Origin of the sequence: Pontibacter indicus, from assembly GCF_900156345.1 — a bacterium.
Taxonomy (GTDB): Bacteria; Bacteroidota; Bacteroidia; order Cytophagales; family Hymenobacteraceae; genus Pontibacter; species Pontibacter indicus.
Genome location: NZ_FTPP01000002.1, coordinates 917558 through 1032900 on the forward strand (window position 1 = coordinate 917558; position 115343 = coordinate 1032900).

Consider the following 115343-nt stretch of genomic DNA (forward strand, 5'->3'; position numbering starts at 1 on the left):
TTTACGGATAAAATACTATCGTGATAGTAATCCCGTCGTTTCCATTCCACTATTTTCCTGCTAACTTGCCGTTTAGCCACAGACTTGCCGTATAGCTACAGACTATTCTGCACGTTCATCCGTTTTCGGAGCAACGCACTTTATGAAATCCATTTTAAAAAGCTACCGTCATCGATTGCTTAACCTGAGCGCCGGCAACAGAGCCCTGTTGCTGTTGCGGCTTTCGCGCGAGCTGCACCTGGACGTCAACGAGCTGGATTTCATCAACAACAAACCCGCTTTCCATACCCTGGAAAAGGTGATCGGTGGCAAGGCTGCCGTGCTGGCGCCTTTTGCCGACAGCCGCTATGCCCCGGTCACGCCGGTCAGCCAGCGCCTGCGCTACATCCGGCGCAAAGCCGATATGATTGTGGAGGAGCGCGGAAGCCGCGAGCTATACCTGGGCTGGCCCTTTGTGCATGGCCAGTTCTCGGATGGCACCACCGTGCGCTGCCCGCTGCTGTTCTTCCCGGTGCAACTGCAGGTGAACGCCAAGCAGGAGTGGGAGCTGCTACCTGACAACTCGCAACCGGCGCAGTTTAACCAGAGCTTTGTGCTGGCCTACGCGCACTACATGGGCACGCCACTGGCCGAACCCTTGCTGGAACTTGACCTGAACACTTTGCCTACCCATCCGCTGGAGTTTCGCACGCAGGTATACGAGCTTCTGAAAGAAAACCAACTGACGATACACGCGGGCCGCGAATTTTTCACAGACAAACTCAAGCCTTTCCGCGATTTCCGCAAAGCCGACTACGAGGCCGACCTGAAACCCGGTCAGCTATACCTTGAGCAGGAAGCCGTGCTCGGGCTATACCCGCAGGCCGCTTCGTTTTTGCTCAACGACTACGACGAACTACTGCAGCGCGATGGTTTGGAGGAGATGGAGGATTTGTTTACAAGTCCCGACACAGGTATAAGTCAGGCCGCCACGCAGGCGCAACAGACCTTTACCGCCTTTGCCATGGATGCCTCGCAGGAGGTAGCTTTGCAGCAGGTAAAGCAGGGGCGTTCGCTCGTGGTGCAGGGTCCTCCGGGTACGGGCAAGTCGCAACTTATCTGTAACCTGGTGTCGGATTTCACGGCGCGCGGCAAGCGGGTGCTCGTGGTGAGCCAGAAGCGCGCCGCCCTCGATGTGGTGCACCAGCGCCTGTCATCCGCCGGACTCGGACCGTTCGCCGCCCTGGTGCACGACATCAACGCCGACCGCAAAAGCATTTACCAGCAACTGCTCCTGCAGATAGACCAGGTGGAGGAATACAAGAAGCAGAACCACGCCCTCAACAGCATTTACACCGACCGCACGTTTCTGGAAGTGAGCCGCGGCATCAACCAGAGTCTCCAGAAGCTGGAGCGTTTCCGCACTGCTCTTTTCGATAGCAGCCGATGTGGTTGGTCGCCCAAAGAGCTATACCTGCGCAGCAGTCTGCAGGAGCCCCACGTGCGTCTGTCGGAGGTGTTCAAGCAATTCACTGCCGACACCGTCACGGACTTCCTGCCCCGCCTGCGCGCCTGTCTGCAACAGGGCATTGCGTTGGAGCAGCCTGACTTTGTCTGGAAGGAGCGGCACAGCATGCGGGGTTTCGGCTGGCCGCAGCGGCAGGAAATGGAGCGTACCATCGAGGCGCTGCCCGAGCAGTACCGTGCCATGCGGCAGGGCATCAGCCAACTGAGCGGCTCCGATTTTGAGTTGAGCAGCCTGGAGCGTTTCCGTGCGGCCTACGACACCCTGGATGAATTGCAGCACCTGCTAGAGCTGGAAGGTGTGTCCGGGGTTATACAACCGCTATTGCGCAAACAGGCCAAGGCATCGGAGTTGAAGAAACTGGTGCGCCAGCTCAAAGGGCTATACCTGGTGTGCCCCGCTCCGGACGCCGCTATACCTGTAGAGCAACTGACGCTGGTAAAATCAGCGATCACGGTTTTCGAGGCGAAGCAGAAGGATTTTTTGAAAGGCGTAAGTTGGTACTTTTCGCAAGACAAAAAAGTGCTGCAACAGGCACTGGATAAGTATAAACTCGACCTGAGCCCTGGCGGCGTGGGCGAACTGCAACGGCGCCTCGAGCTGCGCGAGCAGGCGCAGGGACTGATCAAGGCCATCAACAAAAGCATCAGCTATACCTTGCGCCTCGAAGACAACCCAACCCCGATGCTGCAGAAGCTAGAGGTGGTGGAACAGGCCTTAGAAGCGCACCAATTACTGAAACAACTGCACCGGGAACGGGTGTTGCACGAAAAGATGTGGTTGGAAGCGAACCTGTCCGGCCACCTGCAGGCCTTGGCCCAGGCGCTGCAAGTGTTTGAACAGCGCTACGGCGAGTGGGAACAATGGCTCCCAAAAACGCACATCGAGAAGCTGACAGAAGAGGAGGACTACAGCACGATCCTGCTGGGGAGCCTCCGGCAGAATTTCGAGCAACTGGTGGCTTATGACGAACTCCGCAGCACCCTCACTGTGGCAGAGCAGGAAGTCTGCCGGCAGGTGTTGCGCGAAGGTATGGCCAACGCACAACTCGGCGAGGAGCTTTTTCTGAATAGCCTATACCTGGCCTGGCTGCACGAACTCGAAAGCCAGCACCCCGAACTGCGCATGCCCGACAGCGGTGAGCTAGACCGTGTGGAAACCGACCTCCAAAATCTGCTGCAGCAAAAGCAGGACCTGAGCCAGGAGATCGTGCTGTCGCGGTTGCGGGAGCAGACCTACCGGCACATGGAGCACAACCGGCTCGGCAATGCCGTAACCTACCGACGGCTGCATGCGCAGGTGAGCAAGAAGCGCAGCCTATACCCGATTCGCAAACTATTCGAGCTGTTCGGCGAGGAGATTCTGAACCTGGCACCCTGCTGGCTGGCCTCCCCGGAAACGGTGTCGGCTGTGTTCCCACTGGAGCGCTGCTTCGATCTGGTGATTTTTGATGAGGCCAGCCAGTGCTTCGCTGAAACAGGTATACCGGCCATGCTGCGCGGGCAGCAGGTGGTGGTGGCTGGCGACGAGCAGCAGCTGCGCCCCTCAGACCTGTACCGTTCGCGCTGGGGCGGTAACGGCGACGAAGAAGCCGAGGAACTGACCGCCGAATCGCTGCTGCAGCTCTGTGGGCTATACCTGCCGCAGACCATGCTCACGCAACACTACCGAAGCCGCTTCCCGGAGCTGATCGATTTCTCAAACCGGCACTTCTACCGAAACCGGCTGGAGCTTATACCTGAGCTGCAGGACGTGAACGCCCGTCAGCCTGCCATCCAGTTTGTGAAAGTGCAAGGCCTGTGGCAGCAAAACAGCAACCTCCCCGAAGCCGAAAAGGTGGTGGAGCAGGTATGGCAATTCGTGCAAAATGGGGTGGAAGATGTGGGCGTCATCACGTTCAACTACAATCAGCAGATGCTGGTGCAGGATTTGTTGGAGGAAAAAGCCCAACAGCAAGGTATAGCCTTGCCGCCGACGGTCACGGTAAAGAACATCGAGAACATGCAGGGCGACGAGAAAGAGGTGGTGATCTTGTCGGTGGGCTATGCACCGGACGCGAAAGGCAAGATGGTGATGCAGTTCGGCAGCCTGAACCAGGCCGGTGGCGAAAACCGCCTGAATGTGGCCATCACCCGTGCCCGTCAACTGGTGATGGTGGTGAGCAGCATCCGGAGCGAGCAGCTGCAGGTAGACAACGCCCAACACACCGGCCCCAAACTGCTGCGCGATTACCTGCACTACGCCCAGCAAGTCAGCCGCCGTTACTTCAAGTACGAGCCGCAGGTGCTGCCCATGCCCGCGCACGTACCCTTGCTGAAAGAGCGACTCGCCCAAGCTATACCTGCTCTGCAAGCCGCCGTGCCTTTCGCCGATCTGACCGTGGTGGAGGATGGAAACTACAATAGCGTAGTGCTCACCGATGACGACCTGTATTTTAACAACCTCTCCGTCCGCCACGCCCACGCTGATATTCCGGTATTACTCCGCCAACGCAACTGGCCTTTCCAGAAGGTATACAGCCGGCAGTACTGGGACAATAAAGAGGCGCTGGTGAAAAAACTAAAAGGAGTTCAGAGTTTGGGAGTTTAGGAGTTTGGGAGTTTGGGAATCACGCCACAAACTTTTGTAATCGTGCACAATCAGCAATCAGCAATTAACAATTCAACCATCCAGCAGCCAACAATTAAAGAATGCTCATCAAACTTTTCACCCTGTATGTCTACCTGCAAACGTCTTTGTGCGGCTGCGGGCCCGACAGGCGCAACAGCGACTTCGAACGGCTTCGGAGGGATTACAAGGTGAAGGTGGAACGCATCGGTCGGCTCGATACCCGCATCCGGGAAAGCTCCGGACTTGCCCGTGCCACTGACAGCACATTCTGGACGCATCCTGACAGTGGCTTGCCTGCTGAGCTATACCTGTTCAACCTGAAAGGCGAATTACTACGAACAGTGCCCTTGCCTATACCTAACCGGGACTGGGAAGAACTGGCGCAGGACGACCAGGGCAACCTCTACATTGGCGACTTCGGCAACAACGCCAACACCCGCCGCGACTTGCGCGTCTTCAAGGTACAGGAGGAAGGTATGGCCGTGCAGGATACCATTCCCTTCCACTTCGCCGACCAACAGGAATTTCCGCCAGCCGCATCCGAAAAACACTTCGACCTGGAGGCGTTCTTTTACCGTGCTGACAGCCTGCACCTGTTTACCAAAAGCCGTGCCCGCAAGGGCGTCAGCCGCCGCTATACCTTGCCAACCAAAGCCGGTGCCTATACCTTGCCGCCGCAGGAAGAACTGCGCGTCAGCTCGGCCATCACCGCCGCCGACAGCGCCCCGAACGGAAAGGATTTCGCCTTGCTCGGGTATGGACGGCTATACCTGTTCGAACCCGAAAACGAGCAGGTGCAGTTTGCCGGCAAGCGTTACTGTCTGCCACTGGCCCGGACAGGTCAGGCGGAGGCGCTGCTATACCTGTCACCGACAGAACTGCTCGTCAGCAACGAAAAAGGCAAGCTCTACCTGGTTAGCTTTGAAATGAAAAAATAGGCCCCTTAACCTATCGCGAGGCAAATCAGTTTATAGGTATAGCTGTGTCACAACAGTTTGTGGTGCATATACAGCGAACATACCTCAAAACAGACAAAACGATGCGACAAACGATATTGGTAACGGGCGCTACAGGTACAGTAGGCCACGAAATTGTAAAACAGCTTGCCATGCAGGACGTCACGGTGCGGGCAGGGGTCCATTCTGTCATCAAAGGCGAAAACCTGAAGCGCTTGCCCGGTGTGGAGATCGTGGAGGTGGATTTCAACGACCCTGACTCACTGCACGCCGCCTTCACAAACATAGACCAAATGGTGCTCATCACGCCTCTTTCGGAAGACCAGCTGCAGATGGCCCGCAACCTGGTGGAAGAGGCCAAGAAGCAGGGCGTAAAGTACATTGTAAGGCTGTCGGCGCTGGGAGCCGGGGCTGAACCGGGTATACAGTTGGAGCGTTGGCACCGGGAGATGGAAAGGTATGTGGAAGAAAGCGGCATCCCTTATACCATATTGCGGCCGGCAGGCTTTATGCAGAACCTGGTGACCTACAGTGCTGCCTCTATTAAGCGGGAAAGCAAATTCTACATGCCGGTGGGAGAGGGGAAGGTCAGCTACATCGACACCCGCGATATTGCGTCTGTGGCGGTGGAGGTGCTGCTATCGGGTGAGCATCAGGGAAAGGTATACGAACTGACCGGGCCGGAGGCTCTTTCGCACCAGGAAATAGCCGAAGTGTTGGGCGAGGCAACCGGCAAGCAAATTGACTTTGTGGATGTGCCCGAAGAGACAGTGCGTCAAGCCATGCTGGCACATCATACCCCGGTACCTATTGCCGATGCCATTCTGGAACTATACGCTACCTACAAGGCCGGAAAATCTGCCAACGTCACGGACACCGTGCAGGAAGTAACGGGTCGTCCTCCGCACAGTTTCCGGCAGTTTGCCAATGACTACCAGGAGTGCTTTTGAAATTATAGGTATAGCTAGACACCAAAAAAGAAGGCCTTTCCTGATTCAGGAAAGGCCCTCTTGCTTTAGATCAAATCAGCTTAGTCCAAGTCACGATAACGGTCGCTTCTTCTTGTCTCAAAGCTGCTGCTGTCATCATCGTAGTTGGAGCGTCCACGCTGCGAATAGTCCTGGCTGCCCATACCACTGCGATAGTTTTCGCGTGAGGATGAGCCCTGGTTATCGCTGTAGTAAGAGGTGCTGCTGTCCATAGAGCCATAGCGGCTCTGGTCGCCTCCTCGTCCGCCCTGGCCGTAGCCACCTTCGCGATAGCCACTCTGACCATAGCCGCTCATACCGCCGCTTCTTTCAGAGCCACCGTAGCCGCCGCCTCTCATAGAACTGCTACCGCTCATAGAACCATAGCCGCCCTGCGAAGAACCGTAACCACCTTGTGAGCCACTGCGTCCGCTCATAGAGCCGTAGTCGCCTTGCGAAGATGAGCCATAGCCGCTGCCCTGTGATGAGCCGTAGCCACCCTGCATGCCCTGGCGGGAAGAACCACCATAGCTGCTTTGTGAGCCATAATTATCACCGTAAGAGCTTCCGCCGCGGCCGCGGTCCTGAGACGAACGGTACTCGTCGTTATAAGAACCACCGCGTGAGCCGTAGCCGCCCTGCGAGCCATAGCCACCTTGCATAGAGCTCTGTGAGCTATAGCCTCTTTGTGAGCCATAATCATCGCGATCGTACTCGCTCATACCTCTTGATGAACCATAGCCCATGGAACCGTAACGGTCACGGTCGCCGTAGCCGCTCTGTGAGCCACTCATGGAGCCATAGTTACCCTGCGAAGAAGAGCCGTAGCCTCCTTGCGAGCCACTGCGTCCGCTCATAGAGCCACCGTAGCCACCTTGTGATGATGAGCTGTAGCCGCTGCTGTCACCGTAGCCACGCTGCATGCCGCTGCCCTGCTGTGAAGAACCATATCCACCCTGAGAGCCACGCTGGCCATAGTCGCCTTGTCCGTAGCTCTGCTGGTAGCTGCCCTGGTTGCCATAGCCACCGTGCATGTTTGTTCTGGATGAACCAGAACCCGTCATGCTGGAGCCATAGCCTTCCTGTCCGCTTCCCATAGAGCCGTAGCCACCCTGAGAGGAAGAGCTGCCGTAATTGCCCTGGTTGCTGCTGCGGTAGCTACCGCCTTGTTCGTATCCGCCGCGACCGCTCTCGTAGCTGCCGTAGCCACCCTGGTTAGAGCCGCTGCCCTGCATGCCGAAAGAACCTTGCGAACCACCGTAGCTCTGGCCACCCATGTTGTCGCCTTCTCTATCCTGATAACCGCCCTGCATACCACCTCTCGAAGCACCGTAGTCCTGGTCCTGGTAGCGGGTGCGGTTGCCTTCCATGCCGCCTTGGTTGCCGTAGTTATAGCCACCCTGCGAGCCGTAATTACCTTGCGAAGATGAGCTGTAGCCGCTGCTGTCGCCGTAGCCACGCTGCATGCCACCGCCTTGCTGCGAAGAACCATAGTCGCCCTGATAACCATAGCCACTCTGGCCACCGTAACCGCCGCTATGCTGCGAGCCATAGCCATAGCCGCCCTGCGAGCCGTAGCCCTGCTGGCTGTCACCGTAGTTTTGGCCGCCTTGCTGTGAGCTGTAGCTGCCCATGCCGCTTTGCTGCGAGCCGCTCTGGCTACCATAGTTCTGGTCGCTGCTGCCCATTGAGCTGCCGCTCATCGAACTGCTGCTGGTAGACTCCATGCCTTTACCAGACTTGGAAGAGGAGGATTTCCCTGATTTTGAATCAGAGGTTTTGGAAGTGGTTTTAGTACTTGTTTTGGCTTTTGTACCTGTTGACTTTGTGTCAGTGGAAGTCGATTTGCTGCTGCTCTTTGAGGTAGGGCTTGAGCTGGAAGATGATGAGCCCATGCTAGAGCTTCCCTGGTTTCCCATGCTGGAACTTCCTTGGTTCATAGAGTCCATGCCGGAACCGCTTGAGCTGGAACCGCTCTGGTTCGAAGTGCCCGAAGACATACTGCCCGACATACTTCCAGACTGGCTGGATGACTGATTTTTTTCGTTTTCTTTCATAGTTCTGATCTCCTCAGTTTATAGTTATAGATTAATTTGGACTAGTAAAGGCTTGATTAAATTTGGCCTCGCCACTGCACGGCACAATGTACCGGAACAGAGACAGAGCCTTGTTCACGCCACATCAAAAAATGGTGACTATACCTATTTAGTTAGTGTAACTGAACGTTTTAGCTATACGAGCCTCACGTAGGAGGGTTATGAGGCGTTCTTTGGTTGAAAGCGTGACGGGAGGTGATGGCACTGCCTGCGCCAGATCGCATTGGGAGTTGAAAAATCAGGGCTATGTTTCTGAGTCAGTTAGCCTTATTTTATTTTTAGGAATTTGGTTATTTATAAGAAGTTATTTTTACCTTTGCCTCTATTATTAACAATTATTTATCATGCAAACAGGTAAAGTAAAATTCTTCAACGTATCTAAGGGCTTCGGATTCATCGTGGCTGACGATACAAACCAAGACATCTTCGTTCATCAGACAGGTCTTGTTCACGAAATCCGTGAGAACGACCGCGTTTCTTTCGAAGTGAAAGATGGCAAAAAAGGATTGAATGCAATTAACGTAGAGCGTATCTAAGTTAACGATCATATAGCCCTTTAGGCAGGGCATTCATCTATTTTGACCCGCTCAGTTTTCTGAGCGGGTTTTTTATTTCAGACCGTTTTCTTTCTTTTTCTCACCGTTGAGCTCCTCGCCTTTTTCCAGGCCTTCCTGTATCAGTTCATTGGCCTCTTCGTGGTCTTCTGCATCGGCTTTGGGAGGCTGCTGCTCTTCCTGGTTCCTCGGCTCGTAGTTGAGCGTGATCAGGATCGGGAAGTGATCGGAACCGAACTTGGGCAATCGCTCCATGTGCACCAGCCGGAACGAGGGATCGTAAAAAATGTGATCCAGGGGGTAGCGGAAGAGTGGGATGTAGGCATTGTAGGTGTTGTAGAAGCCGCGCCCTACCCGTGGGTCCAGCATGCCGCTTATCTGCTTAAACAACTTGGTGGTGCTTGACCAGGCCACATCGTTCAGGTCGCCGGCTACAATGGAGGGGTGCGGTGATTTCTTGACCACCTTTGCCGCTATCAGGAGTTCCGCCTCGCGGGTTTCGGTGTTTTGCATGAGTCGGGGTGGCTGCGGATGCACGGTGTACAAATCAAACTGAAGGCCGCTCGGAAGCTCCACCACCGTGAAGAACGAGGGAATATCATCTTCCACCATAAAGCGAATTTCACTGTCCAGGAGTTTGAACTTGCTGTAGAGCAGCATGCCGTAGGTGTTCTCCAGCGGTTTTTCAATGGCGTAAGGAAATCGCTTGTCCAGCTCAGGTTTCAGGTGCTCGTGCCAGGCCCGGTCAGGTTCGTTGATGAGCACAATGTCTGGGTCGGTGCGCAGAACGAGCTGCAAAAACTTATCATACTTTTTGTTGGTCATGCGCACGTTCGACACCATCAGCGTAATACAGTTAGCCGGTGTCTCTACTTCTGTGCGCAGGGCCTCTACCCCTGCAAGCGGCGTAAAATAATATACATAGCGCAGTTCGTTCACAATAGCCAGCAGCCAGAGTACGAGCATCGCGATCTCGCCTGCGCCGCCTGTCACACCATAAAGCACGGTATAGGCTACCAGTGTAGCTGTCAAAAGTATGGCTACATGTAGGCGAGGGAAGTCAAGTACCCTGATCCACCAAAGGGGAGACTTTATAAGGGGGAGGAAAGAAAATAGCGTCAGAACGAATCCGGCTATCTGGAGGGTGAGCTTCATATTAATGCAAGCAAATAGGTATAGGACTTAGGATATACAGCATACCTTCTACAGCAATTTTTTGTTGTAAGAGTCAGCGGTTTCTTTTCCGAAGATGAAGCACTTACTGTAAAGTATAGCGCATAAAAGAAAACGGCCGAAGCTAGGTATAGCTTCGGCCGTTTTTGTGATAAATGTGTTCGGACCTAATTGCCGGCCTCTTCCACACGCACCCCCACCGACAGAATATTCGGAAGCGGGTCGCGGCGCATGTACTGCGTCAGCTGCAGGCGATAGGTGCCCACCTGCGGAAAGGCAATCTCCTTCAGCGCAAGCGACTGCATGTCGTAAATGTCGCTTGAGCCTTTTCCTTCGGGCTTGCCTGTTTTGGCATCCATCAGGTGCAGTTCGGTCAGCGTTGACGACACCAGGCTGCTGTCCGGAGCTGTGAGGCGATGCTGCAGGTATAGGTTGTAGTAGTCGTAAGCCAGCGAGTAGCGCACATTGAAGTACACGTTGTACCGCTTGGTAGTATCCGTAATGGCGAACTCAAACACAGGCGCATTGTCTACCGTCCAGCTTTTTTCGGGCAGCTCTACGTTCTGCTCATATACCCGCGAGGGGTCGCAGGCCGACAGCAGCAGGGTGCCTGCCGCTGCCAGCGTTAGCATCAGGTTACGCATCAGGCGAAGGTGATTTTGGTTGGTTTGGTTTCGGGCCACGGTTCGGTCTGCGCGATTTCTGGCGTCTGGGCTGCTGCGTACCATCGCCTTGCGGTGGCTGGGCATCAGGTCTGCCTTCCCCGCGCGGCGGTCTCGGTGCGCCACCTTCACGCGCAGGCCGTGGCTCACGTGGTTGCTTTTCGCCTTCTCTTGGCTGTCTGTCCTCCCTGTTTTCACGTCCTTCGCGGTTGCCGCGGTTGCGTGGCGGTCGCTGCCTTTTTGGGCGCTGTCCCTGTTCGGCAGATCCACCTTCAGTTCCCAGTACCTCAGTACTTGCGCCTTCGGCGGCAGCTCTGGCCTGTGCAGCCTGCTCGGCTGGTTTTCCATCGCGCGGTCCACGGTTGCGACCACGATTGTCGCGCGGACCACGGTCTTCGCGTGGCTCCCTGCCTTCACGTTGCTCTCTTGGCTCCCGCGGTTCGCGTTGCTCTCTGCCTTCGCGGGGCTCACGCTGCTTCTGCTCGTTGCGCTGATTGCGTGGCTCGCGTGTTTCGCCTTGCTGGCGACCGTCCTGCTTTTGCTCTGCGCCTTCGGCAGTGGCAGATTTTTTCTTCTTTTTCTTCTTTTTCTTGCTCTTAAACTTGTCGTCGAGTCGCTCGAGGCTTCCCTCTACCTGCGCTACAAATTCGTTCTGCTTCGTTTCCTGCACAGGCTCCTCTACCAAGGTCTCTGGTACTATACCCTGGCTGTTCATTTTCAGGATCTCGTGCACGCGCTCCACCGGTACCGGGTACCAGTTATTGTCGCCACGGTAACCGAACCACATCATCTTTTTAAAGATGTCAGTCTTCTGCAGCATGGCATCGCCCTGCTTGGTCTGCAACGGCCGCGATACGGTAGGGATGTCCTTGAGCGCCTCCATGTACGTCTCCAACTCATAGTTGAGGCAGCACTTGAGGCGACCGCACTGCCCCGACAGCTTGCTCGGGTTGAGCGAGAGGTTCTGGTAGCGTGCCGCCGTAGTGGACACACTCTTGAAATCGGTGAGCCAGGTAGAGCAGCAGAGCTCGCGTCCGCAGGAGCCTATACCTCCCAAGCGGCCGGCCTCGTGGCGCAGACTGATCTGGCGCATCTCGATGCGCACCTTGAACTCCTCGGCCAGCTTTTTGATCAGGTCGCGGAAGTCAACGCGGTCGTCAGCAGAGTAGTAGAAGGTTGCCTTGGATCGGTCGGCCTGAAACTCCACATCGGAGAGCTTCATCTTCAGGCCCGTCTGCTGAATGATCTCGCGGGAGCGGTACATGGTGGCCGCTTCCTGTTCCTGCACCTCACGCAGCTTCTCCAGATCGCGCTCATTGGCGATGCGGTAAATGGTGCGGATCTCCTCGTTGTTGTCTACCTTTTTCTTGAGCATCTGCAGGCGCACGAGTTCGCCTTTCAGCGAAACGGTGCCGATGTGATGCCCGTTGGGAACGTCTACTACCACCGGGTCGCCGGTCGTCAGGTCGAGTCTGTTTATGTTGCGGAAGAAGTCTTTGCGTCCTCCCTTGAATCTTACTTCTACGATGTCGAACTCCTCAAACGCGGTTGGAATCTCCATATCGCTGAGCCAGTCGAACACGTTTAAACGGTTGCAGCCTCCGGTGCTACAGCCGCCGTTGCTTTTGCAGCCGCCCGGTTTTTCGCCGGTGCCGCATCCGCCACTAGAACATGAACTACATCCCACTTTTTATATCTCCTATATAGCCGTGAGGCTTCTTGTTTTCTTATTGTCTGAATCAACAAATATACTAATTTTTTGAGCTCATGCTCATCCTTGTCGGCTTTTGTGCCCGCGGTCTTTAACAGACGAAGGCATAAATTAGTGCTTTTACGGGAGTTTAAATAGCGTTGGACAACGTGATTTCTGAAAATGCATTCTGCCAGGTATGGCCGTAAAGGGATTATCCCCTAATTTTAAGGGATGCTTCGGAAACTCCTGTCACACGCCGCGATCTACGGTTTTTCGGCCCAGCTGCCTCGTCTGGCGGGTGTGCTGGCCCTGCCGCTGATCACGCAGCACCTGACCCCAATCGATTATGGGGTGGCGGGAGTCGTGACGGCCTACTACAGCGCGCTGATCATGCTGCAGTCGCTTGGCTTCACGGTGGTGATGGAAAACAGCTTTGCGCGGCACCCCACTCGTTTCCAGTGGATATGGCGCCAGCTCTATGGCTTTCTGACCAGTTGGTCGCTCGTGTATGGCCTGCTGTGCATGGGGATCATCTACCTGGTCGTGCCGGCCGATGCGCACGAGAATCGTTTTCCCGTCGCGCTGCTTGCCGCTATCCCGATACTCTTTTTTGTAGTGACCGATCTGTTTGGGGGGCTATTCTGCTTGCAGACCCAACGACCCTTGCCGGTTGCGGTGCGTTCCTTTTTGATGGGAGGTATTAACGTGGCGCTCACCATCTACTTTATCGCAGGGCTCAAGACGGGCTACATGGGGTGGTTTTATGCCAGCACCATTTCGGCGGCGGTGGGCTTTCTGGTGAGTTTCTATGTTGTCGCGAAGCAAAGGCTCTGGCCGATTTTCAATTTTAAGTGGTATCGCATCAAGCACAGTCTCAAAGTGTCGCTGCCCGCCGTGCCGCACGGTTTTTCCTTCTTCATGCTCGACACGTCCGACCGGCTGGTGCTGGATGTAGTGGGCGTGCCCGTCGGTAAGATCGGTTTGTACAACGTGGCATCGAATTTCGGGATCTACTTTTCGTCGGCCAGTCTGGCTGTAGTGCAGGCGGCAACACCCCTTTACAAACAACTCTATGCCCAGACTAAAAGTGTAGAGGCGGCCCTACAGGCCCGTTACATCACCTATACCTTGCAGCTCCTCTTTTTCGCCGGCACGTTTATCGCCAGCCTATGGATGAAGGAGATCTTCAGTTTCCTGATCCGCAACGAGGAACTCCAGCAGGCCTATCCACTGGCCATCGTCATTCTGATGGGGTATAACTTCAGGCCGATGTACATGGCCGTGATCAACCTGCTTACCTTTCATGAAAAAACAAGCAAACTCTGGCGCATCTCCACGGTGGCAGGTATAGGCAACATCGTCCTTAATCTGATTCTGGTGCCGCTTTATGGCTTCCAAATGGCCGCCTGGACCACCTTTGCGGCGCTGATGTACATGGGCTATGCGGGTTTCTTCCTCAAAACATACAAAGAGCTGGCCATGGTACGCTACCACGCCATTTGGTGGCTGCTGGCAACGGTGGCCCTGCTTGGGTTGGCCTACGAACTGCGGGAGGTAGCGGTATGGCAGAAAGCAACGATTACATTCCTGAGCCTGGTGGCAGGTATGGCAGCTCTCTGGAGGTATAGGAGCAAGACAAAACCTGAGTTGTAACCGGCGCCTGTACCTGCACCTTCCTAAAGAGGACGTATACCTGTAGCCTTGCCTAAAACAGAAAACCAGCAGAAGGCTTTCCCCTGCTGGTTTTCCTTGTCGGTTTTAGCTAACCTATGGTTTCAGCACTACCTTCAGGCAGTTATCCTCTTTCTTGTTGAAGATGTCGTACATGCGCGAGGCTTCTGACAGTGGCACGGTATGGGTAATGATATCGTCGAGCTTCACTTTACCTCCTTCCACCAGCGAGATGAGGTGATCGATGTAGCGGTGTACCCAGGCCTGTCCGCCGCGCAGCGTCAAGCCTTTGTCGAACCACTTGTACAGCGGGAAGTTGTCGTAAGGGGACCCGTACACGCCGACAACCGATACGGTGCCCGAGCGACGAACAGCGTCCATGCACTTCTCGAGTACCTTCATGGTGCCTTTTTCAGCCTGCACGACGTTCATGGCTTTTTCGAGCACGGTCCGGTCAGCCTCCATACCTACGGCGTCCACGCACACATCGGCGCCGTAGCCGCCAGTCATATCCCGAATCACCTGCACGGCGTCTACCTCAGCATAGTTGATGACTTCTGCGTTGGCTGATTTGCGGGCCATTTCCAGTCGGTAGGGCTGTATGTCCACTCCGATCACGCGCTTGGCGCCCTGCAGCCAGGCCGACTTCATGGCCATGATGCCTACTGGTCCGCAACCCCACACCACCACGGTTTCACCCCCTTTCAGCTGCGCCCAGTCGATGGCAGCCCAGCCAGTAGGGAAGATGTCGGTCAAAAATAGTACCTGCTCGTCAGTCAGGTTGTCGTGTATTTTGCGAGGGCCGTAGTCGGCGTAGGGCACGCGCACATATTCTGCCTGCCCGCCATTGTAACCGCCGTAAATATCGGTATAGCCAAACAGGGCCGCACCGACCCCCTTCATCATAGGCACTTCGCCTTCAGGACCGTAATTGTCGGGGTTGGAGTTTTCGCAGTGCGTGGGCAGCTGCATGTTGCAGTAGTGGCAGGTGCCGCAGGAGATGGGGAAAGGCACCACCACGCGATCGCCCTTCTTCAGGTTCTTTACACCGCTGCCCACTTCTTCGACAATGCCCATAAATTCGTGGCCCATCACCATGTCGCGGGTCTGGGGCACCATGCCGTTGTAGATGTGCAGGTCGGAGCCGCAAATGGCCGTGGAAGTAACCCGGAGTATACAGTCGCGCGCGTCCTCTATTCTGGGATCGTCGATGGTCTCCACCTGGATGTCTTTCATTTTGTGGAATACTGCTGCTTTCATAGTTTATTTTTTAGGTTTTCGTAATAGCTTCTATAAGCTTTTGTATTTTTCAGTACTTCAGTTTAACGGCAAGCGGTAAAGGCAGGTTCTTTCAGAGAGTGTATCGGTCAGGCTGTTGCTGTTGTGCCCGGTACTTCTACCTTAAAACCATACTGCATGCAAACGCAAGCATCCTATACCTTCTCGTTTTTGCGCGAACATGATGTTCCTGCCCTCTACGACACTTTCGTGGCCGCCTTCGCCGATTATATTATCCCCATTAAGGTAAGCAGGGCGGAATTTGCGATGAAGTTCAAACGCGAGGGCGTGGAGCCCAGCTTTTGTGTGGGCGCCTTTTATGGCTCGCAACTGGTCGGTTTTATTTTGACGGGGCTGGGAGAGTGGCAGGGTGTACCCACCGCCTACAATGCCGGAACGGGCGTTGTACCTGAGCACCGGGGCAATCAGCTAACCAAGCAACTGTATACGTTTCTGCTTCCCAAACTGCGCGAGAGTGGCGTGGAGCAGTGTCTGCTGGAGGTCATCAAAGGGAATGAGGCTGCCTTTAAGGTATACCGTTCCATCGGTTTTGAGGAGGTGCGGTCGCTGGACTGCTACCGGAGCCCAGTGGGGGAGTTGCTCCTTCCTGCTGAGGAGCCCGAACCGGTGGTAGAGATCAGGAAGGCGGCCAAAGGAGACTGGAAAACCTACTCCAGTTTCTGTGGCAGCAGTCCAAGCTGGCAGAATTCCAGCGAAGCTTTCAAGAGGAGCCCAGATCAGAAAATGGTGTTGGAAGCTTATGCAGAGGAACAAGTAATTGGCTACGTGGCTTTCTTTCCACGCACAGGCTCTGTTGCCCAGTTGGCCGTGCATCCAGAAAATCGAAACCAAGGTATAGCCAAGGCGCTGCTGAAAGAAGCGATCAAGCAGAGCCAGGCGCCTGCGCTTATGTTTCTGAACGTGGACCAGGCAGACGCCAGGCTGGCCACTTTTTTAGAGCGGATTCATGTCAGGCACTTTCTGACGCAATACGAAATGCTCCTCCGCCTTCAATAGGTATGGCAATTCCCCATAAGCTGCCTAATTTGCAACAGTTTCTGCTTACCGGGGCTCCCGGGCTCTTTTAAATTCTAAAATATGAACACTGCTTGGTTTTACCTGATATTGGCAGGTATATGCGAAATCGGATGGGCCTTTGGGCTGAAGTACAGTGAAGGTTTTTCAAAGCCTTTGATTAGCGTCATAACGGTCGCCGTCATGATTTTGAGCTTTATCCTGCTGGCCCAGGCCATGAAAACGCTGCCGCTCGGTACCGCTTACGCCATCTGGACAGGTATAGGAGCCGCAGGTACGGCCATTCTTGGGATGTTTTTCCTGAACGAGCCCAAGGACCTGATGCGGATTTTGTGCCTGCTGATGATCGTGGCCGGCGTGGTGGGACTCAAATACTTTACCGAAAGCAACTAGCGGCTCAGGCGGTACACGTCCGCTTGTTCTTTGCTGAACAGGTATAGCATGTTGTGACTGATCAGGGCAGAGAGGTAGTTTTTATCTGATGGAAGGGGCAACGTACGCTCCCGCAGTTTGTACAGATCGAAAAAGTGCAGCGCGTTGTCCTTCACAAAGTACAGCTCGTTGCCTTTGAAGGAAATGTAGGAAACGCCCGTAAAAGGCAGTTTCTTTTTATAGTTGCCTAGGTTGTCGAACACGTAAATGCCGCCGTTGTAGTCGAGCAGGTATACCATGTTCTGGTATTCGCGGATGAAGCGCACATCAAAGCGGGCTTTGTCCAGAATAAGGTCGAGCGGGGTTTCGATGATGGGCTTCTGGTAACGCAGGTCGAGTTTGCTGAGCGTAAAGTCCGATTCGTTGAACAGCCAGAAGCTATCGTCGGAGGTGAAGGTAGCGGCCTGCACACTGCCCATGTAACCCAGGTCTGTCAGACGGGTGTTGGCAATGGGACGCATAAAGCGGTCGAGCAAGGTGAGCTCCTGGCGGTCTTCGTAAAAGAGGAAAACTTTCATCGGGTTCCAGGCTTCTACTGCCGAAATGCGTCCGCGGCTGGGTGGCGAAAAGGTATTGACCGCCTTGCCTGTGGTGTCGAGCACGAACAGGTTCTGAGCCGGGTCCATCAGGAATATGTTGCCGTTCCGCGCAGCAGATACTGTGGTTGGAGAAGAGATGGCAAAGCTGTGGCTGAATGTAAGCGTGACCGAAGAGTCAGGTTGCTGGGCGAAGGCAGGTATAGCCAGTACTCCTAGCAGCAGGTAAAGCACTGCGCGCAGGTATAGCCTACTTTTCAAAATAATCCAGTTTAAGGTCTTTGCCATCGTATACGCCATAAGAGCAAAAATTGACCCATTCTCCAAGGTTCACATACCTGCTGCTGCCGTTGATGGGCATGTCTAGCGGCAGGTGGCGGTGACCAAACACGTAGAAATCGTGGTGTTGCTCGTTTTCCACTTCCTTGCAATATTGCACCAGCCATTCATCTTCTCCAAAAAACTTCTCGTCGTGCTTCGTGTTGCTGATGCGACTTCTGCGTGACCATTTGTTGGCAATGCCTATACCTGCGTTGGGGTGCAGCCAGCCAAATAGCCACTGACAGGCCTTGTTATTGAACACCTTCTTGAGCATTTTGTAGGTATGGTCGCCCGGACCAAGACCGTCGCCGTGCCCGATGTAGAATTTGTGACCACCAAAGTTCGTGGAAATAGGCTCCCGGATGATGGGGATGTTGAGTTCCTCCGGAAAGTAGTCGAACATCCACATGTCGTGGTTCCCCGTGAAAAAAAGGACCGGTATACCTGCGTCGGTCAGTTCGGCCAGCTTGCCCTGTAGCCTGATGAAGCCCTTTGGTATAGCGTGCTGGTACTCGAACCAGAAATCGAATATGTCGCCCAGCAGCAGGATGGCGGCTGCGTCGTGCTTTACACTGTCGAGCCAGCGCACGATTTTTTTCTCGCGGGCACGGCTGCTTTCGGCGTCGGGTACACCCAGGTGAAAGTCGGAGGCGAAATATACTTTCTGGCCGGGAGCCAGTTGGTCAATGCGGAAGGTCATCAATGAGGAAAAGTACAAGCTTTTTGGGGCCGTGAGCACCCATTACCAATGTTTTTTCGATATCGGCCGTGCGGCTCGGGCCACTCACCAGCGATACCATGGAGGGGAAGTTCTCCCTATACTTGTCGCGCAACTTTTGCAGACCGTCTTTGATGTCGGGCACCAGTTGACTGGCCTTGGCCACGACCATGTGCGTTTCCGGGTAGATGCTCAGGCGGCGACCGCCGGCATTGCCCGAACTCACCAGAATGCTGCCGGTGCGTGCCACGAGCGCTTCGCAGGTAGTGAGGCTGGCCTGTGCTTTCTGAATAAAATCCTCTTCGGTGGAGGTGAAGTCTATACCTGCCTGGTAAAGGATGTTTTGTAGATTGGGCTCCCAGACGTGCAGGTACTCGATCTGCTGCTCTCTTTTCAGGTTGAAAAGCTGGTCGAAGAAATCCTCCTCGTCATCGCAGTACACAAACAGTCCGCTGTTGGCGATAAAGGCCTGCGCAAAGGCAATGGATTGGTCTTCGGCTATGGGAGGGTGCAGAGGCGAGCTGAAGTCAGGGGTGGGAGGCAGAAAAGGCGCTGACTTAGCCAGCGCCTCTCTAACTCTTCTCAATACAATTTCTTTCGATTTTGCTTCGTACATGCTCGGGGTTTATCAAGCAGTTCTGCTGTTAATGGTGTCGTTCGGGTCGGCAGGGGCATCGTTCTGCAAAGGTGTGCCCGGCACACTGCCCTGGCCATTTTGCTCCGGATGCTTCGTCTGTCCAACCTCTACCGGATGCTGCTCCTGGTTTACTTCGCTTTTAGTTTTGCTGCGGTCCGTACCGGCGGTGTGAGCCTGGTAAGTCGTCAGCGCATCAAAAGGACGTTTGCCAACTAGTCGCTCCAGATCGCTCTGGAAAAGAATCTCTTTCTGCAGCAATTCCTGCGCTACAATCTCCAGCTCTCTTGCTTTGTCAGTCAGCAAGGCTTTGGTACGATTGTAAGCAGCACTGATGAGGGTGCGCACTTCCTCGTCTATGGTCTCGGCAGTGGCTTCAGAGTATGGCTTGTTGAAAGTCATATCCGACTGCTTCGAGTCGTAGAAGGACACGTTGCCAATCTTCGGGTTCATGCCATACATCGTCACGATGCTATAGGCCATTTTGGTAATACGCTCCAGGTCGCTCAGGGCGCCTGTCGAAATCTTGCCAAACACGAGCTCTTCAGCGGCACGTCCACCCAGGGCCATGCACATCTCGTCAATCAGCTGCTCGGTGGTATACAGGAACTGCTCTTTCGGCAAGTACTGTGCGTATCCCAGCGCGGCAACACCACGTGGCACAATACTCACTTTCACCAACGGATCGGCGTGCTCCAGGAACCAGCCTGCAATCGCGTGACCCGCTTCGTGGTAAGCCACGATCTTTTTCTCCTCCGGAGAGATGATCTTGTTCTTTTTCTCCAGACCACCGATTACACGGTCGATGGCATCGTTGAAGTCGGTTTGGTCTACTGCCTTTTTGTTGCGGCGGGCGGCGATCAGGGCGGCCTCGTTACACACGTTGGCGATCTCGGCGCCAGCAAAACCAGGTGTCTGAGCAGCCAGCTTGCGGGCATCCACATCAGGAGCCAGGGTAAGCGGCTTCAGGTGCACGTCGAATATCTCGGTACGGCCGTTGATGTCTGGCTTGTCGATGCTGATCTGACGGTCAAAGCGGCCCGGACGAAGCAGGGCAGAGTCGAGTGTGTCAGGGCGGTTGGTCGCCGCCAGGATGATCACGCCGGAGTCAGTGGCGAAACCGTCCATCTCTACCAGCAGGGAGTTCAGCGTGTTCTCGCGTTCGTCGTTACCACCAGGCGTAGCGCCACGGCTACGGTGACGACCAATGGCGTCAATCTCGTCGATGAAGATGATACAAGGCGCTTTGGCTTTGGCCTGCTTAAACAGGTCACGCACACGGGCGGCACCCACACCTACGAACATCTCCACAAAGTCAGAACCTGACAGCGAGAAGAATGGCACGTCGGCTTCACCAGCCACTGCTTTGGCCAGCAAGGTTTTACCGGTACCTGGAGGGCCTACCAGCAGGGCGCCTTTCGGGATCTTACCACCCAGAATAGTGAATTTGCTCGGGTTCTTGAGGAACTCCACAATCTCCTGGATCTCTTCTTTCGCCTCTTCCAGGCCTGCCACATCCTTGAACGTGATCTTGACCTTGTTCTCAGCGTCAAACAGAGCCGCCTTCGATTTGCCGATGTTGAAGATTTGACCGCCTGCGCCACCCGCTGTTACGCGGCGCATCAGGAACCAGAAACCAAACAGCAGCAGGATCAGGAAGCCCCACTGGAAGAAGAAGTCAGCGAAGCCGGTGCGTGTCTCGATGGTAAACGGCACGCGGTTTTCGCGCGGGATGTTCGCCTGCAGCTTTTCGTAGTCCTCTTTGAAGGACTCGGCCGTGATGATGGAGAAGTGGTAATGCGGTCCTGGGTCGGTCGTGCCCAAGGTGCTACGGCCTGAAAGCTCGCGGCTGTATTTTTCATTCTTCAGCGCATCTTCCTTCAGGTATACCTCCACGATTTTGCCGTTCACGATGGTGAGTTTCTTCACATCGTTGCTAAGCAGCATCTCCTCAAAGTTCTGCTGGGTGGTTTCTACAGAAGCATTGCTCTTGTTGAGCCAGGTTAGTCCGAAAATAAGCAGGATGAGTACCGCCAGCATCCACAGCTGCATCGTCGGCCGTGGGGGCGTCTGAGGTATCATCGGCTTTTTCTTCTTGTTATTCCCTTTATTATTTTTTTCAGCCATGAATATGTTGTTTCAGGATAAATGAAATACAGAGGGCCACCCTCTTTTGTTTTGGGGTGCCTCTGTTAGGATTAGGCATCTTCTATGCGGCGGATGCCTGCGTCGCCCCAAAGTTCTTCAAGCGCGTAAAATTCGCGTTTGTCTTTCAGGAACACGTGTGCTACCACATCCACGTAATCCAGCAGGACCCACTCTTTGTTGGTGCGGCCCTCGCTTTGCCACGGGTTCTGGCGTGTGGCTTTGAATATCTCTTCTTCGATGGACGACGCGATGGCGTCGAGCTGTGTGTCGGATGATGCAGATGCGATTACAAAGTAATCAGACACGGCATTTTTAAGTGATTTCAGGTTAAGAACGACGATATCATTCGCTTTCTTTTCCTGCATGCCTTTTACTACAAGCTCTGCCAATATGTCTGAATTGGCCTCAGCCTTGGTTTCTTTCATTTGTACTACTTAAATTTGATTTACAAAAGTACTAAATTCTGTTCAATTTATGGTGCCTAATACGCTGTTTATGGGGCAGCAGCTGTTTTTTCTGCCGGTTTGTGCTTCCACCAACTCGGAGGCCCAGCAGCTACTCCTCAAAAATGAAGCCACAGAGGGTTGTGTGGTGCTTACCGACGAGCAGACGCATGGCCGTGGCCAGCGAGGCAACTCCTGGGAGGCGGCTCCCGGCAAAAATATCACACTTTCTGTAATTCTGTCACCTGTTTTCCTAGCTGTCAGGCACCAGTTTTACCTCAACATGGCCGTATCGCTGGCGGTGCTCGACCTGCTGCGCGAACAGGGGTTGGAACAGGCCCGTGTCAAATGGCCCAACGACCTTTATTTCGAGGACAGGAAGCTTGGCGGGATTCTGATTGAGAACACAGTTACGGGTCAATCCATACAACACAGTATCGTGGGGATTGGTTTAAACGTAAATCAGCTTCATTTCGGAATCGGCACGGCCACTTCGCTGGCAGCCGAGATAGGTACGCAACTCGACGTGAAAAGATTGGTGAACCGGCTGCTTGAATTGCTCGAAAAACGCTACCTGGAGCTGCGCAGCGGCAAAATTGATAAGTTGAAGTACGAATACCTGCAGGCCCTGTACCGCTACCAGGAAAAGCACGGGTACCGGATCGGTTCGGAGGTAGTGCAGGGGCAGATTATGGGGGTGGATGAGGACGGCAGGCTAGCTCTGGAAGTGGAGGGCGAGTTGCGCTACTTTGGCTTCAAGGAAATCGCCTACCTTATCTGAAGCCAAACTTCTTCACGGCCACAATCTGCTGCGGATCGGGGTCGGTGGGCGAAAGCGGCATCCTGAGCGAGACGTTCATGGTGCTGGCGCCATAGCCTGAGCTTAAACGGGGCGCCTGGATGTGGTGGTCGGATAGTTCGACCGGAAAGGCTGTGATCAATTGCCAGTTGTTTCCTTTCTGCACAAGCGTGCCTTCAATTGTTCGTTTCCTGGCCACGCCGTGGATGGTCAATATGCCTGCGGCAGTTACTTTTGCCTCGCCCTTCGCTGAAACCGGTCCTTTATCAATAATGCGGCCGACAAAAGTTGCCTTGTGGTAGCGGCTGCTCTTCATGTATTTGTCATTGAAGCGCTCCTGCATGAGCGAGTTCAGGAACTGAAAAGAGGTAATGGGGACATCGAAGCTGAACTTTCCCGTCTCCAGGTTGATCAATCCGTTAGCAGACTCAGAGGTACCTTTAATCAGGCTGAGCGGTGCGCCGGCCTCAAACACGATGGTGCCGATACCCTTGTAGGTGCCTGTTTGGGCTTGTGCGGGCGGGAGTAGCCAGCACAGGGTGCACACGAATAGGAGTAGCTTTTTCATACATGCCTCGCCTTCTCTTCGGTTAGCTTTCCTTCTAATTTATTTAACTAATCTGAGCAGAGATAGTTGAGCCCGTTCACTAAAAATAACCGCTCACTGCGCATTATTTTCGCTGGTCATCATTTTCCATCGCAGCCCATTTTTTATTTTTCCTTCCCAAGTTCCAGGTATAGGTCGCTGACCTGGAGCAAAAGAGTTGGTGCTTCAAACTATTTTTTAAAAAATATTGAACGCTGTTCACACTGCTAGGCAAAAGAATTAGTCCAATGCATAGCGTGTTTTTGATGTAACGGGTTGCTTTTGCTTGAGTTGCACATTTTCTATATATGGCGCTATAGTTCAATCAGTTTCTTTTTATCTTTATAGATGTGTTGTGGGTAGTGTTAGGATGGGTGTGGATTGGTTTTGGAAGACGGGTGCAGAAGTTGGCAGTGATAAAGAAATATTTTGATGTATAGTATAATACGAATATTGGGTGCAGGTATAAATGTTGTAAAGGATGGGGCTGAATACAATTTTGCTCGTGGTAACACAGGGTTTAGGGTGTAAAATCTGGCCGGCAACAATGCAACCTCAGGTATAGGTACAGGGTCATGGAGATGAAAACGATGCTGAAAGGCATGATTGTTGATTACGTCAGGGTATAGCCAAAACAGCAAAAAGCCGGGTATTGCTATTTCTTTAGTAACCTGTATTTTTAATTAGATTTTTTCTATTTAGTATATTTTGCTATATCTTTGAACTGCCTGCCAGCTCGTGGTAGGACCTTTAGAAAAGCGAGGTGTGATATATGAGAACTTTTACAAAAATGATATTAACGGCTGTCTTGGCGGTTTCGCAGCTGGCAGCGTACAGTATAACAGCCGATGGGCGCATAAAGGAGGATGGCGTTCTGCCTGTGAATGCAGGAGGCAGCTCTGCCTGGAAAGTCGTGCCGGAAAAGAAAGCCGAGGCGAACGTGCACGCTGAGAATGCCCGTACTGCTTCCTGGGTTAAGAACTACACCAAAAACAAAAGCCTATACCTGACCGAGACGGCCTACGCCGGTTCATCTCAGTTCGTGATTAACTCCTACATGGCCTTTGCGCCGGCGCCAGAGCGCCAGACTCCTTCGATCAATGCCTACCCGAACCCTTCGCGCGGCATTACGCGTGTGTCGCTGTCGCAGGTGGGGATGGCAGAAAACTACAAGCTGAAGATTTCGAACACGATTGGCAAGGTGATGGAGACGCACGAGCTGCCAGTAACGCACTCCAACGTGTTTGTGCTCGACATGACAGGATATCCGGCCGGAGTGTACTTCTATAGCCTGCTGGTGAATGATAAGACCGTGGAAACGAAGCGTTTGATCCTCCAGAAATAGAAGGAGCTATACCTGTTACAATAGCAAAAGCCAGTTGAGAGACTGGCTTTTTTTTATGACCAACTCGCCAAAGGTGCGCAGGCACCGATTTATTTAGTATTTTCGACGCTGAATATTTGTAAATTGCTATGACGGATTATCGCAAGATAAACAACCTCGTAGGCTGGCTCGTGTTTTTGATCGCGACCGCCGTGTATGTACTGACGCTGGAACCTACTGCCAGTTTCTGGGACGCGGGCGAATTCATTGCCTGCTCTTACAAGCTCCTGGTGCCGCACCCTCCGGGGGCGCCCTTTTACCTTTTAGTGGGCCGCATGTTCTCTATGTTCGCCAGCGACCCGACCCAGGTGGCCTGGTGGGTGAACTTCCTCTCTGCACTTTGTAGCTCCTTTACCGTGCTGTTCCTGTTCTGGTCCATTACCATCCTCTCGCGCCGCCTACTGGTGAAGGAGGAGGGAGTGGCGCCTACCAAAGGACAGACCGTACTGATCATGGGAGCCGGCGCCGTGGGTGCGCTCGCCTATACCTTCACCGACTCAGCCTGGTTCTCAGCAGTAGAGGCAGAGGTATACGCCATGTCGTCTTTCTTTACGGCCATCGTATTCTGGGCCATGCTGCGCTGGGAGTCTAAAGTGGGCGAGTCGCTGTCGGACAAATGGCTCATCCTGATCGCCTACCTCATCGGCCTTTCGATCGGAGCGCACTTGCTGAACCTGGTGGCTATACCTGCGCTGGCTTTCATCTATTACTTCCGACTCTACAAGCCAAGCTGGAAAGGCGGTCTTATCGCGTTTCTGATCAGTGCCGTGATCGTGATGGCCATTCTGTGGGGCATTATACCTGGCCTGCCATCGCTGGCCGGCAACGTGGAGGTGTTCTTCGTTAACTCACTAGGTATGCCGTTCGGCTCGGGCATCATTTTCTTTGTGATCCTGTTGGTGGCGGCTATCATCTACGGTATACGCTACTCCATCAAGCATAACATCCGGGTGCTGAACACGGCCATCCTGTGCTTCTCCTTCATCCTGATCGGCTACTCGTCTTACATGATCATCCCGATCCGTTCGTCTTACAACCCAACAATCGACGAGAATGCGCCGGACGATATTCTGAGCTTTGTGTCGTACCTGAAGCGCGAGCAGTATGGCGACCGTCCGTTGCTTTATGGTCCGCAGTACAACGCACAACCTGTTGCGCAGGAAGAAGGTGCGCCACGTTACGTGAAGGGCAAAGACAAATACGTGATGGCTGGTCGTAAGCTCGAAACGATTTACGACAGCAAGGACAAAACCATTCTGCCGCGCATTTACAGCGACAATCCGCAGCACCTGCAGGAGTATAAAAAATGGGTAGACCTACGCGACGGGCAGGCCCCAACCTTTGGGCAAAACCTGAGCTTCCTGTTCCGTTATCAGTTGGGCCACATGTACTGGCGCTATTTCCTCTGGAACTTTGTGGGCCGCGAGAGCGACGTGCAGCAGTCGGGCGTGCTGTGGTTCGGCAAGCCAACCGACGGCGTGCCGGATCGTGTGGTGAACAGCAAGGCGCGTAACACCTTCTATCTGCTGCCACTTGTTTTCGGTATCATTGGCCTGATTTACCAGATTCGTAAGAACGAGCGCGATGCCTTTGTTGTGGGCCTGCTTTTCTTCTTTACAGGTATAGCCATTGCCCTTTACCTGAACCAGCCGCCGATTGAGCCGCGCGAGCGTGACTATACCTTTGCCGGTTCGTTCTATGCCTTCTCGATCTGGATTGGTCTGGGCGTGCTGGGTATAGCCGAGCTGCTGAACCGTGGCCTCCGTAACGTTTCGACGAGCGGCGCTATTGCCACCGTTATTGGTCTGGCCGTGCCAGGTATACTGGCCGCCGAGGGCTGGGACGACCACGATCGCTCCAACCGCTACCACTCTGTAGACTCTGCCAAGAACCTGCTCGACTCAGTAGCGCCAAACGGCATCCTGTTCACCAACGGCGACAACGACACGTTCCCGCTGTGGTATGCGCAGGAAGTGGAGGGTTACCGCACCGACGTGCGCGTGGCCGTGCTCAGCTACCTGAACACCGACTGGTACATCGACCAGATGAAGCGCCAGGCCTACAAGTCAGAGCCGTGGCCGCTCACGCTCGAGAACGAGAACTACCGCCAGGGCACCAACGACTACCTGCCGTACGTAGAGCGTCAGCAGGTGGCGGCAGGTATAGACCTGAAGCAATTTGTGAGCCTGGTGCGTCAGAACCACCCTGCGCTACAAGTACAGGCGGGCAGCGGTACCACCCTGCTGAGCTTCCCAACCAAGAACTTCTTCCTCGATGTAGACCAAAGCAAAGTTGCCCAGGAAGGCTTCGTTGCCAAAGACTTCCAGGACCAAATCACAGACCGCATGCAGTGGACGATTAACAAAGGCCTGCTCGAGAAAAAGCACCTGATCATACTCGACCTGCTGGCTACCAACGAGTGGGACCGTCCGGTTTACTTTTCTACCACGGTGAACAGTGCCGACTTTATGGGGCTGTCGGAGTACTTCCAGCTCGAGGGGCTTGCCTACCGCGTAGTGCCGGTTAAGGTGAGCAGTGAAGAGGCGCCGGGCTTCCTGAACAAGGAGCTGATGTACAAGAACATGATGAACTTCAGCTTCCGCAACTTCAACGATCCGAGCATTTTCTACGACGAGAACTACTTCCGCTTTGCCGCAAACGCCCGCGACAAGTTTGGCAAACTGGCTGCTGAGTACCTGATGAGTGGCGATAACGCCCGCGCCAAGGAAATTGTGGACCACTGCTTTGAGCAACTGCCGCCAAGCACGGTGCCGTACGACTATTACACGCCACAGTTCATCTCGTTATTTGCCGATCTCGGTGAAGAGGAGCGCGCCAAGAGCCTGTGGGAAGACATGGCGAAGAGCTCACGCGAATCTGTGGAGTACTACCTTGCGAAAGGCGCCCTGTTTGACATGGAAATACAGACGAACCTGTTTATCATGCAGCAGCTCATAGGCGAGGCGCAGGCCATCGGCGAGGAGCAAAAGGCAAAAGAACTGCAGGATGTGTTTGTGCAATATCTGCAGCGCATGCGGCGTTAAACAAAATAGAGAGTTAAACAGTACAAAAGCCGAACCCGTTTGTGTTCGGCTTTTGCTATTTTCGGGTGCCTGCTTTATCTTCAAGCTAATGAAACAGATAAGTCTTCTTACCTGCCTGTCCCTGCTGCTACTGCTCTCCTCGTGTGGCAGTTCAGACATTGCCTATGCGCCTATGTACCGCGATACCGCCCCTGTTGCTACCAAATCTGAGCAGCCGGAGGTAGTACTGCAGTATGGCCACTACAGCACCCCCGACACCCTGCACCTGATCCTCCGGTTTGAAGAACTCCGCCAATTGCTCGACCTGACGCAGGCCGGCGATCGGGTGGACTTCACCATCCGCTCAGGTAACACAGAGCGCGACATGCTTCTGCTGCGCGATACGGTGCAGGTGCTACCGCAGCACCGTGTGGCCTCGAACGGAACGCTGGAGGTGCCGGTGGCTATACCTGCTAAGTATGTGGCGGCGGGCAACACGATGCAGGCACGGCTCTGGATGAAACTGGCCGGTCAGGAGCGTCTGGGCGTTTCTCATCGACTGGCACTCAATCCCAATATGCTGCGAAAAGACTTTATGTTGCTGCAGGTACGTACGAACGCGCCGCTGCTGCGCGGCTTTGCCACTACTGCTGACAGCCTATACCTGTGGCAACCCAGCGACACCAACACCACGTTCCGGGTGCAGCAGGTAGACTATACCCTGCAGCCCGCCCTGCCCCCCATGTCGACGCGCCAGGAAAGTTTGCCTGCCGTGCCGCAAGCTACCGGAGACTCGCTGGCGATGGCAGCCTTGGATACTTTCCGACTGGAGCGGGAGGGGCTATACCTGCTTCGAACCGCAACAGGCGCCACACAAGGAGTGGTGGTGCAAGGTGGCACTTACCCGCTCATCACCCGTGTCCAGGACATGGTCACACCGCTCATTTACCTGACCACCTCGGCGGAGCGGGAGGCACTCTACAACACGCAGGATCAGAAAGCTGCCTTAGACGGCTTCTGGCTCAAAATAGCCAAAGACAAGAAGCTGGCGCGCGAGCTGATCCGAACTTACTATACCCGCGTCGAAACCGCGAACAAGCTCTATACCTCGTTTAAGCCCGGCTGGGCCACCGACCGCGGCATGATCTACATCATCTATGGAAAGCCCCATAATGTGAGCATCAGCCCCGATGCCGAAACTTGGATCTACCGCGAATCGGAGTCTACACCGTACGTCAAGTTCGTATTTTCGAAAAAAGAGAATACCTTTACCGAAAATCACTTTGAGCTGGTACGGAACCGTGAATACGAGGAGAACTGGTACAGCACTGTAGCAAGATGGAGAGCAGGAATAACAAATTTGTAGGTGGCAACCGCTATGGCGGCCCCAGAACTCCGAAGGAGGATAAAATGGAAATGATCTTTGGCCTCCGGCCGATCATAGAGGCCATGCTGGCCGGAAAGGTGCTGGAGAAGATCTTTGTGCAGAAAGGGGCCCGCAATGCCACCACCGACGAACTCCTCGACCTGGCTAAGAAGCACGATGTGCCCGTTGCCAGCGTGCCGGTAGAGAAACTCAACAACCTGACCCGAAAAAACCACCAGGGAGCCGTTGCCCTGATCTCAGCCATCACCTACATGCCGCTGGACGAGATCGTGACCTCGCTTTTTGAGAAAGGCAAGAGCCCACTGCTACTCATACTCGACCGTATCACCGACGTGCGCAACTTCGGCTCTATTGCCCGCAACGCCGAGTGCATGGGTGTGGACGCCATCGTTATACCTAGCAGGGGAGGTGCCCAGATCAACGCCGACGCGATCAAGACCTCGGCAGGAGCATTACACCTGGTACCGGTTTGCCGCGAGCCGAACCTGAAGAATACGATCGATTACCTGAAGGACTACGGCGTGCAAATTGTGGCCTGTACCGAAAAGACAGAGCATAACCTGACCGACAACACCGTGGATTTTGTGGGTCCGACCGCCATCATCATGGGCAGTGAGGAAGACGGCATTTCACCGGAGTACCTCAAGCGAGCCGATGCCAGACTGCGCATTCCGCTTTTAGGCCAGATCGGTTCGCTGAATGTGTCGGTTGCGACAGGCATCATCCTGTATGAAGCCATGAGTCACCGCCTGCGCGAAAGCGGCTACTCCAGCCAGAATGACTTTTGAACCGAGATAAGGTATAGCCAAATATAACCATTAAAAAAGGGGAACGCTGCTGCCAGCGTTCCCCTTTTTTGTGCCATAACCATGCCGGCCAAGGTATAGCCGTAGGTATACTAGATGTATTCGGCGCCTTTTTTAGACTTGGCATCCGACATAAACTCCTTCACTTTCTGCTCTTCGCTCAGGCGGCAAATCATCAGCACATTGTCGTGCTCAGCCACAATATAACCTTCTAAGCCCTCTACGACCACTAAGCGGTCTTTCGGGGTTTTGATAATGCAGTTTTTAGTGTCATAGAGCAACACGTCGCCACCTATCACGTTACCGGCTTCGTCTTTCTCATTGATGGTATAGAGCGAATTCCAGGTGCCCAGGTCGGACCAGCCGATGTCGGCCAGCACCACGTACACGTTGTCTACTTTCTCCATGATGCCGTAGTCGATGGAGATGTTACGGCAGTGTGAGTAGGCTTTTATGATAAAGTTGGTCTCGTCCGGCGTGTGCATCTTCGGAGCGCCTTCCTCAAATATCTCGCTTATCTCAGGCAGGAACTGTCTGAAAGCCCGCATGATGCTCTGCACATTCCAGATGAAAATGCCGGAGTTCCACACGAAGTCGCCGCTGTTGAGGAACATCTGAGCCAGTTCCAGGTTCGGCTTCTCAGTGAAAGTTTTTACCTTCTTGATCGTCGCTGAGTCGTCGTCGATGTACTGGATATAGCCGTAGCCGGTGTCAGGACGGCTGGGCGTAATGCCGAGCGTGATGAGCACGTCGTCACTGTCGGCTGCCTCCACCGCTTTTTTGACCACCTGGGTAAAGGCCTCCTGCTTCAGTACCATGTGGTCGGAAGGCGTGACGATCAGGTTGGCGTTGGGGTTGATCTGCGCAATTTTGTACGAGGCGTAGGCAATGCAGGGAGCGGTGTTGCGGCCGATCGGCTCGAGCAGGATCTGGTTGTCGCTCAGTTCCGGCAGCTGTTCCTTCACCAGGTTCTGGTAGTCGCGGTTGGTTACCACGTACACATTTTCGGGTGGGCAGATGTCCTTGAATCGTCTCATGGTCATCTGGAGCATGCTTTCGCCTACGCCCAGTACATCATGAAACTGCTTTGGGAAATCGGTACGGCTGAATGGCCAGAAGCGGCTTCCGATGCCGCCCGCCATGATGACCACAAAAGTGTTTTCGTTCATGTCTATATGAGTCCTTCTTTCAGCAGATCGTGGAGGTGTACGAATCCCTCGAACTTGCCTGATTTAGTGACAATGAGTTGGGTGATGTTTTTTTTCTGCATGATAGCCAGCGCTTCGGCCGCATAGGTTTCTGGCTCTATGGAAAGGGGAGATGCCGTCATGATATCTGATGCGCGTATGCTGTCTATTGAGTCATATTTGTTCAGCATACGGCGTAAATCGCCATCAGTTATAATTCCCACCAATTCTTCTGTTCTATCCTTCACCACGGCCGTGGCACCCAGTCTTTTAGAGGATATTTCGATGATAATATCCTTCAGCGGGGCGTCCTCCGAAACGTGCGGGGCCATGTTCTGGCGGAAAATATCGTCCACTTTCAGGTATAGGCGCTTGCCCAGCGAGCCGCCCGGGTGCAGGGTGGCAAAGTCGGCGCTGCTGAAACCGCGCGCCTCCAGCAGACTCACCGCCAGGGCATCGCCGAGCGCGAGAGCAGCCGTGGTGCTGGTAGTAGGAGCCAGGTTATGCGGGCAGGCCTCGCGCTCTACCGAGGCGTTCAAAACGAAGTCTGCGCTCTGGGCCAGGTATGAGTCGGTGCTCGAAACTAGGGCCGCGAGCTGGGCACCTTTGCGTTTGAGCAAAGGAACGAGTACCTTTATCTCAGGCGTGTTGCCGCTCTTGGAGATACAGATCACAAAATCGTCGGGCTGGATCATACCAAGGTCGCCGTGGATGGCGTCGGCGGCGTGCATGAAGAGCGCGGGTGTACCGGTTGAGTTGAGGGTGGCGACGATCTTGGTGGCGATGTTGGCACTCTTGCCGATGCCTGTCACTACCACGCGGCCTTTGATGTTCAAAATGGCCTTGACGCAACTTTCGAAGTGTTCGTCGATAAAATCTGCCAGTCTGGCGATAGCCTCGGCCTCGTCAGTCAATACTTTTTTTGCCGTGAGGGCTATATTATTAAGAAGATTCAATTTAAATTTGTGTTAAAGGTACCCCAGAGGGGATACGTTGCTTTACAGTTAAATTTCTGATTTTATTACATGTCTACCAAAACGGAGATCAATCTCAAGAACAAATTAAAGGAAGTTTTTGGGTATAATCAATTTAGGGGCAATCAGGAGTTGATAATAAACAACATTATCAACGGAAAGAACACCTTTGTGATTATGCCGACCGGCGCTGGCAAGTCGTTGTGCTACCAACTGCCTGCTCTCTCGCTGCCGGGAACTGCCATCGTTATCTCGCCGCTGATCGCCTTGATGAAAAATCAGGTGGATCAACTGAACGCTTTCGGGGTGAATGCCCAATTCCTGAACTCCACGCTTTCTAAGTCGGAGATCAACAAAGTGAAGAAGGAAACCCTGGCCGGTGAGGTAAAGCTGCTCTACGTGGCGCCGGAGTCGCTGACCAAGGAAGAAACAGTTGAGTTTCTGCGCGCGTCCGATATCTCCTTTGTAGCCATCGACGAAGCACACTGTATCTCGGAGTGGGGGCACGACTTCCGTCCGGAGTACCGCCGCATCCGTGGCATTATCGATCAGATCGGCAACCTGCCCATCATCGCCCTGACAGCCACCGCCACGCCGAAGGTACAGCTCGACATCCAGCGCAACCTGCAGATGGACGAGGCTTCGGTGTTTAAGTCGTCTTTTAACCGCACGAACCTGTACTACGAGGTGCGCCCCAAGCATAACACTAAGAAGCAGGTAATACAGTACGTGAAGAAGCACAAGGGCAAGAGTGGTGTGATCTATTGCCTGAGCCGCAAAAAAGTAGAAGAGATCGCGGAACTGCTCCGCGTGAACGATATCAAGGCGCTGCCTTACCATGCCGGTCTGGATGCCAATGTGCGCATGGCCAACCAGGACGCCTTCCTGAACGAGGAAGTGGACGTGATCGTGGCTACGATCGCTTTTGGTATGGGCATCGACAAGCCAGACGTGCGCTTTGTGATTCACTACGACACGCCGAAATCCATTGAGGGTTACTACCAGGAGACAGGCCGCGCCGGTCGTGATGGCCTGGAGGGTAACTGCATCATGTTCTACAGCTACGACGACATCATCAAGCTGGAGAAATTTAACAAAGACAAGCCGGTAACAGAGCGCGACAACTCCAAGCTGTTGCTGCAGGAGATGGCTGCCTACGCTGACTCGGCCGTGTGCCGCCGCAAGCAGCTGCTGCACTACTTTGGCGAAGCCTACGAAAAAGACTGCGGCTTCTGCGACAACTGCCTGCACCCGAAAGAGCGCTTTGAGGCGCAGGACAAGGTCCTGCTCGCGCTCAAAACAATTCAGCAGACAGGCGAGCGCTTCAGCATCGAGCACAACACCGCCGTGCTGACAGGTCTGCGCAACCAGTATGTGAGCAGCTACGATCACGACAAGCTGGAAGTGTTTGGCGCCGGCAAAGAGCACGATGCCCAGTTCTGGAGTTCCGTGCTGCGTCAGGTGCTACTGTCGGAGTACCTGGAGAAGGACATCGAGCAGTTTGGCATCGTGAAGCTCACTCAGAAAGGGCTTGACTTTATCGCCAATCCGCACCCGATCCAGCTGACCAAAGACCACGATTATGAGCAAGAGGTAAAAGCAGACGAGGAGAAGGAGGAAACCCAGGCCGCTGCAGGCCACGACGAAGTACTCTTCGATCTGCTCAAGAACCTGCGCAAGAAACTGGCTAAGGAGAAGAACCTGCCGCCTTACGTGCTGTTCCAGGATCCTTCGCTGAAGGAAATGGCCACCGTATACCCGACTACCCGCGAGGAGTTGGCGCACATCGCCGGTGTAGGTATGGGCAAGGTGCAGAAGTTTGGCAAGCCTTTCCTGGACCTGATTGGGAAATATGTTGAGGAGAACGACATTGTGACGGCCGCGGACGTGGTGGTGAAGACCACTGTGAACAAGTCGAAGATCAAGATCTACATCATCCAGCAAATCGACAAGAAAGTAGACCTGGAGGAGATTGCCTCTTCCAAGGACCTGACCATGCAGGAACTGATCGAGGAGATAGAGCACATTTGCTACTCAGGCACCAAGCTGAATCTGAACTACTACATCGACAACATTCTGGACGACGAGCGCCAGGATGAGATATACGACTACTTCATGAACGCCAGCACCGACAACATCGCGGTGGCGCTCAAGGAGCTGGGCACAGACGACTACAGCGAAGAGGACGTGCGCCTGATGCGCATCAAGTTCCTGTCGGAGTACGCGAATTAATTTGGTGCTTGCCGATGGTTTGTTGATTATCAGCAGCAAGACTAACAGGTATAGAAAGACCGTTGTATACATGCAACGGTCTTTTTTATTTTAAGAGGCGTAGGCCAGGAAAGTAAAAACAAAGGTTTGTGCTATACGGCCGAGTATAAATTTATAACTTCGCACAGCGCTTTAAATAAGGCTGATTAAAGCAATTAACAACCAGCAATTAGCAATTAGACTATGAACGTACTGATAATAGGCTCCGGAGCGAGGGAACATGCACTTGCCTGGAAACTGAGCCAGAGCCCATACGCCGAGCAGATATTTGTGGCACCCGGAAACGCAGGCACAGACGAGTTTCATACGAGCTGTGCCATCGACATCCACAACTTCGACGAGGTTGCCAAGTTTGTGACGGATTTCAACATCATGATGGTGGTGGTAGGTCCTGAAAACACCTTGGTAGAAGGTATACACGACTACTTCCAGGAGAAGGACTTTCTGCGCGATGTGCTGGTGGTAGGCCCTAAAAAGCTGGGCGCAATGCTGGAAGGGAGCAAAGACTTCTGCAAAGCCTTTCTTCAGAAGTACAACATCCCGACGGCGCGCTACGAAACATTTACCGAGGAAAACTACCGCGAGGCGGTAGAGTACCTGCGCTCACACAGCTACCCTGTGGTGCTCAAAGCCGATGGCCTGGCTGCCGGCAAGGGCGTGATCATCGCGCAGACTTTCGACGAAGCCATTGAGAGCCTGGAGGCCATGCTGCGCAACCACAAGTTTGGCAAAGCAGGCAGCAAGGTGGTGATCGAAGAGTACCTGCAAGGTATAGAGGTGTCGGTGTTTATCTTGACGGACGGCAAAGAATACGTGCTGCTGCCGGAGGCGAAAGACTACAAGCGCATTGGCGAAGGCGATGCGGGGCTGAACACAGGAGGTATGGGCGCTATTTCGCCGGTTCCGTTTGCCGACGAGGCCTTTATGCAGAAGGTGCGCGAGCGCGTGATTGAGCCAACCATACGCGGCATGCAGGCCGACAACCTGGATTACACTGGTTTTCTGTTCATCGGTCTGATGAACGTGAACGGCGACCCTTATGTGATCGAGTACAACGTGCGCCTGGGCGACCCAGAGACAGAGGCGATTCTCCCGCGCATCAAATCCGACCTTTTTGAACTGTTCCTAGCGCTGCACGACCACAAGCTGGGCGATTTCAAGCTGGAGATAGACCCGCGCACAGCTGCCACGGTGTTCCTGGTGTCGGGTGGTTATCCTGAGGGCTTTGACAAAGGCAAAGAGATTTCCGGCCTTGGACAAGCGGAGCCGGATACCCTGGTGTTTCATGCCGGCACGAAGCGTGTGGACGATAAGATCGTGAACAACGGGGGCCGCGTGATTGCGGTAACCGGGCTAGGCGACACCATGGAAGAGGCGCTGGCCAAAGCCAACAAGGCAGCCGAAGCGATTACATGGACCGACCGCTACTACCGTCGTGACATCGGCTTTGACCTACAGAAGCAGCCGATGCGCTAGGTAGGCTGTACCTGAAAATAACAAAGGCCGGTGTTTCGCGAAACACCGGCCTTTTTGTTGAGATCAGCTCAGAGCTTAGCAATAAGCCTCGAAAGCGCCCTGCAGGTTGTCTACAATGCGGTTAAGCTCGTTGCCCTCGATGTGGTAACGCTCGATCATGTGCACCAGTTCACCGTCTTTGAACAGGGCGATAGAAGGAGACGATGGTGGATAAGGCAGCATATACTCTCGCGCCTTGGCTACGGCATCCTGCTCCATACCTGCAAACACCGTGATCATCTTGGAAGGGCGCTTCTCAGAAGAGGCAACCGCCATCTTCAGAGCTGGGCGGGCCTTGGAGGCAGCGCAACCGCAAACAGAGTTCACCGCAACCAGCACCGTACCTTCTTTCGACGATAACACCTGCTCTACTTCTTCGGCGGTCATCAGTTGCTCGAAGCCTGCAGAGGTCAGGTCTTCGCGGATCGGAGCGACCATATATTCAGGATACATTCCCATGATTATCAGCTTTTAATTGAAAGATAATTGACACTGCAAAATTAAACATAATTCTGCAGAAAGGCTAAAAATGAGAAGTGTAACACGGGATAGGGAACTTAAAATATATCTTTTTGTATAGTTTTTAGAATATGCATTTTAGCTAAACAGAAGGCCAACGAGTAGGGTATACAACCTTATTCCGTTATGCCATGCGTGTGCCTGGATTAGGCTGTATGGCAGCTGGGATTTCATGCGACCCTTGGCTTAAGGACCTAACTATGCAACCACACAACTACCCTCATCCTTTTGGCATGAAGAAACTCCACCAAGTGGCTTACTTTTACATGCCAGCCAACGAGGAGCGGCCCGCCGAGCTCATCCAGATCCTGAACTGCGACCGCACCCACATTCACGTGCCCATGCGGGAAGAGGACGTAACGCTGGACACTTTCTTTGTGCGCGACATGACGGAGGCCGAGATCCAGAACTTTAGCGGCAACCAGACCTGGCAGATATTTTCGCATTGGGGAGAACTGCACGAGGACCACGTGCGCTACAAAGTGAGCAGAAAGGTACTGGGAGAACTGGAGCAGTTTAAACAGAAGTTTCCTTTGGGGGAAAGTATAGCGGCGTAAAGAGTAGGGAGTTAGCCACAAGGTATAGCTAGGTACAAATCAGGAAACAATTCAGAATAGACTAAATAAAAAAAGCCCGCCTTGACTATATTACACCCTTGATAGTTATCAATTAATAATATTATCAGGGCAACGCAGCGGGAGACAGCTACTATAGTATCAGGTGGTAACAAACATATAGATAGTATATTCCTTGCGGGTATACTATCTTATTTTTGTGTTGTTACAATCGCAACTGCAAGAATTAAGATTAATGTGGAGTTTCCTGTTAATAGCTTTCAGTTAACATTGCTTTTACATTACTCAGCACCTCTTCAAATTTGCTAACGGTAGATGGATGAAGAGTTTCTTTAGTTATTTCGTTCGCCTCCACCTTAGATAGGAATAATCTCCCAAAAAGCTCTTTTCCCCCATTCTCCTCAGCGATTATACTTAAAGAAGTTGTATCAGGATTTTTTAGTTCTGGGAGAACTTGTCTGAAATCTTCATAATGAAAAGCATCTTCTATTCCGTCGCATCCAACCAATGTGTAAATCTTCTTTCTAGCTTTGGAATCATCGTTCAAGAAGAACTGCTTTTTAATCTTGTTGTATTCCCTTGTGCTATCTTTTTTATCAAAAACTATAACCCAATTAAGACCCCAACCTATACAAAGCTCCATAAGGAGATGCACTTGAGAAACACCCATCGAAGGAATGAAATGGTAATCTGAATCTGGATCTAGAAGCTTTTTCATTGCTGTAAAATAGTAGAAGTCAGATATTCCTTCTAGAATAACGTTTTCTCTATTAACGGCTGAAAAATTGTGAGCAATATCTAATCCGATTGCATCGATAATTGGTCTCAGAGCATCCTTCTTATTTACAGCTTTATTCGTAGTGATTTTCTCAACAGTTGTTCCTGCGGCTTCGCTGTTTAAAACAAGTCTCACACGATGAAGTTTCTTAGGATTTATTAGATGAGAAGAATGAGTAGAATAAATGATTTGGTGTTTTTGGGACAGTTCTTCAAAAACACTTATCATATCACTTTGAGCTTTTGCGTGTAGATGTAGCCCTGGTTCATCAAAAAGAATTATAAGCGATTCGTTTCGATTGCTTTCAGCAGTTAAATGTAGATAGAAAGATAAAAACCACTTGAAGCCTTGACTTCTTTGGCTAGGGTTTAAATATTCACCAGGTTTTGATTCGATATAAAACTTTAAATAAGAAGCAGATTCAGCTTTTCCTTGATAGTGCTCAATATGTATTCTAGTACCATTCTCAATACTAATTCTTTGTTTCCATCTATCATTAAAGTTGGCTGTTAATTCTCCTGCATTTTTATGTTGACTTTGTTTTCTTTTTATATCAGAAAGGGTGTCTAACGTTGTAAAATCTGTTTTTAGAATATTTTCTACATTTTTAACAGCTTGATAACCATTCGACTTTTTCCTCTGCATTAACGACTCAATAGAAATTTCGTCAGGAAGTAAATCACAGAAGTCATCAAAGAAAATAACTTTGGGGCTACAGTTCTCAAGCAAATACTCTGCAAATTGGGAAAGTAATCTTTCGAAAGTTATTTCAAGTTGCTGATATAATGAATCGTAACTTTCTGCTTCTGCTTCATTATCATCCTCTGCATATATTGTACAGTTATCAATCTCAGTGATTAATGTATTTACAACTTCGTTAGTAATCCTTTTGGTAGAATCCTTCAACTGCCCTAATAAAAATTCTAATAAGTGTGAGGTTTTAGACTTGGGGATTTTTGTTTCATATTCAGTGACGGAAATAAAGCTTCTTTCTATAACAATTTCTTTAAACCCTAAGAAGAATGATTGCAATATTTTTGACTCTTCAAAGTATGATTTGATTGGTGTTTTATCTGTGTTCTCCAAATAAAATTGCCATTCGATAGATGGAAATTGTTCATCTTCATTTAACCTTATAGAATCCTTTTGCAATGACCCTTTATAGAAGTCATAAAGGGCACGAAGTAACGAGCTTTTCCCCGATTCGTTTTGTCCGGCAAGTACTGTTATATTATCGGAAGATGATAAATCACACCTACCGCTATCTATTATAGATTTGTAATTCTTTATTCTGAAATACTTTAGCTTCATAGAGTATAATGATTAGCTATTCAAATATAGTTATATAAGTATAGATTTAATAACCAGAATAACTTCTAAGTTGAAAAGAAGTGAAGTAGATAATAAAGGAAGCCAGAAAAGAGCGAGGAATCGCTCGAGTGTACCGTATTTGTACCGCGGAAATGAAGAAAGGCTTCTAAATATTTGATTTAGAAGCCTTTTTATTAAAGTGATGTGGTCGCGAAGGGACCTAACACGGGTTTATCAGGGTGAATCACTGTGAATCATCAGCAATCAAAAAGTGGTTTTTAAGGCATTTCTTACACACTTTCTTATTCAAGCTTAATCTTCAAGATTCACATCAGTCAGAGAAGTTGTACCGCGTAGTGTACCGCGTTTGTGCGTTTACCAATTTGTTTGCTCCAGATTTATTATATTATCATATAAGTCTGCTAAGGGTATAATCATTTCACCTGTACCACATGAGTCGTGTATTAGCATGTGAAGTTTCTTTTGCTCGGTAAATTCTGTGGTAATAGGTGTCTTAACTCCTAATTCAAATTCACCTATAGTTAAAACTTCATCAGGAAATATTGGTGAAAGACCGTGAAAGGAAATAGAGCCAGAATTAGCATCTGGTTGGTTATGATTGTAATTACTGTTTACTCTAAACTTTACAGAATAATCTCTAAAGTTCAGCTGAACAATTAGCTTATAATCTTTCTCAATAGCTTTGCTAATATTTTTGACTTGAAATTTCAAGTCTAAATATGCAATTGATTCATTTTCATCATTTGTTTCAAACTTGATTTTTGGTGATGAAAGGATATTGTGAATTACAAGTTCAGTTTTGTCTTTTCTATTATATAAGTTTCGGATCTCATATTCTTCCATCTGTACAGATTCAAAATTATATCTCTTATAAAACTTTTTATCTGAAGTCATATGTGGAGCTGAAGAGCTTTCAGGGATTTTTATGACATAAATAGATTTATGAATATCATTATCAATCCTCACTGGAATAATCTTTAGATTTTCAATTTTTCTTTGAATTCTTGTTTGGATGATTTGCTCTAACCATTCTTTAGTGTAAGTGTTGCCATCTATAGGTGAAAATGAGCTTGCTTTGTGGTTTACTTCATTTATACCATAGATTATCATCCCTCCTGCAGAATTAGCGAATGCCGAGACGTCTTTGGCTATTTCAGCTTTCTTCTTATCTGTAATATCTATACTTCCAGCAGCTTTAAAATCCAGATTAATCGATTCTTCTACTCCTAAAGTAATTAGGCTTTGTAGGTCGTCTTCTGTTATTATATCCTTATCGAGAATGGAAATCATAAAATATAGCTTTTAGTGATTTTAATAGGAGGAAGGTATTAGAGCTTATAAATTTAAATAAATGTTTTGGTTTATAATTTCAGCCTTAAGAATAAACCGTTCTAATAACTAGTAAAATATATATATAATAAGCACTAAATTCTTAGATTTGATTCTTGTCAATCTATTTATGCTCAATATGGCTCAGCTCTACAATCCTATATTTTCTCAGACTTATCTCGACTCAAAAACTGCGAATTTTCACTTAAGTCAATATCCAGATTTAAGTAAGAAACTAGATGAAATTGATAAGTGGCAAAAGGGGATCAGAAGTGGAAGAATAGTGAGACAAAAGGAAGAAGAACTTAAAGCAGAGTTTTTGAACACTTTCTTCGGTGAGGTACTCGATTATCCATACAAGTCTGATGAAACACTGTGGAATCTTAGTATAGAGAAAAAATCAAATATTGATGGTACAAAAGCTGATGGAGCATTAGGATACTTCTGGTTATTTGGAAATGAAATCAAGGCGGACGTACGAACTGTAATTGAGTTGAAGGACGCTCGTACAGATCTAGATAAGCCTCAGAATAGATTAAATGATAAGAGAAGCCCTGTAGAACAAGCATTTAGTTATGTGTCCAAATCCGGGGGCCATTGTAATTGGGTAATCGTAAGTAATTTTACAGAAATACGCCTTTATCATTCTTCAGATCAGAGTAGATATGAAAAGTTTGAAATATTGAGGCTTCTAGAAGAGAAAGAACTTCTTCGCTTTATGTTTCTATTGCATAAAGACAGGCTACTTACTAAATCTGGAGATTCGATAACAAATTTACTATACAAGGAAAGGCAAGCAGAAGAGCAAAATATAAGTGATAAATTTTATAAACACTATAAAAAGGCTCGCGTTGATTTGTATCATCACTTGCAAGAGCAGAATCCTGATGTCGACGGATTAGTTATACTGCAAAAAACACAAAAACTGCTTGATAGGGTTACGTTTGTGTGCTTTTGTGAAGACTTGAATATCATTCCTAAATATACTTTCAGAAGCTTATTAAAAGCTGTCAAAGAAGACAAATTTAATCGTAACGATACAAAGATTTACGAGAGCGTTAAAGGGCTTTTTAAAGCTATAGATGAAGGTTATCCTGAAGAGAATATAAACAAATTTAACGGAGGTCTATTTGCACAAGACTCTGTACTAGATAGCTTACAAGTTAAGGATAGTACGCTTGAGTATGTAATTAATTTAGAAACATATAATTTCTCGTCAGACTTAAATGTCAATATACTTGGACATATATTTGAACAAAGTGTTTCAGACATTGAAGAGTTAAAAGCAGAAATTAAGGGCGAAAGTTTTGATGAATCTCAGGGTAAACGGAAGACAGATGGCATTTTCTACACACCAGACTACATCACACATTTCATTGTAAGAGAATCCATAGGAGGTTGGTTACAAGAACAGCAGTACGAAATTGGGTTTAGTAATTTACCAGAATTGAATGAGGTTGATTATCAGAGTATTAAATTTGATAAAAAACAGAAACTTGTAACGAATAAGAATATAGAAAAACATATTATTGCTTGGGAAGCATACAGAGAAAAGCTCATAAACATAAAAGTTTTAGATCCTGCTTGTGGTTCTGGTGCGTTTCTTAATCAAGTATATGATTATCTGTTTCAAGAGGGGCAAAGAGTTAATAAAGAATTAGCAAGATTACGAGCAGGTCAATTCGAAGCTTTTGATTTGGATAAACATATCTTAACGGAAAACATATTTGGGGTAGATCTAAATGAAGAAAGTGTTGAGATAACAAAACTTAGTCTTTGGCTTAAGACAGCAAATAAAGGAAAAGAACTTACTACACTTGATGCAAACATAAAATGTGGTAACTCAATTATTGAAGATTCAACAGTTGCTGTAAGTAAAGCTTTTAATTGGCAGGAAAGCTTTCCAGATGTATTCAATGGTGGAGGATTTGATGTAATTGTAGGGAATCCTCCTTATGGAGCTAAGCTTAATGTTTCCGAAAGGTCTTATATTCAGAATAGATATAATTGGGTAAGTAAGAATATAGAAATATATTCTGTATTTCTAGAGAAAGCAATTGAGCTATTAAAGCCAAAAGGCATCTTTGGGTACATTATTCCAGTGTCTTGGCAGAGTAACGAGGCATTTCAAAAAAGCAGAGATCTAATTGAAGCAGAAGGCGAGCTTTTGATAGGAATTAAACTTCCATATGATGCATTCGAAGATGCATATGTTGACACTGGTATTTACGTGATTAAGAAAGGTTCTAATAAGGTTTATACATCCAGTGTATATGAGTTCAATGAGCGAGCAAAAATTAATAATCTATCTCTAGCTAATATAGAATATAAGAAGTTGAAAAATAGTTACTGGCAATCTTTAGCTAGTAAGAAGCTTGTATTTAATCCATCTTATTATGAGTTAATAAATAAGATAAACCAGAATAAAAGGACTTTATCTGAAATATCTAATTCAATAAGAGGGGTATTGCCAGCTCCAACAGATGTTTCGCAGTCATATGTACAAGGGTACAAAAAGTATTTGTCTGGCAATGTCTACAGATATATGCTTGATAGAAACTTTAGCTGGATAAAATATGGAGATAATCTTCGAGAAAAACCTAGTGACTACAGCTATTTCACAGGCGAAAGAATTTTAATTAGGAGACTAATTAATAGGCAATTTAGATTAATGGCAACTTATGCAGAAGATGAATTTGTCAATAAGAAGGATATATATAATATTAAGTTAACGACTGAGGATGAAGATATTTATTATATTCTTGGGTGGTTAAACTCTGCATTAATATCTTTCATACTTACGAAGGGTTCAACAACTGCTTCAAAGGATGACTTTTCACAACTCACACTAACTGATGTCAGAACTTTAAGAATAGTAGAAGGTAAGCATAAAACTAAAAAGGATATTGCTGATAATACTAAAGTAGCACTTGAAAAAAACAATGAGCTTTCTATCCTAAGTAATAACTTTTTGAACTTATTGAATTCTGAACTTGCAATTAAAATAAGTAATAAGTTATTTAAATGGTATGGTATTGATAATAAGGAGTTTATATCTGAGCTAACAAGGCTGAATAAGAAGTTAACACTTAGTCAAAAGTCTCAGTGGTTATCTTATTTTGATTCACAGCAAAAAGAAGCTCAAGAATTGCTTTCAACAATAGGTATAGTTGAAAGTAAGATAGATGAACAAGTGTATAAACTGTATAATTTAACAGATAGTGAGAGAAGTATAATCGAAAATGCTTTGTTCCCTATCAATGAAGAAAAGTTACTTCCAGAAGTAAGCGTAAAGTAATAGTAAAATATATATTGAAAGCCTATCTCATAATTGGGGTAGGCTTTTTTTTGTTCGCAATAGTCTGGTTAATAATAATTTATATCTAAGATGTTAGCTTCTTAAATTTTAAAGGGATAGTTGCTTTGACTTACTCAATAGGGTTAAATAAGAGCAAAAATGAGTGTCTTTAAGGGTGATTTTAACTCTTTATAAGATATAAAAGCAATTATTTAAAGAAGAGTAATTAGGGAAAATGGGAATCGAACAGAATTTAAAAGGAGGTCGTAGTAACTGTAACACTAGATATATATATTATGAACATCAATTTTTATCTCAAAGGAAAAGCAAGCAAAGGTGGTACAACACTTACTAAGAAAGCTAAGCAAAGCATAAGAACTACTATAGAATTAAGAATGCGGTATGAGGGGCAGCCATTTGTTTATGGTACTAAGATCCATGCGACCGGGTCAGAATGGGACGAGAAAAGGCAAAGGTTCAAACCACAGTCTTTAAAAGTCCACCACAACGAACATCTAGAACATTTAGCAAAAGAAATTGAAGGATTATATATCCAGAACAAAACAAAGGGGATCAGTTTAACGCGCCAGCAGTTCAGAGATCAGGTACAACGACACTTAAACAAAAGCACTAAGGAAAAAACATTCTTTGATTACTTAAAGCAAGATTATACAGAAGCAAAACATCTTACAGCATCTCCGAGAGAGAGAATAAAGAAATCAACAGTAACAAAGTATATATGTGCAGTAAAGCATCTGGAAATTTACCAGAACGTCAGAAGGGCAGAATTAACTTTTGACTCAATGACAAAAGATTTTTATAATGATTTTGTAAGCTACTTTACATACGAATACTTCTACACTAAGAAAGATAAAACGATTGTAGGACTTGATGATAGTACAATAGGCTGTACAGTAAAAAACTTAAAAGCATTTCTTAGCTGGGCAGAGCAAGAAGGACTGCATAGTAATACAGCGTATAAAAGGTTTAAAGTGATGAAAGCCGAGAAGGAACAGATTATTACTTTAAATGATGACGAGTACAAGCAACTATTAGATGTAAATCTAGGAGACGACGAAAAACTGCAGCAGGTGAGAGAAATTTTTGTTCTTGGTATTGCGGTAGGAGCTAGGGTGTCTGATTTACTAGCTTTAAAGCAAAAAAACATAGTTTATAAGGGGGGTGATAGTTTCATTGAGTACATACCCGAGAAAACGATAAAACACCGTTCAAAATCACTTTCAGTACCCATTTTCGATAATGAAGCATTAGCTGTTATTAAAAAATACGAGGGACAAAATGAAAATTTGCTTCCAAAAATATCACAACAGGATTTTAATAAGCTGATTAAAGTAATAGGTAGAAGAGCTCAGATTACAGATAAAACTAATAAAACAAAGACGAAGGGAGGTAGAGAAGTTATTGTCGATGTTTTACCGAAATGGCAGATGCTCACATCACATTGTATGAGACGGACATTTATTACAAGAGCACTTAAAGCAGGGTTATCAATACAACTGGTAATGGAATGCTCAGGACATACAGATTACAAATCATTTCAACGATATATAGATTTTTCAAATTCAAAAGACAAAGCTGATGCATTCAAGAAATGCGCTGACAAGTCTACAGTAATGAAAGTAGCTTAGTACTACTTATCTGCTTAATACATAGTAAACAGCTATAGGATATTTAGCTGTAGAGTGAGATCGTAACAAAGGCTGAATAGCCTAAAAAGACTGTACAGAGATGTGGCGAAAGGCTGCATTTCAGCTGTAGGTAAGTGCCTCAGCAACGCTGACAATAAAAATCAAAAATTATGTCTGTTCAGCAACAGTTAAACACAGCAACATTACAACTAGTACAACTAAGTTTAGAAGAACTCTCAACGATTATCTCAAATCAAGTTTCTGCTGAGCTTCAAAAGCTTCTACCACAGCTGCGAAGTACAATAGAAGGTGCTATTAACCAGGATAAAATCTATTCGAGACAAGAAGCAGCGGATAAGCTTTGCGTATCACCTACTACTTTACACAACTGGAAGAAACGGGGTTTACTTGTACCAATGCAAGCAGGAAGAAAGTGCTTATACACAGCAGTGCAGCTAGAAGCATTTTTGAATCAGAGAGAAATAGGTAAGCGTCCTTACTAATATCTCTTTCTCCAATCAATCATTTTTAGAACTGTAAAAGTGCATCAGTGGCTTAAATGCTGCTGATGCCACTCACTGTGTATGTATAAATACGGGTACGATACGCTCAAAGCGTTTCAGAGAGAAGATCATAGTAGGCGGTTAAGCCTAAGGTTAAATAGAGAATTTAAGCGCAATAAAAGCTATAAATACAGTCACAATAATGCAGATATACGTTTATCGTTTCCTAACGGTATGACTTGTGTATCTTTTAGTTTTCCAAAGCTCTTGTTTGGCGGTAATAATCTGGAGCTGGCTGGTATTAATGAAGCAATTGAAGCTGTGGATGTGATGTCAGAGTTGTTAGGACTTGATTTCTCTGAGTTTGGCACTTCAAGACTCGATGTGACTAACAATATTCTTAGCTCAATCAAGGCTAAGGCATTTGCAGAGCACTTAAGGCAGCCTCCATATTTTAAAAGCTCTACTTTAAAAAGAAATGGAGTTTACTATCATACAGCAAAAAGACTAGCTGATTCAGGTAGAGTAGTATTGTTTTATAATAAGGAGGAATATGTGCGCATCGAGACGAGGCTTATAGGTAAACCTGAACTAGGTATCCATGCTTCAGATCTTTTCAGAAATCATCTGAAACACGAGCCTCTAGTTTCAGAGTTGCTCAAGGAAAGCTTTTACGTTAACAGCACTTATTACTTGTATGATTTAATAATGTCTGCTAATCCTGAGAAGCAAAAGAGTAAGAAAGTAAAAGAAGAAAGCAAGGTAATATTTAGTGAGCTTAAGTCATCTCTTGATGCAAACTTACAGTACACATTACCCAGTCAATTTTTAAGGTAGTGTATGTTAAGGATAGAAATGTTTGTGTTAAGGATAGAAATGTTTGTTAAAATGGTTTGAAAAGCTTTGATAAAAGGATGTGCGAAGGGTTGAAATAGGGGAGAGAATAAGGATTAAGAAAGGAGACAAGAACAATAACAGAATAGATAAGCGATTATTGGAGGGGGATAAGATAGTAATCAATAGCAATCGAATAGTAAAGAAGGTATTGATTATAAGAGAGGAACAAACAATACATTTTAACGCAATTTTAGCGGCCTTAAAACAAGCGAAGAAAGTTAAACGATGTTCTTCTCAAGCTGAAGTCTTAAATAGCTCAGAAACGCTAAAAAAGTAGTCTAACAGTAAGTAAGGGATTAGGGTTGCTCTACTACTGTAACGAGAGAGGCTAAGGATGTAGAGAGAGCTTTAGAAATAACATAGAGGGTACTGATGGTAGGGTTAATTTCTCCTCGCTCAATTCTTCCAATTTGATTAACAGGAATATCAGCTTCATAAGCGACTTCTTCTTGAGATAAGCTCTTAGAAATTCTAATCTGGCGGATATTCTCTCCAACAGACTTAATAATAAACTCATCTCTTACTCTAGTCACAAAGCAAGAAGGAGAGATTACAGAAGTTTTGTTAACACATATATGTGTTATATTGTATAGCTTATATTATATTTATGGAAAAAATATTCTGATATGAGAAAGCTTATACTAATGATGCTGTTTACAATTTTTGTTATTGGGACAGCAAGTGCGCAAAAAACAATGTATTATGTGTCTGATTACTATCTCGACTTTATAGACAAAGAGCGGATTGATGATAAAGCTATGATTAGCTTTACAAAGGGGAAAATAAAGATTTCTATGGGAAGAGATGAAATGGCATTTGATATAGTTACAAGTAAAAGCTTCAAGGAAGAGAAAGTTATAGCTTACTGGGTTTTATATCTAGCTAGGGACGGGAAGAAAATACCAGGCTTAATAGAGTATATTGGAAAAGATTCGGAGGGTGAGTATCCAATGATAAGTTTTAAGTCAGGAGACAAAGTCCACTATGGTTTTAATATAGTGGATATATATACGAATGATTGACTTAAAACTAACGATAGAGGGAGAAGAAGCGGCTAAGTACAATACCAATACAAGAAATGTAGCGGGAGAGTGTATCTAAGGCATTAGGAGAACTATACTACAACCAACTACCAACTTTAATAGGTTAAATACTTTTAAATAAAGAGTGATTCAACTGAGATATGAAGAGCAGCGCCAAATGAAGGTAGCTGCTCTTTTTGTTTAGATAGCAACTCAATAATGACAAGCGAATAGAGAATGACTTACCAGTTGATCTTAATAAGAAAATCGAAATTTTAAGTCGAGTGTACCGTATAGTGTACCGCGGAAATGAAAAAGAGCTTCTAAATACTTGATTTAGAAGCTCTTATCTTAAAGTGATGTGGTCGCGAAGGGAGTCGAACCCCTAACCTTCTGATTCGTAGTCAGATGCTCTATCCAGTTGAGCTACGTGACCATTTTTCCGTTATGGTGATGCAAAGTAACGCTCTTTTTTCTTGCAATGCAAGCCCTAAAGTGAATTTTTCTCAATTTTTTGCCGTCGCTTTGCGCAGCGCCCGCTTCAGGGCATGGTCAAAAATAAAGTACAAACCGCCTATCGATATGATTACCAGCGCGATCATGAGCAGCTGACTGCCCTTGTTGCTGCCGGGGTCCTGCAGCAATTTTATGACGTCGTTGGCCTGCGTGCCCACCCAGAAGAAGAAAAGGGTGCGGGGCAGCATACCCACAATGCTCGCCAGAAAGAATTTTACCTTGTCGACCTGCAGCAGCGAGAGGACAAAGTTCATCAGCGCGAAGGGCAGCACCGGCGAAATGCGGGTCAGGAAGATCAGGCTCCAGCTCTGATTGCGTAGCTCCTGCATCAGGTACATCGTCTTCTCAAAACGATTCAGGAAAGACATCATTTTACCATGATCGATGAGGCGGGCTAAGGTATAGCCGATGATTGACGCAATGCCGTAAGACACGACCACTCCCGCAAAGCCAGGCCAGCCCAGATAGAAACCGCTTACCAACGCCACGAAGGTGGTTGGGGTGAGGGCCAGCGACATGGTAAAGGAGATCACAACAAAGTATAGTAGCATCTGAGGCCAGCTCAGGTCCTGCAGCAGGGTCTCGTTTTGGTACAGGTATACGGCAGCCGAGGAACTCACTACCAATGGTACAATGACCAGCAGGAGCATGGAAACAAACGAAGGCGCGTTTTCACGTATAAAAGTCCGCAGCATGGACAGTTTAAGCATAGAAGGCGTTTTAAGTCAAAGATAGGTATTGCGGGCAAATGTTTGCTGCAGGTATACGTAGATTGCGGTACGACCACTGAAATATTATGCCGCACGCTCACCTGCAAGGAACATCCTGATTCATTCAACCCCTGAAAGATAGATTTGTTAACTTGCACTAAACCGTTTATCCCTAAACCAGACAACATGAAATTCGGAACAAAAGCTATACATGCTGGCGTGGAGCCGGACCCAAGCACTGGCGCGATCATGACGCCCATCTACCAGACCTCTACCTATGTGCAGCGCTCACCGGGCGACCACAAGGGCTACGAATACTCGCGCACGCATAACCCAACCCGCACCGCTCTGCAAAACGCCTTGGCAGTGCTCGAGAATGGCAAGCACGGCCTGTGCTTCTCTTCAGGTATGGCCGCCATCGACGCCATCATCAAAATGCTGAAGCCGGGCGATGAGGTGATTTCTACCAACGACCTGTATGGCGGCAGCTACCGCATCTTCACCAAGATTTTCCAGAACTATGGCCTCAAGTTTCACTTCACCGACATGAGCGACCTGAGCAAAGTGGAGGCGCTAGTAAACGAGAACACCCGCATGATCTGGGTAGAGACGCCGACCAATCCGCTGCTCAACATCATCGACATCAAAGGCTGCGCGGCCATTGCCAAGAAGCACAACCTGCTGCTGGTAGCCGACAATACTTTTGCCACGCCGTTTTTGCAGACCCCGCTCGATCTGGGCGCGGACATCGTCATGCACTCGCTCACCAAGTACATGGCCGGTCACTCGGACGTGGTGATGGGCGCCGTGATTGTGAAGGACGATGCCTTGCATGAGCGACTGGCCTTCATCCAGAACGCTTGCGGCGGCACGCCTGGCCCGCAGGACTGCTTCCTGGTGCTGCGTGGCCTCAAAACGCTGCACATCCGCATGGAGCGCCACTGCGAAAACGGCCGTGCCGTAGCCCAGTACCTCAAGAACCACGACAAAGTAGAGAAGGTGTTCTGGCCAGGCCTGGAAGATCATCCGGGTCATCGTATAGCCAAAGAACAGATGCGCTCATATGGTGGCATGGTGTCGTTTGTGCTGAAGGGCGATAGAATGGAGGAGGCCATCACTACGCTGGAACGCTTCAAGTACTTTTCTTTGGCCGAGTCGCTGGGCGGTGTGGAGTCGCTTTGCGGGCACCCGGCCTCGATGACACACGCCAGCATACCAAGCGAAGAACGCCTGAAGGCCGGTCTGAGCGATTCGCTGATCCGACTGAGCGTAGGTATAGAAGACATCGAAGACCTGCTGGCTGACCTGGAGCAGGCTATTGGGTGATCAGAACAACGAAATAAGGTATAGCCGCTCCGCTCACAAGTGGGGCGGCTATTTTTGTCAGGTATAGGTTATAGATGGAAGAGCAACGCATCTTGTTCAGGGAAAAGCAACGGTTCACGCAGTTCTGGCTGTGGGCGCTGTTGCTGGGGCTGGCGGCTACCATGATGGCAGGCTTTGTGTACCAGGTTTTGCTGGGCGGCACTTTCGGCAACCGGCCTGTGTCGGACGTGCCGCTGAGTATCATTGCCGCCCTGATCGGCTTTGGGCTTCCCTTCTTTTTTTATTGGGTGACGCTGACCACGGAGGTCATGCCGGGGGTGCTGCAGGTGCGTTTCCGCCCTTTCCACCTGAAACCGGTACGCATACCTTTGCATACCCTACGCGATTTTGAGAAGGTGACCTACAACCCGATCCACGAGTACGGTGGCTGGGGCATACGCTGGGGAGCGAATGGCAAGGCCTACAGCACATCGGGTAGGGAAGGGGTGTTGCTGCGCTTCTACAACCAGCAGCCGATCCTGATCGGCTCGCACCGGGCCAGCGAACTGTTGCAGGCCATAGAGCAGGCCAAGGCCTTGGGCAAAGGTATAGCAGGTTGACTCAGCAGGTATAGCACATCTCAATAGGTATAAAAAAGGCCGCCACTCGGTTGGAGCAGCGGCCTTTTCTATTGCATAAGGTATAGAAACTACTTCATCGACTGGATGCCCAGGATTTTATAGATCTCCGTGAAGTCAGGTGTCAGGATGATTTCTGTACGGCGGTTTTTAGCTTTGGCGGTAGGTGTGCGGCCTGTATCCACTGGTTGGAAGAAGGCGCGTCCGGCCGGGGTGATGCGGTCTGGCGACAGGCCACGCTGTGCCATCAGGCGGGTGATCTCCGTGGCGCGCAGCACGCTCAGGTCCCAGTTGTCGGCGATGTCCTTCGTGCCTGGTCGTACCTCCACGTCATCGGTGTGGCCTTCTACCATCACGCCCACGCTCTGGTTTTTCTTCAGCACGTCAACCAACTGGTCGAGGGCCTGCTTGCCAGTGTTGTTTACTTTGGTGCTGCCTGTGGCAAACAGAAGCTTGTCAGACATGGACACGTATACCTTGCCGTCTTTGATGTTCACGCTCAGATCGCCCTGGTTGAAGCCGGCGAGGGCACCGGTCACCTCATTGCGAAGGTTATCCAGAATCTTCTTCTGGTCGTTCATGGCGCGCTCCAGCTCAGCCAGTTTCTGCTCACGCGCGCGCAGCGTATTGCTCATTTCTTTCTCCTTTTCGCGGCTGGCAGCCTGTTCGCGTTCAAGGGCCTCTTTGCTGGCTTTCAGCTCGTCGTACTTTTTAGAGGAAACGCAAGATGACATAAGGGCGCCACATAGAAGCAGTGACAACGATGCTTTCGTGAAATTAGATTTCATGTGTGTAAGGTATAAATTGATCAGATGTTTGCAATCGGTTTTACTGGCAATTATGGAACAGAACGAAGGTTGACGCTTATAAAGTATAAACTGGCCCAATTCCGTACCCTAAGCAATGCTGGTCTATAAGCAAATATTATGCTAGAACTATATTTAGGTATAGCCGAAGATATACATATTTTGGGTATTGTAACAGACAGGCGGAAGAAAAGGCTGGCCGGGATTCAATAGACAGGAAAACCGGCTGGTTTTGTTTGGTCTGAATGGAATGCTTTGGAAAAGCGGAAGGACGGGAACGCTGCACTGCTGCTTGATTTTTATTCGTCCTCCGATCGCACCCAGTCCAGTGCCTTGTCGCGGTCGGTTGGTTCAAAGTACTTTACCTTTGCCGTAGTGAAAGGGCTGGCCATAACGGTAAACCAGTCCAGCCAATGGCGGTTGCCGACGAGCGCTACCCTGCTAAAGTCACTTGCGTGGCGGAAGTCAAATCTTAAGTCTTCCCAGAGTGCCTGCAGCGCAATCTCTTCGGCCTCGTGTAGCTCGGCATATACCCGAATTTTGCCATGCTGTTTAATTTTTTCTTCCAGTATCGGCAACATTACGTCGTAGTCATGCCGGTCTACGCTGCCTGCCAGTCTGAAGGCAACCAGCTCATCTCGCGACTCTTCAAGTAACTGTAGCATGGGGATTAGGCTTGTCGTCATAGATACGTAACGACGATGCCTACGTTCCAGTATAGTATTCGGCTTCTGCTATACTTATACCTGTTATTGTACAGTTTTTGGCGCTATTGACTAACCAGTGTGCTCAGCCGGCGGAGCAGCACGTCGCGCGTGGTGCTGGTGGTGCCGTCGGCAAAGCGGATGCTGTAAGGCGTGCCAGACGATGACTGGGAGGCCAGTTCTGTGACAAATCCCTCAGCTGTCTTGATCTTGGAAGCGTGCTTTTTCCACTTCGAGTGCAGGTGTTCCGCGGCCTTCTCAGGGGCAAACTCGCTCTCATTCCGGATAAAAGTGGCACCCTCAAGGGAGCGGATGTACTCGATCAGCTTCTGAACTTTCTGGTCTTCCGACAGCGTTTCAGGCAGACTGCTTTGCTCGTAGGAACCCTGCGCAACGGCAGGTTGTAGGGTAGTTTGGAATAGTAGGATAACGACTGTCGCAAATAGTATTCTGAACATGGTTTTTGTACGCGTTTTATTTTAAAAAAATCTGTCCGGAAACGTAATTTTGCAATCCGGTAAGGCACTTAATTTCAAGACGTAGCGTTAGGTTCAGAAGCAAAAGCTTCACACAAATCTGCCGCTGTAACGGCTATACGTATTTTATGAAGAAAATTTTCTCCCTTTTTGCGATGGCCCTGTTCCTAAGCCAGCAGGCCTTTGCCCAGCAGAACATCGAGACCAGACTGGGTTACAGTTACAACGATAAATTTGAATTTTCGGACGAATGGCAATACCTCTCCACCGACATCTACCTCTACAATGGCGGCCAGTTTAACCGTGTGCTCAACGAGCTGGAGTCGGGGGTGAAGAAGAAGAGCAAGAAGAATTATGCCTACGAGCTGGAGTACCTCTTCATCACGGCGCAGCTCAAAAACCTGAAGCTCTTCGGCAACGACCAGATCGTATACCCGCTCTTTAACTTCCACATCAACACCGATAAAAAAGAGTACCACACCCAGGTGAGCGACCACCTGGAGGTCGTGCGCATCATCGATAAAATGCCGCTCACCTCGGCGCAGAACAGCATCGACGCGACTATCAACGCCAAAGCGGTTACGAACCAGGACGGTGACCAGGTGTTTAACCTCGTGGCTAGCCAACTGGTGAGCCTCTCGAACCTGACTAACCCTTCGGTGGCGGTGATGTCGCTGGTGGGGGAGTTCGGCAACCTGCTCAATTCACGCGCCAAGAAGAAGGAATACAAGTTCAGCTCCACCATTCGACTCTACGAAGGGCAGAATTTCGACACGCGTCTGCACTCGGTGAAGGTATATGTGTTCGTGCCGGGCAGTGTGAAAACCGTGACGCTGAAACCAGCCAAGCTGGCCGACTATCTCAGCAAGAACTCGAACAAGCTGGACCGCAAGCAGATGGAAGAGGCCATCGGCTATAAGGAGTACCCTTACATTGTGGTGGCCAACTACAAGTCGCTCTACAAAGTAGATGTGCTGACAGGCGATGAAGTGACGATGGACCTGATCGAGAAGCGCAAGCAGAAGATCCAGACGGCCTACGACACCAAGCTGATGAACGACGAGACCTATCGTCAGGAGAAACTGTACGTGGAGTTCCTGCGCATTTTCGCGGAGATGAAGCAAAACCTGAACGCTTACCGACTCAACTACCGTAACAATTCTCTGGAGGTGAATGCCAAAAACCTGTTCGGGATTATGCAGGAGTACAAGCGCCTGAAGACTGCCTTCGAGGCCCGCGAAAAGGAGTTTGACAAAAACAGCACGTATAAGAACATCTTCCGGCCGGAGTACGAGTCCATACTCGCCAATGCCGACCTATACCTGGACGCCGACCACAACCTGAAAAACGCCAAGGTGCTGGTGAACACGCTGCAGGAACTGGAGAACAGTCCAAAGGCGTGGGATACACCGGCCAAGCGCGAAGCGGCGCTGGCCAAGCTGTCATCGGTGGAGCTGCCGCGTGCAGATTTCCTGTCGGCCTCAGTGGAGGGGGAAGCGATTGTGCGCCTGACCAAAAGGCTGGAGGACATGCAATACCGGGAGGTGTTTGAGAAAGAGGTGAAGAAGCTGGCTGAGGTGCAGGCCTCTGACGAAACCCTGTCGGTGCGCAACGCCCTGCAGGACAAAGCCAATACAAGCAACTGCCTGAGCTGCCGCGACAAAGTGCGCGATGCGGTGAACGAGTATAACAAGCGCCTCGAAAACTCCAGGCTGAAAGAAGAGTCTAAGGAAATGGGCAAGCTGCAGAGTGCCGCCGAACAGCATGTGCTGCGCCACCTGCGCTGGCAGCTGTGCTTCGACAATAACCTGCAGGCCGTGGCTGTGGCCAGCGCGGAAAATGGCATGAATCAGTACTACGCCAAGCTGAGCGAGAAGAGCAGTGCCTTTGCCGCGACGATCAAGGAACTCGACACGCTCGCCAAAAATGCACCGGAAAGTCCGCGTCTGCAGCAGGTGCAGGCTTATAACAAACAACTCACCACCCTGATGAAGGAAGTGGAGCAGCACTACGCCGTGCTTTGCGAATTAGATAAAAAGCTCTGCGAGTGCCAGTAACAGGCTCATAACATTCCCACGATTATACGCGTTGGGAAGGTATGGCAGACTTTCTGGATTCGATCTTAGGCATAGATTCCGACTCGCTCACATGGTGGCAAATGTCCATCCGGGCGGTGCTGGTGTTTATTGTCGCCTTGATCATTATGCGGATCGGCAACAAGCGCATTTTCGGCAAGCAGACCGCTTTCGATATTGTGCTGGGAATCATCTACGGTTCGGTCCTGAGCCGCGCTATTACTGGTAACTCCCCTTTCTGGCCTACACTGGCCGCTGCACTGGTCCTAGTTCTGCTACACCGCTTCCTGGCTTTTCTGGCTTATAATACCGAAGGCTTTGTAGGCCCCTTCATTAAAGGAAATCCTGTCTGCCTGATTAGGGACGGGGAGCTTAAAGAAGACGAACTTAGAAAGCATAACCTGACTGAAAATGACCTAAACGAAGCGCTGCGAAATGGTGGCGTGACTTCGGTAAGAGAAGTAAAGACGGCCTACCTGGAGCGGAGCGGGGAAATCAGCATCGTGAAGAAAGATTCATAAATGCGAAAGCCTTTCCAGTTACGGAAAGGCTTTCGCATTTAAAAGATCTCAGGCAGTGCTTAGGCCATCTGGGCGTCCAGCTTACCAGCCAGTACGTTTTTAGGAACAGCGCCCACTTGCTTGTCCACTACTTGTCCGTTTTTGAAAACGAGCAGCGTCGGGATGCTGCGGATACCGAACTTGGCAGAAGTCTGTGGGTTGGCATCTACGTCCACTTTGCCGATCACGGCTTTGCCTTCATACTCGCCAGCCAGTTCTTCCACGATTGGGCCCACCATGCGGCACGGACCGCACCACTCTGCCCAAAAGTCTACCAGTACAGGTTTATCTGAATTGATGATCTCATCAAAATTAGCGTCAGTGATTTCTAATGCTTTGTTAGCCATAACTTTAACGTTTTGTTGGTTAAATTCTGTGTTTTAAATATAGTAACATTTTATAGCTTGTCAAATTTGAGCCCAAACTGATCTCGCCTGACAAGCTGTCCTACTACCGGGCAAAACCCGTTGCAAATTTAGAACTTATACATACGGATTTACAAGCCCGGGGTATATTTATTTGTATAAACAAATGTTGTAGGATTAAGTTTCATTGGCATAGGGAGGGAGTAGAGTGGTAGGGAGAGGTATTGATGCTAATCTGGAAACTCAATTGGCAGCAATCCAGGCAACTCAGCATAGTTTGCTGCGGAGCTATACTTGTAGTGCTCTGGTTCATCTACCCACTCTGCCCGTACCGGGTTCTGGTGGATGTATTCCAGTTTTTGGTCTAGAAATGTGTTACTATGAATTTCCTTCGCCTCGTTGCCATCCTGCCAGACTTTATAATGCCGTACCTTGGGGTTCGGTTTTGCATTGAACTCAAAACGGTGGAGCAGCCACTGTCTTCGGCTTTCTGGTTCTGATTGGATGGTGGCTATTATTTTCCGGCTGGTATACTGTTTGAAATCTCTAAGAACGTCTGACAAGATTTTACCATCCTCAGCAGCTGCAATTAAGTGTAGATGGTTACTCATCAACACCCAAGCATAAAGTTTCAATCCTTTCTTCTGCTGGCAGAATTTCAAAGCATCAACAATGATGTGCTTGTAAGTTGGGCGTGTGAAAATGTCTACCCAGTCCACTACTGTCATTGTCAGAAAGTATAAGCCATCTGCTACAATTCTGTTCTTAAGTCCCATGCCATAGCTTTACTTTCTTTTGCTAATAGCTGTTTCGGATTTCTTAATCCGAAACTAAGTCTGAAGCGGATTTCCTAATCCGCGTTGGCGGGAATACGGGGATTAGGAAATCCCCTACAGGTGGCTTTCGGACTAAGAAGTCCGAAAGAGCAGTGCTTAAATAACAAAAAAAGGTATGCCACTTCCGCAGCATACCTTTTCAATACCTGAAGAGACCGAAGAGTTTTAACTCCAAATCTCCCCATCTCCAAATCAACTACAGGAGCTTACATTCCCCAAGCCCCAATTCTTTCACCTGACCCAAAAACACCTTTGGGTCAATTCTATACTTGCGGGAGTAAGTCGGTAGCACCAGTTTCTCGTCCGGTACATGCAAGGTAATTTCCAGTCGCTTCTGGCCTGGGCTGGTCGCGATGGCCTCTTCCAAAGCCTCGGCGATATTGGGTGTAAGCAACTGTAGATTGACGTTTAGCTGCACGCCCTGCGCCATTTTGTCCATCACATCGCCCAGAAGCTGGATGTTGGTAGGCTTGAGCTCCCACTGGTCCTCTGTCTTGTAGCGTAGCTGCACCTTGCCCCGGATGAACAGGTATAGGCCTTGCCGCAGGTATGGCTGGAACTTCATGTAGTCCTCGCCGAATAGCGCCATTTGCAACGTAGAGTCATAGTCTTCGATCGAGAACAGTGCAAAAGGGTTACCGTTCTTCGCCGTCCGGATCACCACTTCCGATACCATACCCGCTACGTTGATGTCCTTGTTCTTGTGGTTGGCAATATCGGCCAAGGCTGAGGTGCAGTAGGAGTCTATTTCCATCTTGAACTGGTCGAGTGGGTGGCCGGAAATGTAGAAGCCTACGACTTCTTTCTCACGGCGCAGCATCTCGGCCTGTGTCCAAGTCTGCACTTCCGGAATCTTCGGAAGCGGGGCGGCCACAGAAGCACTGCCTCCAAACAAGGACTGTTGCGCAGCCTGCTGCTCTGCCTGCCAGTTGTTACCATACCTTACTGCTTTCTCCAGCAAGCTGATGTTCTCGCCTTCGGGCACTTCCATCAGTTGTGCACGGTGGTAGAGTCCCCACGAGTCAAAGGCTCCCGCCAGCGCCATACTTTCAAAGGTCTTTTTGTTCACGGCACGCAGGTTGATGCGCTTCGCAAAATCGAAGATATCCTGGTAAGGCCCATTCTTTTCTCTTTCCGAAATAATGGCGTCTACGGCAGCCTCACCAGTGCCCTTGATGGCAGCCAGACCGAAACGGATCTGCCCCTGTTCATTCACGTTGAACTTGAGTAAGGATTCGTTCACGTCCGGCCCCAGTACCTGTACACCCTGCTTGCGGGCTTCCTCAATGAAGAACGTCACCTTTTTGATGTCGTTCATGTTGTTGGTTAGCACCGCCGCCATGTACTCGGCAGGGTAGTGGGCCTTCAGATAGCCAGTCTGGTAGGCCACCACCGAGTAAGCGGCAGAGTGCGAGCGGTTGAAGCCGTACTGGGCGAACTTCTCCATCACGTCGAACACCTCAGAAGCCTTCTTGGCCGGGATTTTGTGCATTTCAGCAGCACCAGCGATGAACTTCTCACGTTCCTCGGCCATCTTTTTCATGTCCTTCTTACCCATGGCACGGCGCAGCAAATCGGCACCGCCTAGTGAGTAACCGGCCAGAATCTGGGCCGTCTGCATGATCTGCTCCTGGTACACCATGATCCCGTAGGAGTAATTCAGGATCGGCTCGAGCAGCTCGTGCGGGTATTCCACCTCTTCGCGTCCGTGCTTGCGGTTAATGAAGTTCGGGATGAACTGCATCGGCCCCGGACGGTAAAGGGCGTTCATGGCAATCAAGTCTTCAATGTTGGTCGGTTGCAGGTCCTTGAGGTACATGCGCATACCTTCCGACTCGAACTGGAACGTACCGATCGTATCGCCGCGCTGGTATAGCTCATAGGTCTTCTCGTCATCAATCGGAATCTCGTCGATGTCAATGTCTACGCCGTGATTACGTTTGATCAGCTCGAGTGCATCCTTGATGATGGTCAGGGTCTTCAGACCCAGAAAGTCCATCTTCAGCATACCGGCGCTTTCGATTACCTTGCCGTCGAACTGCGTTACGAGCAGGTCGGCATCCTTGGAAGTCGAGACAGGTATGTAGTTGGTGATATCGTCCGGAGCGATGATTACACCCGCGGCGTGTATACCTGTGTTGCGCACGGAGCCTTCCAGCTTTTCAGCCAGCTTGAGAACAGCAGCACGGGCATCCTCCCCTTCGCGTATGGCAGCCAGCTCCAGGTTTTCCATAAAGGCCTTGGCCAGCGTCGTACCCGGTGTTTCGGGTACCATTTTGGCCAGTTCATTCGCTTCGGAAAGCGGCAGGGAAGTGGCGCGGGCTACGTCTTTGATAGACGATTTGGCAGCCATCGTACCGAAAGTGATGATTTGGGCTACCTGCGTTTTGCCGTACTTATCCACCACGTAGTCGATCACGCGCTGACGGTTCACGTCGTCGAAGTCAATATCAATATCAGGCATCGACACACGCTCCGGGTTAAGGAATCGCTCGAAGAGCAGATTATACCTAATCGGGTCGATATTGGTGATACCGATACAATAAGCCACCGCCGAACCGGCAGCCGAACCACGTCCCGGGCCCACAAACACGCCCATGTCGCGGCCGCGGTTGATGAAGTCCTGCACGATCAGAAAGTAACCGGCAAAGCCCATGGTCTTGATCACGTGCAGCTCAAAGTCGAGGCGCTCGGTTACTTCTTCGGTTATTTCGGAATAACGCTTCTTCGCTCCCTCGTAAGTCAGGTGGCGCAGGAAATCATCTGCGTCAGTGTGCTCCGGAGGAATCGGGAAGTTTGGCAGCAGGATGTCACGTTTCAGCTTCGGTGGCGTGATCTTGTCCACGATCTCATTCGTGTTGTCCACGGCTTCGGGCACATCCTTGAACAGCTCGTTCATCTCGGCCTGGGTCTTGAAGTAGAACTGGTCGTTGGGGAAACCAAAACGGGTTTTCGGACCTGCCTCGTCAATGCGCTGCAGCATCTGCCGCACGGTTACGTTATTGCTATACCTGCTGCGCACATTTTCCACGGTGTCATAGATCACCTTCTGGTCGTCGGTCAGGAAGCGGTAATATTTCGTCTGGAAGTCGCCAACCGGGGTAGACTGATCTTCGCCCGTGTTCACGCACAGCAGGATGTCGTGGGCATTCCAGTCCTCCTGGTCCACATAGTGTGAGTCGTTGGTGCAGATCACCTTCACGTTATACTTCTTCGCCCACTTGAGCAGCACCTGGTTGATGTCTTCCTGGCTTTTGCCCGTGCCGTCGATGTTCATCAGGCCGTGGCGCTGGATCTCGATGTAGTAGTCTTCGCCAAACACATCGAGCCACCACTTGAAGATCTCTTCCGCCTCTTCCTCGCTTTTCCACAGGATCGCCTGCGGTACCTCCGCGCCAATGCAGCAGCTGGTGGCGATCAGGCCTTTGCTATACTTAAGCAGCAGCTCCTTGTCGATGCGGGGCCACTTGCTGTACATCCCCTCGATGTAGGACATGGAGCAAAGCTTGGCCAGGTTCTGGTAGCCTTCTTGGTCTTTGGCGAGCAGCAATTGGTGGAAGCGGTTATCTCGTTGCTCTTTGCTGAAGGTTTTCTGATGGCGGTCGGCCACCAGGTAAAACTCACAGCCCACGATTGGCTTCACATTATACTTGTTAGCCTCGTTCACAAAGTTGAAGGCAGCGAACATGTTGCCGTGGTCGGTCATGGCAACGGCTGGCATGCCATCGGCCTGCGCCTTTTTCATGAGCGCACTGATGCTGGCCTGACCATCGAGCAGCGAGTACTGGGTATGGGTGTGTAAATGCGAAAAAACTGGCAAGACTATCTGGAATTAGTAATGACGAATGATGAATTAATAATGACTCACGCGGTTAGAATCATCTATACCTGGAGCCATTTTCGGGATGTTAAAATTACGGAAAATCGGGCGGCTGCCCAAACCAAAAACAGCCCTGTGGCAAAACAAATGGGAAGCCGTATTCATCCCCTGCGCAGTATAGTTTTTATCAGCAGGCATTCCGAAATAAAGTGTATAATTATAACTCAATAAGCGTTGAGCGCCGTAAGATAAAGCCTGTGCCAAACAGGTATAGCAAGAGGAGCAACATGGCAGAAACAGAAGATTCAGGAAAGATAGGGGGCATGTTCCGGGCTTTGCGCTCGCGCAACTACCGGATCTTTTTCATGGGGCAGGGCGTTTCGCTGATCGGCACCTGGATGCAACAGATCGCCATTAGCTGGCTCGTTTACCGCCTTACGGATTCGGTGTTCCTGCTGGGTGCCGTCACATTCGCCAATCAGATTCCTTCCTTTTTGCTCGGGCCGTTCGCCGGTGTGCTGGCCGACAAGTTTAACCGCCACCGGGTGCTGCTGGTGACTCAGTTCCTGTCGATGCTGCAAGCCGGCACCCTGGCTACGCTGGTGCTGACAGGTACCGTGCAGGTATGGCACGTGCTGACGCTGATGGTGGTGCTCGGCACGATCAACGCTTTTGACGTCGCTACCCGACAGGCCTTTGTGGTGCAACTGGTGGACAGGCGCGAAGATATCAGCAACGCCATTGCGCTCAACTCCTCGATGTTCAACATGGCCCGTCTGGTAGGCCCTTCCATTGCGGGGGTGCTGATTGCCTGGGTAGGGGAGGGCGTTTGTATTCTGATCAATGCGGTGAGCTACCTGGCGGTGCTGGCGTCGCTTCTGACACTGCGTCTTAATCCTGTTGTTCGGGAAATGCGCCAGGAGAATATTTGGGCTTCCCTCAAGCAGGGCTTTTCGTATGCTTTTGGCTTTCCACCCATCCGCACGCTTATTTTGATTGTAGGCCTGATCAGCTTGTTCGGTATGCCTTTCAGCGTGATGTTGCCAGTGTTCGCCCGCGACATACTGCATGGCGAGGCCAACACGCTGGGCTACCTGATGGGAGCATCCGGACTGGGGGCTTTGTCGGGCGCCCTGTTTCTGGCGCAGCGCAAGTCGGTGATCGGTCTTGGCAAAGTGATTATTTTCACCATGTCGCTGTTTGGTACGGCGCTCATGGGCTTCTCTTTTTCCACGGTGCTATGGCTCTCGCTGGTGCTGATGCTCTTCACTGGTTTTGGCATGATCGTGACAATGGCTTCCTGCAACACGCTGTTGCAAACGCTGGTCGATGAGGACAAACGCGGCCGTGTAATGAGCCTGTATGCAACCGCCTTTATGGGAATGGCCCCGCTGGGCAGTATACTGGCAAGCTCGGTGGCCGAGCAGATCGGGGTAGCCTATACCTTGCTAGGTTGCGGATTTCTCTGCGCCGTCAGCGTCATCCCGTTCGCCTGGAACCTGAAGCGTCTCCGCCAAATGGTGCAGCCCATCTACGAGCGCCTGGGTATCCTCCCCGAGATCGCCACCGGCCTCCGCACCGCCACGAAGCTGACTGCCCCTCCGGGGAAAAGGTAGGTTGCGGAGCAACCTGACAAAGGACTGTTTGACAAAAGATGAAATAGAGGAATTCGATAGGGCATACCTGCATCCAGTATACCTCTATGCTGTACGTGTGATCTCTATTGGGCCCCGTTTATGTATGACAATTAGCCTCTGACAATATCAAGCCATCATAAAAAGAGGTGTCGGCTATCGAAGCCGGCACCTCTTTATTCTTTTGTCTTATGTCAAGCAGTCCTTTGTCAGGTCATTCATGTGAACATTACTTTTTCCGGATCACCAGCTTGTCGCCAGGCTTCACGTTGAAGTCGGATTTGTTGTTCCACTCCATGATGTCTTTGATCGTGACACCGTACTTGCGGGAGATTTGGTAAAGGCTTTCGCCGGATACTACCGTGTGCTGCGTGCTGGTGCCTTTGAAATCTTCGGCAGGAGCTTCCTCCAGATCCTCGTTGGTTACTTCCTGATCTGCTGGTGCACTTACATGCAGTTCCTGACCAATGGAAAGAGCACTGCTGCGCAGGTTGTTCCAGGCTTTCAGCTCGTTCACGGTCACGTTGTACTTGCGCGACAACACATACAGCGACTCACCGGCTGCTACGGTATGGGTTTCGGCTTTTTTTGTTGGAGCTGTTGCTCCTGTATTTGCGTCCTCATTACGGCCAGATTCTGCAGGTAACGTCTGTGGTTCCGCAATGATGAGCTCCTGGCCAATCTTAATCGGTGCGTCACCCAAGTTATTCCAGGTCGTGATGTCGTTCACGGTCACGGCGTACAGCCTCGAGATGCCCCAAAGCGACTCGCCTTGCTTCACGATGTGGCGGGTAGGTTTGGGCTGTGGAGTGGCGTTCTCCTGAACCACTGCGCTGGCCTGTGTTTGTTTAGCAGGTGCTGGTTTAGCAGCTGTTTCTTGCTTAGGCTCTGTTTTAGGGGTAGTAGTTTTGGTAGTGGAGCGCTCTGTCGCAATAGTTTCCACTGCTTTCTCCTCTACAAACACCTCAGCTGTTTCTTCCTCCTCAGCACCAGAGAAGCCCACAAACACGTCTTCGCTCAAACCAACTGCCCATTCAGCGTTTTCTTCTTCAGTTGTTTCAGTCTCGGCCTCTTGAGCTACCGCTTTTTGTTGGGTCGTATCCTGCGCTTGCTTGCCAGGGTATAGGGCCGTGTTTTTCGGTTTTTCAGTAACCACCGGCTTTTCTGCTCTCTGCGCTGTGGCTTTTGCCTCCGGCTCATCCTGCTTCATCACAGGAGTGGGCGGCGTTTCGGTTTTCGGTGCAGCAGCTACTTTCACTTGTTCCTCTTCCTGGGCTATACCTTGTTCAACTTCTCTGGCAGGTATAGCCGTGCTGGCAGCTTCTGCCTCCCGGCCTGTTGTAGCGGCAGTTTGCACTTCCTCTTGGGCAGGTGCTGTTGGCTGTCCTTTCAGTTTGTTCCAGCTCTTTTTGAAGCGGGTCAGGAAGTCATCTTGCTGAGCAGCCGGCTCCGCAGCACTTGTCTTAGCAGTTGTTGTTTGTGGGGCTTTTTCCTGCGCGGCAACGTTTTGTTTTTCAGCTCCTGGTACAGGTTTTAGTTCACGCACTTCGATAGCCACCTTGGCCGGACGGCGCTTCTGCAGCCAGAGTACGCGGCCTGGCACCGGCACTTCTGCGCGCTTCATTCGGTTCTTGAATTGCAGGTAGTCCATTCGGATGCCGTACTGCTGGGCAATTTCCTGCATGGTCTCGCCGTGCTGCACCACATGGTATTCTTTGTCAGCATTGAGGCGCTTTGCCTCGATGTAATACGCCTCGCCTTCCTCGAACCTGTCGAAGTCGCGCATGTCGTTGAAGCGAAGGAGTTTGCGGGTGGTGATGCCGGCCTTCAGTGCAAGTTTGTCTTTGGTGTCACCTTTGCCGGCTACGATGGCGTTCAGGTTGTTGCGCTTGATGATACTGCCTGCCGCCGGTATAGCACCCGTTTGGCGAGCAGGTGATGTGTGCACAGGTTCTGTAGAGGCCACTATACCTGGCTCTACATTGTGGCGCACCGGAAGCATCACATAATAGTCCTTATCGGCAGGTATGGTGCTGCCCAGCAGCCACTTGTTGTATTTCTCAAGTTCTGAAGGATCGGTCTGGTGGGCAAGCGCAATGTCGGCCAGGCTTTGGCCCGGCGTCGCGCGCAGCTCACGCAGCGAAACCACCGGTGGGGCGCTCTTCCCGATAAAGCTGTCGTAGGCCACTTTGTGTGCCAGGAAAGTCAGCAGGTAAGGATCCGACTTTTCTGTGATGTCCATTTTTTTGCTGCCCTTGTCCGACTCTTTGGTATAGGCCTTTGCGCCGGAGTAGCCGTGGTAGTAAGAGAGCAGTGTGTTGAACCAGTTGTTGTAGAAGTTGTTGCTACGCTTGAAATAGCGGGCGGCACCACGGCTGGCTTCTATGATGTGCTTGCGCTCATCCACGATATGGTCCATGCGCAGGTTAAAGTCCAGCGCGGCTTCTTTTTTGAACTGCCAGTAACCCACGGCATTGGAGGTAGACACGGCATCGCCACGCAGACCGCTCTCCTGCAGGGCCAGGTATTTGAAATCGTCCGGCACGCCTTCTTCCTGAAACGTGCGCTCAATCAGCGGGAAATAAGCATCGGCCAACTCCACTTTCATCTGAAAATACTTCGGGCTACGGTGCAGGGCGTCTACTTTTTTCTGGATCTCCTCCTGTGCCCTTGGTGAGATGCGCAGGTGGATGTCACCAAAATACAGGTTGTGAGGCACCGTAACGGTTTGTGCCATCGCGAGCAATGGCATAAGCAGGAGAATCAAAGAAAGTAATGGTCTCTTCATAAAGGTAAACAGGTAAAATAAGCGAAGCTATCCACAAAATGGCTCCAGTATATGTTGAAACAGCTGTGGATAACCCATTAAGGTATAGTATGTTCTCTATATAGAGATACACTTGCAAAATTAACGCAATTTACCCCGCATTCTAAAGCTTAGAACGAAGTTATTTTATAGAAATTTATGGGTGTGGATAAGTAAAGTGAGGTCGAGAGGAAGGGCAGTATAAAGTATAGCGGAGTGAGCACTTCGCAACTGAACGCAGGTATACCTATACCTTAAGCTTATACCTATTGGCTATACCTGCATTCTATGCCTATACCTGACGACGTATGGATTAAGCGATCGTATTTCGCTCTGATACCTGAGGGCTATACCTATAGGCCATAAAAAAAGGTGGTATTGCTACCACCTTCTCTGTTATTTCTTGCGGGCGACCATCAAGCCGTCGCGCACCGGCAGCAGGATGTTTTCTACCCGTGGGTCATCCTGCACTTTTTTGTTGAAGTCCAGTAAAGCGGCCGTGTCTTCGTCGAGCTTTTTGCGGTATTTGGCCAACACCTTGCCGCTCCAAAGCACATTGTCGGCAATAATGTAGCCGCCCGAACGCACCCGGTCAATCACCAGGTCATAATAGTTGGCATAATTATACTTGTCGGCATCGATGAACACCAGGTCGAACGTAGCGTCGATGGTGGGTATGATCTCAAGCGCGTTGCCGATGTAGTACTTCACGCTCTCGCTCAAACCAGCTTCTTTAATATAGCCGCGCACGGTCTCTTCAAGCTCTTCGTTGATGTCGATGGTGTGCAGCGTGCCGTCCTCATGCAGCCCCTCCGCCAGGCAAAGGGCCGAGTAGCCAGTATAGGTACCCACTTCCAGGATCTGCTTCGGGCGAATCATGTGGGAGAACATGGAAAGCAGACGACCCTGCAGATGACCCGACAGCATGCGTGGCCGCATCACGTTCAGGTGCGTCTGCCGGTTGATTTTGTGCAGTAGCTCTGACTCCGGTGAGGTATGGTTCTCTGCATATTGCTGCAGTTCTTCGTCCAGGAATTCCATGTCGAGAATTGTTAATTGATGATTGTTAATTGTTTGTAATTGACTGCTTATGTTGCGGATTGACTGTTTGATGATTGGTAAACCCCAAACAATCAACAATAAGCAATCAACAATTAATTAGGTACGTAATTCAGGAAACTTAGCTTCTCTTCGCGCAGCACGTCGTTGGCGATGTCGATCAGGTCCTGGGCGGTGGTGTTTTTGATCTGGTCGAAGATCTCATTCAGGGTGTCGATGTGGCCCTGGTCGAGGATGCTCTTGCCCATCATCATCATCAGGCCCATGTTGCTTTCTTCGGCCATAGCCAGCTGACCCATCAACTGCTCCTTGGCGGTGTGCAGTTGCAAAGAGCCCAGTTGTTTTTCGCGCAGCTTCTTCAGCTCTTTAAGTACCAGCGAGGTGGTGCGCTTCAGCTGTTTTTTCTCCGTGCCGAAGTAGATCGACAGCAGCCCCGTATCAATATAAGTGGCGTAGTTGGCGTCGATGGTATAGACTAGGCCGTGCTTTTCGCGAACGGCCAGGTTCAGGCGTGAGTTCATGCCCGGGCCGCCCAGCAGATTCACCAGCATAAAGAACGGAATGCGGCGCTCGTCGTTGAGGGCATAGGCCGGACAGCCAATCACGCAGTGGGCCTGCGAAATCGGTTTCTCGAACGTCACCGTTTTGGGGATGTAGTGCTCGAAAGCGATGCGCTGACGTGGTTTGCTTATGGTCGGGATATCGGCCAGGTACTTTTCAGCCAGCTTTACCACCTTCTCAAAAGGCAGGTTACTTACCGAGCAGAATACCAGGGCCTCCGTGCTCAGGTTATCCTTGATAAAACGCTGGAAATCGTCTTTCTTGAACCCAGAAACACTTTCTTTGGTGCCCAATATGTTGTTGCCGAGCGGGTGGTTATCGAACACTACGTTGTCAAATTCGTCCACGATTGCCTCTTCCGGGGTGTCCAGGTACATGGACATTTCCTCGAGTATCACGCCGCGCTCCTTCTCAATCTCCTTCTCAGGGAAAACAGAGTGAAACGTAATATCGGTGAGGAGTTCAAACGACTTCTCGAAATGCTTGTCGAGCACGGAGCTGTAAAAGCAGAGCTTCTCCTTGGTGGTATAGGCGTTCAGTTCGCCGCCCACCGACTCCAGCCGGTTGAGGATGTGGAAAGACTTGCGCTTGGCCGTCCCTTTAAAAGCCATGTGCTCCCAGAAGTGGGCGAGCCCCAGTTGGTCGGGCTGCTCGTCGCGGCTGCCCAGATCCAGGATAAAGCCGCTGTGCGCAATTTTGGTGTGTAGTACTTGTTTGTGAACGATTCGAATACCGTTCGGCAATGTATGAATATGATAATCAAGCATTCAGTTCGCAATTAGCCTGCAAAGATACACAAAAAGTACCAGAATAGGCCGTTTGACGGCCGAATGTTAGCGGTCAAGGTTACGTCCGCCTACGTTGATGACGAAGCCCAGCGAAAACACGGAATAGCCCGCCGTGAGCGCCTTGCGGTTGCGCAAACCGAAGTTGGTGCCGCTCGTGTACTGCAATTGCACCGTTGGGCTGAGGGTCATGCGGGTATAAAAGATCGGCTCCAGGAAGATATTGTCTTCGTTGGATTGCTTCACGCCGTCGAGCAGGTGCTTGTTCATGTTCACATAGCTCATGCGCAGGGCCGTGCCGTAGTTGAGCGGAAACTCATTGCCGAGCAGGCGCAGTGATTTTTTCTTTTTGGAACTGAAATTCACCTGCGTGAAATATTTGCTGAAACCGGCCTCGCGGCGCGTAAACGTCATCACGCCTTCTTTCTCTTCCTTCTCGGTACGGTCGCTACTACCACCGCCAAAGCCGGCGTATATTTCCAGCACGCGGTTCTGGTTTGGGCCGAACGTGGTGAAATAGCCCGCGCCTGCCTCTATCAGGCTATGGCGAAAGTCCCGCTTCTTGCGTTCTTGGTTCAGCATCGAGCCGTTCAGCATCACCCCGATGTTGTCAGTAACAGCGTAGGCGGTGTTAAACGTGATGTTGCCTTTCGGTGTAATGTGCCCGGCAGCGCTCAGCTCGCCCTTTTGGGTGAACATAGGCACATTCGGCACGTTGGGCATGTACGTAGACACACAGCCGGTGGTCAGAAAGAGGAGGGCAACAGCAAGGAGTTTAGTAGAATGTAATCGTGCTTTCATACAGGTAAGCGTGGCTAAAAGAACTGCTAAACTAACTTTCCTGTCGCTAAGAAGAAAAATATTTTTGTTCTTTTCCGTGAATCGAAGTTCGTGCCTATACCTGTGTGCTCTTTCCTTTCAAGTCTAGCCGCATTGGCGTAGCTTTGCGGCAGCTTATACCTGATGAAAAAGATCCTGATCATACAGACCGCCTTTCTGGGCGATGTGGTGCTGGCAACGGGGCTGGTCGAGAAACTGCACGCCCATTATCCGGAGGCACAGCTCGACTTTTTGCTACGCAAAGGCAACGAGTCGCTGCTGAAAGGGCACCCGCTGCTAGGGCAGGTTTTGATCTGGAACAAGCAGGAGGGCAAGTATAAGAGCCTGCTGAAACTGCTCCAGCAGATCCGGCAGGAGCGCTACGATCTGGTCGTGAACCTGCAACGCTTCGGCGCCACCGGTATACTCACTGCGCTCTCCGGCGCCCACGAAACGGTTGGCTTCGACAAAAACCCGTTTTCCCGTTTCTTTACACGCCGCTATCCGCACGATGTGAACTCCGGCACGCACGAGGTGGAGCGCAACCACCTGCTCATCGCCAGTCTCACCGATGCGCAACCCGCCAAACCCAGGCTATACCCTTCTCCGGAAGATTTCAACAAAGTGGAGCCGCTCAAGGCAGAGCCCTTTATTTGCATGGCGCCGACCTCGGTCTGGTTCACCAAGCAGTACCCGCTGGAGCAGTGGGTAGAACTGCTCGACCAACTTGGTGACAGGTATAAGGTATACCTGCTCGGAGCGCCGGCCGACAAGGCGCACTGCGAGGAGATTATCAGCAAGATCAAAAACGCGAGGGTCGAAAACCTGTGCGGACAGCTGAACCTGCTGCAGTCGGCGGCCCTGATGCGCGATGCCGTGCTCAACTACGTGAACGATTCCGGTCCTATGCACCTGGCCTCCGCCCTGGATGCACCTACCTGCGCCATCTTCTGCTCCACCGTGCCGCGTTTCGGCTTCGGGCCGTTGGCAAACTTCTCGGCCATTGTCGAGAAAAATGAGCCACTTTACTGCCGTCCCTGCGGTTTGCATGGGTATAAAACCTGCCCCGAAGGACATTTTAAATGTGCAAAAGACATCGCCACTGTACAGCTGCTGGAGGTGCTCGCTACCCGCACAGCCTAAGTGGGTTAGCTTGTCGGGGGTAAGGTGTTAGAAGTAGGAATAAGTCAAGTCCGGAACAACTGGTATATTAAGCTTTTTCTATAAAGGTGTTTGCACTAAAGATAAAAGTGCTACCTTTGCGGTGCAAGTTTAACCAGGCTGAGAGGTCTGACGAACTGCAGTGCCAGCTACTATACCTACAAAACTATGAAATACCAGCCCATCGACAGGGAGCTGTTCTGCTATAACAGGCGCAATTTTGTGCGGCAGCTCAAGCCTTGTTCACTTGCTGTTTTTCATTCTAATGATGTGATGCCAACCAATGCGGACGGCACCATGGCCTTCCGCCAAAACAGTGACCTCTTCTATCTTTCAGGAGTAGACCAGGAGGAAAGCATTCTGTTGCTTTTCCCGGACGCACGCGACGAGCGCATGAAGGAAGTGCTGTTTGTGCGTGAGTCGAACGAGCACATCATGGTATGGGAAGGGTATAAGCTCACCAAAGAGCAGGCCCGCGAGACTTCAGGTATAGCCACGGTGCTGTGGCTGAAAGACTTTAAGCAGGTTTTCAATAACCTGATGGCCGAAGCCGAGCACGTATACCTGAACACCAACGAGCACTTGCGCGCCGTGGTGGAGGTAGAAACCCGCGATGCCCGCTTCGTTAAATGGTGCCAGGAAGTATATCCGCTGCACCGCTACGAGCGCAGCGCACCCCTCATGCACCACCTGCGTGCCATCAAATCCGAAAGAGAAATAGACCTTCTCCGCAAAGCCTGCGATATCACTGAGCTGGGCTTCCGCAGACTATTGCAGTTTGTGAAGCCAGGCGTGATGGAGTATGAAGTGGAGGCGGAGCTTTACCACGAGTTCCTACGCAACCGTTCACGCGGCCCGGCCTACAGCCCCATCATTGCATCGGGCGAGAATGCCTGCATCCTGCACTACACCGACAATAGCCGCGAATGCAAGGACGGCGACCTGCTGCTGCTGGACGTAGGGGCCGAGTACGCCAACTACGCCGCCGACATGACGCGGACTATACCTGTGAACGGCAAGTTTACCAAGCGCCAGCGCGAGGTATACGAGGCAGTGCTGCGCGTGATGAAAGCCGCCACCCAAATGCTGGTGCCGGGCAACTCGCTTGACCAGTACCACAAGTTTGTGGGCACCGTGATGGAGAACGAACTGATCGGGCTTGGCTTGCTCAACGCAGGCGATGTACGTAACCAGGATCCGTCCAATCCGCTATACAAGAAATATTTCATGCACGGCACCTCGCACCACCTCGGGCTCGATGTGCACGACGTGGGCAACAAGTATCGCTCTCTTGAAGAGGGAATGGTGTTCACCTGCGAGCCGGGCATCTATATAAGAGAAGAAGGTATAGGCGTGCGACTGGAGAATGATATTCTGGTGACGCGAAACGGTCCGGTTGACCTGATGAAGAACATTCCGCTGGAGGCGGATGATATTGAAAGGCTGATGTAAAAGCGCTAAGCGCCTGCATGGTAGTGGCTTACATATAACTACTTGCAGCCTTTTTTATTGTATTTACGTTAAAAAAACAGATGCTTTGCATTAATTGATGTTGAGCATACAACCCGCCACTCGTAAAAAGGGTTGAATTATAGTGACGCGCGCTTGCAGATAAGCAGTTAAAGAAGTGCAAACAGCGCACCCGAGTAGATTTAGTTTTAAGCTGTTAAGACTGTTTTTTTAGACATTAACAAAATGCTTTGCTTATGGATAAAAACTACATCAATGCAACGACTACCCGCCTGACGTATCCAGATATACGTTCCGTCTGTTTTTTTATAGAAATATAAAAAAACTTACCTGAAAATATGTACGTATTGTCATATCAAAATATACTTTTTAAAATTATGCGAAAAACTCTAACGAAACTATTTACAACTGCTTTTGCGCTTGTATTCCTGCTGTCTGCCAACACAGCTGTGCTTGCGCAGAACGCCGACCAACGGACGAACCTCCAGATCTACGGAAGTGCGCTCCAATATAAAGGTGATTTGGGCCATAACTGGTGGAAAGACAAAATGGGCTGGGGAGGCGGCGTATCGCTGAACCGTTACCTGAGCCCTGCTTTAGACGCTGGTTTGCACCTGAGCTACGGTAACACGGAGTTCAGTAGATTCGGCTCTTCCATGGACACCAAACTAGGTATGGCGATGCTCGGACTGAGACTGAAGATGTATGGCAATATCCTGAAAGAGGATGCTTTCATCGGCCCATACCTGACAGTGGGTGGTGGTGCTCACTTCGTAAGACCAGAAGGTGTTTCGCCAACAGGTCCTTATGACGAAAACTTCGTAGCAGGTGCTGCTTTCGGTGGTGCCGGTCTCCGTTTCAGATTCTCTGACAACGTGAGCCTGTTCATTGAAACAAGAGCGCACTTCACGAGCAACGACAAATACGACAACATCGAGTCGAACATCAACGACCGCTTCCTGCAGCACAACATCGGTCTTGGCTTCAACCTGGGTAAAGGTAAAGACACAGACGGTGACGGTGTTCCGGATAGAAGAGACAAGTGCCCAGACACTCCAGCTGGCGTGCAGGTTGACAAAGATGGTTGCCCAATCGACACAGACGGTGATGGCGTTCCAGATTATCAGGACGAGTGCCCAACAGAGGCTGGTGTAGCGAACCTAGGTGGTTGCCCTGACCGCGACGGTGACGGCGTAGCTGACAAAGATGACCAGTGCCCAGACGAGCCAGGTACTGCTGCCACACAAGGTTGCCCAGACAGCGACGGTGACGGTGTTCCGGATAAAGACGACAAGTGCCCTGACACTCCATCTGGTGTTCAAGTAGGTGCCGACGGTTGCCCAGTTGACTCTGACGGTGACGGTGTTCCGGATAACGAAGACCTTTGCCCTAACTCTGCTGGTACTGCCGAAACTAAAGGTTGCCCTGAGCTAGATGCCCGTACGAAGAAACTGATCGAAGAGAAAGTTAAATTCGAATTTGACCAGGCTCGCGTTCAGGACGGTTACCGTCAGCTGCTCGATAGCATCGTGGTAGCGCTTGAGAAATACCCTGACCACGTACTGTTGATCAAAGGTCACGCTGACCACATCGGTTCAGAAGAGTACAACCAGGCACTGTCTGAGCAAAGAGCCCAGGCTGTGAAGGATTACCTGATCCAGCGCGGTGTTCAGAACCCAGACCGTTTGGTAACAAGAGGTTACGGTGAGACGCAGCCACTGGTACAGGTTAACACCAGACTCTCTAAAGCCAGAACTGCTGCTGCCCGTGCTCAAAACCGACGCGTTGGTTTTGAGATGAACACGCCAGACATGCAACTGAATCTGGACTAACATACCTTAACCGATAAGGTTATATGTCAAAAGGCCCCGCAGAGCAATCTGCGGGGCCTTTTTGTGTTTAGGTGGGGAGTGCACTGAGACGTCGCAGCGCCTCTCAGACCTGCGAGTGCCTAAAGCCAACTACGCAGGTATAGCTTGTCTGAATCTTTATATAGGGCCCCTTCCCCAAGGATTTGCAGGATTTTAAAGAGGGCCCCTACCCCCAGGATTAACAGGATTATCGTGCACGATTGATAATCCCCTTCCCCTTGCAAAGGTGGACTTTCTGTAGCTGCTATACCGAAGGTATAAGCGCTGTCGCAAAGGCCAAACGGACCGCTGGCAGGTATAGCAAGGCTAACTTGCACTTGAGCAATGAAACGGACAGCCGTGCCAGGTGCACTTTTCGGCGCTCCACTGTTTGAGCGTTCAGCGAGTTTGGAGCGTCTTGATTATTTTGCTTACTTTTTTCATCAAGGAAAAAAGTGAGTGCCCGCCGCACAGGCGAAACTATGAAACAGATCGGTTCAAGATATAGATTTACAGAAGCTACGTTAGGTATAGCTAGGCCAGAAGCCCCTCTATAGCAGACACGAGCGAGGACGCTCGCACCATCCTACGAGGCAAGCACAGTTATACAACACACCAGCCTTTGCTATAGCGCTTTCACTAAAACCGAATAAGAAGAAATGTTACTGCTTCGAAGCAAGCAGGTATAGCACCGCCATCCGGATGGCAACACCATTCTCCACTTGGTTAAGGATGATGGAATGATGTGAGTCGGCGGCATCGGAGCTGAGTTCGACACCGCGGTTAATCGGGCCGGGGTGCATGAGCACGATCTCCTTGTCGAGGCTGTCGAGCATCTTCTTGTCGATGCCGTAGTAGAGCGTATACTCGCGCAGGGATGGGAAATACTTCATTTGCTGGCGCTCCAGTTGTATGCGGAGCACGTTGGCTACATCGCACCATTCCAGTGCTTTGCGCACATCCAGCTCCACTTTCACACCGAGCTCTTTGATGTACTTGGGCAGCAGCGTGACAGGGCCGCACACCATCACCTCAGCGCCAAGCTTTTGCAGCGCGAAGATGTTAGAAAGGGCCACGCGGGAATGCAGAATATCACCAATGATCACCACTTTCTTGCCTGCTACATCACCCAGCTTTTCGCGGATGGAGAAAGAGTCAAGTAGGGCCTGGGTCGGGTGCTCGTGGGTGCCGTCACCAGCGTTTACGATGTTGGCATCAATGTGGCGGCTCAGAAAGTGCGGCGCTCCCGGGCTGGAGTGGCGCATCACGATCATGTCCACTTTCATGGCCAGGATGTTGTTCACGGTATCGAGCAGGGTCTCGCCTTTCTTCACGGAGCTGCCGCTCGACGAGAAGTTGATCACATCGGCAGAGAGTCTTTTCTCGGCCAGCTCAAACGAAAGGCGGGTGCGGGTAGAGTTCTCGAAGAAAACGTTGGCAATGGTGATGTCACGCAGCGAGGGCACTTTCTTAATGGGCCGGTTCAGAACATCTTTAAAGTTATCAGCAGTCTCGAAAATGAGTTGAATGTCGTTTGCTGTAATGTCTTTGATGCCGAGTAGATGCCGGACGCTGAGCTCTTGCATGGGTGCTTTATTCTTCGTTTTTGGTCACTAACCAGATATTGTCTTGCTGCGTTTCAGGCCCTTGCCACTCCACCAGTACCCGCTGCGATTGCAGCGAATTGACACGCCGCCCCACATAGGTTGGCTCAACGGGAAGGTGACGACTGTAGAGGCGGTCGATGAGCACCAGCAGCTCCACATTGGCCGGACGACCAAAAGAGATCATGGCATCCATAGCGGCTCTTACCGAGCGACCAGTGTAGAGCACGTCATCTACCAGAATCACCTTTTTATCCTCGATCAGGAAGTCGATGTGCGTGGCGTTGGCGGCCACAGGTGTTTCTCTCCTTCTGAAATCGTCGCGGTGAAAAGTGGTGTCGAGGTAGCCGGTTGGGACGGTGGTGCCCAGAATGGCTTGCAGGGTGCTCTGAATACGCTGCGCCACCTGTCGTCCGCGTGGTTGCAGACCGATGATCACAGAATCGGAAAAGTCGCCGTGGTTCTCGATGAGCTGGTGGCAAAGGCGCATCACCATGATCTCGAGCAACTGGTGGTTTACGATGAGTCTTTTCTGCATGGCCTGGGGTCTTGGCTGCAAAGATAGGATGTTCGGTTGAATTGTGGGATAGCTAAATGGCTAAATTGTTGAATGGTTAAATTGTTTGATTGTTGATGGCTGAGATGAAGGAGGTAAAAAAACTTTAAGAAGGTATAGCCAGCACGAACAGAGAGGAAAAACAGGTATAGCGCAACTCAGCTGGTGGGCCCTATACCTCTCAACAGTCAACAATTAGCAATCAACAATTTAGACATTCAACGATTTAACCATCAAAAAGAGATCTTATTGATGTAGAAAACCGTGCGGTTTGGGCCGTTGGGAACGCGTATCCGCTGATAGCCGAAGGCGGCAAAGTGAGGGCCATACCAGCGGATCAGGCCCGGCAGGTCGGTGCTAAGGATCTTTTCGTCTTTTTCGTAGGGCAGAAGTTCAATCGAAGTTTCCTCATCCGTATACCTGTTTTGCTCCATCTGCCGGTAGATGATCTTCTCCTGGTCAGGGTAAGCCATCACGAACCGTCCGTTCGGCAAACTGGCGATTTCCACTGAGTGGGTGAGGGAACTGGTTATCATGTCGGGGAGGGGGAAAGTATTGTCCCAGAGCAGCACGCCGTCGCGGTCAAAGCCCAAGGCGATGGCGTGCGTGCGTTTGTAAGCCTGCGCCTCGCGCTCCAGCCCTCTCACGCGACTGTCGAAGAAGCTGTTGTTGCTGCGGTACTGCGGGAAGTATACCTCTGCGGCGAGCACATAGCCGCTGGGGGTCTGTATCAGGTCGTGCAGGAGCAGGCGATAGCGCTGCAGGGGTTCTTTGCCTTCTTTAACGCGGGCAAACTCACGCTTGCGGGTGCGCTCTTCGCGGCGCGGCTTCATGTATTTGAAAAAGTTCTGCAGGTCCAGCAAGGAGTAGAACTCGCCTTCTGCAACCTTTGAAGCCACTGGCGAGGTGAAAAAGCCTTGCACAAAGCGCAAGTCGCGGACGCCGTAGGTACCCAAAAGCAAACGGGAAAGCGTATCGCCAGGGGTGACCTCGGCGTTGAGCAGGCTTCTGTTTTGCGGTTGCAGGATGAAGTAGTTCTGTAGCAGTTTGCCGTTTTCGTCGAAGCTCTTCACCTGCAGGCGCGAGATCCGGCGGTTGGTCTCGGCCAGCACCACATCCACACGCCCGTGCACATGGTCGGTGAGCAGATCGGAGAAGGAAGACTCCTCCCCGTAGAGGGCTGGCAGTATGGTGGGCTGCGGCTTTTCGGGGTTCAGGTATAGCAGGTTGGGTTTGGTGTCGTAGCTGTTGCCCGTGATCAGGAAATGCTTGCCGTTGAGCACATTGAACTCGTAGATGTACTCTGCCTTCTCCAACTCGATCTCGCTTTGGCTGACCGCGCCGCTGTCCAGGTTCAGCCGCACGAAGGTATAGAGTGTGGGCTTGGCTGCCTGAAAGATCAGGTAGGTGTAGGGAGCCTCCGTATAGAGGCGCACAAATTCGTACTCAGCCTTCAGGTCCAGTTGGCTTTTCCAGACCAGTTCCAGGTTGGCATTGTACTTCTCCAGCAAAAAGTCAGGTTTCTTTGCCCAGGTGTCGGCTTTGCGGCTGTAGACCAGCAGGCTGCTGTCGGGCAGGGCCAGTACCTCCACATGGCTGTCTTCGAGCTGGTAGGGCAGCTCGAGGCGCACGGGTTGCTGAGGCTCCTGTGCCCAAAGCAGGGCAGGTGCCAGCACAGCATAGCAAAGCAGCAAAAGGCGCAGGTATGGCATGTTACAATCTTGTGCTGCCGGCTGGCAGTAGGTATAAGGCAGACATGAGCCTGTTTAAAATTCATCTTTTGAGCATTATCTATACACCACTTAACGTTGCCACGCGGCGCATAAATTGTTGCGACAGAACCTGGCAAGGCTCTTTTCGCTTTCAAAAATGAAAATTAAATATGCTCTAAATGCTTTTTACTCTTTTTTGCACCGTAACGTTGTGCCTGCGCGCTGTAAGGCGCCCGGATTAATTACCCAAAGCGAGCAGTGCGTCAAACTCCTCGGTTTTGAGCGGCATCACCGACAGACGCGATTGACGCAGCAGGGCGATGTTCTCCAGGCGAGGCTCCTTCTTGATCTGATCCAGTGTTACGGGAGTTTCAAACGCACGATCTGGCACCAGGTCCACCGCCATCCACTTCGGGTCGTCGGCGCTTGGGTCGGGGTAGGCGGCTTTGGCCACTTTGGCGATGCCCACGATGGCCTTCTCAGAAACGCTGTGGTAAAAGAGCACCAGGTCGCCCGGCTGCATGAGTTGCAGGTTGTTGCGGGCCTGGTAATTGCGAACGCCGTCCCAGCAGGCGCGGCCTTCTTTTACAAATCTGGCCCAGGAATAGGCCTCCGGTTCTGATTTTACTAACCAGTATTGCATGTGGTAAGGTATAGGTAATCGAAACTATAAATCTGTTTAAAATGGCACTCGGCTAAGGCGCCCTGGGCTTACTCTTCCTGCTTTTCCACAGTCTTGATCCGCACTCTCAGCACACTGTCCTTCAACGAAACCACCTCCATGGTATAGCGTTGCTCTGGCTGGCCATTGCCCTGAATGTTCACCAGAATGGTGTTTTTGTATTTGTACTTCCAGATGCCGGTATGCTCCTCCAGTCCGTCGGCGGGGGCGATGGCGTATTGCCTGGCCACGCCCTCAGGCTCCAGCGTGAAGCCAGTCCGGCCCCTGGATGGCGGAAAGTCGTAAGTGTTGGGACGGTACACGAGCACGTCTTCCTCATCTTCTTCGTAGGAATGTAGCCAGGTCTGGCCCAGGAGTTCGGCCTCTGCCTTTTTGCGGCAGGTGTTGGCCAGCAGCATAAGGCACAGAACGCATAGCAGCGAAGCGTATTTCATATTTTTTGGTTTGGGAGCGTCTTCTAGAATCAGTTAAATGTGTAGCTAAGTTAAGGATTTCCTGCTTTATATAGAAGCCCTGTAATATAAAAGCCCACCGTGTGAGGGTGGCAAAGGTATGGCGGCTTTTTCTATCTTTGTAATCTTACACACACTGCCTTGGAAAATAAGAAAATCATAAAGCTGTTTAAGCTGGCCGCTGAGCTCATGGAACTGCACGACGAGAATCCGTTTAAGGTGCGCTCGTATGTGAATGGCGCCGCTGCGCTGGAACTGGTAGAGGAGCCGCTGGCGCTCAAAAGCCAGGCTGAACTGGAAGGTATAACAGGCGTGGGCAAGAGCATTGCTGCTCGCGTGATCGAAATAGAAGAAACCGGCTCTTTTACGGAGCTGGACCAGCTGCTTTCGGTAACGCCGCCGGGCGTGGTGGAGATGCTGCGCATCAAAGGCATCGGCCCGAAAAAGGTGCGCACCCTCTGGAAAGAGCTGGGAGCTGAAACGGTGGAGGAACTGCTGGACGCCTGTGAGCAGGACAAGGTGAGCAAGCTGAAAGGCTTCGGCGCCAAGACCCAGGAGAATATTCGGCAGGCGCTGTTGTTTACGCAGCAGAACCGGGGCAAATTGCTCTATGCCGAGGCCGAGTCAGCCGCCCAGGCTTTGCTGGAGCAGGTGCAGCAGGCTATACCTGGTGCCGAAGTAGCGCTGGCCGGCGATGTGCGCCGCTGTCTGGAGATTGTGGAGAAGCTGGAACTGGTGATCGGGACTGATAACCCAACGGAAGCAGAAGCAGCCCTGAACAAACTGGATGAACTGCAGCAGGACGAGCTGGTATCTGGTCCTAAGGTATGGCGCGGCAAGCACAGCCTGAGCGGACTGGCTACCGAGATACGCTTTGCCAATCCGGCCAATTTCCAAAACGAGTTATTTATACGCTCCGCGTCCCCGGAGCACCTGGCGCAGGTATTTGCAGCGAACAAAAACATGCTCACTGTAGCGCGCGAAAGCAGCCACAGTTCGGAAGAAGATATTTACGCCTCGGCAGGTATGGCCTACATTGCGCCCGAGCTGCGCGAAGGTACCAATGAGCTGCAGCTGGCCATGGAGAACAAACTGCCGACGCTGCTCGAATTAAGCGACCTGAAAGGCATCCTGCACAACCACAGCACCTACTCCGACGGCGCCCATACCTTGGAGCAGATGGCCACCTACTGCCGTGACATGGGCTACCAGTACCTTGGTATTTCCGACCACAGCAAAACGGCCGCCTATGCAGGCGGTCTGCGCGAAGGCGACGTGCTGCGCCAGCAAAAAGAGATCGACCAGCTGAACCAGAAGCTGGCCCCTTTCAAGATCTTCAAAGGGATAGAGTCCGATATTCTGGGCGACGGCTCCCTGGACTATGAAGAGGACATTCTGAAGACCTTCGACTTTATCGTGGCCAGCATCCACAGCAACCTTAACATGGACGAGCAGAAGGCTACGGCCCGCCTGATCACCGCCATCGAGAACCCCTATACCACCATGCTCGGCCACCCGACCGGGCGTCTGCTGCTGCGCCGCGAGGGCTACCCGATCAATCACAAAATGGTAATCGACGCCTGCTCTGCCAACAACGTCATCATCGAGATTAACTCGAATCCCTGGCGCCTCGATATCGACTGGCGTTGGGTATACTATGCACTGGAGAAAGGCGTGATGCTGAGCATTAACCCGGATGCCCACCACACCAGTGGCTACGACGACATGCGCTACGGCGTGCTGGTTGGTCGCAAAGGCGGACTTACGAAAGAGATGACCTTCAATGCGAAGTCGGTGGAGGAAGTGGAAGCTTATTTCAAGGCGCGGAAGGAGAAGATAAAATAGCGCATGCCGAAGATCCTCATCCTCCGTTTTTCCTCTATTGGCGACATCGTGCTGACCACGCCGGTGGTGCGCTGCATCAAACAGCAGGTGCCAGATGCGGAGTTACATTACTGCACCAAGCAGGCCTTTAGAGGTATACTGGAGCCGAACCCCTACATCGACAAGGTGCACACGCTGGGTGAAAATCTGAGTGAACTGGTGCAGCAGCTCAAAGCGGAGAATTTTGATTTTGTGGTGGACCTGCACAATAACCTGCGCACCACCATCATCAAAACCCGATTAGGGAGACCAAGTAAGAGCTTCGATAAGCTCAACCTGGAGAAGTGGCTGATGGTGAACCTGAAAGTAAACCGCCTGCCCGATGTGCATATTGTGCAACGCTACCTGGCCGCTGCCGCACCGCTCGGTATACACGACGACGGCCAGGGCCTGGACTACTTTATACCTGCCGATGCTGAAGTGGCCGTTGACTCGTTGCCAGCCGGTTTCCAGAACGGCTATGTAGCCTTTGCCATCGGAGCACAGCACTATACCAAGCGCCTGCCGGTGAAACGCATCATCGAACTTTGCGCGCAGTTGCAGCAGCCTATTATCTTGCTTGGTGGGAAAGAAGATGCCATAGTAGGAGAGGAGATCGCTGCACACTTTGGCCAAACAACATTCAGCAATCAGCAATCAACAATCATTTATAACGCCTGCGGCAAGTATAGCCTGGCGGGGTCGGCTTCTATAGTGCGGCAGGCACAGCAGGTAGTGAGTCACGACACGGGGCTGATGCACATTGCGGCGGCCTTTCAGAAGGACATCATCAGCGTATGGGGCAACACCATACCTGAATTTGGCATGTATCCTTTCCGGACCCGGTATAAGGTGCTGGAAGTAAACGGACTGCCTTGCCGGCCTTGCTCTAAGATAGGGTATAGCAAGTGCCCGAGAGGCCATTTCAAATGCATGAACGATATTGATTTTAGTGCCATCGAGCGTCAGCCGTATAAGGTATAGCGCAGCAAGGTATAAACAGATCAGGTATAAAAAGAGCATCGCCCGCACAGGTATAGACTTGTGCGGGCGATGCTCTTTTTAGCAGGTATAGCTTATGCTCAGGTATAGCTATACCTGGCGGATTGGTTTACTGCAGTGGTTTTACAGTATAGCCAGCTCTTTGCAATAACTGTAGCAGGCCGTTCTCGCCCGGCAGGTGCGCCGCGCCAACCGCAATAAAGGTAGACTGCTCTTTCATGATGGCAGGGAGCTTTGTCATCCAGTCCTTGTTGCGCTCGTCGGTCATGTAGGCCATGTCGCCGCCTCCGGTCAGTTCATTGTATTCCTGCGACAGGGCCCAGATGCCTTCCAGGTCTTTGTTAAAGTACAGTTGCACCAACTTGTTCGAAAGCTCCACGGCCATACCTTTGTTCTTTATGTAAGCCACGAGTTGCTCTGCCTGCTTGTCCAGCGGGTAATGGTTGTAGAGCAAGCTGAATTGCTGCTCCATGGTTTCGAGCGTGCTCACTTTCTTATTGTTTTTCTTGTTCTGGTTGGCAAAGTACATGTCGAGCGGCTCACCGGTGTAGTTTTTCAGTACCTCCATGCTCTGGTAGTCCTTCATGGAAAGCATCAGCATCAGTGTCATCGGTTTCATCTGGTCGGCCATGCTCAGCTCAAATCCGAACTGCTTTTTCATCTCCTCATTCACCAGGGCATAGTCCTCTTTGCTCAGCAGGTTCGAGAGTTTGTTATCCGGCATCACCATCAGGGCACCCATCTGCATCATCTTGGCGGAGTCGATCTCCGTTTCTACCACCAGGCCGCGGCTCTCTGTGAAGCGCTTCATTACTTCGGGCTGTGTGTCGAGGTAGCTTGAGTTGAGCAGGTGGTAAGTGCCGTACAGGTATGAAGGCTGCTTCAGACCGTTGCCGCTGATCTCCCAGAGAAGCGATTTGGCAGTGGCCGTAGGTTGAGCCTGAGCAGTTGTCTTCGCTTTGGCTGATTTGGATTTTACCTTTTGGGCCTGGCTGAGAGTAGGGGATAAAAGCAGGGCAACCAGCAGGATGCAGAGGCTGGCAATTTTGTTTTTGTAATTCATGGTGATTGGTGAATAGTAAAAAAATGATAATGTCAGTTGTGGCCGTATGGTTTACGGCTTTTCATAAGAGTATAAGGTGGAAGAGCAAGTGCCGAACGAGCCAAGGTATAACTTATCTCCATGGGAGAAGCCGGAGTATTGCTCGTTGCTCACGCAGCCTGGGTAGACGGCTAATTTTTCCCATGCATTCTGTTCCGCACTGAAACGAAGTAAGGCTCTATCACCCTTCGCGCTGATCGCGTAGCCGGTTCCCTGGTGGGTGAAAACCCGGAAAGGTCCGTTCAAACTGCTTTCCTCGGGCATGATCGCCACTTGTGACCAACTGTCCTGCTGTGGATTGTACAGCCAGGTGGCGTTTCCCACTACGGTATATGCTTTGCCATTGATCACAAAACCGGAGCCATTGTAGTTATTCCGGAATGGATTGAGCGCCTTTACCTCTTCTGTAGCAGGATCATATCGCCAGAGGGTCGTGTTACTGTTGGTGTTGCGTCCTCCGAAGAAGTAGATGTAGCCCTCGTGTGCGAAGCTGCTAGCGTCGGAAACGCCGAAGGTCAACCCTTTCTTCTGCAACCAGCTGTTATTGCTGATGTCAAATTCCCATACCGACATAAAGATGGTATAATATTGGTGATTTCCCCCGATGAGGTACACCTTGTCACCGACTCTATGCATCATGGAGCCGTTGCGGGCCTGTCCGGGAAAAGCACCTTCATTCCGCCAGATGCCAGTTTCTACTTCGTAACTGATCAGGCGATCATAAGAAAAGAAGTAGGCTTTCCCACCCGCCGTGAAGGAAGGCAAGTGTGGTGTTGATGCTGGAACAGAAGCGGGCTTACTGGAAGCCACTTTGAAGCCCGATTCCAAGGTATAGGAATAAGGTAAAGTGGCCGTTTTGTTTCCGCGGATAACGGCTACGGTCAAAGGCTTGTCATACAGATCTGGTGTGAACACTGGTACTTTTACTTTGATCTCTGTATCAGCCACCGAGACAACTGTAGCGGATTTGCTGCCAATGCGCACAGAGGGGTTCCAGCTGGAGTAGCTTAAGTTTTTACCATAGATGATCAGCTCATCTCCGGGCATTCCGCTGCTTGCGGAGAGGTGGCTAATGGTTGGGCCAATGATCTCAAACTCCCCAGGTGCTGTTATGCGCTCTCCACGGACGGTCACGGCAAGCGGGAAGCTTCCGGAGTAAGACACCGTTGGGGTGCGGATGATGACGCTGTCGCGGTGAACGGACATAACGCTTGCCTGTGCGTTTCCAATAGTCACCTTAACCTGATAGCTATCTTCTCCAAAGTTCTTTCCATAAATGGTGACATTTCTGTTGTCCTCGGCGGCCTTTGGGCTGAAGGAATGGATGACCGGGGTAGCGGTGCTTTGGCTTTTGAACGGTAAGGAAGTGCCGTAGGTGATGTGCTGGCCGTGCTTCGCATAGGCCTGCACTTTGTAGGAATATCCCTTCACGAGGTCGTCGGTTAACCTGGCTTCGTACTCGCCGGTACTGGCGGTGGTCCCCACCACCTTTCTCGAAACACTCTTGCTATTGTTTACCGTCGTGTACTCAAACCCGTATTCCGTTACCGGCTCGTTTCCAAATTTTACGATTTCGCCCCTAATCGTTGTTCCAGTGCTGTCAGGTATAACTTCCAGTGTTCTGATAATAGGGTATTTCTGTACCTCCGGGAAATCTTTTTCCTTGGCACAACCATAGATTAGCACCAACAAAAGGGCAAACGGTAATAATCTCAGCAGCTTCATAGATTGACCCTGATAGAGGTGGAAAAGTTGTTGATGGTATAGCCCTTGCCAACTACATGGCCAGTGCCAAGGCCCAGGTTGATGTAGTGTTTCGGTAAATAGAAAATCTGCAGCCCCGCACCGGCCACCATGCCAAAGCTTGCTTTTTGCAGCTGAAACACATCCTCATGCTCATGTATAGAAGTGGTGTTGTTGTAGTGCTTTGCCTCCAGCATGTTGCTGGACTGCTCTGCTACATAAAACAGTTCAGGGCCAGCCTCTACATAAAATGAAACCCTGTTGGCATTGAGGTAATAGCGGGGAGTAATGGACAGTTTCAAGAAATTGAGAGACAGTTGGATGTGCTGATCCAACGGAGTGCTGATGCGTGTAGTGGCATAAGCCATTTTGCCATAGCTTAACTGACTGACAATGCTCAGGTTGTTCACTTGCCAGACAGGTGACTCCACAAAAATCCCCGCCTCTGCGTTTTCAGATGTCATGCTGTACTCTCCAAATCCGTTCTCGGAGTAGGCATTAGAAGCCACTCGCATCGTGGAGCGGTTGAAGCTGGCGACGGCTCCGAAACTGAGCATGGACATCTTGGGGTTTTTGCCTTTGTTGATGTTGCGGGCAAAGTAGCGCAGGGATTGTTCCGATAGCCTGACACGCGGAAGCTGCCTTTTCCAGGACGGTGAACTGACCGCATACGGCTGCAGGTTCGTTTGCAGGTTTTCCTTCGTGAGTTGGGTAAGGTTGCTGTTGTTGAGATAAAATTGTTTGCCTCCCTCGCCGTGCGCCTCGTACAGGTTCAACTCGCCTTCGCTAAGCTCTCTCAAAAACAACATGCGCTTCTCTCCAAAGTACTCCACTTCGCGCGCCATATACCTGGTGCTGTCGATGTACCCAAACTCAGTCAGCTCATTGGCAGCATAAGTTTCGACAGGACTCTTTTTAGCTCTCTGAAACTCAACTTGAAAAGGCTTACGACGGTCGAACTGGATGTACCCATCTGTGTAGGCCGTGTCGCCCTGCACAATGTAGCCTTTGGATTGAGCCCAGGAGGGGGACCACCCTAAAAGCAGCATGAGAAAGAGGGGGAGGGTAAAGCAACTATTTTTGCGGTTCATTAGGTATGGTATAGGAAACCGAGCCGATTTTGCGGTAAATTTGTGAGACCAAATATAGATATAATATTATATATTTTTGGGGCGAAGAGGCTAACTATTAGATACATTGATGAGATGGCGAAATACAATTTGACATGGCAGGAGTCTGATGCACAACTGCTCGATGCTTTGTTGCTGGCAACAGGCGGAGAGGGCGGCGCTACGCTACAGGATGTTTTGCTGATGGCTGACGCCGTTGATGGTACAGTTTTTTCGCTGGAAGAAGTAACAGCAGGATTGGAGAAACTGACGGCTACCGGCTGCATTTCGGTGCAAAAAAACAAGCTATACCTGTCGCCCGATTTTCTGCAAGCATACGAAAAAACCACACTTGCCGAAGGGGTGGAAGAACAGTCAGCCCGGCCTCTGGAAAAGCTACTCCATCAGAAAGAAATTACAGCGGAAGCAATAGAGCAGGCGCGGAACAGCGTTTTCAAGAAGTACAAACTCAAGAACCACTACCAGCAGTACCTGGAGCAGTTTGGGTAAGGTAATGTGCTAATTTTTTAATGTGCTGATGTGTTAATTTCAATAGTGCATGCTCTGGCAGGTTTATCTTGAAAGTCTATCAGTAAATTACGAGATTCTTTAATACAAAAAGCAAAAGCCGCTGAAAACTCAGCGGCTTTTGCTTTTTGTATGTAGGAGTGCCTTCAGTACATTAGCACATTAAAAAATTAGCACATTACCCAATCTTTTCAAAACCCAGGTATGGGTGCAGTACTTTTGGCATGTTGATGCCGTCCGGTGTCTGGTTGTTTTCCAGCAGGGCAGCCACAATGCGTGGTAGGGCCAGGGCACTGCCGTTGAGCGTGTGCAGCAGTTGCGTCTTGCCCGACTCAGTTTTAGTGCGCAGCTTCAGACGGTTGGCCTGGTAGGTCTCAAAGTTAGAAGCAGAGCTTACTTCCAGCCAGCGGTTCTGAGCGGTAGAGTATACCTCCATATCGTAGGTGAGGGCAGAGGTGAAGCCCATGTCGCCGCCACACAAGCGCAGTACGCGGTAAGGCAACTCCAGCTTCTGCAGCAACCCTTGAATATAAGTACTCATCTCCTCCAGCGCTTCGTAGGACTTTTCCGGTAACGTGATCTGCACGATCTCCACTTTATCGAACTGGTGCAGCCGGTTGAGGCCGCGCACGTCGGCACCCCACGATCCGGCCTCTCTTCTAAAGCACGGCGTATGACCCGCATTTTTGATCGGCAGTTGCTCCGCTGGCACAATCACATCGCGGTAAATGTTCGTGATCGGCACCTCGGCAGTTGGGATCAGGTATAGGTTATCCTCGGTGGCGTGATACATCTGACCGTCTTTGTCAGGCAGCTGGCCGGTGCCGTAGCCAGAAGCTTCGTTTACCAAAATTGGCGGCTGCACCTCCATGTAACCGGCCTTGATGGCCTCGTCGAGGAAGAAGTTGATGAGGGCGCGCTGCAGACGGGCTCCCTGCTTCTTGTATACCGGGAAACCGGCGCCGGAAATCTTGTTTCCCAGCTCAAAGTCGATGATGTCGTACTGCTGTATGAGTTCCCAGTGCGGCAGGGCTCCTTCGTGCAAAGTAGGAATTTCGCCGTGCTGCAGAACTACTTCGTTGTCTTCTGCTGTTCTACCTTCAGGAACACTTGCATGCGGAATGTTCGGCAGCTTGTATAGTGCCTGCTGTATTTGCTCTTCGATGGCAGTCAGCTGCTCGCTCAGCGATTTGGTCTGCTGCTTTAACTCTGATGTTTCTGTTTTGTAGGCCTCTGCCTTTTCGCGGTCGCCGTTCTTCATCAGTATACCGATCTCCTTCGAAATGGTATTGGCACGGGCCTGCAGTTCATCGTGCTGGCTTTGCACCTGTCGGCGCTGTTGGTCCAGGGCTACAATGGCCTCTACCTCTTGGGCGGCGTTTTTGTAGTTTTTCTTGGTAAGTCCAGCTATCACATGTGCTGCCTGCTCCCTTAAAACGTTTAGCTGTAGCATAGTTTGGGTCGTTGTGTAGTTGCAAAAATATACTTTTTTAGGTTGTTAGCGGCATTTGCAAAATCTTTTAAGGAAAATCTGAAACATTTTCAACAAATTTTCCGCTAATATTTGTTAATTAATAAGCATTACAATAACATTGCAGTGCAATTTATGGCAGGCCCTTTCCTGAGCCTCACAAAACTCTATCGCATTCATTCATTTTCCGAATTAATAAGTCAAGCTCTCGCTGCGTCCGCCCACGCGTGTCAAGCAGGTTAATTTAACTACCATACCACATTTATGTACAATATTGAAGAATTGAAAGATAGGCTTCTTTCAGAACTCAAGGAAATTGCAGAAGACCTGGGTGTTAAGAATTTCAGAAAACTCAGCAAACAGGATCTGATCTACAAAATCCTTGATCAGCAAGCCATTACCCCTCCCGAGAAATTGCCGAAAAAAGTAAAATCCTCCTCTAGCACAGCCGCAGCCAGCGAACCAAGAGCTACTGAAAACACAATTACTATTAGTGAAGCGCCAGAGCCCCGCGAAGTACGGGAACCTCAGCCAGCCGAAGCGCCAGCCCCGGCAAGACCCATTCGTGAGGCAGCCCGCCGCGAACAAACCACCTCAACTTTAGTACAACAGCCAGCACCCGCCAAGGACCATGGTCCGCAGCGTGAGCGTGTAGCCGTTCGCCGCGATAACCGCAGCAGCGATGGCGCCACGCGTGAGCCACGTCAGGAACAGCAGCGTGTTGAGCGTACGGAGGCCCGCCCGGAGAGAACGGAGCAGCGTCCGGAACGTATCGAGCGAACTGAGGCTCAGCGCACGGAGCGCAACGATCGCAATGAAAGAAACGACAACCGCTCTGAGCAGCGTGAGTCGCGTCCGGAGGTAGGTAACCGCGCCGAGCAGCGCCCTGAGGTGGGAAACCGCAGTGATAACCGCAACGACCAGAACCGTGGCGGCGACAACTTCCAGCGTCGCCAGCAGAATGCGGCCGCAAGCAGCAACAACTTCCGCGAGTTTGACGGAATAATCCTAAATGAAGGTGTGTTGGAACTGATGCAGGACGGCTACGGCTTCCTTCGCTCGACACACTACAATTACCTGGCCTCGCCAGACGATATTTATGTATCTCCTTCGCAGATCAAATTGTTTGGTCTGAAGACGGGTGATACGGTAAAAGGACAGATCCGTCCGCCGAAAGAAGGGGAGAAGTACTTCGCCCTGCTGAAGGTAGACTCTGTGAACGGACGCACCACGGAGGAAATCCGCGACCGTATCCCTTTCCAGCACCTGACGCCGCTTTTCCCGGAAGAGCGCCTCAAACTGACTACCAAGCCAAACCTGCTTTCCACCCGTATCCTGGACTTGTTTGCCCCTATCGGTAAAGGCCAGCGTGGTATGATCGTGGCACAGCCGAAGACGGGTAAAACGGTACTGTTGAAAGAGATTGCCAACGCCATCTCCGAAAACCACCCGGAAGTATACCTGATGATCCTGCTCATTGACGAGCGTCCGGAAGAGGTAACCGACATGGCTCGCAGCGTGAAAGCGGAGGTAATCGCCTCTACGTTCGACGAGACTGCCGAGCGCCACGTGAAGGTTTCGAGCATTGTACTGGACAAAGCCAAGCGTATGGTAGAGTGCGGCCACGACGTAGTAATTCTGCTTGACTCCATTACGCGTCTGGCGCGTGCCTATAACACGGTGGTACCTTCATCCGGTAAGATCCTGTCGGGTGGTGTGGACGCTAACGCGCTGCACAAGCCGAAGCGCTTCTTCGGTGCGGCCCGTAACGTAGAAAACGGCGGCTCGCTTACCATCATCGCCACGGCCCTGATCGACACAGGTTCTAAAATGGACGAGGTGATTTTCGAAGAATTTAAAGGTACCGGTAACATGGAACTGCAACTAGACCGCAAACTGGCCAACCGCAGAATATACCCGGCTATCGACGTGCCGGCTTCCGGTACACGCCGCGAAGACCTGCTCATGGACCGCGACGAACTCAACCGCATCTGGATCCTGCGCAAATTTATGTCCGATATGAACTCCGTAGAAGCCATGGAATTCCTGAAAGACAGAATGCAGGGAACCAAGAGCAACGAAGAGTTTTTGATCTCGATGAACGGGTAAACTTCGGTATAAAAAAAGAGCCCTGTTGCTTTGGGGCAACAGGGCTCTTTTTTTATACCGAAGTTGATTTAGTGATTTAGTGATTGAGTGATTTTTGAATTTTGAATGAACTAGAAGCTTGATTTTTTGATTTCCACAGGTAATCAATTTAGAATACTGTGAATACTGAACGTTTACCAAAAGAACAATTTGCTGAACTTTTCAGACAACGCACTAAGCGGCTTGCATTGGACGTCATCAAGTTTAGCAAACAATTGCCGAAAACTGAGGAAGCAGTAATTATGAAACGGCAGTTGTTGCGGTCTGCCACATCGGTTGCGGCAAACTATAGAGCGGCGTGCAGGGCGAGGTCATCAGCAGAATTTTATGCAAAGCTTAGCATCGTGGTAGAAGAGGCTGATGAAAGCCTTTTCTGGCTGGAGCTTCTGGAAGAATCTGGTACGACATCAGCAGTATCTGTTCAAGCGCTTAAGCAAGAATTTACCGAGGTGCTATCCACCATGGCCAAAGCACGTAAATCCATGAGTAATTAATTAGAATCACTCACCCACTCCATCACTCATTCAAAAATTATAAATCACTCATCCACTCAATCACTAACCCACTAAATCCATTCCTCAGCTCCAAAACGGATAATCTGGCCGATCCAGCAGGTATACAGTATACGTCAGCACCAGGCCGTAAACAATGTGGGCAAAAACGAGCGTGGTCAGGTAAGTGCGGAGTGCTATGAGGGGTGGCCTTGGATGCACCAGGAAAAACAGGTACCAGAGGAACATCGCGATCAGGCCGTGCGCGAGCCCGAACAGGAAACCCCAGGAAGCATTGATAAGCCCGACACCGGAATGCCAGAGCGCGATGTAGAAAAGTGCAAAAATAATCCCGACCAAGTAGTGCGCCACGGTGCCGTATACCTTGGTGCTGGTCGCTTCTGAAAGCGAACCGTCGGGCTGGGTGCGATTGGTGAGCATGGTGCCCAATATCCGGATTACTTTCATAACACGGTGCGTCGCGAAGGATAGCAGGTATAGGAAGGCCGTCATGGCGGCAGTGGCGGCAAGCCCACCTATTACAGCGTAGAGAAGTTTCATACGGAAACGCTTTTTGCTGTTATACGGAATCAGGGTATGGAGTTATAACGTGCCGATGGGCCTGATAATCAATTGTATTAGACGAAGTGCAGTAAGAGTATCAGGAAGAAAGCCAGGCTGATGCAGAGCGACGAGACCTTGTTCATGCGCATCGTGTTTTCAAAATTCACCTCCCCAGGATCTTGCCACGACCGCCGCACCCAGTTTAAAAAGTAGTAAGTGATGGGCGCGGTGCAGAGCAGAAAAACCAATACGCTGTAAATCTGCCCCAGCATCAGGTATAGCCCGATCAGAAGTGCTGCTCCCAAGCCAAGCGCTAAACCTGCAAACACAAAAGTGCCCCGTATACCTAGCAGTAAACTCAGTGTCTTGTCACCTCGTTCGGCGTCTTCCTGGTGCTGGTAAATTTGTGTAAGCGGATAGGAACCACACAAAAAGAGTGTGCTCACCAAGGCAAACCAGCTATTGGGTGGCTGCAGAATTTTCTGTATTTCTAGACCAGATCCCAACTGTACCATCAGAAAGGTAAAGCCTCCCTGAAAGACCGTCACCACCAGCGTGCTGATGACAGGATACTTCTTAAGACGAATACCTCGGTGACTGTAAGCTTTGGACACCAACAGGTATAGCGCGACCGCCAGCGCGAAAAGTGGCGATAGGAAAAAGCTGAAAAGCAAAGAGAGTGCATCAAAGAGGAGCACGAGGTGGTACAGCTCCTGCGTGACTTTAGGTGGTTGCCGAAGCCCACCGATGCTGCCCTCATCGCGATCGTGGTAGGAGTTGTAGCCGTTACTGGCAGGGTATACGAGCACGTGCAGAATCAGGAACACAGCCGCCGCCCGCCACCAGGTATAGCCATCAGCCACGCTCAGCGCAAACCAGTACACCGGCATCAGGTATACCGAAAACGGCACCCGCATCAGCGTCAGGGCGCTGCTGTATTTTCCGATCCAAGGTATAGCGACTGGCTTCAATTTAGGATTGTTGGTTGTTGATTGTTATTTGTTAATTGTTGATTGCTGGTTGCTGGTTGTTAGATGGTTAAATTGCTGTCTTAAAATTTTGCTCAAATCGACTTGATCTAATAAACTATAGGTTTTTTCTCCTGCTGATTTTTCCCAACGACTATCAACAATTAGCAATCAGCAATTAGCAATCAACATTCAGCAATCAACAATTCACCTCTCCGGGTAACCCATCAGGTAAATGACCTGCTTGCCGGGTCCGCCTCCGACAATGCCGCTGCGCCAGGTATAGTCGGGCGGTGTTTCGACTCGGGCAACCAATTCGTTCAGCATCCGGGGGTTGTAGATCCGGAACAGCGATACAAGTCCATCCCACAATATGCCCAACGGAATAATCGGGATGAGGTATGTGAAGAACAGCCGACTGAGTTTAAATGGTCGGATAAAGGGCGTTACGACCAGGATGATGATCGGGAAGGTGAACAGGAAAATGATTAGCTCCAGCCAGGACTTTCCGCTGCCTTCAAAAATGCCGATGGGCGCCCGCTGGTCGGCCGCGTTTTGCAGGATGGCCACCGCCTGATCGGGCTTGAAATGATGAAAAGAAGAAAAAATGGTGCGAACTCCCTGTATTTGTGGTGGCACTTTGGTGGCATCCACCGGAGAGGCAATGAAGTCGATCTGGCCACCGGACTCGGCTTGCAGAAACTCGTAAGCGCCCAGGTTAGGGTATAGGTCGGACAAGGTAACACGCACCGGCTCGCCCATGCGTTGGCTCAGAGCTCGGCGTATACCTGCTATGCCGCCGCCGGCGCCGGAGCAAATGTCTGTGAAATGATGTTGGTCGCTGCGACGGAGGAGATCCTCCAGCAAAGGTATAGCCGGGCCGTAGGCACCGAGCTTGGAGATCATGAAGCGGAGAAAATCGAGCATGCCCTGGCGGAAAATGTGCGGAAACCAGGGCTGGTCTTCAAATTCGAAAAGGTGCAGGCGGAAGTTCAAGGGCAGCAGCGGTAGTTTTGTTCGCATACTGCCCTTCGCCTGTAAAAGTTGCTAAGGCAATGTGGTGCCGCGCTGGCTCATCCAGGGGTGCAGCTCCATGATCAGCTTGCCGGCTTTCACGGCCGGGTCTGCCTCGGTCAGGGCTTTTGCTTCTTCCAGCGTTGCTACGTCGAAAATGAAGATGCCGCGCAACTCGCCATTGTCTAGAAACGGACCGGCCATCACCAGTTTGCCATCGGCGGCCATCTTACGGATGTGGGCCATGTGCCCGCGCTGGATGCTGTTCACCTCGGCGGTGTCGGTAGGTTGGTAAGGACCTTTTTTGAGCAGCGCCATGTAGTAGGTCTTCATCTGGCTCATGTCCATCTCACCCGACTTTTTAGGCGCTTGCTGCGCTGTGGTGGCTGGTGCTTTTTTAGTCGCTGGTTTCGACTTGGATTGCGCCTGTGCGCCCAGCGTGCAGCAGAGGCCAAGTGCCAGGGCTATACCTGTGGTTTGTAGCAGTTTTTTCATGAAAGTAAAGGTATGGGAAATCATTTACTTTCTACAATACCAGTCGCACCGGCCCCAATGCGGAAGCCATCGCCGGAATTGCTGAACAATTGCCAGTATTCTTCCTGCGGCTTACCCAGGTCAGGAGCCAGCACCAGGCGGTCGCCGTTCACAAATGTCAGCGCAATGCCGTAGGCGTCTCTGATCTCGCTCGACTCGATGGCCAATCCCTGGCTGCTGATCACCACGCCCTGCAGGCGCTGGTCGCGGAGGTTGGCGCCGGGCACTTTCCAGTCGAATTTGGGGGAGGGCAGGCCGGGCTCGCGCTTGCGCATGAATACTTCGCTGTGCTTGATGGTTTCGCCCTTGGCCAGCTCGAAAGTCCAGGGGCAATTCACGGCCAGGGTATAGAGGCCGACGTCCAGGATGAGGCCCTGCGGCGTGGTATAGTTGGTTTTACCGAAATGGAAGTACTGCACCAGTTCACGGCGGGTAGTTTTGGTCAGCGGCAGGCCCTTGATCTTGTCGAAAGCTGCCTGTAATTGCTCTTGCATGGGGTACGGGGAATGCTACATGGCAAAGATAGGCAGGGCCCGCCAAAGTTATAACAGCTTCTGTATATTGCTGACTAAGTTTTATGCGTTTCTGAGAAAGTATTTGTACACAAAAGGTATATTTGCAGTAGATTAGAAAGAAGCGTTCCGGAAATTACAGGCAATTTGCCCTGACGATATAACATGCTGCAAGAGCAAGAAAAAGAACAAGTAAAGCAACCGGTTAAGAAGAGAAGGTCCGTGTACGGCAGTATAATCGGCTATACCTGGAAACTCTTTCTGCTGGGGCTGATGGTGGTGGTCGGCTACCTGGTGAGTGTGGAGTACAACATCTTCTACCTTTTCGGTTCCTCTCCGAGTCTGGACAGGCTGGAAAACCCGCGCAGCGACCAGGCCTCCGAGCTCTATACCGCCGACGGACAACTGATCGGCAAGTACTTCCGCGAAAACCGTAGCCCAGTTGGCTACAAGCAAATGTCGCCGACGCTCATTAACGCCCTGATCGCCACCGAAGACATCCGTTTTTACGAACACGCAGGTATAGACCCCACCGCTATTTTCGGGGCCGTGTACGACAACCTGCGCGGCGAAAGCCGGGGCGGCAGTACTATTACGCAGCAGCTGGCCAAGAACCTCTACAAGACCCGCACCGACGACTCAAGAGGCGTGCTGGGCCATATCCCCGGCCTCAACATCGTTATCTCCAAAACAAAAGAGTGGCTCACGGCCATCAAGCTGGAGCAGCGCTATACCAAAGAGGAGATCCTGGCCATGTACCTCAACACCGTGGACTTCGGCAGTAACTCCTTCGGTATACAGGTCGCCTCCAAGACCTTCTTCAACACCTCGCCCGACAGCCTTAAGCCCGAACAAGCCGCCGTGCTGGTGGGACTGCTGAAAGCCCCGACTTACTACAGTCCGCGTTTCAATCCGGAGAACTCCACCCGCCGCCGTAACACCGTACTGGCGCAGATGGCCAAGTACGACTACCTAACTGCTACCCAGGCCGACTCGCTGAGCCAACTGCCGCTGGTGTTGGACTATAAAGTAGAGAACCACTACGACGGACCGGCGACTTATTTCCGGGGTGCTGTGGCCGACTTTATGAAGGAATGGTGCAAGGAGAACGGCTACGACCTGTACCGCGATGGCCTGAAGGTGTACACTACCATCGACTCGCGCATACAGGCGCATGCCGAAGCCGCTATGGACCAGCAGATGCGCACCCTGCAGCGCCGCTTCGACAACCACTGGAAGGGCCAAAACCCCTGGGTGGATGAGAAGAACCGCGAGATTCCGAACTTCATCGAAGAAACCATCAAGCGTACGGACTATTACAAGCGCCTCAAAAAGAAGCATGGCGACAACATCGCTGCCATCAACAAGGAACTGAACACACCCCGCGAGATGAAAGTCTTCACCTGGGACAACCCGGAGCGCGAGAAAGTGGTTACCCTGTCTCCGCTGGACTCGCTGCGCTATTACAAGCGTTTCCTGCATGGCGGTATGATGACGATGGACCCCTTCTCCGGCGAGATCAAGGCCTGGGTAGGCGGCATCAACTACAAGTACTTCAAGTTTGACCACGTGAAGCAGGCGCGACGCCAGCCAGGCTCTACCTTCAAGCCCTTCGTGTATGTGGCCGCCATCGACAACGGCTACTCACCTTGCGACAAGATCGTCGACACGCGCATCACCATCAACTACGTGGAGAAAGGGGAGAAGAAAAGCTGGTCGCCCACCAATGCCGACTGGCAGTATACCGGAGCCCCGATGACGCTCCGCCGCGGCATGGGCAAATCGGTGAACTCCGTGACGGCACAGCTAACCGAGCTGGTTGGCTGGGAGACCGTGGTAGACTATGCGCACAAGCTGGGCATCACCAGCCCGCTAGACAAGGTACCATCAATTGGACTGGGGCCAAGCGATGTATCGGTTTACGAAATGGTGGGCGCCTACAGTACCTTTCCGAATCATGGTTTCCATACTGAACCGCGCTTCATCACCCGCATCGAAGACCGCGAAGGCAACCTGATCGAGCAGTTTGTGCCGGAGCAGAAAAAAGTGCTGAGCGAAGAAACGGCCTTCCTGATGATGCACATGCTCAAGGGAGGTATAGAGGAGCCGGGCGGCACCTCTCAGGCGCTGTGGGAATATGACCTCTGGAAAGGAAACGAGATCGGCGGTAAGACCGGTACCACCTCCAACCACTCCGACGGCTGGTTTATGGGTGTAACCAAAGACCTCGTGACAGGTGTATGGGTAGGCGGCGAGGACCGCAGCATCCACTTCCGTACCTCTAACCTGGGTGAGGGCTCCAAAACGGCCTTACCAGTATACGGCCTTTTCATGGAGCGCATTTACAAAGACAAAGACCTCGGCTATACCATGGGCCGCTTCCCGGGTCCGACTGTCAAGATCAGTAAGAAGTATAACTGCACCACGGTGCTGCCGAAGGTGGAGGAGCCAGACTCGCTTTTCTTCGATCTGAATTTTGAGATCCCGGAGCTGATCGACACCTTCTAAGCTATACCTGAACCACATAAAACAACAGCGCCGACTAGAGCATAGTCGGCGCTGTTGTTTTGAAGTATGGTGCTACACCTGTGATACGAGTCGGGCAAGTATAGAGAATCAGTTTTTGTCAGTGCTTTTGCTGTAGAAAGAATCCAGTGCTTCGTCCAGGTAATTGTACTCGAAGGTAAAGCCAGTTTGCAGCACTTTGTTGGCGCTCACGCGCTGGCCGCTCAGCACCACATCGCTCATCTCACCCAGCATCAGGTTCAAGGCAAAGGAAGGTACTTTGGGCAAGACCAGCGGTTTGTGCATGGCTTCGGCCAGGGCTTCTGTAAACTCCTGGTTGGTGACGGGGTGGGGTGCTACGGCATTGTACACGCCGGCAAACTGAGTGTCTTCGATGGCCCGGATGTAGAGGCGGCAGAGGTCGTCGATGTGGATCCAGGACATGTACTGTTTGCCGCTGCCGAGCGGTGCGCCTGCCATCATCTTGACGGGCTTAGCCATCTGCGGCAGCGCACCTCCTTTTTCGCTCAGCGCTATACCTGTGCGCAGGATGACGGTGCGTATACCCAGGTCTTTGATCTGCCAGGCGGCTGCTTCCCATGCTTTGCATACCTCGGCCATAAAATCATCGCCATAGCTGCTTTCCTCCGACATGAGTTGGTCGCCGGAGTTGCCGTAAATACCAATAGCCGAGGAGGAAATAAAGCCCTTGACGTGGTGCTTGTTCTGTCGCAGCTCATCGAACAGCAGCTGCGTGCTGTCCACCCGACTGCTCAGAATTTCGCGCTTGCGCTCTTTCGTCCATTTCTCATCAGCCAGCCCGGCGCCTGCCAGGTGGATGATGTAGTCGGCATAGGTGATGGCATTCTCATCGATAGACCCCTCCTTGATGTTCCAGCGGAAGGTCTTGTAATGGGAGAACTTGTCGGGAGCTCTGGACAGGTGCGCCACCTCATAGCCCTGATCGATGAGCATCTCCGAAAGACGCGACCCGATCAGCCCTGAACCACCTGTTATGAGTATTTTCCCAGCCATAGCTACTAGTCTTTGTTATGAATTATATAGAAATATATCTATACGGGTAAGGACTAACTGAAAGTTGCTTTCAACGATCAAAACCAGCAGGCTGCGCGAAGGTTTGCTCAGGCGAGGCTTATTTCTGTCGGATGTGGTTCAGAAACTCGTTGCGGTACTGGTCCTGCTCAAACAGACCCGAGTACTCCGCCGTGATCGTGCTGCTGCTCACATCATTCACGCCGCGGCTCATCACACAAAGGTGGTCCGCCTCAATCAGCACAGCCACATTCTCGGTCTGCAGCGCCTGTTTCAGTTCGTTGGCGATCTGCATGGTCATGCGCTCCTGCACCTGCGGACGGCGGGCGTAGTACTGCACAATGCGGTTCAGCTTGGAGAGGCCGATCACATGCTCGTTGGGCATGTAGGCGACGTGCGCTTTGCCGATGATGGGCACGAAGTGATGCTCGCAGGAAGAGTACACGGTGATGTCGCGCTCCACCAGCATCTGCTTGTACTTGTACTTGTTCTCGAAGCGGCGGATAACCGGCTTGTTTTCCGGGTGCAGGCCACTGAAGATCTCCTGCACATACATTTTGGCCACGCGCAGCGGCGTTCCCTTCAGGCTGTCGTCGGTGAGGTCGAGGCCCATGGTATGCATAATTTCGCGGAAGTGCCTTTCGATGATCACGATCTTCTCCGCGTCAGAAAGGGCAAATGCGTCAGGGCGCAACGGTGTTTCCAGAGAGCCCATCATGTGGTCATCTATCTCCTCTGCTCCGTGGCCCAGGTCCTGGTTATCCATTATATTCAACAAAGTTTCGTTCAGTTTCATAAAGCGTTACCGCCAGGTCGTATTCCCGGCTTATTTTCTCCCGTAGCCGCTCCCAGATCACGATGGCAATGTTCTCGGCGGTGGGGTTCAGTTGCCTGAACTCCTCGGTGTCGAGGTTGAGGTTTTTGTGGTCAAACCGGTCGATCACTTCCTCCTTTACCAGCGTGCTGAGCTTTTTCATGTCGTACACATAGCCTGTGTCTTCGTTCACGGCACCCGTCAGCTTCACGATGAGCTCGTAGTTGTGCCCGTGGAAGTTGGGGTTGTTGCATAGCCCGAAAACCTCCGCGTTCTGCTCGTCGCTCCAGGCCGGGTTGTGCAGGCGGTGTGCGGCATTAAAGTGCTCTTTTCTGCAGATCGTTATTTTCATTGCGGTTCCAACAGGTGGGCCTGGGTTATTGTTCGCGTACGTGAAAAATTCATATTTAAGCTGCCCGGGCTGTAAACTTACAAAGGTAAGGTTTGGGAAGCGCGAACCCAAACGGAACGGCCGCTAAATTAATCCCGTGGCTTATATCTGAAATATGCTATGGATTAGCTATTTTCGTAGGTATACGATTGTTCCTGTCAAATCATTATTTCTATTAGAGTATGCGAGTAAAAGGATTGTTGGTAGCGGCCATGCTGCTGGTATCGGGTATGGCGAGTGCGCAGGTCATGCGTGTAGAAGAAAGCGAGCAGGTGGTTAGCGGTATCAAGCGCAGCGGCCAGCAGCTGAGCGTGCAGCTGGACCCGAAGTTTGTGGAGAAAATTTGGAAAGACCATCTGTCAAAAGAGGCGGGCAAGGTGAAGCAGTCGAAGGGCGTTTACACGGTAGAGGAGGCCAACCTGATCAGCATCAGCAAACAGCCTGTGCGCGTGATCTCCACGGTTGGTACGCAGGCTAATGGCAGCTACGTCTGGTGGTCGCTTGACATGGGCACCACCCACCTGGATAAAAACGCGACGCCGGAGGTATACGCGGCGGCCGAACAGTTCATGGAGAGCTTCGGCAAGAAGCTGTATCAGGAAGACGTGCTGCTGCAGATAAACGAAGCCGAGGCGGTGCTGCGCAGCACCAAGAAAGAGCAAGACCGTGTGGTGAAGCAAGCCAATGACCTGCAACTGAGCATAGAGCGCAACAAGAAACGCAAACAAGAGCTGGAAGCCGAGCTGGTGCGCAATGCCGACGAGCTTCGCCAGCTGGAGCAAAATGTAGAACTTAACATCAAGCAGCAGGAGGCCAGCCGCCAGCAGGTACAGGCCATGGAAAAAGCGGTGGACGAGGTGAGAGCCAAGCTGCGCGAGATTAAGTAGGGTATAGCCGGTATAATTTGGTTCTATGAACAGTCAGTATAAATGAACGGGCCTTTCAAGGGTTTGCTTTCTGTATCTGTTTTACTTTTGCTATCCTCGTGTGAGGGAGACAGAAAGCAGGACGCTTATGTTGGTACGGATTCAGTAACAGAGGATAGCATTGCATCTGTCCATCAACGGCCTGTTATTACCATTTCAGAAGCGAATACTGACCTTGATAGCGTTGAAAATATTGAACGCCCAGCAGCAAGTGAAATAACAAATTTAAAGTTTCCATTAAGTAACCTGTATGGAATATGGACATATGACCCAGAAGGTCCACATGCTGACTTTGAATTAAATGAAAAATGGTTTTTTGTAGTAGACTATGATGGTGATGGAAGCATGCCCTATGTCATCAAACGAGATTCAATCATTGTTTACTATAACGATTTCATATCAAGAGGACTCATAAAAGAAGCTACTGGAGAAATACTCAAGATTTCGTGGGATGGGCAAGAAGCGACAAGGTATGTAAGGTGGGCTCAATGATTACATCACACAGCGCCAGCATGTAAGTCTAAGCCTTACAAGAGTTCGATAACCACTAAACAGAAAAGCCTCCACATCAGGAGGCTTTTCTGTTTCTATACCTTACAACTTCATCCAGCGCTGTATTTCCTGCTCGGCGAACTGCTCGTTGCGCCAGCCTACAAATTTGCTTTTGGCGGTGGGGTTGTGGTGCACGAACCAGTGCTGCAGGATGGCCTTGGCGGCAGGGTAGTCGGCGGTGAAGGAGTTGTAGTCCGGCGCATTGATGGTGCGCTCACTTGGCCTGGCTGGCACCGCTACGATTTTGTGGTCCAGCTCTCCATCGGTCTCCAGTTGCAGCACGCCCACCGGAATCACTTCCATTACGGTGCCGGTCGCGACAGTTCCCGTCAGCACCACCACCTCCAATGGTTTACGCTGTGCGTTGGTTTCGGTGGAGGGTATAAAGCCGAAGTTGGCAGGGTAGGGTAGGAAAGGGATGACACGATCCTTACCGGCTTGTTGCTCTGCTTCAAAGGCTTTCGTTTGCCGGTTATAATGCAGTTTTGTCGAGCTTCCGGCGGGCACTTCGATTACGGCCTGCAGCTGTTTCTTGCCATTGTAGGTAGGCAGGGCGGCGTAGTCTGTCTGGCAGGAGGTCAGCATTGCCAGCGACAGCAGCAGGAAGGTATAGCGTTGTAAGGTTTTCATGGGCGAAGGTATACGGGTAGGTATAACAGGTATAGCTGCAAAGATAGCAAGCCTGGACACAGCAGGTATAGCCGGTTTTGGAACAGGTATAAAAAAAGGAGCCGTTTGCTGAGAAACGGCTCCTTTTTACTAAAACTATGGAAAACTTATGAAAACAGGTTCTTCGATTATCTTCTTTCCTTGATACGGGCAGCCTTACCTTGCAGACCTCTCAGGTAGTACAGTCTAGCTCTTCTAACACGGCCTTTTCTCACAAGCTCGATTTTCTCGATAGCAGGCGAAAGAAGTGGGAAAATACGCTCCAGACCAATCTGGTTAGACACTTTTCTTACAGTGAAAGTCTCACCGTTTGTGTTTACGTTCTTGCGCTGAATAACAACGCCTTGGAACTGCTGAACACGCTCTTTGTTACCCTCACGGATTTTCACGTGGATGTTGATGGTATCGCCAGACTGGAAAGTCGGGAAAGAGGCGCGCTTGTCTGTAGATTCCTGCTCGATAAATTTAAGTAATTCGCTCATGGCTATGTTGTTAAAGCTAAATATCTTCTTCAAAATTCGGACTGCAAAGATATGTAATTATTTATTACTTAAGAATTTTTGCAGTAAAAAAATATAAGTTTTTGAAACTAATCCTTTAAACGGGCTGTAGCAGCGCATTTAGAGGTGTTTCTATACCTGCTAGGCTACTCGTTCAGCAGGTCTGGCCGGCGCTGTTTTGTGCGCTCAATCGCCTGCTCAAAGCGCCACTGCTCTATTTTGGGACCGTCTCCGGAAAGCAAAATATCCGGCACTTTCATGCCTTTGTAATCCGCTGGGCGGGTATAGACCGGTGGTGCCAGCAAGCCGTCCTGAAACGAATCGGTCAGGGCAGAGGACTCGTCGTTGAGCACGCCCGGAATGATGCGGATAATGGCATCGGCCAGCACAGCCGCTCCCAACTCACCGCCCGACAACACGTAGTCGCCGATGCTGATCTCGTGGGTCACGTAGTGCTGTCGCACCCGCTCGTCCACGCCTTTGTAATGCCCACACAGAATAATGACGTTACGCATGAGCGAAAACTGATTCACCACCTGCTGGTTCAGCGTCTGCCCATCAGGCGTCATGTAAATCACAGCATCGTAGTCGCGCTCGGCTTTCAGATCTGACAGTAGCTTGTCGATGGGTTCGATCATCATTACCATACCTGCCCCACCGCCAAAGGCGTAGTCGTCAATCTGGCCATGCTTGTTGATGGCGTATTTGCGCAGGTCGTGGATGTGGATGTCTACCAGGCCTTTTTGCTGCGCTCTCTTAACGATGGAATGGCTAAAGGGACTGTCCAGCAGGTCGGGCTGGCAACTGATAATGTCAAAACGCATGATAACAGGGCTTACTCGTCGCGGTCGTCGGCGTCGTCAGGGGTGCCGGGCTGGGTGTATACTTCCAGCAAACCTTCCGGCAGGTTCACGTGCAACTCCTTGGTGTCGTGGTCGGCTCTCAGAAACACGTCGTCCAGTACAGGCACCAGCATTTCTTCGCCGTTGTAGTCCATGGCCATCAGCTGCTGCTGCGGCATGTCATAAAATTCTTTCACGGTGCCGAGGGGGCCGTGGCTCTGGTCCACCACACGGTAGCCGATCACATCATGGAAGTAAAACTGTCCTTCTTCCAGCTCAGGCAGCTCGTCGAGTGGCAGGTATAGGCTTACGTTGCGCAGCTTCTCAGCCTGCTCGATGGTATCAATGTCCTCGAACTTGATGATGAAGCGGCCTTTCGCCTGCGGCTCCATGCCGGCAATAAAAAAAGGAACCAGTCTTCCCTGTTGTTCCAGGAAGACTGATTCCAATTCATCGTAATCTTCGGGGTAGTCCACGTCGAAAAACGCGACAACCTGCCCCTTGATGCCATGGGTCTTGACGATGTGACCTAACAGGAAGCAGTCATCAATGTGCATGGCAACCGTAATTTATGCTTGCTCTTCAGTAGACTCGCCTTCGGCAGCTGGTGCCTCAGTAGCCTCTTCACCTTCAGCAGCAGGAGCATCAGCAGCCAGCTTGGCAGCTTCACGCTGACGGATTGCCTCTGCACGAGCTTCTTTCACTTTCGTTTCAGCTTCGAATGCAGCCTTACGCTTCGCCTCTTTCTCAGAGCCCAGTGTAGTACGCTTGCCTTCGATTTTGGCCTCTTTCGCCTGCTTCCACTCTTCGAAACGAGCATCAGCAGTCTCCTGAGAAATAGCACCTTTTGCTACACCGATCTGCAGGTGCTTCTTGTACAGAATACCTCTATAAGAAAGCATCGCTTTTACAGTGTCAGTTGGCTGAGCACCATTCATCAACCACTGGAACGCCTTCTCCTCGCTGAAATCGATAGAAGCAGGGTTAGTGTTTGGGTTGTAAGTACCCAGTTTCTCGATGAATTTACCATCACGTGGTGCACGAGCGTCAGCTACTACGATATCGTAGATAGCGGCTTTTTTGCGGCCTCTGCGGGCCAGTCTGATTTTAACAGCCATTTTTTATATAAATAGTTAAGTCGGCGAAACCCGTCCGCCAGTTTTTAGAACCGCAAAGGTAATGATTTTGTGCCGATTAATGCAAGATATTTAGGAATTGATTTGGGAGTCTAGATTGTAAGGTATAGGTAGACATTCGCCAACACACATACTCCGCCAGGTATAGGCCAAACAAAAAAGCCCTCCATTGCGGGAGGGCTCTCTTATTATCTTAACACACTCGGCTCTTAAAATTCCTCTAGTACAATGCGGTGCAGGAATATATAGCCTTTGTCAATCACTTCAGTGGTGGATGCCAGCTTCTTGCCATTCTGGTAGAAGCCCTCTTGAAGCGAATACGTGAACGTGTGGTTTGCCCCATTCAGAGTGAAGATTTTCTCTCGAGGTCCATAGGAACCTAAGTTGCCTTGCGATGCCTCTAAAAGCAAGTGATCGTTGCTTAGCATCTCGTTAAGGATAACGGCATGTTCATAGTTATGAGGGAGAGTTTCAGAGATCGATGTAGCGTCGCGCTCCTTGTGTGCCAGCATTTCGTCCCAGGTGAATGTGAAATCGCCAGAAATAAGCCTGAACTCAGAAGTGGATATCCTGCCGCTTTCCAAGAGGTTTTTACCAGAGGCATCTACAAATTCAATGAAGTGATATTGCATTAGCGGTTCTTCAATTGACTCCTTTTTGCAGGATAAGCACAACGGGAGAATAAATAGCGTCAAGAGGAAGCGCAACATCGAGATCTTTGATAGAGAATTGGTGGTAAACGTTGTTCTAATAGATTCTGCTAGTTAATAGTATAGAATAAAATTAATATTTTTTACATATATACAACCTCTTGTTCTGACCTTTGCAAAATAAAAAGCCCTCCGTTTCCGAAGGGCTTTGAATATGATTAAGCGTTAGCTTTTACTCTTGGAGGTCTGGCAGCTTTTACTTTCACCGGCTTCAGCTTGATGATGCTCAGCTTGTCCAGCGTCCAGATTACCGGCCAGGTTGGGTCCACTTCCCACCATTTCACACCGAAGTTCACGCGGTTAGGCAGTTTGTGGTGGTTGTTCTGGAACAGCTCGCCGCCAGTCAGAAAGTCGAAGAAAAGCGAGTTGCGTGACTTGTCGTTGTTGTCGAAGTTCTGGTAGCCATACTTGTGACCGCTCCAGTTTACGATCGCGCCGTGTACCGGGCCCATCAGGAAGTGGAGTGGCAACAGCAGGAACATCCACCACTGCGTAGCGAAGGCGATGTAGAACAGCACATAAGCCACACCCCAGCCGATGCGTGAGTAATAGCTGTCACCCACTTTCTCGATCAACGGCCATACCGGGTAGTCACCGTCAAAGCGACGCTCTGGTTCCACACGATTGTTCAGTACGTCATTGTAAATGTTCTTGGTCTTCCACATCATCGTAAAGGCGTTGTTGGAATAGTGCGGCGAATGCGGGTCACGCTCGGTGTCGGAGAAGGCGTGGTGCATGCGGTGCAAAATAGCGTAGGCGCGCGGCGACAGGAAAGAAGAACCCTGCGCGATGTAAGTAAGCAGGTAAAAAGCCTTCTCCCAGAACGGGTTCATGGTGAACATCTTGTGCGCAGCGTAGCGGTGCAGGAAGAAAGTCTGCACAAACAAAGAGAGGTACCAGTGCAGTACGAAGAAAATAAGTATGGCCATTAAGCAATAGGTATATAGAGGTGATTAATTCTGATTCAGGTATAGCGGTGCAAAAAGCAGTCACCATGCCTTCGCAAAATTACGATCTGATTCTATAGAAAGAACAAAATCAGGTATAAAAGTTCAGAAAGATGATAAATGTCAGTTTTTATGAATGACGAATGAGTAATGAATAGTGAATAATGGAGAATTAATAATGATGAATGAATAATGGTTAATGACGAGTGGATAATGAGTAGAGAACGGTGCCGGATAAATAATTATCAGCGAATGATGCGGTAAGGTATAATGCAATAAATAGAGGCTAATACGCAATGAACTAAGACTGCGAGAGGTGAGAAGGCAGGCTTATGTACTGAAGTAAGGTATAAGCTGATCGTATAGCTACACCCTAATCATTACTCATTCGTCATTATTCATTACTCATTAATAAAGGCTTTCCAGACAGGAGCTGCAGGAAGCGGGGCCGTCACAGTGATCATGGTTTTGAGGGTGGGGTGTTCGAACTGCAGGCTGCGGGCGTGCAGGGCGATGCTTTTGTCCGGGAGTGGCTGGCTGGCGCCATACCTCAGGTCTCCAGCAATGGGGCAGTTCATGGAGGCCAGTTGCACCCGGATCTGGTGCGGACGACCTGTGACGGGATTTACTTCCAGCAGGTAGTTTTTATCATGTTGCCCGATCAAACGGTAGCTCAGCTCGGAACGCAGGCCGCTTTTATTCTCGCGGGCATAGGCTTTGGTCACATTACGACTGCTGTCTTTGATGAGCCAATGTACAAGCGTCTGCTCAGGTATAGCAGGTCGGTTGAGCACCACGGCCCAGTAAGTTTTCACAGTCTTCTTGCTGCGGAAAAGCTCGTTGAGGCGGGAGAGTGCCTTGGATGTTTTGGCCAGTAACACCACGCCGCTCACGGGTCTGTCCAGCCGGTGCACTACGCCGATGTACACATTGCCCGGTTTGCTGTACTTCTCTTTGATATACTCCTTCGCCAGATCGGCCAGGCACACATCGCCGGTTTCGTCTCCGTGCACCAGCAGACCCGCCGGCTTGTTCACGACCAGCACATGGTTATCCTCAAAAAGAACGTCGAGCAAAGCCATGGGCTGCAATAATTAATAATGAGTAGTGAATAATGATTAATAAAAAAGAGGAGGGAGCATGATTAAAGAAGCGACACGCAATGAAGTAACCATCATTTATTGATCATTAGTCATTATTCACTACTCATTAATATTCATTAATACGCTTCCTTCTCGTTCGGAAAATCCTTGCTTTTGACATCCTTCACATAGTTCTGCACGGCGTCAGTCATGATGGTGTGCAGGTCGGCGTAGCGGCGCAGGAAACGGGGCTTGAATTCTTTATTGATGCCCAGCATGTCGTGCACTACTAGCACCTGTCCGTCTACGTGCGGGCCAGCGCCTATTCCTATGATCGGGATCTGTAGTTTCTCAGCAACACGTTTGGCCAGTTCAGAAGGGATCTTCTCCAGTACGATCGAGAAGCAACCCAGCTCCTGCAGTAACAGGGCATCGTCGATCAGCTTCTGTGCTTCAGCTTCTTCCTTGGCTCGCACGGTATAAGTACCAAATTTGTAAATGGACTGCGGGGTCAGGCCCAGGTGACCCATCACCGGCACGCCCGCGCTCAGGATGCGCACGATCGATTCCTTTATCTCAGCGCCGCCTTCCAGTTTGATGCCGTGCGCACCTGACTCCTTCATGATGCGAATGGTGGAGCGCAGTGCTTCAGAGGAGTTGCCCTGGTAAGAACCGAAGGGTAGGTCCACCACCACAAAAGCGCGGTTCACGCCACGCACTACAGAAGAGGCATGGTAGATCATCTGGTCCAGCGTGATGGGGAGTGTTGTTTCGTGACCGGCCATAACGTTAGAGGCAGAGTCGCCAACGAGCAGCACGTCCACGCCGGCAGCGTCCAGGATGGTGGCCATGGAATAGTCGTAGGCCGTGAGCATGGAGATTTTCTCGCCGCGCTCTTTCATATTCTGCAACTGGTGCGTGGTGACTTTTTTTACGTCGCTTTTATGAACAGACATAGGATGCAGGTTTGGATTTGATTCAAAGTTATAAAATCAAAACATAAACAGCCATCCTATTTTCAGGTATGGCTGTTCGGGGCTTATCTAAAGTTCATACCGGACCTGTTTCTGGTCAGGCGCAGGTCGCGCAGGAGGGCAGACCGGGCGTTGATGGTCACGTTATAGCCGCGCATCAAGCCGAACGGGTTCCAGCCAATGCTCATCTCCCAGCAGTGCAGGTCGCGGTAAATGTCGAGTCTGGCGTTGGAAATGTTCTGGTTGGTAAAGTCATACCCGGCCATGTAGCCAAACTTCCACTTTTCGGTCAGGTTCAGCGTACCCTGCATACCGATGTTCTGCGTGATTGCACTTGGGTTTTGTGGTGTGCCACCGGTGTAGTAGATGGTATAGTCCACATTGAGCGTCCATGGAATATTGAAGTCCACATAGTCCGGCAAAAACTGGTCGTTCGGATTCAGCATACCGGGCAGGTTGGATGGTGGCGGCGTGTTCGTAGAGCGTGCTTCCGGGTTAAAGTTGGCTCGCACACTCAGGTTGGCATTGGTCAGCCTGGCCAACTTAAAACCTGGAGCCTCCACCATGTAGCGGTCGATGCGGCGATTGCCATCGGGGCTAAGCTGGTACGGGTCAAAATTAGACGTCAAGCTAACATCAAACACTTTGAACAGGCGCGTGTTCATGTTGATGTTGATGTTTGAAAGACGAAGCGAGTCGGCGGCCAGGTTATAGGAAGCGCCTATGTTCAGGTTGTCGATCAGACTGACCTTTTCAGACTTAGCCTCGGTAGAGTCGCTACGTGAGCGCACTTTCATCTCTACACGGTTATTGATCTGCATGCTTATGTTGCTTGCCAATCCGCCCGAAGGCACGTTGCCATTAAAGCGTGGCAGTGTTTGAAAGATCGGCTGATTGGTGAGTGAGTCAATGGCTACCTGTGTGGTCTGGTTAAAGCCGAAGCGGCTTTCGTCGCCGAAGTTAGGACGATACCCGTAGCTAACGCTTGGGGTCATGGTGTGGCGGATGGCCTCTACACGCTTGCTCTTAGGAAACTGCACGGTGCCGTACACGGTCGTGTTAAGGGAAGCGCCAGCTCCATACTCGTACACTCTGCCAAAACCTGCCGTATCGATGCGTACAGCCTGCTGTTCTTCGTCGAAGGTATAGGTCAGTTTTTTGTCAAACCAGGACTCCCGGTAATTGACAGTTGGCGTCAGGTTGAAAAAACGTAACACCTTGTAGTTGCCCAGGTTAAAGGTAAAGTTGTGGTCGGCACTCTTTCGTCCATTTTGCCAGAGCTTCCCCAGGTTGTCAAAGTTAAGGGCAAAGGTGGTGTCTCGGTCTGTTCCACCTACCACTGGCAGGTTGCCCAATCTGCGAGCAGTTACTTGGTTCGACACCTCATTACGCACACGCACGTTGTAGCCCACGGAAAAGTTCTCGTACCATTTGCCGGTCGGTACGTTCTTCGAGAAAAGCTCATACAGGCTCGTCTGGGTCATCGCAAAGCTCAGGTCGGGCAGCGTGAAGCGCATGGTAGTTGGGGCCGGTTTGCCGTCTTCTGTAAAGCCCCCGTTGTTCTGGCCTTGGCTCAGCGTGGCGGTATAGCTGAAAGGCGAGTTTTGGATGTTTTTCTGGTAAGTGATGGTTGAGTTAAAAGTCGGAGCCAGGTAGTTGTTCGGGCTGTTGTAGTTCACGCGGTTGTGCTGGCTGCTACCGGCCCGCACGTTGGCTGAGAAACGGCCACGGCCAGGCTTCTGCACCGGGTTGTGTGACCAGGTAATAAAAGCAGTGCGCTGGCTAGGCGGCAGACCTGCACGGCTGTTGGTAGATCGATCAGGGTTGCCCAGATCAGCCTCGTCATTTACAAAGTAGTCGTAGCTGAAGTTGAAGTTGCCACGGTATGAGTAGCGCTTGATGTAGGTGTTGTCAACCGTTACTTTATACCCGCCCAGCGAGTAGATGTCGCCGGTGATGCGGGTGCCGATGTAGTCGTTCAGAGCCAGGTAATAGCCGCCGTTGCTCAGGTAAAAGCCGCGCGCGCGCGACTCACCAAAGGTCGGCATGATCACGCCGGATGAGCGCTTGTTTTTCGGCGTCGGGAAGAGGCCAAACAAAAAGCCGAGCGGCGTAGGGATGTCAGCGATCACGAGATTGAACGGACCCGACATGATCTTGTCGTTGGGTATAGCCTTTATCTTGCCGGCACTGATGTAGAAGTGCGGGTGCTCAAGGTTACAGGTAGTGTATTTGTTGTGCAGACCGAAAATCTCGTTGTGCTCATTTTTTTTCACCACCTCGGAATGTATATACCCCTCGCCTTGTTGCGTTACTACTTCAGCGATCTGGCCGCGTTTGGTCTTATAGTTATAGGCAATGCGTTTGGCCGCGTAGCTTTCGGCTCCGTCTTTAAACACCGGTGTACCAGTCTCCTGGCCTGTTGAGTCGGTGAGGGTCGTTGCGGTGAGCGTGTTCAGGTCGTAGTCGATCTTGATGTAGGCCGCGGCAAGTTCCATCGTGCCATAATCGATTTTGGCATCTCCGTAGAGATGTACTACTTTGCGGTCTACCTCAAACAAGATGGAGTCTTTGGCAGAGTAATTGATTGTGGTCTCGATGTCGCCCTGCGGTGCCTTGGTCACAAGCGAATCCTGCGGGGGAGAGATGTTGACGGTGTCTTTTGGCGCGGCCGTAGTGGTAGGGCGGCGGACCCGTTGGCCCAGCGCAGACGGGGCAGAAAGCACGACGAGCTGCACCAGCAGCAAAAAAATCAAAATGTAGCGCAACTTCTTCAGACTTCCCTAAAGTTTTATTTATTTTGTACAAAGTTATTGTTTTAGCTTTTAACTAACGAGCGTTGTGAGAAATATTGTTACTATCTCCATTCTGGCCCTAAGTTTACTTCTACTCTCTTCCAGCAAGCTCGAATACCGCAAAGCGTACAAGTTGCGCACGGTAGTGATCGATGCGGGGCATGGCGGCAAAGACATAGGCTGTAACGGCAAAATTTCGCATGAGGCCGACGTGGCCTTAAAACTGGCCTTGCAGGTCGGTGCGTTAATTGAGAAGAACGTGCCGGACGTGAAAGTTGTTTACACCCGCAAGGACGATACCTTTGTGGAGTTGATTGACCGTGCCGGGATCGCCAACAAAAACAACGCGGACCTGTTCATCTCCATCCACCTGAACGCCGGGCCTCCCTCTGCCTACGGCACCGAGACCTATACCATGGGTCTCCATACCTCTAATAACAACCTGGCCGTAGCCAAGCGCGAAAACGCCGTTATTCTGCAGGAAGACGACTACAAAGAAAAATACGGTGGCTTCGATCCGAACTCACCGCAGAGCCACATCATGTTTGCACTGCACCAAAGCGCCTACATCGACAACAGCCTTCGCTTTGCCCAGAAAGTAGAAAATGAGTTCAAAAACAGGGTGGGCCGCACCAGCCGCGGCGTGAAGCAGGCAGGCTTCCTCGTGCTTTGGAAATCCTATATGCCGAGCGTGCTCATTGAGGCAGGCTTCCTGACCAATCCGACTGAGGAAAAATTCCTTAACGATAAAACGGGTCAGACGTATATGGCATCAGGTATATATCGTGCCTTCAAGGAATACAAGCAAGAGCTTGAAGCCATGAACTAATGCAAAAGCAAACTCACCTACGTGAAAATATCAAAGGAAATTAAGGTTGCCCTGCTAGGTATAGCGGCAATTGTAATACTGTTTTTTGGGTATGACTTCCTGAAAGGATCCACCATCTTCTCCAAATCAAACACCTACTACGTTGTCTACGACAACGTGGACGGCCTCACCATTTCTAACCCCGTGTTTCTGAACGGTATACAGGTGGGGCATGTAAAGGACCTGCGCCTGCTGACCGATCGTGCTAACATGGTGCGCGTAGACATTGAAGTCCGGAAAGACCTGCAGATCGGGGACTCGACCATTGCCAGCCTGGGGAACGCCGATCTGCTCGGCAGTAAGGCCATCACCCTCTTTCTGAAAAACAACAGCAAGCAATACAATGGTGGGGAGGAGCTGATCAGCTACAAAGAAACCAGCATTACCGACATGCTCTCATCCAAGTCGGTGCCGGTCATCGACAAAGTAGACACTACCCTGGCCCGCGTCAACCGGCTGCTCGACAGTGAGGCAAAAGGCAACCTGCAGCAGATACTGGCCAACTCCAACAAAACCACCGAGGCAATAAATGAAATACTGCGCGAGAACCAGCGCAACATCAACCAAATCACCCGAAACCTGAGCCAACTTACCTCGGCCCTCAACCAGACCCAGCGCAACATCGACCGCCTGGCGCTGAACATGGTCGAGATCACAGATTCGCTCAAGCAGGTAGAAGTAAAGCAGCTGGTAGCCAATGCCAACTCGGCCGTGAGCGAACTGGAGAAAACTGTTGCCAAGCTTAACTCGAACGAGGGCTCACTGGGCCGTTTGATGAACGACGAGGAACTGTACCAGAACATGAACCGCTCCACGGAGGCACTCAATCTGCTGCTGCGCGACATCCAGGCCTATCCGAAGCGCTACGTGCAGTTCTCGCTTATTGGCCGCAAAGACAGGTATAAGGTAGACGCCACAGGACGTGTGATCACGCTGGAGGAGGTGAAAGAACTACAGGACGAGAACCCGGACGAGTTCCGCCGCCCGGCCATTGACTCCGTAAAGGTAACGCCTGCCGACACCACAAAAAGGCAATAGTGCATCTTATAAAAATTGTATATTTGTGAAATCCGCCCTCAAAGCGGATTTTTCATTGTAAGTAGTCCCCTTATTTATAATCACCCTTCATGGATATCGAATTCAATAAGAACGAAGACTCTCTCAAACAGCTGAGTTTCCAGCTGAAAAGCAAACTGAAGAAAGTACACCTGGGCGGCGGCGAAAAGCGCATCGCAAAAGAGCATGCCAAAGGTAAAATGACAGCCCGCGAACGCATCGCGTACCTGCTCGACGAAGGAACCGAGTTCCTGGAAGTCGGCGCCTTTGCCGGCGAGGGTATGTACGAGGAGGTAGGCGGCTGCCCGAGCGGCGGCGTGGTGACAGGTATAGGCTACATCAAAGGCCGCCAGTGTGTGGTCGTAGCGAATGATGCCACCGTAAAAGCCGGAGCCTGGTTCCCGATCACCGCCAAGAAGAACCTGCGTGCCCAGGAGATCTCTATTGAGAACAAATTGCCGATCGTATACCTGGTGGACAGCGCCGGTGTGTTTCTGCCGATGCAGGACGAGATTTTTCCGGACAAAGAGCACTTCGGCCGCATGTTCCGCAACAACGCCGTGATGAGCTCGATGGGCATTGTGCAGATCGCGGCCATCATGGGCAGCTGCGTGGCCGGTGGCGCCTACCTGCCCATCATGAGCGACGAAGCCCTGATCGTGGAAGGAACCGGTTCAGTATTCCTGGGCGGCTCATACCTGGTGAAGTCGGCTATTGGCGAGAGCATCGACAACGAGACGCTGGGCGGTGCTTCCACGCACTGCGAGATTTCGGGTGTGACTGACTATAAGTGCAAAGACGATAAAGAGGCGCTGGACCACATCCGCACCATCTTCGATAAACTGGGCGAAAACCCAAAAGCCGGCTTTAGCCGCGTAGAGCCTGCCGCTCCGAAGCTCGATGAGAAAGAGATCTATGGAATGCTGCCCGCTGACCGCACCAAGCCTTACGACATGATGGACATCATCCATCGCTTGGTCGACAACTCAGAGTTTGAGCCTTACAAAGACCTGTATGGACAGACGCTGATCTGCGGATTGGGCCGCATTGATGGCTGGGCGGTAGGTATAGTCGCCAACCAGCGCAAGATCGTAAAGAGCAAAAAAGGCGAGATGCAGATGGGCGGCGTGATCTACTCCGACTCAGCTGACAAGGCGGCCCGCTTTATCATGAACTGCAACCAGAAGAAAATTCCGCTCGTGTTCCTGCATGATGTGTCCGGCTTTATGGTGGGCAGCAAGGCCGAGCATGGCGGCATTATTAAAGATGGTGCCAAAATGGTAAACGCCATGGCAAACTCCGTTGTGCCCAAGTTTACAGTGATCATCGGCAACAGCTACGGGGCCGGCAACTATGCCATGTGCGGCAAAGCCTACGACCCGCGCCTGATCTACGCCTGGCCGACCGCTCAACTAGCCGTGATGAGCGGTGCGGCGGCAGCCAACACGCTCCTGCAGATTCAGGTATCAGCCCTGAAAGCAAAAGGAGAGGAGATTACGCCAGAGGCTGAGAAGGAACTACTCGAGCGCATCACGGCCAAGTATAACGAGGAGCTATCGCCTTACTACGCCGCAGCCCGCCTGTGGATAGACGGCATCATCGACCCGCTGGAAACCCGCAAGGTGATCTCAATGGGCATAGAAGCCGCCAACCACGCACCGATTGAGAAGCCTTACAATGTAGGCGTTATACAGACTTAATTTTAATGGGGCGCTCCAGGTATAGGGTTTGATTACTTATACCTGGCATGCTTTACCTGTTCGAAATCTTTCAGATAATTCTGACTAAATCTGAATCATGAACCAGTGATTCAGCCTGTGGTACTACCTTTGAGACTAAGTTGAGGAGGGAGATTGATAACAGCGCACAGCGGACTTATGTAGAAATATTTAGATTTTATTCCCCATTCTGAAATCTTCGGGCAGATTCAGGGGTTAGTTTAAAGAAGAGCAGCGATTGGGGTGATGGTAGTATTCGGTCTGCTCGGTTATTTTTCATTACCTATTAACCATTTCGCATTATTTTGACAAAGAAGGAGATAAAGGCGATGATCTCGCTGTTGGATGACATGGATTATGAGGTCGCGTCGCATGTAGAGCAGAAGATTGTGTCGCTGGGAGAAAGCATCATCCCGTTTCTGGAGGAGGAATGGGAAGAGACGCTGAACTCGGACCTGCAGAAGCGGATTGAAGACCTGATCCATCATTTGCAGTTCGACGGACTGTTGCAGCGCCTCAAAAACTGGAAAGAGCGAGGCGGGGTAGACTTGGTGGAAGGAATGTGGCTTGTAAACACCTACTTATACCCGGACGTGGAACTGGCGACTTTATCGAAGGCGCTTGACCAGTTGTACTTCGATGCCTGGACAAACATGAAGGACAACATGCACCCTTACGACCAGGTAAAATCGCTGAACAACTCGCTTTTTCGTGACAAGCGGTTCTCGGCCAATACCAAGAACTTCCACTCGCCTTCGAACTCCATGATGCACCTGGCACTGGAGACAAGGCGCGGAAACCCGCTGACGCTTTGTGTGATTTATATGACCGTTGCACAGCGGTTGGGGATGCCCGTCTACGGCGTAAATCTACCGAACCTCTTCATCCTGATTTACAAGCAGGGCGAAGTGCAGTTCTACATCAACGTGTACAACAAAGGCCTGATGCTCTCCAAAGCGGACATCGACAACTACATCGTGCAACTCAACCTGAACCCGGTGGACATATTCTACGAGCCCTGCTCCAACATCGAGATCGTGAAAAGGGCGCTGCGCAACCTGGCGTTCTCGTTCGAAAAAACCAACGACCTGGAGAAAGCAGCCGAAGTAACCAGACTGCTGACCGCCATTACGGACGAAGACCCGACGATATAAGACCTATTAAGAAAGGTATAGAAACGAAAAGCCCGGCTCGCAAGAAAGCCGGGCTTTTCGTTTTGGCAGGTATAGGTATAGCCATTAGTATCGTTTGATCATACAACCGGTCGCGCGCTTGTCGGCTGCGCTGATGCTCTTATTGGCCAGCACATCGTCAATCACGGATTTGAGGTAGTTGTTTCGCACGCCGCTCTCTACCTGCGGGCTGTCGTCAATCGCGCCCTTGTACTTCAGCACGAACTCACCGCCCATGTTGTGCAGCACAAAAACTTCGGGAGTCTTCGTGGCCCCAAATTTCTGGCTGATGCGCTGCCCTTCGTCTGCCAGGTATGGGAAACTGTAGTTTTTGGCCGCCAGGTCCTGCATGGTATCGCTGCCTTCGCCTACACCCACTCCCGGATTAATGAAGATGAACTGCACGCCTCGCGGCGCATAGGTGCTCGATAAAGTCACCAGTCGGTTTTCGTAAAGCTTGGCGTACGGACATTTGTTATCCGTGAACACCAGCACCACCGTTTTGCTATCGGCAAAATTGCTGAGAGAGACAGCATTGCCCTGTCCGTCCTTGAGCGAGAAGTCAGCCACTTTGCTGCCCAGTTGGTAGCTGCCCTGCGCAAACACACTGGCCGTGACCAGGAATGCGACGACAAAAGAAGCCAGATATTTCATGTTTGTTTGTTTAGGTGCGTGTAAGGTATATCAACGGTCCACACTATAGGTTAATACGTGGTTGTGAAGCACTTCGTGATGGATCTGGTACAATTTAGAAAAATTATCAGTAATAACGTGACCCTGCAATAAGTTGTTTTCAGGGCTCTGCGCAGGTTCAACCAGTAGGTTTTCCTTAAAAATAAGTCGCTTTCGGCTATACATCTTGTACAACGTTTCTTTAGCGCTCCAATACAGGCAAGTCTGCTGTTCATTGTCCGACGTAAAGGTCTTTTCCTTATCCGTCAGGAACTTGTCGGCCACCCGCAGCGCCTTCGGGCTTACCAGTTCAAGATCTATGCCAACATCGTATTTCTCGGAAAGTATAACGGCAGCCAACTGGGGTGAGTGGGTGATGGAAAGCTGAAACGGAGCACCGGCAAAAAGAGGTTTGCCCGTTGTGTCGCGCAGCAGGGGGAGGGGGGCATCGGTAAAGCGCCGCAATAGTTGGTAGGCTAGCGCGCGGCTGGCCAGCCACTCGCGCTGCCGTCTGGGGTGTGTTTGCTCTAGGCTCTTGTCAGGTATAAAGTGTGCTGGCAACAGCGAGCGCAGTGCCTCCGGACTTTCGTCGAGAAGCCACACGCCCAGTAAGGTATGAGCATCAAGTTCGCGGGTCTGGAGGAGGGGCATAGCGGTAATTTTGGGTTGGCAGCGGCATGGTTCGCGGCAATTGTTGTAAATTTAGCTAAATTTAAGTGTAACAGAAGAAGTAGAGATGGCTAGCAAGATACAAGTTCAGAAAGTCGCCACCCTGACCGGCCACCGCGATTGTGTGTATACCCTGGAGGGAGGCGCTGGACCCACCACCATTTATTCGGCGGGCAGCGACGGCATGGTGGCCGCCTGGGACCTGGACCATCCTGAGAATGGAGAGCTGATCGCCAAAGTCACCACTTCTGTATACGCACTGCGCTTTGTACCGGAGCGCAACCTGCTCCTGATCGGGCAGAACCTGGAAGGACTGCAAGTAATTGATCTGGAGAGCAAAGCCATCCACAAATCAGTCGCGCTGCCGAAGGTGCCTATCTTTGACATTGCCTATGTGCCTGAAACCGGGCAGGTATACGTAGCACTCGGTAATGGAGGTATAGCCGTGATTGGGGCTGAGGATTTTGAGCTCCGGAGCATGGTGCGCAAATCAGACCAGAGCGTGCGCTGCCTGGCCTACAACAAAACCACCAACGAGTTGGCCGCCGGGTATAGCGACAACCAGGTGCGGGTGTTTGACGCGACTACCCTGGAATTGAAGCATGAACTGCCATCGCATACCAATTCGGTCTTTACGGTCGTTTACTCTCCGGATGGCACGCAGCTGCTCACTGCAGGCCGTGATGCCCACCTGAGGGTATGGGAGGTACAGGAAAAATACAAGGAGCGTGGCTACGTGATCGCTCACATGTATACCGTTAATCACATCACCTATAGCCCCGATGGGCTCCATTTTGCCACCTGCAGCATGGATAAGTCCATCAAAGTGTGGGATGCCCGAACCTTTAAGCTGCTCAAGGTTATTGATAAAGTCCGAAATGCGAGCCACGGCACCTCCGTCAACAAATTATTTTGGTCGGCTCATCAGAATCAGTTAGTTTCGTGTAGTGATGACCGCACCATTTCGGTGTGGGATATTAAATTCAGCTTGGATCATGAAGATTACACCCTTAGA

General features: G+C 50.8%; 101 protein-coding genes and 1 tRNA gene (2 of these 102 running past the window's edge). 43 read left to right on the top strand and 59 right to left on the bottom strand.

What is annotated here, in order from left to right:
- The first annotated feature begins 142 nt into the window (after nt 1–142).
- From B0B12_RS12865 to B0B12_RS12875, 3 genes are all read left to right on the top strand, one after another.
- Nucleotides 143–4093 carry an AAA domain-containing protein gene (locus tag B0B12_RS12865; protein WP_076669402.1) on the top strand — a complete coding sequence of 1317 codons (3951 nt, stop codon included), beginning with the start codon at nt 143–145 and terminating at the stop codon, nt 4091–4093.
- A gap of 101 nt (nt 4094–4194) precedes the next feature.
- Nucleotides 4195–5052 carry a hypothetical protein gene (locus tag B0B12_RS12870; RefSeq protein ID WP_076669403.1) on the top strand — a complete coding sequence of 286 codons (858 nt, stop codon included), beginning with the start codon at nt 4195–4197 and terminating at the stop codon, nt 5050–5052.
- 101 nt (nt 5053–5153) lie between these two features.
- On the top strand, nt 5154–6020 hold the full coding sequence (locus tag B0B12_RS12875; RefSeq protein WP_076670342.1) for an SDR family oxidoreductase: 867 nt from the start codon (nt 5154–5156) through the stop codon (nt 6018–6020).
- An 80-nt stretch (nt 6021–6100) separates the two neighbouring features.
- On the opposite strand, the gene B0B12_RS12880 is transcribed toward B0B12_RS12875, so the two are convergent.
- Nucleotides 6101–7765, bottom strand: a complete 1665-nt coding sequence (locus B0B12_RS12880) for a hypothetical protein (RefSeq protein ID WP_244554699.1) — start codon at nt 7763–7765, stop codon at nt 6101–6103.
- A 52-nt stretch (nt 7766–7817) separates the two neighbouring features.
- Here B0B12_RS12880 and B0B12_RS12885 point away from each other — a divergent pair, with 52 nt between their 5' ends.
- On the top strand, nt 7818–8075 hold the full coding sequence (locus B0B12_RS12885; protein ID WP_170871860.1) for a hypothetical protein: 258 nt from the start codon (nt 7818–7820) through the stop codon (nt 8073–8075).
- A 403-nt stretch (nt 8076–8478) separates the two neighbouring features.
- On the top strand, nt 8479–8670 hold the full coding sequence (locus B0B12_RS12890; protein ID WP_076669406.1) for a cold-shock protein: 192 nt from the start codon (nt 8479–8481) through the stop codon (nt 8668–8670).
- A 72-nt stretch (nt 8671–8742) separates the two neighbouring features.
- On the opposite strand, the gene B0B12_RS12895 is transcribed toward B0B12_RS12890, so the two are convergent.
- From B0B12_RS12895 to B0B12_RS12905, 3 genes are all read right to left on the bottom strand, one after another.
- Entirely contained in the window at nt 8743–9720 is a 978-nt protein-coding gene (locus B0B12_RS12895; protein WP_244554700.1) for an endonuclease/exonuclease/phosphatase family protein, read from the bottom strand.
- A 308-nt stretch (nt 9721–10028) separates the two neighbouring features.
- Entirely contained in the window at nt 10029–10505 is a 477-nt protein-coding gene (locus B0B12_RS12900) for a gliding motility lipoprotein GldH (protein WP_076669409.1), read from the bottom strand.
- Entirely contained in the window at nt 10498–12084 is a 1587-nt protein-coding gene (locus B0B12_RS12905) for a regulatory iron-sulfur-containing complex subunit RicT (RefSeq protein ID WP_244554702.1), read from the bottom strand. The genes B0B12_RS12900 and B0B12_RS12905 overlap by 8 nt, the downstream gene beginning before the upstream one ends.
- A gap of 363 nt (nt 12085–12447) precedes the next feature.
- Between B0B12_RS12905 and B0B12_RS12910 the strand changes: the two genes are divergently transcribed.
- Entirely contained in the window at nt 12448–13869 is a 1422-nt protein-coding gene (locus tag B0B12_RS12910) for a lipopolysaccharide biosynthesis protein (RefSeq protein WP_076669412.1), read from the top strand.
- Nucleotides 13870–13983: 114 nt separating this feature from the next.
- Here the strand turns inward: B0B12_RS12910 and B0B12_RS12915 are convergent, their stop codons facing one another.
- Complete coding sequence (locus tag B0B12_RS12915; RefSeq protein ID WP_076669414.1) at nt 13984–15147, bottom strand: zinc-dependent alcohol dehydrogenase; 1164 nt, start codon at nt 15145–15147, stop codon at nt 13984–13986.
- 156 nt (nt 15148–15303) lie between these two features.
- Between B0B12_RS12915 and B0B12_RS12920 the strand changes: the two genes are divergently transcribed.
- Both B0B12_RS12920 and B0B12_RS12925 read left to right on the top strand, forming a co-directional pair.
- Entirely contained in the window at nt 15304–16182 is an 879-nt protein-coding gene (locus tag B0B12_RS12920) for a GNAT family N-acetyltransferase (RefSeq protein ID WP_076669416.1), read from the top strand.
- Between the two features lie 81 nt (nt 16183–16263).
- Complete coding sequence (locus B0B12_RS12925; protein ID WP_076669417.1) at nt 16264–16593, top strand: DMT family transporter; 330 nt, start codon at nt 16264–16266, stop codon at nt 16591–16593.
- Here B0B12_RS12925 and B0B12_RS12930 read toward each other — a convergent pair.
- From B0B12_RS12930 to rsfS, 5 genes are all read right to left on the bottom strand, one after another.
- Complete coding sequence (locus B0B12_RS12930; protein ID WP_244554703.1) at nt 16590–17456, bottom strand: hypothetical protein; 867 nt, start codon at nt 17454–17456, stop codon at nt 16590–16592. The two genes, B0B12_RS12925 and B0B12_RS12930, sit on opposite strands and share 4 nt — an antisense overlap.
- Nucleotides 17419–18189, bottom strand: a complete 771-nt coding sequence (locus B0B12_RS12935) for a UDP-2,3-diacylglucosamine diphosphatase (protein WP_076669420.1) — start codon at nt 18187–18189, stop codon at nt 17419–17421. Before B0B12_RS12935 ends, B0B12_RS12930 begins: the two co-directional genes overlap by 38 nt.
- Nucleotides 18173–18823, bottom strand: a complete 651-nt coding sequence (locus B0B12_RS12940) for a LutC/YkgG family protein (RefSeq protein WP_076669422.1) — start codon at nt 18821–18823, stop codon at nt 18173–18175. The genes B0B12_RS12935 and B0B12_RS12940 overlap by 17 nt, the downstream gene beginning before the upstream one ends.
- A gap of 12 nt (nt 18824–18835) precedes the next feature.
- On the bottom strand, nt 18836–20968 hold the full coding sequence (gene ftsH / locus B0B12_RS12945) for an ATP-dependent zinc metalloprotease FtsH (RefSeq protein WP_076669424.1): 2133 nt from the start codon (nt 20966–20968) through the stop codon (nt 18836–18838).
- 71 nt (nt 20969–21039) lie between these two features.
- Entirely contained in the window at nt 21040–21414 is a 375-nt protein-coding gene (rsfS, locus tag B0B12_RS12950; protein WP_076669425.1) for a ribosome silencing factor, read from the bottom strand.
- Between the two features lie 49 nt (nt 21415–21463).
- Here rsfS and B0B12_RS12955 point away from each other — a divergent pair, with 49 nt between their 5' ends.
- Nucleotides 21464–22213, top strand: coding sequence for a biotin--[acetyl-CoA-carboxylase] ligase (locus tag B0B12_RS12955; protein WP_076669427.1), 750 nt, complete (start codon nt 21464–21466; stop codon nt 22211–22213).
- Here the strand turns inward: B0B12_RS12955 and B0B12_RS12960 are convergent.
- Nucleotides 22206–22799 carry a YceI family protein gene (locus tag B0B12_RS12960; RefSeq protein ID WP_076669429.1) on the bottom strand — a complete coding sequence of 198 codons (594 nt, stop codon included), beginning with the start codon at nt 22797–22799 and terminating at the stop codon, nt 22206–22208. The two genes, B0B12_RS12955 and B0B12_RS12960, sit on opposite strands and share 8 nt — an antisense overlap.
- A gap of 790 nt (nt 22800–23589) precedes the next feature.
- Here B0B12_RS12960 and B0B12_RS12965 point away from each other — a divergent pair.
- From B0B12_RS12965 to rlmB, 4 genes are all read left to right on the top strand, one after another.
- Nucleotides 23590–24162 carry a T9SS type A sorting domain-containing protein gene (locus tag B0B12_RS12965; RefSeq protein ID WP_076669431.1) on the top strand — a complete coding sequence of 191 codons (573 nt, stop codon included), beginning with the start codon at nt 23590–23592 and terminating at the stop codon, nt 24160–24162.
- Nucleotides 24163–24290: 128 nt separating this feature from the next.
- The gene (locus B0B12_RS12970; RefSeq protein WP_076669433.1) at nt 24291–27245 is read left to right on the top strand and encodes a glycosyltransferase family 117 protein; all 2955 of its coding nucleotides are present in this window, start codon (nt 24291–24293) and stop codon (nt 27243–27245) included.
- Between the two features lie 88 nt (nt 27246–27333).
- Nucleotides 27334–28590: a GWxTD domain-containing protein gene (locus B0B12_RS12975; RefSeq protein ID WP_244554704.1), complete on the top strand. Its 1257-nt coding sequence runs from the start codon at nt 27334–27336 to the stop codon at nt 28588–28590.
- Nucleotides 28563–29399, top strand: coding sequence for a 23S rRNA (guanosine(2251)-2'-O)-methyltransferase RlmB (gene rlmB, locus B0B12_RS12980; protein WP_076669434.1), 837 nt, complete (start codon nt 28563–28565; stop codon nt 29397–29399). Before B0B12_RS12975 ends, rlmB begins: the two co-directional genes overlap by 28 nt.
- Before the next feature lie 110 nt (nt 29400–29509).
- Here rlmB and B0B12_RS12985 read toward each other — a convergent pair whose 3' ends face one another.
- The gene (locus tag B0B12_RS12985; protein WP_076669436.1) at nt 29510–30586 is read right to left on the bottom strand and encodes a mannose-1-phosphate guanylyltransferase; all 1077 of its coding nucleotides are present in this window, start codon (nt 30584–30586) and stop codon (nt 29510–29512) included.
- Between the two features lie 2 nt (nt 30587–30588).
- The gene (locus B0B12_RS12990) at nt 30589–31560 is read right to left on the bottom strand and encodes a KpsF/GutQ family sugar-phosphate isomerase (RefSeq protein WP_076669437.1); all 972 of its coding nucleotides are present in this window, start codon (nt 31558–31560) and stop codon (nt 30589–30591) included.
- Between the two features lie 69 nt (nt 31561–31629).
- Between B0B12_RS12990 and recQ the strand changes: the two genes are divergently transcribed.
- Entirely contained in the window at nt 31630–33810 is a 2181-nt protein-coding gene (gene recQ, locus B0B12_RS12995) for a DNA helicase RecQ (RefSeq protein WP_076669439.1), read from the top strand.
- Between the two features lie 222 nt (nt 33811–34032).
- Nucleotides 34033–35325: a phosphoribosylamine--glycine ligase gene (purD, locus tag B0B12_RS13000; RefSeq protein ID WP_076669440.1), complete on the top strand. Its 1293-nt coding sequence runs from the start codon at nt 34033–34035 to the stop codon at nt 35323–35325.
- Nucleotides 35326–35400: 75 nt separating this feature from the next.
- Here purD and B0B12_RS13005 read toward each other — a convergent pair whose 3' ends face one another.
- Nucleotides 35401–35817, bottom strand: a complete 417-nt coding sequence (locus B0B12_RS13005; RefSeq protein WP_076669442.1) for a BrxA/BrxB family bacilliredoxin — start codon at nt 35815–35817, stop codon at nt 35401–35403.
- Between the two features lie 266 nt (nt 35818–36083).
- Here B0B12_RS13005 and B0B12_RS13010 point away from each other — a divergent pair, with 266 nt between their 5' ends.
- Nucleotides 36084–36440, top strand: coding sequence for a hypothetical protein (locus tag B0B12_RS13010; protein WP_076669443.1), 357 nt, complete (start codon nt 36084–36086; stop codon nt 36438–36440).
- A 268-nt stretch (nt 36441–36708) separates the two neighbouring features.
- Here B0B12_RS13010 and B0B12_RS13015 read toward each other — a convergent pair whose 3' ends face one another.
- Together B0B12_RS13015 and B0B12_RS13020 are read right to left on the bottom strand one after the other, a co-directional pair.
- Nucleotides 36709–38547: an ATP-dependent nuclease gene (locus tag B0B12_RS13015; RefSeq protein ID WP_076669445.1), complete on the bottom strand. Its 1839-nt coding sequence runs from the start codon at nt 38545–38547 to the stop codon at nt 36709–36711.
- A 375-nt stretch (nt 38548–38922) separates the two neighbouring features.
- Nucleotides 38923–39858, bottom strand: a complete 936-nt coding sequence (locus tag B0B12_RS13020; protein ID WP_076669447.1) for an AlbA family DNA-binding domain-containing protein — start codon at nt 39856–39858, stop codon at nt 38923–38925.
- Between the two features lie 178 nt (nt 39859–40036).
- Between B0B12_RS13020 and B0B12_RS13025 the strand changes: the two genes are divergently transcribed.
- From B0B12_RS13025 to B0B12_RS13040, 4 genes are all read left to right on the top strand, one after another.
- Nucleotides 40037–43195: an Eco57I restriction-modification methylase domain-containing protein gene (locus B0B12_RS13025; RefSeq protein WP_170871862.1), complete on the top strand. Its 3159-nt coding sequence runs from the start codon at nt 40037–40039 to the stop codon at nt 43193–43195.
- A 296-nt stretch (nt 43196–43491) separates the two neighbouring features.
- Nucleotides 43492–44844 (top strand): tyrosine-type recombinase/integrase, encoded by a 1353-nt coding sequence (locus B0B12_RS13030; RefSeq protein WP_076669450.1) that lies wholly within the window; start codon nt 43492–43494, stop codon nt 44842–44844.
- A 170-nt stretch (nt 44845–45014) separates the two neighbouring features.
- Complete coding sequence (locus tag B0B12_RS13035; protein ID WP_076669451.1) at nt 45015–45347, top strand: helix-turn-helix domain-containing protein; 333 nt, start codon at nt 45015–45017, stop codon at nt 45345–45347.
- A gap of 234 nt (nt 45348–45581) precedes the next feature.
- Nucleotides 45582–46184 carry a hypothetical protein gene (locus tag B0B12_RS13040; protein ID WP_170871863.1) on the top strand — a complete coding sequence of 201 codons (603 nt, stop codon included), beginning with the start codon at nt 45582–45584 and terminating at the stop codon, nt 46182–46184.
- Nucleotides 46185–46540: 356 nt separating this feature from the next.
- Here B0B12_RS13040 and B0B12_RS13050 read toward each other — a convergent pair whose 3' ends face one another.
- Nucleotides 46541–46777: a helix-turn-helix domain-containing protein gene (locus tag B0B12_RS13050; protein ID WP_076669456.1), complete on the bottom strand. Its 237-nt coding sequence runs from the start codon at nt 46775–46777 to the stop codon at nt 46541–46543.
- 93 nt (nt 46778–46870) lie between these two features.
- Between B0B12_RS13050 and B0B12_RS13055 the strand changes: the two genes are divergently transcribed.
- On the top strand, nt 46871–47266 hold the full coding sequence (locus B0B12_RS13055; RefSeq protein WP_076669458.1) for a hypothetical protein: 396 nt from the start codon (nt 46871–46873) through the stop codon (nt 47264–47266).
- A gap of 362 nt (nt 47267–47628) precedes the next feature.
- Here B0B12_RS13055 and B0B12_RS13060 read toward each other — a convergent pair.
- Nucleotides 47629–47702: transfer RNA gene (locus B0B12_RS13060), tRNA-Arg, on the bottom strand.
- 70 nt (nt 47703–47772) lie between these two features.
- Nucleotides 47773–48492 (bottom strand): TVP38/TMEM64 family protein, encoded by a 720-nt coding sequence (locus tag B0B12_RS13065; RefSeq protein WP_076669459.1) that lies wholly within the window; start codon nt 48490–48492, stop codon nt 47773–47775.
- A 186-nt stretch (nt 48493–48678) separates the two neighbouring features.
- Between B0B12_RS13065 and B0B12_RS13070 the strand changes: the two genes are divergently transcribed.
- Both B0B12_RS13070 and B0B12_RS13075 read left to right on the top strand, forming a co-directional pair.
- Nucleotides 48679–49818 (top strand): cystathionine gamma-synthase, encoded by a 1140-nt coding sequence (locus B0B12_RS13070; protein WP_076669461.1) that lies wholly within the window; start codon nt 48679–48681, stop codon nt 49816–49818.
- Nucleotides 49819–49892: 74 nt separating this feature from the next.
- Nucleotides 49893–50417, top strand: coding sequence for a hypothetical protein (locus B0B12_RS13075; RefSeq protein WP_076669462.1), 525 nt, complete (start codon nt 49893–49895; stop codon nt 50415–50417).
- 89 nt (nt 50418–50506) lie between these two features.
- On the opposite strand, the gene B0B12_RS13080 is transcribed toward B0B12_RS13075, so the two are convergent.
- The 3 genes from B0B12_RS13080 to B0B12_RS13090 form a co-directional block, all read right to left on the bottom strand.
- Nucleotides 50507–51223, bottom strand: a complete 717-nt coding sequence (locus tag B0B12_RS13080) for an OmpA/MotB family protein (RefSeq protein ID WP_076669464.1) — start codon at nt 51221–51223, stop codon at nt 50507–50509.
- Nucleotides 51224–51540: 317 nt separating this feature from the next.
- Nucleotides 51541–51906 (bottom strand): SpoIIAA family protein, encoded by a 366-nt coding sequence (locus tag B0B12_RS13085; protein ID WP_076669466.1) that lies wholly within the window; start codon nt 51904–51906, stop codon nt 51541–51543.
- A 104-nt stretch (nt 51907–52010) separates the two neighbouring features.
- Complete coding sequence (locus tag B0B12_RS13090) at nt 52011–52403, bottom strand: DUF5329 family protein (RefSeq protein WP_076669468.1); 393 nt, start codon at nt 52401–52403, stop codon at nt 52011–52013.
- A gap of 146 nt (nt 52404–52549) precedes the next feature.
- Between B0B12_RS13090 and B0B12_RS13095 the strand changes: the two genes are divergently transcribed.
- Together B0B12_RS13095 and B0B12_RS13100 are read left to right on the top strand one after the other, a co-directional pair.
- Nucleotides 52550–54478: a hypothetical protein gene (locus B0B12_RS13095; RefSeq protein WP_076669469.1), complete on the top strand. Its 1929-nt coding sequence runs from the start codon at nt 52550–52552 to the stop codon at nt 54476–54478.
- Nucleotides 54479–54519: 41 nt separating this feature from the next.
- The gene (locus B0B12_RS13100) at nt 54520–55017 is read left to right on the top strand and encodes a DUF421 domain-containing protein (RefSeq protein WP_076669471.1); all 498 of its coding nucleotides are present in this window, start codon (nt 54520–54522) and stop codon (nt 55015–55017) included.
- Nucleotides 55018–55076: 59 nt separating this feature from the next.
- Here the strand turns inward: B0B12_RS13100 and trxA are convergent, their stop codons facing one another.
- The 4 genes from trxA to B0B12_RS20120 form a co-directional block, all read right to left on the bottom strand.
- On the bottom strand, nt 55077–55403 hold the full coding sequence (trxA, locus tag B0B12_RS13105; RefSeq protein WP_076669473.1) for a thioredoxin: 327 nt from the start codon (nt 55401–55403) through the stop codon (nt 55077–55079).
- A 248-nt stretch (nt 55404–55651) separates the two neighbouring features.
- Nucleotides 55652–56197 carry an REP-associated tyrosine transposase gene (locus B0B12_RS13110; RefSeq protein ID WP_076669474.1) on the bottom strand — a complete coding sequence of 182 codons (546 nt, stop codon included), beginning with the start codon at nt 56195–56197 and terminating at the stop codon, nt 55652–55654.
- A gap of 256 nt (nt 56198–56453) precedes the next feature.
- A complete protein-coding gene (gene dnaE / locus B0B12_RS13115) occupies nt 56454–60077 on the bottom strand; it encodes a DNA polymerase III subunit alpha (RefSeq protein ID WP_076669476.1) in 3624 nt (1207 codons plus the stop codon).
- A 33-nt stretch (nt 60078–60110) separates the two neighbouring features.
- Nucleotides 60111–60341, bottom strand: a complete 231-nt coding sequence (locus B0B12_RS20120; RefSeq protein ID WP_139337801.1) for a hypothetical protein — start codon at nt 60339–60341, stop codon at nt 60111–60113.
- Nucleotides 60342–60364: 23 nt separating this feature from the next.
- Between B0B12_RS20120 and B0B12_RS13120 the strand changes: the two genes are divergently transcribed.
- On the top strand, nt 60365–61693 hold the full coding sequence (locus tag B0B12_RS13120; protein WP_076669478.1) for an MFS transporter: 1329 nt from the start codon (nt 60365–60367) through the stop codon (nt 61691–61693).
- Between the two features lie 247 nt (nt 61694–61940).
- Here the strand turns inward: B0B12_RS13120 and B0B12_RS13125 are convergent, their stop codons facing one another.
- The 4 genes from B0B12_RS13125 to B0B12_RS13140 all read right to left on the bottom strand — a co-directional run bounded on the left by B0B12_RS13125 (nt 61941) and on the right by B0B12_RS13140 (nt 67723).
- The gene (locus tag B0B12_RS13125) at nt 61941–64499 is read right to left on the bottom strand and encodes a LysM peptidoglycan-binding domain-containing protein (RefSeq protein ID WP_076669479.1); all 2559 of its coding nucleotides are present in this window, start codon (nt 64497–64499) and stop codon (nt 61941–61943) included.
- Between the two features lie 414 nt (nt 64500–64913).
- On the bottom strand, nt 64914–65558 hold the full coding sequence (locus B0B12_RS13130; RefSeq protein ID WP_076669481.1) for an O-methyltransferase: 645 nt from the start codon (nt 65556–65558) through the stop codon (nt 64914–64916).
- A 113-nt stretch (nt 65559–65671) separates the two neighbouring features.
- Complete coding sequence (locus tag B0B12_RS13135; RefSeq protein ID WP_076669483.1) at nt 65672–66904, bottom strand: M16 family metallopeptidase; 1233 nt, start codon at nt 66902–66904, stop codon at nt 65672–65674.
- A gap of 66 nt (nt 66905–66970) precedes the next feature.
- Nucleotides 66971–67723: a hypothetical protein gene (locus B0B12_RS13140; protein WP_076669485.1), complete on the bottom strand. Its 753-nt coding sequence runs from the start codon at nt 67721–67723 to the stop codon at nt 66971–66973.
- A gap of 162 nt (nt 67724–67885) precedes the next feature.
- Between B0B12_RS13140 and B0B12_RS13145 the strand changes: the two genes are divergently transcribed.
- From B0B12_RS13145 to B0B12_RS20685, 3 genes are all read left to right on the top strand, one after another.
- On the top strand, nt 67886–68884 hold the full coding sequence (locus tag B0B12_RS13145; protein ID WP_076669486.1) for a glycosyltransferase family 9 protein: 999 nt from the start codon (nt 67886–67888) through the stop codon (nt 68882–68884).
- Nucleotides 68885–69070: 186 nt separating this feature from the next.
- Complete coding sequence (locus B0B12_RS13150) at nt 69071–70354, top strand: aminopeptidase P N-terminal domain-containing protein (protein WP_076669488.1); 1284 nt, start codon at nt 69071–69073, stop codon at nt 70352–70354.
- Between the two features lie 395 nt (nt 70355–70749).
- The gene (locus B0B12_RS20685; RefSeq protein ID WP_076669489.1) at nt 70750–72204 is read left to right on the top strand and encodes an OmpA family protein; all 1455 of its coding nucleotides are present in this window, start codon (nt 70750–70752) and stop codon (nt 72202–72204) included.
- 680 nt (nt 72205–72884) lie between these two features.
- Here B0B12_RS20685 and B0B12_RS13160 read toward each other — a convergent pair.
- The 5 genes from B0B12_RS13160 to B0B12_RS13180 form a co-directional block, all read right to left on the bottom strand.
- Nucleotides 72885–73808 (bottom strand): aspartate carbamoyltransferase catalytic subunit, encoded by a 924-nt coding sequence (locus B0B12_RS13160; protein ID WP_076669491.1) that lies wholly within the window; start codon nt 73806–73808, stop codon nt 72885–72887.
- 7 nt (nt 73809–73815) lie between these two features.
- Complete coding sequence (gene pyrR, locus B0B12_RS13165; RefSeq protein WP_076670349.1) at nt 73816–74364, bottom strand: bifunctional pyr operon transcriptional regulator/uracil phosphoribosyltransferase PyrR; 549 nt, start codon at nt 74362–74364, stop codon at nt 73816–73818.
- Nucleotides 74365–74615: 251 nt separating this feature from the next.
- Nucleotides 74616–76094, bottom strand: a complete 1479-nt coding sequence (locus B0B12_RS13170; protein WP_076669493.1) for a hypothetical protein — start codon at nt 76092–76094, stop codon at nt 74616–74618.
- A 238-nt stretch (nt 76095–76332) separates the two neighbouring features.
- Complete coding sequence (locus B0B12_RS13175) at nt 76333–76737, bottom strand: EVE domain-containing protein (RefSeq protein WP_076669494.1); 405 nt, start codon at nt 76735–76737, stop codon at nt 76333–76335.
- A gap of 68 nt (nt 76738–76805) precedes the next feature.
- Nucleotides 76806–77210 carry a hypothetical protein gene (locus B0B12_RS13180; protein ID WP_076669496.1) on the bottom strand — a complete coding sequence of 135 codons (405 nt, stop codon included), beginning with the start codon at nt 77208–77210 and terminating at the stop codon, nt 76806–76808.
- A gap of 159 nt (nt 77211–77369) precedes the next feature.
- Between B0B12_RS13180 and polX the strand changes: the two genes are divergently transcribed.
- Both polX and B0B12_RS13190 read left to right on the top strand, forming a co-directional pair.
- The gene (gene polX, locus B0B12_RS13185; protein WP_076669498.1) at nt 77370–79073 is read left to right on the top strand and encodes a DNA polymerase/3'-5' exonuclease PolX; all 1704 of its coding nucleotides are present in this window, start codon (nt 77370–77372) and stop codon (nt 79071–79073) included.
- A 3-nt stretch (nt 79074–79076) separates the two neighbouring features.
- The gene (locus B0B12_RS13190; RefSeq protein ID WP_076669500.1) at nt 79077–80075 is read left to right on the top strand and encodes a glycosyltransferase family 9 protein; all 999 of its coding nucleotides are present in this window, start codon (nt 79077–79079) and stop codon (nt 80073–80075) included.
- A gap of 127 nt (nt 80076–80202) precedes the next feature.
- On the opposite strand, the gene B0B12_RS13195 is transcribed toward B0B12_RS13190, so the two are convergent.
- From B0B12_RS13195 to B0B12_RS13205, 3 genes are read right to left on the bottom strand one after another with little or no spacing between them, the layout of a single operon-like run.
- Nucleotides 80203–81156, bottom strand: coding sequence for a TraB/GumN family protein (locus B0B12_RS13195; RefSeq protein ID WP_076669501.1), 954 nt, complete (start codon nt 81154–81156; stop codon nt 80203–80205).
- A gap of 51 nt (nt 81157–81207) precedes the next feature.
- Nucleotides 81208–82920, bottom strand: a complete 1713-nt coding sequence (locus B0B12_RS13200; protein ID WP_076669503.1) for an IPT/TIG domain-containing protein — start codon at nt 82918–82920, stop codon at nt 81208–81210.
- Nucleotides 82917–83987 (bottom strand): outer membrane beta-barrel protein, encoded by a 1071-nt coding sequence (locus B0B12_RS13205; RefSeq protein WP_076669504.1) that lies wholly within the window; start codon nt 83985–83987, stop codon nt 82917–82919. The genes B0B12_RS13200 and B0B12_RS13205 overlap by 4 nt, the downstream gene beginning before the upstream one ends.
- Nucleotides 83988–84143: 156 nt before the next feature.
- On the opposite strand from B0B12_RS13205, the gene B0B12_RS13210 reads away from it, so the two are divergent.
- Nucleotides 84144–84557 carry a hypothetical protein gene (locus B0B12_RS13210; protein ID WP_076669506.1) on the top strand — a complete coding sequence of 138 codons (414 nt, stop codon included), beginning with the start codon at nt 84144–84146 and terminating at the stop codon, nt 84555–84557.
- A gap of 196 nt (nt 84558–84753) precedes the next feature.
- On the opposite strand, the gene serS is transcribed toward B0B12_RS13210, so the two are convergent.
- The gene (gene serS, locus B0B12_RS13215; RefSeq protein ID WP_076669507.1) at nt 84754–86028 is read right to left on the bottom strand and encodes a serine--tRNA ligase; all 1275 of its coding nucleotides are present in this window, start codon (nt 86026–86028) and stop codon (nt 84754–84756) included.
- Between the two features lie 282 nt (nt 86029–86310).
- On the opposite strand from serS, the gene rho reads away from it, so the two are divergent.
- On the top strand, nt 86311–88155 hold the full coding sequence (gene rho, locus B0B12_RS13220) for a transcription termination factor Rho (RefSeq protein ID WP_076669509.1): 1845 nt from the start codon (nt 86311–86313) through the stop codon (nt 88153–88155).
- 158 nt (nt 88156–88313) lie between these two features.
- Nucleotides 88314–88688: a four helix bundle protein gene (locus B0B12_RS13225; RefSeq protein WP_076669510.1), complete on the top strand. Its 375-nt coding sequence runs from the start codon at nt 88314–88316 to the stop codon at nt 88686–88688.
- A gap of 84 nt (nt 88689–88772) precedes the next feature.
- Here B0B12_RS13225 and B0B12_RS13230 read toward each other — a convergent pair whose 3' ends face one another.
- The 5 genes from B0B12_RS13230 to B0B12_RS13250 all read right to left on the bottom strand — a co-directional run bounded on the left by B0B12_RS13230 (nt 88773) and on the right by B0B12_RS13250 (nt 92259).
- On the bottom strand, nt 88773–89246 hold the full coding sequence (locus tag B0B12_RS13230; protein WP_076669512.1) for a hypothetical protein: 474 nt from the start codon (nt 89244–89246) through the stop codon (nt 88773–88775).
- Nucleotides 89247–89323: 77 nt separating this feature from the next.
- Entirely contained in the window at nt 89324–90220 is an 897-nt protein-coding gene (locus tag B0B12_RS13235) for a UbiA family prenyltransferase (RefSeq protein ID WP_083704207.1), read from the bottom strand.
- Nucleotides 90221–90424: 204 nt separating this feature from the next.
- Nucleotides 90425–91240 carry a hypothetical protein gene (locus B0B12_RS13240; RefSeq protein WP_076669515.1) on the bottom strand — a complete coding sequence of 272 codons (816 nt, stop codon included), beginning with the start codon at nt 91238–91240 and terminating at the stop codon, nt 90425–90427.
- A 24-nt stretch (nt 91241–91264) separates the two neighbouring features.
- Entirely contained in the window at nt 91265–91726 is a 462-nt protein-coding gene (locus B0B12_RS13245) for a YciI family protein (protein WP_244554705.1), read from the bottom strand.
- 20 nt (nt 91727–91746) lie between these two features.
- Nucleotides 91747–92259, bottom strand: coding sequence for a hypothetical protein (locus B0B12_RS13250; RefSeq protein WP_076669518.1), 513 nt, complete (start codon nt 92257–92259; stop codon nt 91747–91749).
- Between the two features lie 183 nt (nt 92260–92442).
- Here B0B12_RS13250 and B0B12_RS13255 point away from each other — a divergent pair, with 183 nt between their 5' ends.
- Nucleotides 92443–94785, top strand: a complete 2343-nt coding sequence (locus B0B12_RS13255) for a penicillin-binding protein 1A (protein WP_139337804.1) — start codon at nt 92443–92445, stop codon at nt 94783–94785.
- A 108-nt stretch (nt 94786–94893) separates the two neighbouring features.
- Here B0B12_RS13255 and B0B12_RS13260 read toward each other — a convergent pair whose 3' ends face one another.
- From B0B12_RS13260 to B0B12_RS13270, 3 genes are all read right to left on the bottom strand, one after another.
- A complete protein-coding gene (locus B0B12_RS13260; protein WP_076669519.1) occupies nt 94894–95817 on the bottom strand; it encodes a TIGR01777 family oxidoreductase in 924 nt (307 codons plus the stop codon).
- 118 nt (nt 95818–95935) lie between these two features.
- Complete coding sequence (gene folE / locus B0B12_RS13265) at nt 95936–96631, bottom strand: GTP cyclohydrolase I FolE (RefSeq protein WP_425298498.1); 696 nt, start codon at nt 96629–96631, stop codon at nt 95936–95938.
- Nucleotides 96594–97001, bottom strand: a complete 408-nt coding sequence (locus tag B0B12_RS13270; RefSeq protein ID WP_076669522.1) for a 6-pyruvoyl trahydropterin synthase family protein — start codon at nt 96999–97001, stop codon at nt 96594–96596. The genes folE and B0B12_RS13270 overlap by 38 nt, the downstream gene beginning before the upstream one ends.
- A gap of 221 nt (nt 97002–97222) precedes the next feature.
- On the opposite strand from B0B12_RS13270, the gene B0B12_RS13275 reads away from it, so the two are divergent.
- Nucleotides 97223–97927, top strand: a complete 705-nt coding sequence (locus tag B0B12_RS13275; RefSeq protein ID WP_244554706.1) for a DNA repair ATPase — start codon at nt 97223–97225, stop codon at nt 97925–97927.
- Nucleotides 97928–97969: 42 nt separating this feature from the next.
- Entirely contained in the window at nt 97970–98458 is a 489-nt protein-coding gene (locus tag B0B12_RS13280) for a hypothetical protein (protein ID WP_076669525.1), read from the top strand.
- Nucleotides 98459–98560: 102 nt separating this feature from the next.
- Here the strand turns inward: B0B12_RS13280 and B0B12_RS13285 are convergent, their stop codons facing one another.
- The 10 genes from B0B12_RS13285 to B0B12_RS13330 all read right to left on the bottom strand — a co-directional run bounded on the left by B0B12_RS13285 (nt 98561) and on the right by B0B12_RS13330 (nt 108134).
- Nucleotides 98561–99148 carry an inorganic diphosphatase gene (locus B0B12_RS13285; RefSeq protein ID WP_076669527.1) on the bottom strand — a complete coding sequence of 196 codons (588 nt, stop codon included), beginning with the start codon at nt 99146–99148 and terminating at the stop codon, nt 98561–98563.
- Nucleotides 99149–99315: 167 nt separating this feature from the next.
- The gene (gene rplS, locus B0B12_RS13290; RefSeq protein ID WP_076669528.1) at nt 99316–99669 is read right to left on the bottom strand and encodes a 50S ribosomal protein L19; all 354 of its coding nucleotides are present in this window, start codon (nt 99667–99669) and stop codon (nt 99316–99318) included.
- Between the two features lie 164 nt (nt 99670–99833).
- Entirely contained in the window at nt 99834–100511 is a 678-nt protein-coding gene (gene trmD / locus B0B12_RS13295) for a tRNA (guanosine(37)-N1)-methyltransferase TrmD (protein WP_076669530.1), read from the bottom strand.
- A gap of 11 nt (nt 100512–100522) precedes the next feature.
- Nucleotides 100523–101086, bottom strand: coding sequence for a ribosome maturation factor RimM (gene rimM, locus B0B12_RS13300; RefSeq protein ID WP_076669531.1), 564 nt, complete (start codon nt 101084–101086; stop codon nt 100523–100525).
- Nucleotides 101087–101098: 12 nt separating this feature from the next.
- Nucleotides 101099–101647, bottom strand: coding sequence for a 30S ribosomal protein S16 (locus tag B0B12_RS13305; protein ID WP_076669533.1), 549 nt, complete (start codon nt 101645–101647; stop codon nt 101099–101101).
- A gap of 227 nt (nt 101648–101874) precedes the next feature.
- Nucleotides 101875–102297, bottom strand: coding sequence for a hypothetical protein (locus B0B12_RS13310; protein WP_139337805.1), 423 nt, complete (start codon nt 102295–102297; stop codon nt 101875–101877).
- Nucleotides 102298–102533: 236 nt separating this feature from the next.
- Nucleotides 102534–103304 (bottom strand): acyl-CoA desaturase, encoded by a 771-nt coding sequence (locus tag B0B12_RS13315; RefSeq protein WP_076669536.1) that lies wholly within the window; start codon nt 103302–103304, stop codon nt 102534–102536.
- 419 nt (nt 103305–103723) lie between these two features.
- Nucleotides 103724–104404: an RluA family pseudouridine synthase gene (locus tag B0B12_RS13320; protein WP_076669537.1), complete on the bottom strand. Its 681-nt coding sequence runs from the start codon at nt 104402–104404 to the stop codon at nt 103724–103726.
- Between the two features lie 137 nt (nt 104405–104541).
- Nucleotides 104542–105360: a 3-methyl-2-oxobutanoate hydroxymethyltransferase gene (gene panB, locus B0B12_RS13325; RefSeq protein WP_076669539.1), complete on the bottom strand. Its 819-nt coding sequence runs from the start codon at nt 105358–105360 to the stop codon at nt 104542–104544.
- 83 nt (nt 105361–105443) lie between these two features.
- On the bottom strand, nt 105444–108134 hold the full coding sequence (locus B0B12_RS13330; RefSeq protein WP_170871864.1) for a putative LPS assembly protein LptD: 2691 nt from the start codon (nt 108132–108134) through the stop codon (nt 105444–105446).
- An 85-nt stretch (nt 108135–108219) separates the two neighbouring features.
- Here B0B12_RS13330 and B0B12_RS13335 point away from each other — a divergent pair, with 85 nt between their 5' ends.
- From B0B12_RS13335 to B0B12_RS13350, 4 genes are all read left to right on the top strand, one after another.
- Nucleotides 108220–109002, top strand: a complete 783-nt coding sequence (locus B0B12_RS13335; RefSeq protein WP_076669541.1) for an N-acetylmuramoyl-L-alanine amidase family protein — start codon at nt 108220–108222, stop codon at nt 109000–109002.
- Between the two features lie 21 nt (nt 109003–109023).
- Entirely contained in the window at nt 109024–110079 is a 1056-nt protein-coding gene (locus tag B0B12_RS13340) for an MlaD family protein (protein ID WP_076669542.1), read from the top strand.
- A gap of 89 nt (nt 110080–110168) precedes the next feature.
- The gene (locus tag B0B12_RS13345; RefSeq protein ID WP_076669543.1) at nt 110169–111797 is read left to right on the top strand and encodes an acyl-CoA carboxylase subunit beta; all 1629 of its coding nucleotides are present in this window, start codon (nt 110169–110171) and stop codon (nt 111795–111797) included.
- Nucleotides 111798–112120: 323 nt separating this feature from the next.
- Nucleotides 112121–112969, top strand: coding sequence for a transglutaminase-like domain-containing protein (locus B0B12_RS13350; protein ID WP_076669544.1), 849 nt, complete (start codon nt 112121–112123; stop codon nt 112967–112969).
- Nucleotides 112970–113053: 84 nt separating this feature from the next.
- Here the strand turns inward: B0B12_RS13350 and B0B12_RS13355 are convergent, their stop codons facing one another.
- Nucleotides 113054–113641 carry a thioredoxin family protein gene (locus B0B12_RS13355; protein WP_076669545.1) on the bottom strand — a complete coding sequence of 196 codons (588 nt, stop codon included), beginning with the start codon at nt 113639–113641 and terminating at the stop codon, nt 113054–113056.
- Between the two features lie 30 nt (nt 113642–113671).
- Nucleotides 113672–114310: a 4'-phosphopantetheinyl transferase superfamily protein gene (locus B0B12_RS13360; protein ID WP_076669546.1), complete on the bottom strand. Its 639-nt coding sequence runs from the start codon at nt 114308–114310 to the stop codon at nt 113672–113674.
- A gap of 85 nt (nt 114311–114395) precedes the next feature.
- Between B0B12_RS13360 and B0B12_RS13365 the strand changes: the two genes are divergently transcribed.
- A protein-coding gene (locus B0B12_RS13365; protein ID WP_076669547.1) for a WD40 repeat domain-containing protein crosses the window boundary here: on the top strand, nt 114396–115343 show its 5' portion. The gene runs 21 nt beyond the window's last position; the window shows 948 of its 969 coding nt (coding positions 1–948); it begins with the start codon at nt 114396–114398; its stop codon lies off the right edge, out of view.
- A protein-coding gene (locus B0B12_RS13370; protein WP_076669548.1) for a DivIVA domain-containing protein crosses the window boundary here: on the top strand, nt 115324–115343 show its start. Its footprint extends 973 nt past the window's final position; 20 of the gene's 993 nt are visible here — the first part of the coding sequence; it begins with the start codon at nt 115324–115326; its stop codon lies off the right edge, out of view. Before B0B12_RS13365 ends, B0B12_RS13370 begins: the two co-directional genes overlap by 41 nt.

Excerpts from the sequence above, each read along its gene's own strand:
- B0B12_RS13240 (WP_076669515.1), bottom strand. The coding sequence starts at position 91,240 with ATGCGAACAAAACTACCGCTGCTGCCCTTGAACTTCCGCCTGCACCTT.
- B0B12_RS13260 (WP_076669519.1), bottom strand. The coding sequence starts at position 95,817 with ATGGCTGGGAAAATACTCATAACAGGTGGTTCAGGGCTGATCGGGTCG.
- B0B12_RS13005 (WP_076669442.1), bottom strand. The coding sequence starts at position 35,817 with ATGTATCCTGAATATATGGTCGCTCCGATCCGCGAAGACCTGACCTCT.
- B0B12_RS12915 (WP_076669414.1), bottom strand. The coding sequence starts at position 15,147 with ATGAAAGCAGCAGTATTCCACAAAATGAAAGACATCCAGGTGGAGACC.
- rho (WP_076669509.1), top strand. The coding sequence starts at position 86,311 with ATGTACAATATTGAAGAATTGAAAGATAGGCTTCTTTCAGAACTCAAG.
- B0B12_RS12865 (WP_076669402.1), top strand. The coding sequence starts at position 143 with ATGAAATCCATTTTAAAAAGCTACCGTCATCGATTGCTTAACCTGAGC.
- B0B12_RS13040 (WP_170871863.1), top strand. The coding sequence starts at position 45,582 with ATGACTTGTGTATCTTTTAGTTTTCCAAAGCTCTTGTTTGGCGGTAAT.
- B0B12_RS12920 (WP_076669416.1), top strand. The coding sequence starts at position 15,304 with ATGCAAACGCAAGCATCCTATACCTTCTCGTTTTTGCGCGAACATGAT.
- B0B12_RS12970 (WP_076669433.1), top strand. The coding sequence starts at position 24,291 with ATGACGGATTATCGCAAGATAAACAACCTCGTAGGCTGGCTCGTGTTT.
- B0B12_RS12890 (WP_076669406.1), top strand. The coding sequence starts at position 8,479 with ATGCAAACAGGTAAAGTAAAATTCTTCAACGTATCTAAGGGCTTCGGA.
- folE (WP_425298498.1), bottom strand. The coding sequence starts at position 96,631 with ATGAAACTGAACGAAACTTTGTTGAATATAATGGATAACCAGGACCTG.
- B0B12_RS13065 (WP_076669459.1), bottom strand. The coding sequence starts at position 48,492 with ATGCTTAAACTGTCCATGCTGCGGACTTTTATACGTGAAAACGCGCCT.
- B0B12_RS13140 (WP_076669485.1), bottom strand. The coding sequence starts at position 67,723 with ATGAAAGCACGATTACATTCTACTAAACTCCTTGCTGTTGCCCTCCTC.
- B0B12_RS12965 (WP_076669431.1), top strand. The coding sequence starts at position 23,590 with ATGAGAACTTTTACAAAAATGATATTAACGGCTGTCTTGGCGGTTTCG.
- B0B12_RS13270 (WP_076669522.1), bottom strand. The coding sequence starts at position 97,001 with ATGAAAATAACGATCTGCAGAAAAGAGCACTTTAATGCCGCACACCGC.
- panB (WP_076669539.1), bottom strand. The coding sequence starts at position 105,360 with ATGTCTGTTCATAAAAGCGACGTAAAAAAAGTCACCACGCACCAGTTG.
- B0B12_RS13310 (WP_139337805.1), bottom strand. The coding sequence starts at position 102,297 with ATGCAATATCACTTCATTGAATTTGTAGATGCCTCTGGTAAAAACCTC.
- B0B12_RS13030 (WP_076669450.1), top strand. The coding sequence starts at position 43,492 with ATGAACATCAATTTTTATCTCAAAGGAAAAGCAAGCAAAGGTGGTACA.
- B0B12_RS13035 (WP_076669451.1), top strand. The coding sequence starts at position 45,015 with ATGTCTGTTCAGCAACAGTTAAACACAGCAACATTACAACTAGTACAA.
- B0B12_RS12875 (WP_076670342.1), top strand. The coding sequence starts at position 5,154 with ATGCGACAAACGATATTGGTAACGGGCGCTACAGGTACAGTAGGCCAC.
- B0B12_RS13285 (WP_076669527.1), bottom strand. The coding sequence starts at position 99,148 with ATGAAAACCTTACAACGCTATACCTTCCTGCTGCTGTCGCTGGCAATG.
- B0B12_RS13280 (WP_076669525.1), top strand. The coding sequence starts at position 97,970 with ATGAACGGGCCTTTCAAGGGTTTGCTTTCTGTATCTGTTTTACTTTTG.
- B0B12_RS12930 (WP_244554703.1), bottom strand. The coding sequence starts at position 17,456 with ATGGCAAAGACCTTAAACTGGATTATTTTGAAAAGTAGGCTATACCTG.
- B0B12_RS12910 (WP_076669412.1), top strand. The coding sequence starts at position 12,448 with ATGCTTCGGAAACTCCTGTCACACGCCGCGATCTACGGTTTTTCGGCC.
- B0B12_RS13250 (WP_076669518.1), bottom strand. The coding sequence starts at position 92,259 with ATGCAAGAGCAATTACAGGCAGCTTTCGACAAGATCAAGGGCCTGCCG.
- B0B12_RS13175 (WP_076669494.1), bottom strand. The coding sequence starts at position 76,737 with ATGCAATACTGGTTAGTAAAATCAGAACCGGAGGCCTATTCCTGGGCC.
- pyrR (WP_076670349.1), bottom strand. The coding sequence starts at position 74,364 with ATGCAGAAAAGACTCATCGTAAACCACCAGTTGCTCGAGATCATGGTG.
- B0B12_RS13015 (WP_076669445.1), bottom strand. The coding sequence starts at position 38,547 with ATGAAGCTAAAGTATTTCAGAATAAAGAATTACAAATCTATAATAGAT.
- B0B12_RS13320 (WP_076669537.1), bottom strand. The coding sequence starts at position 104,404 with ATGGCTTTGCTCGACGTTCTTTTTGAGGATAACCATGTGCTGGTCGTG.
- B0B12_RS12985 (WP_076669436.1), bottom strand. The coding sequence starts at position 30,586 with ATGAACGAAAACACTTTTGTGGTCATCATGGCGGGCGGCATCGGAAGC.
- ftsH (WP_076669424.1), bottom strand. The coding sequence starts at position 20,968 with ATGGCTGAAAAAAATAATAAAGGGAATAACAAGAAGAAAAAGCCGATG.
- B0B12_RS13085 (WP_076669466.1), bottom strand. The coding sequence starts at position 51,906 with ATGCTACAGTTACTTGAAGAGTCGCGAGATGAGCTGGTTGCCTTCAGA.
- B0B12_RS20685 (WP_076669489.1), top strand. The coding sequence starts at position 70,750 with ATGCGAAAAACTCTAACGAAACTATTTACAACTGCTTTTGCGCTTGTA.
- rplS (WP_076669528.1), bottom strand. The coding sequence starts at position 99,669 with ATGAGCGAATTACTTAAATTTATCGAGCAGGAATCTACAGACAAGCGC.
- B0B12_RS12935 (WP_076669420.1), bottom strand. The coding sequence starts at position 18,189 with ATGACCTTCCGCATTGACCAACTGGCTCCCGGCCAGAAAGTATATTTC.
- B0B12_RS12905 (WP_244554702.1), bottom strand. The coding sequence starts at position 12,084 with ATGGAGATTCCAACCGCGTTTGAGGAGTTCGACATCGTAGAAGTAAGA.
- B0B12_RS13255 (WP_139337804.1), top strand. The coding sequence starts at position 92,443 with ATGCTGCAAGAGCAAGAAAAAGAACAAGTAAAGCAACCGGTTAAGAAG.
- B0B12_RS13095 (WP_076669469.1), top strand. The coding sequence starts at position 52,550 with ATGAAGAAAATTTTCTCCCTTTTTGCGATGGCCCTGTTCCTAAGCCAG.
- B0B12_RS13150 (WP_076669488.1), top strand. The coding sequence starts at position 69,071 with ATGAAATACCAGCCCATCGACAGGGAGCTGTTCTGCTATAACAGGCGC.
- B0B12_RS13305 (WP_076669533.1), bottom strand. The coding sequence starts at position 101,647 with ATGGCTGTTAAAATCAGACTGGCCCGCAGAGGCCGCAAAAAAGCCGCT.
- rimM (WP_076669531.1), bottom strand. The coding sequence starts at position 101,086 with ATGCACATTGATGACTGCTTCCTGTTAGGTCACATCGTCAAGACCCAT.
- B0B12_RS13345 (WP_076669543.1), top strand. The coding sequence starts at position 110,169 with ATGGATATCGAATTCAATAAGAACGAAGACTCTCTCAAACAGCTGAGT.
- trxA (WP_076669473.1), bottom strand. The coding sequence starts at position 55,403 with ATGGCTAACAAAGCATTAGAAATCACTGACGCTAATTTTGATGAGATC.
- B0B12_RS13090 (WP_076669468.1), bottom strand. The coding sequence starts at position 52,403 with ATGTTCAGAATACTATTTGCGACAGTCGTTATCCTACTATTCCAAACT.
- B0B12_RS13160 (WP_076669491.1), bottom strand. The coding sequence starts at position 73,808 with ATGCAAGAGCTCAGCGTCCGGCATCTACTCGGCATCAAAGACATTACA.
- B0B12_RS12880 (WP_244554699.1), bottom strand. The coding sequence starts at position 7,765 with ATGGAGTCTACCAGCAGCAGTTCGATGAGCGGCAGCTCAATGGGCAGC.
- B0B12_RS13130 (WP_076669481.1), bottom strand. The coding sequence starts at position 65,558 with ATGGAATTCCTGGACGAAGAACTGCAGCAATATGCAGAGAACCATACC.
- B0B12_RS13145 (WP_076669486.1), top strand. The coding sequence starts at position 67,886 with ATGAAAAAGATCCTGATCATACAGACCGCCTTTCTGGGCGATGTGGTG.
- B0B12_RS13075 (WP_076669462.1), top strand. The coding sequence starts at position 49,893 with ATGGAAGAGCAACGCATCTTGTTCAGGGAAAAGCAACGGTTCACGCAG.
- B0B12_RS13170 (WP_076669493.1), bottom strand. The coding sequence starts at position 76,094 with ATGCCATACCTGCGCCTTTTGCTGCTTTGCTATGCTGTGCTGGCACCT.
- B0B12_RS13360 (WP_076669546.1), bottom strand. The coding sequence starts at position 114,310 with ATGCCCCTCCTCCAGACCCGCGAACTTGATGCTCATACCTTACTGGGC.
- B0B12_RS13230 (WP_076669512.1), bottom strand. The coding sequence starts at position 89,246 with ATGAAACTTCTCTACGCTGTAATAGGTGGGCTTGCCGCCACTGCCGCC.
- recQ (WP_076669439.1), top strand. The coding sequence starts at position 31,630 with ATGTCTACCAAAACGGAGATCAATCTCAAGAACAAATTAAAGGAAGTT.
- B0B12_RS13180 (WP_076669496.1), bottom strand. The coding sequence starts at position 77,210 with ATGAAATACGCTTCGCTGCTATGCGTTCTGTGCCTTATGCTGCTGGCC.
- B0B12_RS12900 (WP_076669409.1), bottom strand. The coding sequence starts at position 10,505 with ATGCGTAACCTGATGCTAACGCTGGCAGCGGCAGGCACCCTGCTGCTG.
- serS (WP_076669507.1), bottom strand. The coding sequence starts at position 86,028 with ATGCTACAGCTAAACGTTTTAAGGGAGCAGGCAGCACATGTGATAGCT.
- B0B12_RS13080 (WP_076669464.1), bottom strand. The coding sequence starts at position 51,223 with ATGAAATCTAATTTCACGAAAGCATCGTTGTCACTGCTTCTATGTGGC.
- B0B12_RS13020 (WP_076669447.1), bottom strand. The coding sequence starts at position 39,858 with ATGATTTCCATTCTCGATAAGGATATAATAACAGAAGACGACCTACAA.
- B0B12_RS13010 (WP_076669443.1), top strand. The coding sequence starts at position 36,084 with ATGCAACCACACAACTACCCTCATCCTTTTGGCATGAAGAAACTCCAC.
- B0B12_RS13205 (WP_076669504.1), bottom strand. The coding sequence starts at position 83,987 with ATGCTGCTTTTAGGGTGGTCCCCCTCCTGGGCTCAATCCAAAGGCTAC.
- B0B12_RS13055 (WP_076669458.1), top strand. The coding sequence starts at position 46,871 with ATGAGAAAGCTTATACTAATGATGCTGTTTACAATTTTTGTTATTGGG.
- B0B12_RS13355 (WP_076669545.1), bottom strand. The coding sequence starts at position 113,641 with ATGAAATATCTGGCTTCTTTTGTCGTCGCATTCCTGGTCACGGCCAGT.
- B0B12_RS13100 (WP_076669471.1), top strand. The coding sequence starts at position 54,520 with ATGGCAGACTTTCTGGATTCGATCTTAGGCATAGATTCCGACTCGCTC.
- B0B12_RS13275 (WP_244554706.1), top strand. The coding sequence starts at position 97,223 with ATGCGAGTAAAAGGATTGTTGGTAGCGGCCATGCTGCTGGTATCGGGT.
- B0B12_RS12940 (WP_076669422.1), bottom strand. The coding sequence starts at position 18,823 with ATGTACGAAGCAAAATCGAAAGAAATTGTATTGAGAAGAGTTAGAGAG.
- B0B12_RS13210 (WP_076669506.1), top strand. The coding sequence starts at position 84,144 with ATGGCGAAATACAATTTGACATGGCAGGAGTCTGATGCACAACTGCTC.
- B0B12_RS13110 (WP_076669474.1), bottom strand. The coding sequence starts at position 56,197 with ATGGGACTTAAGAACAGAATTGTAGCAGATGGCTTATACTTTCTGACA.
- purD (WP_076669440.1), top strand. The coding sequence starts at position 34,033 with ATGAACGTACTGATAATAGGCTCCGGAGCGAGGGAACATGCACTTGCC.
- rlmB (WP_076669434.1), top strand. The coding sequence starts at position 28,563 with ATGGAGAGCAGGAATAACAAATTTGTAGGTGGCAACCGCTATGGCGGC.
- B0B12_RS13125 (WP_076669479.1), bottom strand. The coding sequence starts at position 64,499 with ATGAAGAGACCATTACTTTCTTTGATTCTCCTGCTTATGCCATTGCTC.
- B0B12_RS12955 (WP_076669427.1), top strand. The coding sequence starts at position 21,464 with ATGGTGCCTAATACGCTGTTTATGGGGCAGCAGCTGTTTTTTCTGCCG.
- B0B12_RS12870 (WP_076669403.1), top strand. The coding sequence starts at position 4,195 with ATGCTCATCAAACTTTTCACCCTGTATGTCTACCTGCAAACGTCTTTG.
- B0B12_RS13195 (WP_076669501.1), bottom strand. The coding sequence starts at position 81,156 with ATGAATTACAAAAACAAAATTGCCAGCCTCTGCATCCTGCTGGTTGCC.
- B0B12_RS13120 (WP_076669478.1), top strand. The coding sequence starts at position 60,365 with ATGGCAGAAACAGAAGATTCAGGAAAGATAGGGGGCATGTTCCGGGCT.
- B0B12_RS12960 (WP_076669429.1), bottom strand. The coding sequence starts at position 22,799 with ATGAAAAAGCTACTCCTATTCGTGTGCACCCTGTGCTGGCTACTCCCG.
- B0B12_RS12975 (WP_244554704.1), top strand. The coding sequence starts at position 27,334 with ATGAAACAGATAAGTCTTCTTACCTGCCTGTCCCTGCTGCTACTGCTC.
- B0B12_RS13135 (WP_076669483.1), bottom strand. The coding sequence starts at position 66,904 with ATGCTTGATTATCATATTCATACATTGCCGAACGGTATTCGAATCGTT.
- B0B12_RS13190 (WP_076669500.1), top strand. The coding sequence starts at position 79,077 with ATGCCGAAGATCCTCATCCTCCGTTTTTCCTCTATTGGCGACATCGTG.
- B0B12_RS13315 (WP_076669536.1), bottom strand. The coding sequence starts at position 103,304 with ATGGCCATACTTATTTTCTTCGTACTGCACTGGTACCTCTCTTTGTTT.
- rsfS (WP_076669425.1), bottom strand. The coding sequence starts at position 21,414 with ATGAAAGAAACCAAGGCTGAGGCCAATTCAGACATATTGGCAGAGCTT.
- B0B12_RS13070 (WP_076669461.1), top strand. The coding sequence starts at position 48,679 with ATGAAATTCGGAACAAAAGCTATACATGCTGGCGTGGAGCCGGACCCA.
- B0B12_RS13200 (WP_076669503.1), bottom strand. The coding sequence starts at position 82,920 with ATGAAGCTGCTGAGATTATTACCGTTTGCCCTTTTGTTGGTGCTAATC.
- trmD (WP_076669530.1), bottom strand. The coding sequence starts at position 100,511 with ATGCGTTTTGACATTATCAGTTGCCAGCCCGACCTGCTGGACAGTCCC.
- B0B12_RS13245 (WP_244554705.1), bottom strand. The coding sequence starts at position 91,726 with ATGAAAAAACTGCTACAAACCACAGGTATAGCCCTGGCACTTGGCCTC.
- B0B12_RS13025 (WP_170871862.1), top strand. The coding sequence starts at position 40,037 with ATGGCTCAGCTCTACAATCCTATATTTTCTCAGACTTATCTCGACTCA.
- B0B12_RS12925 (WP_076669417.1), top strand. The coding sequence starts at position 16,264 with ATGAACACTGCTTGGTTTTACCTGATATTGGCAGGTATATGCGAAATC.